Origin of the sequence: Alkaliflexus imshenetskii DSM 15055 (assembly GCF_000517065.1) — a bacterium.
Taxonomy (GTDB): Bacteria; Bacteroidota; Bacteroidia; order Bacteroidales; family Marinilabiliaceae; genus Alkaliflexus; species Alkaliflexus imshenetskii.
Window position 1 is genome coordinate 754,321 of the sequence record NZ_KI912105.1, and the last position, 115,343, is coordinate 869,663.

93 protein-coding genes, 3 tRNA genes and 1 riboswitch (1 of these 97 running past the window's edge) are annotated in these 115,343 nt (G+C 41.6%); of the genes, 49 read left to right on the forward strand and 47 right to left on the reverse strand.

Annotation, left to right across the window (positions count from 1 at the left end; all coding sequences use genetic code 11):
• Nucleotides 1–61: 61 nt before the first annotated feature.
• The 4 genes from ALKIM_RS0103135 to ALKIM_RS0103150 all read right to left on the reverse strand — a co-directional run bounded on the left by ALKIM_RS0103135 (nt 62) and on the right by ALKIM_RS0103150 (nt 3,991).
• Nucleotides 62–538, reverse strand: a complete 477-nt coding sequence (locus ALKIM_RS0103135; protein WP_026473383.1) for a low molecular weight protein-tyrosine-phosphatase — start codon at nt 536–538, stop codon at nt 62–64.
• A 159-nt stretch (nt 539–697) separates the two neighbouring features.
• Nucleotides 698–1,747 (reverse strand): aldose epimerase family protein, encoded by a 1,050-nt coding sequence (locus ALKIM_RS0103140; protein ID WP_157363743.1) that lies wholly within the window; start codon nt 1,745–1,747, stop codon nt 698–700.
• A 75-nt stretch (nt 1,748–1,822) separates the two neighbouring features.
• Entirely contained in the window at nt 1,823–3,106 is a 1,284-nt protein-coding gene (locus ALKIM_RS0103145) for a galactokinase (RefSeq protein WP_026473385.1), read from the reverse strand.
• Nucleotides 3,107–3,289: 183 nt separating this feature from the next.
• Nucleotides 3,290–3,991 carry an NUDIX hydrolase gene (locus ALKIM_RS0103150; protein WP_026473386.1) on the reverse strand — a complete coding sequence of 234 codons (702 nt, stop codon included), beginning with the start codon at nt 3,989–3,991 and terminating at the stop codon, nt 3,290–3,292.
• 371 nt (nt 3,992–4,362) lie between these two features.
• Nucleotides 4,363–4,562: riboswitch (cobalamin riboswitch) on the forward strand.
• 105 nt (nt 4,563–4,667) lie between these two features.
• Here ALKIM_RS0103150 and ALKIM_RS0103155 point away from each other — a divergent pair.
• The gene (locus ALKIM_RS0103155) at nt 4,668–6,578 is read left to right on the forward strand and encodes a TonB-dependent receptor plug domain-containing protein (protein WP_026473387.1); all 1,911 of its coding nucleotides are present in this window, start codon (nt 4,668–4,670) and stop codon (nt 6,576–6,578) included.
• Between the two features lie 42 nt (nt 6,579–6,620).
• Complete coding sequence (locus tag ALKIM_RS0103160) at nt 6,621–7,712, forward strand: DUF5074 domain-containing protein (RefSeq protein ID WP_157363744.1); 1,092 nt, start codon at nt 6,621–6,623, stop codon at nt 7,710–7,712.
• A 215-nt stretch (nt 7,713–7,927) separates the two neighbouring features.
• Here the strand turns inward: ALKIM_RS0103160 and ALKIM_RS0103165 are convergent, their stop codons facing one another.
• Entirely contained in the window at nt 7,928–8,920 is a 993-nt protein-coding gene (locus ALKIM_RS0103165) for a sugar ABC transporter substrate-binding protein (protein ID WP_026473389.1), read from the reverse strand.
• A gap of 88 nt (nt 8,921–9,008) precedes the next feature.
• The gene (locus tag ALKIM_RS17440; protein ID WP_084555787.1) at nt 9,009–10,010 is read right to left on the reverse strand and encodes a substrate-binding domain-containing protein; all 1,002 of its coding nucleotides are present in this window, start codon (nt 10,008–10,010) and stop codon (nt 9,009–9,011) included.
• Between the two features lie 256 nt (nt 10,011–10,266).
• Here ALKIM_RS17440 and ALKIM_RS19090 point away from each other — a divergent pair, with 256 nt between their 5' ends.
• Nucleotides 10,267–12,069, forward strand: a complete 1,803-nt coding sequence (locus ALKIM_RS19090; protein ID WP_052345298.1) for a methyl-accepting chemotaxis protein — start codon at nt 10,267–10,269, stop codon at nt 12,067–12,069.
• A gap of 69 nt (nt 12,070–12,138) precedes the next feature.
• Here the strand turns inward: ALKIM_RS19090 and ALKIM_RS0103180 are convergent, their stop codons facing one another.
• From ALKIM_RS0103180 to ALKIM_RS0103190, 3 genes are read right to left on the reverse strand one after another with little or no spacing between them, the layout of a single operon-like run.
• The gene (locus ALKIM_RS0103180) at nt 12,139–12,492 is read right to left on the reverse strand and encodes an MmcQ/YjbR family DNA-binding protein (protein WP_026473390.1); all 354 of its coding nucleotides are present in this window, start codon (nt 12,490–12,492) and stop codon (nt 12,139–12,141) included.
• A 25-nt stretch (nt 12,493–12,517) separates the two neighbouring features.
• Entirely contained in the window at nt 12,518–12,886 is a 369-nt protein-coding gene (locus ALKIM_RS0103185) for a YraN family protein (protein ID WP_026473391.1), read from the reverse strand.
• Nucleotides 12,886–13,800 carry a S66 peptidase family protein gene (locus ALKIM_RS0103190; RefSeq protein ID WP_026473392.1) on the reverse strand — a complete coding sequence of 305 codons (915 nt, stop codon included), beginning with the start codon at nt 13,798–13,800 and terminating at the stop codon, nt 12,886–12,888. Before ALKIM_RS0103190 ends, ALKIM_RS0103185 begins: the two co-directional genes overlap by 1 nt.
• A 185-nt stretch (nt 13,801–13,985) precedes the next feature.
• Between ALKIM_RS0103190 and metG the strand changes: the two genes are divergently transcribed.
• Nucleotides 13,986–16,019 (forward strand): methionine--tRNA ligase, encoded by a 2,034-nt coding sequence (gene metG, locus ALKIM_RS0103195; protein WP_026473393.1) that lies wholly within the window; start codon nt 13,986–13,988, stop codon nt 16,017–16,019.
• 89 nt (nt 16,020–16,108) lie between these two features.
• Here the strand turns inward: metG and ALKIM_RS0103200 are convergent, their stop codons facing one another.
• Nucleotides 16,109–17,518: a glycoside hydrolase family 28 protein gene (locus tag ALKIM_RS0103200; RefSeq protein WP_026473394.1), complete on the reverse strand. Its 1,410-nt coding sequence runs from the start codon at nt 17,516–17,518 to the stop codon at nt 16,109–16,111.
• A 387-nt stretch (nt 17,519–17,905) separates the two neighbouring features.
• Between ALKIM_RS0103200 and ALKIM_RS0103215 the strand changes: the two genes are divergently transcribed.
• The 5 genes from ALKIM_RS0103215 (at nt 17,906) to glmS (ending at nt 23,966) form a co-directional block, all read left to right on the forward strand.
• Entirely contained in the window at nt 17,906–19,315 is a 1,410-nt protein-coding gene (locus ALKIM_RS0103215) for an aminopeptidase P family protein (RefSeq protein ID WP_026473395.1), read from the forward strand.
• A gap of 10 nt (nt 19,316–19,325) precedes the next feature.
• The gene (locus tag ALKIM_RS20135; RefSeq protein ID WP_157363746.1) at nt 19,326–19,469 is read left to right on the forward strand and encodes a hypothetical protein; all 144 of its coding nucleotides are present in this window, start codon (nt 19,326–19,328) and stop codon (nt 19,467–19,469) included.
• Nucleotides 19,470–19,613: 144 nt separating this feature from the next.
• Nucleotides 19,614–19,901, forward strand: coding sequence for a GNAT family N-acetyltransferase (locus ALKIM_RS0103220; RefSeq protein ID WP_026473396.1), 288 nt, complete (start codon nt 19,614–19,616; stop codon nt 19,899–19,901).
• Between the two features lie 175 nt (nt 19,902–20,076).
• Nucleotides 20,077–22,083: a DUF4954 family protein gene (locus ALKIM_RS0103225; protein ID WP_157363748.1), complete on the forward strand. Its 2,007-nt coding sequence runs from the start codon at nt 20,077–20,079 to the stop codon at nt 22,081–22,083.
• A gap of 47 nt (nt 22,084–22,130) precedes the next feature.
• Nucleotides 22,131–23,966: a glutamine--fructose-6-phosphate transaminase (isomerizing) gene (glmS, locus tag ALKIM_RS0103230; protein ID WP_026473398.1), complete on the forward strand. Its 1,836-nt coding sequence runs from the start codon at nt 22,131–22,133 to the stop codon at nt 23,964–23,966.
• 85 nt (nt 23,967–24,051) lie between these two features.
• On the opposite strand, the gene ALKIM_RS0103235 is transcribed toward glmS, so the two are convergent.
• The 3 genes from ALKIM_RS0103235 to galE all read right to left on the reverse strand — a co-directional run bounded on the left by ALKIM_RS0103235 (nt 24,052) and on the right by galE (nt 26,654).
• Nucleotides 24,052–24,303: a hypothetical protein gene (locus ALKIM_RS0103235; protein ID WP_026473399.1), complete on the reverse strand. Its 252-nt coding sequence runs from the start codon at nt 24,301–24,303 to the stop codon at nt 24,052–24,054.
• 254 nt (nt 24,304–24,557) lie between these two features.
• Nucleotides 24,558–25,610: a dTDP-glucose 4,6-dehydratase gene (rfbB, locus tag ALKIM_RS0103240; protein WP_026473400.1), complete on the reverse strand. Its 1,053-nt coding sequence runs from the start codon at nt 25,608–25,610 to the stop codon at nt 24,558–24,560.
• Between the two features lie 15 nt (nt 25,611–25,625).
• Entirely contained in the window at nt 25,626–26,654 is a 1,029-nt protein-coding gene (galE, locus tag ALKIM_RS0103245) for a UDP-glucose 4-epimerase GalE (protein WP_026473401.1), read from the reverse strand.
• Between the two features lie 264 nt (nt 26,655–26,918).
• Between galE and ALKIM_RS0103250 the strand changes: the two genes are divergently transcribed.
• Nucleotides 26,919–27,908, forward strand: coding sequence for an HU domain-containing protein (locus ALKIM_RS0103250; RefSeq protein WP_026473402.1), 990 nt, complete (start codon nt 26,919–26,921; stop codon nt 27,906–27,908).
• A gap of 160 nt (nt 27,909–28,068) precedes the next feature.
• The gene (gene corA, locus ALKIM_RS0103255; protein ID WP_084555789.1) at nt 28,069–29,208 is read left to right on the forward strand and encodes a magnesium/cobalt transporter CorA; all 1,140 of its coding nucleotides are present in this window, start codon (nt 28,069–28,071) and stop codon (nt 29,206–29,208) included.
• Here corA and ALKIM_RS0103260 read toward each other — a convergent pair whose 3' ends face one another.
• Complete coding sequence (locus tag ALKIM_RS0103260) at nt 29,209–29,697, reverse strand: pyridoxamine 5'-phosphate oxidase family protein (protein WP_026473404.1); 489 nt, start codon at nt 29,695–29,697, stop codon at nt 29,209–29,211. It lies immediately after the preceding gene.
• Between the two features lie 238 nt (nt 29,698–29,935).
• Nucleotides 29,936–30,009, reverse strand: a tRNA-Met gene (locus tag ALKIM_RS0103265).
• Nucleotides 30,010–30,263: 254 nt separating this feature from the next.
• On the opposite strand from ALKIM_RS0103265, the gene ALKIM_RS0103275 reads away from it, so the two are divergent.
• The 9 genes from ALKIM_RS0103275 (at nt 30,264) to xseB (ending at nt 40,825) form a co-directional block, all read left to right on the forward strand.
• Entirely contained in the window at nt 30,264–30,653 is a 390-nt protein-coding gene (locus ALKIM_RS0103275) for an START-like domain-containing protein (protein ID WP_026473405.1), read from the forward strand.
• Between the two features lie 107 nt (nt 30,654–30,760).
• A complete protein-coding gene (locus ALKIM_RS0103280; protein WP_026473406.1) occupies nt 30,761–32,239 on the forward strand; it encodes an LptF/LptG family permease in 1,479 nt (492 codons plus the stop codon).
• Nucleotides 32,240–32,309: 70 nt separating this feature from the next.
• On the forward strand, nt 32,310–33,545 hold the full coding sequence (locus tag ALKIM_RS0103285) for a bifunctional 3,4-dihydroxy-2-butanone-4-phosphate synthase/GTP cyclohydrolase II (RefSeq protein ID WP_026473407.1): 1,236 nt from the start codon (nt 32,310–32,312) through the stop codon (nt 33,543–33,545).
• A 283-nt stretch (nt 33,546–33,828) separates the two neighbouring features.
• A complete protein-coding gene (locus tag ALKIM_RS0103290; protein ID WP_026473408.1) occupies nt 33,829–34,815 on the forward strand; it encodes a dihydroorotate dehydrogenase-like protein in 987 nt (328 codons plus the stop codon).
• A gap of 190 nt (nt 34,816–35,005) precedes the next feature.
• Nucleotides 35,006–36,910 carry a molecular chaperone DnaK gene (gene dnaK, locus ALKIM_RS0103295; RefSeq protein ID WP_026473409.1) on the forward strand — a complete coding sequence of 635 codons (1,905 nt, stop codon included), beginning with the start codon at nt 35,006–35,008 and terminating at the stop codon, nt 36,908–36,910.
• A 200-nt stretch (nt 36,911–37,110) separates the two neighbouring features.
• Complete coding sequence (locus ALKIM_RS17455; RefSeq protein WP_052345303.1) at nt 37,111–37,944, forward strand: toxin-antitoxin system YwqK family antitoxin; 834 nt, start codon at nt 37,111–37,113, stop codon at nt 37,942–37,944.
• A gap of 15 nt (nt 37,945–37,959) precedes the next feature.
• Entirely contained in the window at nt 37,960–39,339 is a 1,380-nt protein-coding gene (gene xseA, locus ALKIM_RS0103305; protein WP_026473410.1) for an exodeoxyribonuclease VII large subunit, read from the forward strand.
• Between the two features lie 291 nt (nt 39,340–39,630).
• On the forward strand, nt 39,631–40,578 hold the full coding sequence (locus ALKIM_RS17460; RefSeq protein WP_052345305.1) for a sensor histidine kinase: 948 nt from the start codon (nt 39,631–39,633) through the stop codon (nt 40,576–40,578).
• 37 nt (nt 40,579–40,615) lie between these two features.
• Nucleotides 40,616–40,825: an exodeoxyribonuclease VII small subunit gene (gene xseB, locus ALKIM_RS0103315; RefSeq protein ID WP_026473411.1), complete on the forward strand. Its 210-nt coding sequence runs from the start codon at nt 40,616–40,618 to the stop codon at nt 40,823–40,825.
• A gap of 195 nt (nt 40,826–41,020) precedes the next feature.
• Here the strand turns inward: xseB and ALKIM_RS0103320 are convergent, their stop codons facing one another.
• The 7 genes from ALKIM_RS0103320 to ALKIM_RS0103355 all read right to left on the reverse strand — a co-directional run bounded on the left by ALKIM_RS0103320 (nt 41,021) and on the right by ALKIM_RS0103355 (nt 47,006).
• Nucleotides 41,021–41,500: a cytidine deaminase gene (locus tag ALKIM_RS0103320; protein WP_026473412.1), complete on the reverse strand. Its 480-nt coding sequence runs from the start codon at nt 41,498–41,500 to the stop codon at nt 41,021–41,023.
• A gap of 128 nt (nt 41,501–41,628) precedes the next feature.
• The gene (locus ALKIM_RS0103325; protein ID WP_044117722.1) at nt 41,629–42,582 is read right to left on the reverse strand and encodes a glucosaminidase domain-containing protein; all 954 of its coding nucleotides are present in this window, start codon (nt 42,580–42,582) and stop codon (nt 41,629–41,631) included.
• Between the two features lie 110 nt (nt 42,583–42,692).
• Nucleotides 42,693–43,658: a methionyl-tRNA formyltransferase gene (fmt, locus tag ALKIM_RS0103330; RefSeq protein ID WP_026473414.1), complete on the reverse strand. Its 966-nt coding sequence runs from the start codon at nt 43,656–43,658 to the stop codon at nt 42,693–42,695.
• Nucleotides 43,659–43,789: 131 nt separating this feature from the next.
• Nucleotides 43,790–44,368 carry a rubrerythrin gene (gene rbr, locus ALKIM_RS0103335; RefSeq protein ID WP_026473415.1) on the reverse strand — a complete coding sequence of 193 codons (579 nt, stop codon included), beginning with the start codon at nt 44,366–44,368 and terminating at the stop codon, nt 43,790–43,792.
• Between the two features lie 104 nt (nt 44,369–44,472).
• Entirely contained in the window at nt 44,473–45,306 is an 834-nt protein-coding gene (locus ALKIM_RS0103345; protein ID WP_026473416.1) for a CvfB family protein, read from the reverse strand.
• Nucleotides 45,307–45,476: 170 nt separating this feature from the next.
• A complete protein-coding gene (locus ALKIM_RS20355) occupies nt 45,477–45,671 on the reverse strand; it encodes a hypothetical protein (RefSeq protein WP_394332394.1) in 195 nt (64 codons plus the stop codon).
• 141 nt (nt 45,672–45,812) lie between these two features.
• Nucleotides 45,813–47,006 carry a T9SS type A sorting domain-containing protein gene (locus ALKIM_RS0103355; protein WP_026473417.1) on the reverse strand — a complete coding sequence of 398 codons (1,194 nt, stop codon included), beginning with the start codon at nt 47,004–47,006 and terminating at the stop codon, nt 45,813–45,815.
• Between the two features lie 116 nt (nt 47,007–47,122).
• On the opposite strand from ALKIM_RS0103355, the gene istA (ALKIM_RS0103360) reads away from it, so the two are divergent.
• Both istA (ALKIM_RS0103360) and istB (ALKIM_RS0103365) read left to right on the forward strand, forming a co-directional pair.
• Nucleotides 47,123–48,670 carry an IS21 family transposase gene (gene istA / locus ALKIM_RS0103360; protein ID WP_026473111.1) on the forward strand — a complete coding sequence of 516 codons (1,548 nt, stop codon included), beginning with the start codon at nt 47,123–47,125 and terminating at the stop codon, nt 48,668–48,670.
• A 10-nt stretch (nt 48,671–48,680) separates the two neighbouring features.
• Nucleotides 48,681–49,418: an IS21-like element helper ATPase IstB gene (gene istB / locus ALKIM_RS0103365; protein WP_026473110.1), complete on the forward strand. Its 738-nt coding sequence runs from the start codon at nt 48,681–48,683 to the stop codon at nt 49,416–49,418.
• Nucleotides 49,419–49,446: 28 nt separating this feature from the next.
• Here the strand turns inward: istB (ALKIM_RS0103365) and ALKIM_RS17465 are convergent, their stop codons facing one another.
• The 3 genes from ALKIM_RS17465 to ALKIM_RS0103380 form a co-directional block, all read right to left on the reverse strand.
• Nucleotides 49,447–52,503 carry a glycoside hydrolase family 31 protein gene (locus ALKIM_RS17465; RefSeq protein ID WP_157363750.1) on the reverse strand — a complete coding sequence of 1,019 codons (3,057 nt, stop codon included), beginning with the start codon at nt 52,501–52,503 and terminating at the stop codon, nt 49,447–49,449.
• 156 nt (nt 52,504–52,659) lie between these two features.
• Nucleotides 52,660–53,748, reverse strand: coding sequence for a glycoside hydrolase family 43 protein (locus tag ALKIM_RS0103375; RefSeq protein ID WP_026473418.1), 1,089 nt, complete (start codon nt 53,746–53,748; stop codon nt 52,660–52,662).
• A gap of 315 nt (nt 53,749–54,063) precedes the next feature.
• The gene (locus tag ALKIM_RS0103380; protein WP_026473419.1) at nt 54,064–58,074 is read right to left on the reverse strand and encodes a hybrid sensor histidine kinase/response regulator transcription factor; all 4,011 of its coding nucleotides are present in this window, start codon (nt 58,072–58,074) and stop codon (nt 54,064–54,066) included.
• Between the two features lie 321 nt (nt 58,075–58,395).
• On the opposite strand from ALKIM_RS0103380, the gene ALKIM_RS0103385 reads away from it, so the two are divergent.
• From ALKIM_RS0103385 to ALKIM_RS0103400, 4 genes are all read left to right on the forward strand, one after another.
• Nucleotides 58,396–59,412 (forward strand): family 43 glycosylhydrolase, encoded by a 1,017-nt coding sequence (locus ALKIM_RS0103385; protein ID WP_026473420.1) that lies wholly within the window; start codon nt 58,396–58,398, stop codon nt 59,410–59,412.
• Between the two features lie 48 nt (nt 59,413–59,460).
• Nucleotides 59,461–62,556: a SusC/RagA family TonB-linked outer membrane protein gene (locus ALKIM_RS0103390; RefSeq protein ID WP_026473421.1), complete on the forward strand. Its 3,096-nt coding sequence runs from the start codon at nt 59,461–59,463 to the stop codon at nt 62,554–62,556.
• A gap of 10 nt (nt 62,557–62,566) precedes the next feature.
• The gene (locus ALKIM_RS0103395; protein ID WP_026473422.1) at nt 62,567–64,468 is read left to right on the forward strand and encodes a RagB/SusD family nutrient uptake outer membrane protein; all 1,902 of its coding nucleotides are present in this window, start codon (nt 62,567–62,569) and stop codon (nt 64,466–64,468) included.
• Between the two features lie 98 nt (nt 64,469–64,566).
• The gene (locus ALKIM_RS0103400) at nt 64,567–65,997 is read left to right on the forward strand and encodes a SusE domain-containing protein (protein ID WP_026473423.1); all 1,431 of its coding nucleotides are present in this window, start codon (nt 64,567–64,569) and stop codon (nt 65,995–65,997) included.
• A gap of 206 nt (nt 65,998–66,203) precedes the next feature.
• Here the strand turns inward: ALKIM_RS0103400 and recA are convergent, their stop codons facing one another.
• Together recA and bcp are read right to left on the reverse strand one after the other, a co-directional pair.
• Complete coding sequence (gene recA / locus ALKIM_RS0103405) at nt 66,204–67,223, reverse strand: recombinase RecA (RefSeq protein ID WP_026473424.1); 1,020 nt, start codon at nt 67,221–67,223, stop codon at nt 66,204–66,206.
• A gap of 565 nt (nt 67,224–67,788) precedes the next feature.
• A complete protein-coding gene (bcp, locus tag ALKIM_RS0103410; RefSeq protein WP_026473425.1) occupies nt 67,789–68,244 on the reverse strand; it encodes a thioredoxin-dependent thiol peroxidase in 456 nt (151 codons plus the stop codon).
• Nucleotides 68,245–68,600: 356 nt separating this feature from the next.
• Here bcp and ALKIM_RS0103420 point away from each other — a divergent pair, with 356 nt between their 5' ends.
• The 11 genes from ALKIM_RS0103420 to ALKIM_RS0103490 all read left to right on the forward strand — a co-directional run bounded on the left by ALKIM_RS0103420 (nt 68,601) and on the right by ALKIM_RS0103490 (nt 79,432).
• A complete protein-coding gene (locus ALKIM_RS0103420; protein ID WP_026473427.1) occupies nt 68,601–70,082 on the forward strand; it encodes a B12-binding domain-containing radical SAM protein in 1,482 nt (493 codons plus the stop codon).
• A 252-nt stretch (nt 70,083–70,334) separates the two neighbouring features.
• Complete coding sequence (locus tag ALKIM_RS0103425) at nt 70,335–72,902, forward strand: tetratricopeptide repeat protein (protein ID WP_044117723.1); 2,568 nt, start codon at nt 70,335–70,337, stop codon at nt 72,900–72,902.
• Nucleotides 72,903–73,052: 150 nt separating this feature from the next.
• The gene (locus ALKIM_RS0103435; protein WP_026473429.1) at nt 73,053–73,328 is read left to right on the forward strand and encodes an ATP-dependent Clp protease adaptor ClpS; all 276 of its coding nucleotides are present in this window, start codon (nt 73,053–73,055) and stop codon (nt 73,326–73,328) included.
• Nucleotides 73,329–73,335: 7 nt separating this feature from the next.
• Nucleotides 73,336–73,797, forward strand: coding sequence for an NfeD family protein (locus tag ALKIM_RS0103440; protein WP_026473430.1), 462 nt, complete (start codon nt 73,336–73,338; stop codon nt 73,795–73,797).
• 6 nt (nt 73,798–73,803) lie between these two features.
• Nucleotides 73,804–74,796 carry a flotillin-like protein FloA gene (gene floA / locus ALKIM_RS0103445; protein WP_026473431.1) on the forward strand — a complete coding sequence of 331 codons (993 nt, stop codon included), beginning with the start codon at nt 73,804–73,806 and terminating at the stop codon, nt 74,794–74,796.
• Between the two features lie 280 nt (nt 74,797–75,076).
• The gene (locus tag ALKIM_RS0103455) at nt 75,077–75,931 is read left to right on the forward strand and encodes a helix-turn-helix domain-containing protein (protein WP_026473433.1); all 855 of its coding nucleotides are present in this window, start codon (nt 75,077–75,079) and stop codon (nt 75,929–75,931) included.
• 197 nt (nt 75,932–76,128) lie between these two features.
• Nucleotides 76,129–77,325 carry a PQQ-binding-like beta-propeller repeat protein gene (locus tag ALKIM_RS0103465; protein ID WP_026473435.1) on the forward strand — a complete coding sequence of 399 codons (1,197 nt, stop codon included), beginning with the start codon at nt 76,129–76,131 and terminating at the stop codon, nt 77,323–77,325.
• Nucleotides 77,326–77,361: 36 nt separating this feature from the next.
• A complete protein-coding gene (locus tag ALKIM_RS0103470) occupies nt 77,362–78,135 on the forward strand; it encodes a hypothetical protein (protein ID WP_026473436.1) in 774 nt (257 codons plus the stop codon).
• Between the two features lie 482 nt (nt 78,136–78,617).
• Nucleotides 78,618–78,704 (forward strand) — tRNA-Ser (locus ALKIM_RS0103480).
• A gap of 15 nt (nt 78,705–78,719) precedes the next feature.
• Nucleotides 78,720–78,793 (forward strand) — tRNA-Pro (locus tag ALKIM_RS0103485).
• A 141-nt stretch (nt 78,794–78,934) separates the two neighbouring features.
• Nucleotides 78,935–79,432 (forward strand): hypothetical protein, encoded by a 498-nt coding sequence (locus tag ALKIM_RS0103490; RefSeq protein WP_157363752.1) that lies wholly within the window; start codon nt 78,935–78,937, stop codon nt 79,430–79,432.
• 202 nt (nt 79,433–79,634) lie between these two features.
• Here ALKIM_RS0103490 and istB (ALKIM_RS0103495) read toward each other — a convergent pair whose 3' ends face one another.
• The 11 genes from istB (ALKIM_RS0103495) to ALKIM_RS0103555 form a co-directional block, all read right to left on the reverse strand.
• Nucleotides 79,635–80,360 carry an IS21-like element helper ATPase IstB gene (gene istB / locus ALKIM_RS0103495; protein WP_026473439.1) on the reverse strand — a complete coding sequence of 242 codons (726 nt, stop codon included), beginning with the start codon at nt 80,358–80,360 and terminating at the stop codon, nt 79,635–79,637.
• Nucleotides 80,361–80,390: 30 nt separating this feature from the next.
• On the reverse strand, nt 80,391–81,959 hold the full coding sequence (istA, locus tag ALKIM_RS0103500) for an IS21 family transposase (protein WP_026473440.1): 1,569 nt from the start codon (nt 81,957–81,959) through the stop codon (nt 80,391–80,393).
• A gap of 295 nt (nt 81,960–82,254) precedes the next feature.
• A complete protein-coding gene (locus ALKIM_RS17470) occupies nt 82,255–82,647 on the reverse strand; it encodes a YdeI/OmpD-associated family protein (RefSeq protein ID WP_218916658.1) in 393 nt (130 codons plus the stop codon).
• A 2-nt stretch (nt 82,648–82,649) separates the two neighbouring features.
• Nucleotides 82,650–83,042, reverse strand: a complete 393-nt coding sequence (locus ALKIM_RS0103515) for a RidA family protein (RefSeq protein ID WP_026473441.1) — start codon at nt 83,040–83,042, stop codon at nt 82,650–82,652.
• Nucleotides 83,043–83,118: 76 nt separating this feature from the next.
• Nucleotides 83,119–83,811 (reverse strand): helix-turn-helix transcriptional regulator, encoded by a 693-nt coding sequence (locus ALKIM_RS0103520; RefSeq protein ID WP_026473442.1) that lies wholly within the window; start codon nt 83,809–83,811, stop codon nt 83,119–83,121.
• Between the two features lie 203 nt (nt 83,812–84,014).
• Nucleotides 84,015–84,380, reverse strand: a complete 366-nt coding sequence (locus ALKIM_RS0103525; RefSeq protein WP_026473443.1) for a DUF2200 domain-containing protein — start codon at nt 84,378–84,380, stop codon at nt 84,015–84,017.
• Nucleotides 84,377–85,024, reverse strand: coding sequence for a DUF1801 domain-containing protein (locus tag ALKIM_RS19510; RefSeq protein WP_084555790.1), 648 nt, complete (start codon nt 85,022–85,024; stop codon nt 84,377–84,379). The genes ALKIM_RS0103525 and ALKIM_RS19510 overlap by 4 nt, the downstream gene beginning before the upstream one ends.
• 141 nt (nt 85,025–85,165) lie before the next feature.
• Nucleotides 85,166–86,398: a PAS domain-containing sensor histidine kinase gene (locus ALKIM_RS19095; RefSeq protein WP_157363754.1), complete on the reverse strand. Its 1,233-nt coding sequence runs from the start codon at nt 86,396–86,398 to the stop codon at nt 85,166–85,168.
• A 652-nt stretch (nt 86,399–87,050) separates the two neighbouring features.
• Entirely contained in the window at nt 87,051–88,496 is a 1,446-nt protein-coding gene (locus tag ALKIM_RS0103540) for an SDR family oxidoreductase (RefSeq protein ID WP_026473444.1), read from the reverse strand.
• Nucleotides 88,497–88,676: 180 nt separating this feature from the next.
• Nucleotides 88,677–88,910, reverse strand: a complete 234-nt coding sequence (locus ALKIM_RS20140; protein WP_026473445.1) for a hypothetical protein — start codon at nt 88,908–88,910, stop codon at nt 88,677–88,679.
• Between the two features lie 243 nt (nt 88,911–89,153).
• Nucleotides 89,154–91,478, reverse strand: coding sequence for a glycoside hydrolase family 20 protein (locus tag ALKIM_RS0103555; protein WP_026473447.1), 2,325 nt, complete (start codon nt 91,476–91,478; stop codon nt 89,154–89,156).
• Nucleotides 91,479–91,935: 457 nt separating this feature from the next.
• Here ALKIM_RS0103555 and cobO point away from each other — a divergent pair, with 457 nt between their 5' ends.
• Entirely contained in the window at nt 91,936–92,451 is a 516-nt protein-coding gene (cobO, locus tag ALKIM_RS0103560) for a cob(I)yrinic acid a,c-diamide adenosyltransferase (RefSeq protein WP_026473448.1), read from the forward strand.
• A gap of 30 nt (nt 92,452–92,481) precedes the next feature.
• On the opposite strand, the gene ALKIM_RS0103565 is transcribed toward cobO, so the two are convergent.
• Nucleotides 92,482–94,128: an ABC-F family ATP-binding cassette domain-containing protein gene (locus tag ALKIM_RS0103565; protein WP_026473449.1), complete on the reverse strand. Its 1,647-nt coding sequence runs from the start codon at nt 94,126–94,128 to the stop codon at nt 92,482–92,484.
• 204 nt (nt 94,129–94,332) lie between these two features.
• Here ALKIM_RS0103565 and ALKIM_RS0103570 point away from each other — a divergent pair, with 204 nt between their 5' ends.
• Nucleotides 94,333–95,316 (forward strand): CobW family GTP-binding protein, encoded by a 984-nt coding sequence (locus ALKIM_RS0103570; RefSeq protein WP_026473450.1) that lies wholly within the window; start codon nt 94,333–94,335, stop codon nt 95,314–95,316.
• 159 nt (nt 95,317–95,475) lie between these two features.
• On the forward strand, nt 95,476–96,999 hold the full coding sequence (locus ALKIM_RS19100; RefSeq protein ID WP_162148790.1) for a sensor histidine kinase: 1,524 nt from the start codon (nt 95,476–95,478) through the stop codon (nt 96,997–96,999).
• On the opposite strand, the gene ALKIM_RS0103580 is transcribed toward ALKIM_RS19100, so the two are convergent.
• The 5 genes from ALKIM_RS0103580 to ALKIM_RS0103600 all read right to left on the reverse strand — a co-directional run bounded on the left by ALKIM_RS0103580 (nt 96,993) and on the right by ALKIM_RS0103600 (nt 101,913).
• Nucleotides 96,993–99,134 carry a hypothetical protein gene (locus ALKIM_RS0103580; protein WP_026473451.1) on the reverse strand — a complete coding sequence of 714 codons (2,142 nt, stop codon included), beginning with the start codon at nt 99,132–99,134 and terminating at the stop codon, nt 96,993–96,995. The genes ALKIM_RS19100 and ALKIM_RS0103580 overlap by 7 nt on opposite strands.
• A 118-nt stretch (nt 99,135–99,252) precedes the next feature.
• Nucleotides 99,253–100,053, reverse strand: coding sequence for a DUF4328 domain-containing protein (locus ALKIM_RS17490; RefSeq protein WP_052345321.1), 801 nt, complete (start codon nt 100,051–100,053; stop codon nt 99,253–99,255).
• 159 nt (nt 100,054–100,212) lie between these two features.
• Complete coding sequence (locus ALKIM_RS0103590) at nt 100,213–100,677, reverse strand: DinB family protein (RefSeq protein ID WP_026473452.1); 465 nt, start codon at nt 100,675–100,677, stop codon at nt 100,213–100,215.
• A gap of 54 nt (nt 100,678–100,731) precedes the next feature.
• Nucleotides 100,732–101,550, reverse strand: a complete 819-nt coding sequence (locus ALKIM_RS17495; RefSeq protein WP_052345324.1) for a hypothetical protein — start codon at nt 101,548–101,550, stop codon at nt 100,732–100,734.
• A 78-nt stretch (nt 101,551–101,628) separates the two neighbouring features.
• Nucleotides 101,629–101,913, reverse strand: a complete 285-nt coding sequence (locus ALKIM_RS0103600; protein ID WP_026473453.1) for a hypothetical protein — start codon at nt 101,911–101,913, stop codon at nt 101,629–101,631.
• Between the two features lie 296 nt (nt 101,914–102,209).
• On the opposite strand from ALKIM_RS0103600, the gene ALKIM_RS17500 reads away from it, so the two are divergent.
• Nucleotides 102,210–103,094 (forward strand): LytTR family DNA-binding domain-containing protein, encoded by an 885-nt coding sequence (locus tag ALKIM_RS17500; RefSeq protein ID WP_044117725.1) that lies wholly within the window; start codon nt 102,210–102,212, stop codon nt 103,092–103,094.
• Between the two features lie 94 nt (nt 103,095–103,188).
• Entirely contained in the window at nt 103,189–104,322 is a 1,134-nt protein-coding gene (locus ALKIM_RS0103615; protein WP_026473454.1) for an acyltransferase family protein, read from the forward strand.
• Nucleotides 104,323–104,632: 310 nt separating this feature from the next.
• On the opposite strand, the gene ALKIM_RS17505 is transcribed toward ALKIM_RS0103615, so the two are convergent.
• Together ALKIM_RS17505 and ALKIM_RS17510 are read right to left on the reverse strand one after the other, a co-directional pair.
• The gene (locus ALKIM_RS17505; protein ID WP_052345327.1) at nt 104,633–106,558 is read right to left on the reverse strand and encodes a RagB/SusD family nutrient uptake outer membrane protein; all 1,926 of its coding nucleotides are present in this window, start codon (nt 106,556–106,558) and stop codon (nt 104,633–104,635) included.
• Between the two features lie 11 nt (nt 106,559–106,569).
• Nucleotides 106,570–107,124 carry a T9SS type A sorting domain-containing protein gene (locus ALKIM_RS17510; RefSeq protein WP_044117726.1) on the reverse strand — a complete coding sequence of 185 codons (555 nt, stop codon included), beginning with the start codon at nt 107,122–107,124 and terminating at the stop codon, nt 106,570–106,572.
• Between the two features lie 360 nt (nt 107,125–107,484).
• Here ALKIM_RS17510 and ALKIM_RS0103630 point away from each other — a divergent pair, with 360 nt between their 5' ends.
• The 3 genes from ALKIM_RS0103630 to ALKIM_RS0103640 all read left to right on the forward strand — a co-directional run bounded on the left by ALKIM_RS0103630 (nt 107,485) and on the right by ALKIM_RS0103640 (nt 112,253).
• Complete coding sequence (locus ALKIM_RS0103630) at nt 107,485–109,713, forward strand: heavy metal translocating P-type ATPase (protein ID WP_026473456.1); 2,229 nt, start codon at nt 107,485–107,487, stop codon at nt 109,711–109,713.
• A 150-nt stretch (nt 109,714–109,863) separates the two neighbouring features.
• Entirely contained in the window at nt 109,864–110,073 is a 210-nt protein-coding gene (locus ALKIM_RS0103635; protein ID WP_026473457.1) for a heavy-metal-associated domain-containing protein, read from the forward strand.
• 113 nt (nt 110,074–110,186) lie between these two features.
• Nucleotides 110,187–112,253 (forward strand): T9SS type A sorting domain-containing protein, encoded by a 2,067-nt coding sequence (locus ALKIM_RS0103640; protein ID WP_026473458.1) that lies wholly within the window; start codon nt 110,187–110,189, stop codon nt 112,251–112,253.
• A gap of 35 nt (nt 112,254–112,288) precedes the next feature.
• On the opposite strand, the gene ALKIM_RS0103645 is transcribed toward ALKIM_RS0103640, so the two are convergent.
• Entirely contained in the window at nt 112,289–112,486 is a 198-nt protein-coding gene (locus ALKIM_RS0103645; protein ID WP_084555943.1) for a hypothetical protein, read from the reverse strand.
• A 222-nt stretch (nt 112,487–112,708) separates the two neighbouring features.
• Here ALKIM_RS0103645 and ALKIM_RS0103650 point away from each other — a divergent pair, with 222 nt between their 5' ends.
• The 4 genes from ALKIM_RS0103650 to ALKIM_RS19105 form a co-directional block, all read left to right on the forward strand.
• Entirely contained in the window at nt 112,709–113,365 is a 657-nt protein-coding gene (locus tag ALKIM_RS0103650) for a metal-dependent transcriptional regulator (protein ID WP_026473460.1), read from the forward strand.
• Nucleotides 113,366–113,375: 10 nt separating this feature from the next.
• Nucleotides 113,376–114,194: a zinc transporter ZupT gene (gene zupT, locus ALKIM_RS0103655; protein ID WP_026473461.1), complete on the forward strand. Its 819-nt coding sequence runs from the start codon at nt 113,376–113,378 to the stop codon at nt 114,192–114,194.
• A 41-nt stretch (nt 114,195–114,235) separates the two neighbouring features.
• Nucleotides 114,236–114,892: an endonuclease III gene (gene nth, locus ALKIM_RS0103660; protein WP_026473462.1), complete on the forward strand. Its 657-nt coding sequence runs from the start codon at nt 114,236–114,238 to the stop codon at nt 114,890–114,892.
• A gap of 185 nt (nt 114,893–115,077) precedes the next feature.
• Nucleotides 115,078–115,343: the 5' end (the start) of a pectate lyase family protein gene (locus tag ALKIM_RS19105; protein WP_026473463.1), read on the forward strand. Its footprint extends 2,143 nt past the window's final position; only the first 266 of its 2,409 coding nucleotides appear in the window; its start codon is at nt 115,078–115,080; its stop codon lies beyond the right edge, outside the window.

The window sequence follows — 115,343 nt, forward strand, 5'->3', positions numbered from 1 at the left end:
CAGAAATAGATGCTAGCAGATGTTGCGTAATTCTATTTTTGTTAGGTTATAAATACAATGTCTAATCTTTCATCAAAAACCCATACAACCCCTCACAAGACACTTCCAATATATCAAGTACCAGTTCGAAACCTGCATCACCACCATAATATGGGTCGGGCACTTCGCTCCATTGACTGTCTCCGGCAAAACTGGTCATTTTATATATCTTGTTGCGCGCATCGTCGTCAGGTGCCATATATAGCAAATCACGTATATTCTGATCATCCATTCCAATGATGATGTCGAAGTTGTTAAAATCGACAGCAGGTTTAACAGGCCTACTGATGCTGGTGAGATTATACCCTCTCTTTTTGGCATGACGCTGCATGCGGGCATCGGCAGGATTGCCTTCATGATAACCAATAACACCGGCTGAGTCTATATCAAAACGGCTTGCTACACCTTTCTTTTCTACAAGTGCTTTCATTACCGCCTCTGCGCTTGGTGAACGACAAATATTACCAAGACACACAAATAATATCCGGATTTTATCCATAGCTGAGTACAATTAACGAATTGACGCAAGATACAAAAGCCTCAGGAAATTTAAAACTTCCAAAGGCTCTAGTAAAAACAGCAGATGTGTGTACGCTAAGTAAAACCATTTGATTTACATCTAGCTCACGTGCCTGAAATAAATCGAGTCAGTATATCTCTATTTCACAAAGAACTTATGAATAGTGGTCTGGCGATATGTCTCACCCGGCTGCAAAACCGAGTTTGGGAAATTGCTCTGATTTGGTGCATCCGGAAAATTTTGGGTCTCAAGACAGAAAGCATTTCGCTTGTGATAGACATTTCCTTTCCCTGCATCGTTGCCATCAAGCCAGTTTCCGGTATAGAGTTGAAGCCCGGGTGTATCGGTATAAATCTCCATGCAACGGCCCGATACAACATCAAAAGCACGAGCTGCAAAGGCAACTTCTCCGGGTTTGTTGTCGAGCACAAAATTATGGTCATAACCGGCACCAAAACGAAGCTGTTCATCATCAACATCAATGCGAGCACCAATAGCAGTTGCAACGGTAAAATCAAACGGAGTGCCAGCCACAGGGCGTAACTCGCCGGTAGGTATCTGCACGTCGCTGCATGGCGTAAAGCGAGACGCGTTGATTTCCAACAGCTGACTTAATACATCGCCAGAACCATCACCACCCAAATTAAAAAATGAATGGCTGGTAAGATTTATAACTGTAGCACGGTCGGTTTCAGCAAAATAGTCGATGGTAAACTCATCGCTATCATTTAAGGTATAGACCACTTTAACAGTTAGATTACCGGGAAAACCCTCTTCCCCATCAGCTGAAACATATTGCAACTCAAGTTTGGAGCTATCGGACTTAACCACATCCCAAACTTTATCATGAAAACCGCTGACACCGCCATGCAAACAGTTTGAACCATTGTTTTGTGGCAATGTGTACTCAACACCATCGAGTGTAAAGCGCCCATTTGCAATCCGGTTGGCATAACGTCCGCAAATAGCACCAAAATAGGGGTTCCCTTTGATGTACTCACCAACTGAGGCAAAACCCAGCACAATATCAGCTAAATTCCCATCCTTATCGGGAGTGAAAAGTGATGCCACTTTGGCTCCAAAATTGGAGATTTGCACCACAATGCCATTTTTGTTTTCGAGTGTAAACAAACCTGTTATCTTGCCTTGATGCGTGGTAATAAAGTCTTCTTGTCTCAACAATTTCATAGGATTAATTTTTGTCATTATCTGCCGTTAAGTTCTGGAATATTTCAGCAAATATTGATGGTTTGTGTTGATATATTAAATTTCGATGCGGCAGGTTCCCTTGCTGCGTATAAAAAGCTTATGACAGGTACCGCTTCCAAATACATGCTCAAGTGTCGTAACGTACTTATTGAGCAAATCAGCGGGAACAAACGCCTGAATAGTGCCGGCAAAACCGCCTCCGTGTACACGCCAGGCTCCTCTCCCTTTCAAAACCATCTCACTTAAAGCCAATCCAAGTGAGAGTCCCTGTTCAGCCACATTAGACACAGGATATATGTTCTGATTATACATAAATGAGCTATAGCCTGACTCAATTACCATCTGAAGAAACAAGTCAAAGTTGTCACTTTCAAGCGCTTTTACCTGTTCTGATACCCTTTGATTATCTTGTTGAAAGTGATAGGAACGAAGAAGGGCCCTATCCCCTACTTTCTCACGAATTTGAGGTATCGCCGTTACGATGTCATCCAGGGAAACTTCACGCAAGAAATTACTGCCTAACTGCGACGCCACGGACTTCATTTCAATTGGTAAGGAAGCATACTCATCGTTTAAGTCGGCATGACTACCACCGGTGTCGGTTATCACCAGAGCGTATCCGGTATCGATAAAATTAAAATCAACCTTTTGAACAACCGGATTGGCCGGCTCCTTGAAATCAATAGAGATAAGTCCGCCAACAGAGCAGGCTGTCTGATCCATCAATCCACAAGGCTTTCCAAAATAGTGATTTTCTGCATATTGCCCTACAATGGCATTTTCAACCGCATCGAGCTTTCCATCATTAAACAACTCGCTTACAATAGCACCGATGAGCACCTCAAACGAGGCAGAGCTGCTAAGCCCGGAACCTTTTGGCACACGCCCTGTAATACATGCGTCAAAGCCACCAATCTGGTATCCAAGTTGCTTTAAACGCGCACAGATACCACGAACCAATGCAGCCGATGTGAATTGCTCATCAGGGTTGACCTCCAAAGATGTTAAATCCACAGAAAACTGAGGATAACCGGCAGATTTAATTTGAATCAGATTCGAGTGGTTTACAGCCGCAATCGCAATATTATCAAGATTGACAGCTCCGGCAAGCACGCGACCGTGATTGTGATCTGTGTGGTTGCCTCCTATTTCGGTACGACCGGGCGAGCTAAATAACCCGGCAGTTTCATGAGGATATAACTCCTGAAACTCGCCAATAAGATTCAAATAATCAACATATTGCTGCTTAAGCACTTCAGAATCTTCTCCATACAACTCCCTTAAAAATGGCACATTGCCACTGCGGAGCTTGTCAACCATTAAACGAATACTTGTCATATCAGGTTTTTTTTACAGATGCTAACCCAATGCGGTTTAAGGCATTACAGAACTAAATCAGGTAATCTGTGCCACAAAAAAGCAATTGCATTGGGTCAAATATTATTATACATTAAAATTTTATCGTTTTGGGAATTCATCTTTCGAGGCAATACAAGCCAGGCGAAAAACCCACCAACCGACCTAGAAACCGGCAGCTCCTGCTTTAAAAATTCGGTCTCCATTTGGGTCGCTTTTCTTTTTAAATCGATAATAGTAAGCTCCCCGTTTAGATTCGGTTTTATTCTTGACATTGGTGCGCTCGATGGCATTGAGCGAAAGTACTTTTTTGCGGAAGTTACCCGGATCGAATGCCCTTTGAAAAATTGCTTCGTACAAATTACGTAGTTGAATAAAGGTGAAGCGCTCAGGCAATAACTCACGCCCGGCCAGCTCGTGCGCGGCTCTGTTCTGCAAAAAAGCCAGAGCGCGATCAACCATTTCATGGTGGTCAAAAATCAGTTCTGGCAGTTTGGTGACTGAAAGCCATTGTGCTCCCAACTTCTCGAGCGACTCCTGGTTTTGCTGGTCTATTCGAATCAATGCCACAAATGCAGCACTCAATACCCGAACATTTGGTTCCCGATCGGGTTGAGAGAATGTGAATACTTGCTGCAAGAAAATATTTGTAAGCCCGGTAATCTGTTTCAATACACGGCCGGCAGCATCTTCAAGCGATTCGTCCTCGTTGAGAAAACCACCTATTAATGACCAATTACCTTTTTGTGGATCAAAAGTTCTCCGGTAAAGAAGTAGCTTAAGCTCTCCCTGTTCGTATCCAAAAATTACACAATCTACAGCCAAAAGATGCTTTGCATGACTATAAAAACTGACCTGTTCACTCATTATGGACGATATCGATTTTAGCGTTATTTTTTCTTAAGAGACCATAAAAGTCTGCATTTTTTATTTGTTGGCAAAAATTAATAATAACAATTCTACTCATAATGTGAATGGTGCTTGCAATATGCGTCAATTCTTTCACTGTATGTTCAAAATAAGAGCTTCAAATGAGATGCATCTTTCAATGCACACCCCAAAAAATATCAGACATCATGAAAATCAAGAGGAGGCTATTACGTAAAAATAAAAAGAAACAAGCATGAGTAACTATAACGCGCAAAGCAGCATGATTAATACCGTGAGTTCCATCTGACCATTAACGAACAAATTATAGACAGATGAAAGATTGTTTGTTTTATATGATTATAAATTCATACTTTTGCAATCGATTTGGTTCAGAAATCCAATTTGGAAATCTGATTAAAAGGGAATCCGGTTCAATTCCGGAGCTGTCCCCGCAGCTGTAAGTCCATCACAGGCATTTTGAATACTCCAGCCACTGTTCGCCACGGCGAATGGGAAGGCATCAAAAAGCCGGACAAGCCAGAAGACCTGCCAATAGTTATAGTTCGTAGCTTTCGGGTGAAAAAGCGAAGTTTAGAACACCTTCAATCTGTTCTATTTTTCACAAAATCCGTCTGTTACGAATGGTTAAATAAGCATTTAATCATTTGTAACCATGCACTTAAGGTATTTTTTGGCGAATTTATTGGTTGTTGTAACCATACACAGTTTTACCGGACAGAATACATCCGGCAATGAGGATATATGGTTAAATGAGGTTACCGTTCGTTCGCAGCGTTTGGAGGAGTTTGCCATAGGTGCAATGGTTGAAAAAACCGATACCACTTTGGCATTGATGCTCGCAAACGGTTCACTGTCGGATCTGCTCTCATTGGGTTCAAATCTTCAGGTAAAAACCTATGGGCCAGGCGGACTCTCCACTTTCAGTTTGCGCGGCGGAGGCAACGCCCACACAGCTGTCATGTGGAATGGCATTAACATACAAAGTCCGATGAACAGCGGCGTGAATCTATCTGCAATGCCCGCACTTTTTTTCAAAGATGTAAAAATTCAACATGGAGGCGCGGGTACACTCTATGGCAGCGGCGCCATGTCGGGCGTGGTTCATCTGAATGGAGAAAACCTGTTCCTCAGGCCAAACCAACTGAGTGCTGCAGTGGGTTATGGCAGCTTTTTTACTCCGAGTGCCAATATTGCACTCAAAAATGGCAATGAGCGTAAGGCTTTCGCATTTGCGGCTTTCGCAAAAAAAAGCGATAACGATTTTGAATTTATAAATACAGCGCGCATGGACAGGGCTGTTCAAAGACAACAAAATGCCGGATACAGCCAGGCAGGCATTCTGACAGATGCACACATTCGTACCTCAGATAATACAATGCTTACTGCGGCGCTCTGGCTTCAGCACTTCGACAAAGAGATACAAACACAAATGTTTAAGACCAGACCTGACACCGCAGTTCAGATAGACAATACCCTCATGGGTGCGGTTAACTTCAAATGGTTTGGCAATGGCAAACAATTAAATATCAAACAAGGTATTATTGTTAATGAAGTAGATTACACAGATTATATTATACCCACTAACAGTGGTAATAACCAATCACTTTCGCTCGTGAGTGAAGTTGAAAGCCGCATAAACATCAACAGACACATCTGGAGCGTGGGTTTAAATTACACGCGTGAACAGGGAAAATCTGACGGATACCGCACAACCGAAAGCCGTGACCGTCTGGCACTGTTCTCGTTTCTGCATCTCAAAAGCAGGGATAACAAACTTACAACAGTTCTGAGTGTGCGCGATGAAATGACCAATGGTGAACTGCATCCAATGGTATTTGCATTGGGCTCAGATTACAAACTATATGCCCCACTGACACTTAAAGGCAACATCTCGAAAAACTATCGCATACCCACATTTAACGATTTAAACTGGGCAGAAAGCAGCTATGCACGTGGCAATCCGAATCTGAAAGCAGAATCGGGATGGTCGGGCGATTTGGGAGTGGCAATCGATAAAAATTATGCGCATACGGCAGTTTCAGTCTCGGCTACGGCATTTATTACCCATGTAGAAAACTGGATTGTTTGGCTCCAGGGCAGTGACAATGTTTGGATGCCCACCAACAAAAAGACAGGCATGTCGAGGGGTATTGAGTTTAGGATGCAAAACTCACATAAGTCGGGCAGCAACTTGTTTGGACTGAACCTATCCTATAATTATATCCATTCCAGACTGCGTACCGACGATATTTACGATGGCAGTCAAATGACCTACATTCCCCGGCACAGTACCAATGCAATGTTCTCATGGAATCTGCACAACATTACCACAGCATTTACGCTTAATGCAGCTGGCGAACGGTATTATGACGCTACAAACAAATTGGAACCATACATTACAGGTGACCTTATGACAGCATATAAAGTTCCGCTTTCAGCATCCACTCTAACAGTCACATTTCGAATTGCGAACATCTGGAATACAACATACCAAACCACAGCATGGTACGCCATGCCTAACAGACACTACGAAGCCGGTTTAAGGTATAACATCAAAATCTAACTTTTATATCACCAATCAATAACTTATATAAAAATGAGAATTATGAGATTAACAAAAGTGCTACAATCAGCTTATTTAAAACTGTTTATGGCAGTTATACTGGCATCAACCGTTGCCTCTTGTAGCGATAGCGACAAAGAAACCGTTCGCATGCGCTTTGTAAATGGCACTCTGGTGCTGAACGAGGGTTCATTCATGAAAGCAAATGCAAGTATCTCATTCATCAGCAATGAGACCAATGAGGTTACATCAGAAATATTTAAATTGGTAAACGGCAGCAATGCTGTGCTGGGTGATGTGCTTCAAGACTTGGTAATCAAAGGTTCTGATGCCTACATTGTAATGAATAATTCGCACCAGATTCACATTGTAGATGCTGAAACCTTTGAATGGAAACGGACTATAGATGGATTAAGTTCACCAAGGTTTGGAGTCATTCACGGCAAAAATCTTTTTGTAACACAATGGGGAGAAAACGGAAGTGTGGTTGTAATTGACACTGAAAGCATGGCCATCGTAAAAACCATCCCTGTTGGTTCTGGTCCTGAAGGAATTATAGCGCACAATAACAAAATATGGGTGGCAAACAGCGGCGGTTTTGGCTTTGACAACACCATTTCGGTTATCGACCCAGCTACATTGGAAGTAGAAATTGTTATTGAAACACCTGATAAACCAAATCATTTGACAGTTGATAAGAACAACAATATTTGGGCTACATGTCATGGACTAGTAGAATATGATGAAAGTTGGAATATAACCAACCAAACGCCATCACGCCTTGTCAAAATTTCTTCTTCGTCAATGCAAATAGAGAAAGACCTGCTTGTGAGCGACTCAGATCATGCCACAAAAATTGATACCTCACCAGATAAATCAACAATTTATGTGCTTAACAGTTCCGGAATCTACAGCGTTGACATTGATGGCACATTATTCCCATCCACGCCTTTGGTTGATGGATATTTCTATAGCTTCAACGTGAATCCGACTACCGGAAAAATTTTCACTTGCGATGCCGGCAACTGGTCTTCAGCAGGAAGCATTAAGATTTTTAATCCTGAAACTCAGGAAATAGAGGCAACCATAACAGAAGGCATCGGCATAGGCCCGAACAAATTGGTTTTCAGATAACATAACCCCTAACCCTTTTCATTAAATCAAGTGTCGGTTAAAATCTAATATGGAATTTTTGATTTGATTTTCTGCCCTTCGTGATGGATTGTGGCAACTAGCCATCACGTTACATCGGTTCCAAATTGAGACAGCGATACAATTTAATGAAAAGAAAAATGCCGGAATTTAGTCCCCACTAAACTCCGGCATTTGTTTTTTATCTGTAGCCTAAATCAGTTCCTAATTTCATTCCATGAATACTCGCCAATATCAACCAACTCCTGAAGATTATCGCGGGTAATGGCAATGGACTTCATTTGGTAAGTGGGAATTCGGAAAACGCCATTAAATGTTTGCGCATTTGACAACTGGCTGGCATCGCTACCACCAAGTAGTTGGGATGTTAACTCTGCCACTTTATGGCCTAACGCCCTATGCGGATGGTATATGCTCATGGTTTGCTCTCCCCGGTAAACACTTCGAACCGATTCAATTGTTGCATCCTGCCCAGTAACCACCACACTACCTTTTAAACCATATCGGTCAAGAATCTCCAAAGCGCCCAAACCCATCGGATCGCTACAGGCGATCACAGCATCAATGTCAGTGCCATGTGCATCTATTACCTGCTGCATTTCGAAGCGAGACCTGACACCTGACCAACCTTCAATGTATGATTCATAAACCAGGTTAATCCTGCCGGCCTCAATATGTGGTCTCAAAAGCGAATCGATGTGAAATTTTACCTCAAACCCATTGCGGTCGAACCGGTCTCCGGCTAATACTACATAGTTACCCCGTGGACGACGACTCAAAGTTGCTTCTACAAACAATTTGGCAATGTCGGCATTGTCACCTGTTACAAACAGATCATATTCGGTATTATTAATCAATCTGTTATATGCTATCACCTTAACACCACGGCGGTTTGCTTCCCGCACCAGAGGTGCAATTGTATTTCCATTTACACAGGCAATAATCAATGCATCAACACCCTGATTCAGTAATTCGTACCCCTGTTGCAACTGCAATGCGTCGTCATCATCAGCATGTTTAGTTATCATTTTAATGCCAAGCTCTTTAAGCCGCTCTTCCATATAATTACCCTCATTCACAAAACGAGCCCTGTTAATGGAAGGACATAAATAACCAACAGTTTTTGCATTTTCCTGACTACAACCTACTAAAATCAGGAACAGAAACAGAAAATTAAAAAGTACCCTCATATAATTCTATAATATTAATTTACGCAAAATATCGTTCCCAATATAATACAAAAGCCAGATAAAACAACAATAAGAGTAATGTAAGCTTTTATTCTTGTATTTGATTCCATGTAAATACACCGGCATCAACCAGATACTGCAAATTATCCCTGTTAACCACGATTGATTTCATCTGAAAAGTAGGTATAACTGCCAGTCCATTAAAAGAATGAGCGTTTGCAATCTGACTGGCACTTCGTCCGTTGAGCATCTCATAAACCAGTTCGGCAGCCTTGCTTCCCAGCTCTTTGGGTGGATGATAGATTGTTACAGTTTGAAAACCACGATGCACATTACGTATGGATTCGAGTTCGGCGCCTTGACCTGTCACAACTACTTTTCCCTGAAGGTTATTCGCCTGTAACACATCAAGAGCCCCAAGCCCCATGGCATCATTACAAGCAATAATGGCATCAATATCAGAACCATGTGCATCAATAACCTGCTGCACTTCAAATGCGGCGCGGCTGCGCGACCAACCTTCCAAAAAAGTGCTATACAAAAGGTTGATTCGTCCGGATTCGATGTGCGGCAGCATTAATGAATCGATGTGATACATGAGTTCAACCCCATTTCGATCGAACCGATCGCCACCCAGAATAACATAATTACCCCTGGGCGCGCGAGACACAGCCGCGTCAACAAAAGCCTTTGCCATGTGGCCATTGTCACCTGCATAGAAAAGATCATACTCCGAATTGTTAATCAATCGGTTATAAGCCACCACCATTACACCTTTCTCTTTGGCTTCACGAATCAATGGCGCGATGGTATTTCCATTAACCGCAGTGATTACAAGTGCATCTACACCCCGCTCAATCAAATCGAGCCCCTGCTGAATTTGCAGTGCATCGTCATCTCCTGCATATACAATGGAAAAATTCACTCCCAACTCGCGAAATCGCTGTCCCATCGCCTGCCCTTCTTCAACAAAGCGAACCCTGTTTTCCGATGGCGTTAAATATGCAACAGTAAATTGACTGTCAGTTTTGCATCCGGCAAAAAGGAACATCAGAGCTAAAAGGCACAGAAGTAGTAGGTGTTTCATCATAATTTTTTTTATACACTAAATGAGATATAACCATGCAAACAAAGATATTAACAAACAAATAGCTTGGTCAAGCACTTGGTACAAACCAATAAAATCAGAAATATTTAATTATTCTGACAATAAATATTGACATTGAGATCAAAATAGATGCATATTTACCTATTTTTTTCAACAAAAAATTACATTTTTACGAAGATATTAAACATTAAGCAAAAAAATTATTAGTTTCGACCTAAACAATCTGGACGATAAAAGTATGGCAGGAAAAATCAATTGGCGCGATTTAAGCATCCGCCACAAAATAAGCTCTAGTTTTGCCATCATCATTGGCATATCATTGCTAACAGGTGGAGTATTATTGATGAATCTCTACAAAATATCGGGTGAAGCAAGAGAGTTATCTGCGGTTCACATACCATCGGTTTACGAATCGAATCAATTGATGCGGTTCTGGCTCGAGTCGAGTGAATTTGGCAGATCCTATGATTTTACAGGAAACCCTTATTTTATTCAACAACACAACACATCTTTTGGTAGGATGGAGAATGCCTTGGCGAGCCTAAGCAACCTGACTGCTGACCGGGAAGCTGCTCTTGCAGACAAAGGTGTGTTTCTGCCATTGTTAAGGCAATTGACATCGGAATACAAGGCCAGTCGTGAGGAGTACGAATCCATAGCGAAGCGTTTTCAAAGCGCGCACAAACAATTGAGTAGTGACCTGGCAGCTTTAAACAGCAACCAGTCGTACACCGCCAATTTCACCACTTTACGCATTTTATCTCAGCTCAATGATTTAAGCAACCAAATAAATGGCGCAATTGTGGCGCGTGATGGTGTTAAGATGTCATCCATTAAACCGCAACTGGAACGTTTGCGCAGCAGCATTCAATCTTCAGGAGCACCCGGTGCGTTCGTGAATCAGAGCCGCAATTTGGTTAACACAGCCATTAATATTACCGATACCTACAAATCCATGCGACTGGCAGAATTGCACAGTTATGAATTGGGCAAAAGCCTGATGTGGGAAGTACGTGCCTCGTCGGATATAGGGCTTGACCAGATTATGATTACCGGGGAGAACAGCAACCGCATAACAAATCAGCAAAGGTATATCCAGATCATCACAATTGTTCTTTCACTGCTTCTTGGAATACTATTCATCACCTTATTGTCGGCTGCCATCGGAAAGCCAATTATAGCAGGTATTGAGATGGCTGAAAAAGTTGCAGCAGGTGATTTAACGGTGAAGATGGAGGAAAATCGTAAAGACGAAACCGGCAGGTTGGCTTCTGCACTAAATAATATGACTGCCAATCTCAACAAGCTAATCACAGAAATCATCCAGACCTCAGGAGATATTGTACAAGCCAGTGAAAGGCTCAATGCCCGTGCAATGGATTTGGCAGAAGGAGCTAATGAACAAGCTTCTTCAGCAGAGGAGGTTTCATCGTCGATGGAAGAGATGCATGCAGTGATTCAGCAAAACACCGAGAATGCACTGGAAACCAATAACATTTCATCGCGGGCTGCTGACAAAATGCAATCGAGCAACGAACGCTCAAAAGAGGCAGCTACCTATATGGAGGATATTACCAGCAAGATTTCGGTGATTAAAGATATTGCCTTTCAGACCAATATTCTTGCGCTGAATGCCGCAGTTGAAGCCGCCAGAGCGGGAGCCGAAGGCAGAGGCTTTTCGGTGGTTGCTGCCGAAGTTAGAAAGCTGGCCGAAAGAAGCCAGGCAGCAGCTGAAGAGATTACCAAAGCTTCAACAGTAACAATAGAATCGGGACATTTGGCCACATCCATGATGGATGAGCTTACACCACAAATCAGCAAAACAGCGGAGTTGGTTAAAGAGATTGCAGCAGCCTCGCGTGAGCAATTAACCGGTGTTGAACAAATTAACCACGCCATTCAGGAGTTAAATCAGGTTACACAGCGTAATGCCTCCAATGCCGACGACATCAGCGAAGCATCCTCTGAGTTACAAAGTCTGTCGAAAAGACTATTTGAAGCAACATCGGCCTTTAAAGCTCTTGATGCTAAGGTAGGCTAAAGAGCATCGTTAAAAAAACAGATTGCAAAAGCGAAGGAGAGTGTTGTAACAGACATCCCTTCGCTTTTGTTATGAAACATGGATTGAATCCCGGATGCGTTTTGGCAAAGCACCGAAAACCAACTCGTAGGAATGGTTTATCCAATCAACTATTAAGCTATCAGCCACAGACCCATCAATATCGACCGTGTTCCAATGTTTTTTACTCATGTGGTAACCTGGTCGGACGGCGGCATACTGCTCCCTTAACTGAATGGCTCGCTCAGGATCACACTTCACATTAATGGAGAAATCGCCATCCAGTCCGGTAAGCAGAAACATTTTGCCACCAACTTTAAACACCAGTGTAACCTCATCAAATGGAAAATCTTCTGTTACTCCTGGCAGAGAAAGGCAATAGTTGCGTAACTCCTCGATATTCATAATCTGACAATTAAATTAATTCAACCTATTCAGCCTGTGCTGTAAAGGCGTGCTGTATGTGATCAATATCCCATTCGGTTTCGTTGATTGGCATGCAGGTAACCACATCAAAACGTATTCGGTTGTCGATGCGATTCTGTTGCACAAAAGCATCAGTTGCCAATACCAGAAACCGAATCTTGGCAGGTGTAATGGACTCGCGTGGGTGTTCCCATTTAGTGCTGGTTCGGGTGCGCACTTCTACAACCACCAATACATCCCCATCATAGGCTATTACATCAACCTCTTTCTGTCTGAAACGCCAATTTCGTGCAATAATCCGAAAGCCTTTCGAAACAAGGAAGTCGCAGGCCTTTTCTTCACCAGCCTTGCCCAGTTCGATGTGATCAGCCATTATAATTGCATACTATACGCCATTGTGACAGCGTGAGATGAGACATCAATTTTAACTTTAGCTCCTAACATAAGCGGCCTGTTAATTGTTGAATGGCCTGAAGGAAAATTAAAAATCACCGGATAGCTGTACTCTTTAACGGCCTCGGCAATAATCTCATAGGCCGACGCTCCAAATGGCGTATTGTTGTCCTGCATATCGGTCATTTGTCCTACTACCAAACCGGCCAAAGAGGAGAGTTTTCCGCTAATCTTGAGTCCGTTTATCATACGGTCAAGACTATAAAGATACTCCCCCACATCCTCAATGAACAGAATTTTACCGTGCGGGTCAAAATCAGCAGCAGAGCCTTTCAGTATACTTATTAGAGTGAGGTTTCCCCCGATGATGGTTCCTTTGCCGCGCCCATCCCGGTTAAGCAGATGTGGTTCAATTTCATAGTTTATGCTTTTTCCGGACAGCATCATCCAGAGTTCATTCATGCCTGTATCGTCCCAATTGCCATCATCGAGGTTTTTAGGCATAGGGCCGTGTATAGAAGCCATTTCATACTGTTGTTGTAACACGGCATGAAACACAGTTATATCGCTAAATCCCACGAGCCATTTGGGATTCTGTCTCAACACGGAAAAATCAATTTTATCCAGTAACCTGATGGCGCCATACCCGCCACGCATACACCATATAACATCAACTTCAGGATTCTGTATCATCTCATTAACATCCTCGGCCCTATGAGCATCGGATCCACCATACTGATGCCATGCATCTGCCACGTACTTACCTCTGATATGTCGAAACCCGTGCGAATCAAGAAACTTTTCGGTCTGCTTCACCAACTGCGGTGGGATTTTTCCGGCAGGTGTAACCAAACCAACAACTGCTCCGGGTTTTATAAAGGGCGGGATTATCATGTTGAGTGCAACATTTAGATTTAACAACGCCAAATGAAACCATCGGCTCATCCCTTAAGGGAAAACCAGACATAAGTTCATTTGATAATACAGACAAATCTTACTAAATCTTTAATTATCTTTGTCGAAATTATCAAAAAAATTCAGGAAGCCATTCTTTCAGTACAGAAATTGTATTTTCCGATATGACGAAATTTAAACGCACGTTAGTCACCACGGCTCTGCCATACGCCAATGGGCCGGTTCACATTGGCCATTTGGCCGGGGTGTATGTTCCCGCAGATATATATGTTCGCTATCTCCGCCTTAAAGGCGAAGATGTATTACTTATAGGCGGTTCAGATGAGCATGGCGTACCCATCACGCTAAAGGCACGCAAAGAGGGAATTACCCCTCAGGATGTGGTTGACAAGTACCATGCAATTATTAAAGACTCGTTCGAGAAGTTTGGAATATCGTTCGACATCTATTCACGTACAAGCAACAAAGTACACTACGATACAGCTTCACAGTTTTTCAGAACGTTATACGAGAAAGGTGAGTTCATAGAAAAAGAGAGCGAACAATATTATGACGAGGAAGCCAAACAATTTCTGGCCGACAGATATATCACAGGCACATGTCCGCATTGTCACAAAGAGGGTGCTTATGGTGACCAGTGTGAAAGCTGCGGCACTTCGCTCAATGCCACCGACCTGATAAACCCAAAATCGACCATATCGGGAAGTGTTCCGCGTATGCGAAAGACAAAACACTGGTATCTTCCACTGGACAAACACGAACCTTATCTGCGCCAATGGATTTTAGAAGGTCATAAAGAGTGGAAGAGTAATGTGTACGGTCAGTGCAAATCATGGATTGACCAAGGCTTGCAGCCGCGTGCCGTTAGCCGCGACCTTGACTGGGGCGTGCCGGTGCCTGTTGATGGTGCCGATGGGAAAGTGCTTTATGTGTGGTTTGATGCTCCTATTGGGTATATATCTGCCACCCGCGAATTAACCGATGATTGGGAAAAGTATTGGAAAGATCCGGAAACCAGACTCCTTCACTTTATTGGGAAAGACAATATTGTTTTCCATTGCATTGTGTTTCCATCCATGCTTAAGGCCGAAGGGTCATATAATCTTCCGGATAATGTACCGGCCAATGAATTCCTCAATCTGGAAGGCGATAAAATCTCCACCTCAAGAAACTGGGCTGTGTGGCTTCATGAATATCTGGAGGAGTTTTCCGGACAGCAGGATGTTTTGCGCTATGTGCTAACGGCCAACGCACCTGAAACCAAAGATAACGACTTTACCTGGAAAGATTTTCAGGCGCGCAACAACAATGAACTGGTAGCTATCTTCGGAAATTTTGTGAATCGTAGCATGGTGCTTACCGACAAGTACTACGGCGGGAAAGTGCCTTCACCGGCCGAGTTTAACGATTTTGACCGTGAAACACTGGGCAGCATCGAAGGCATTGTAAAGCGCACCGAGGAGGCTCTGGAAAACTTTAAATTCAGGGAAGCTGTTAAAGAAGCCATGAATCTGGCAAGGCTGGGAAACAAGTATTTAGCGGATACGGAACCCTGGAAACTCATCAAAACAGATGAGGCACGTGTGGCTACAATCATGTACGTATCGCTGCAAATAACTGCCAACCTGGCCATTTTAACTGAACCTTTTCTGCCTTTTACAGCTGACAAGCTCAGAAACATGCTCAATATGGGCGGGGCAGACTGGTCGCTTTGTGGAAAAACGGAAATATTAAAACCCGGACATATCATTGCTGAAGCCTCGCTACTATTCCAAAAAATTGAGGATACAACCATACAACTGCAACTCGATAAACTGGCTGCTTCAAAAAAGGCCAATGAGGCAGAAGCAAAAACAGCCGCTCCGGCCAGAGAGAATGTAAGCTACGATGAGTTTACAAAGATGGATATACGCACCGGAACCATTCTGGAAGCTGAAAAAGTTGCCAAAACAAAGAAACTGCTCAAGCTAAAAATAGATACCGGAATTGACCAACGCACAGTTGTATCAGGTATTGCAGAATATTTTCAGCCCGAAGAGATTATTGGCAGACAGGTATCCATACTCGTGAATCTTGCGCCACGTAACATCAAAGGCATTGACTCACAAGGCATGATATTAATGGCCGAAGACGCTGATGGTCGTCTGGTATTTGTGAGCCCATCCGAAAAGGTAAAAAATGGCTCCGAAGTTAAATGATGCCACCGTTTCATTACTGCTAAAATAACACAGCCCCCGGCTCCGTAAAAGGAAACCGGGGGCTGTTCACTTATAAACACCTATTTCGATTATCTGTCTCTCTTAACTTCTTCGATGGTGGTATTGAAATTCTCGAATACCACATCTTTAGCGCCGGTAATGCGCACTGGTGCCTGAACGTTGTTAAAGTGACAATCGATAAAACGTACATTCGACACCTGAATGCTTTCATCTCGTCCTTCGATATACACACCGTAACGGCTACGCTGGCTGGTAACATTGCGCAGCTCAACATTCTTTATCACGGGCATAAATGGACCATCGCCATCACGCTGCTCATACTTCAACTCTACACGAAAAATAGCCTCGTCACACTGGCCTACGTTTACATTTCGAACGTAAAGATTTTCGACAAACCCTCCACGGACGGTATTAGACTTAATGCGGATAACGCGACGCAAACGTGGGCTGTCCATTTCGCAGTTTTCAACAAAAACGTTACGAACCCCGGCAGAAATCTCACTTCCCATTACTACTCCACCGTGACCGGCTTTCATGCGACAATTGCGAACGATGATGTTTTCACTCGGAATTGGCGTATTGCGACCGTCGTTGTTACGTCCCGATTTAATGGCAATACAGTCATCCCCGGTATCGAAAAGACACTCTTCTATGAGTACATTTTTGCACGACTCAGGGTTACAACCGTCGTTATTTGGCCCATGGCTAATAATAGAGACGCCTCTAATAGTTACATTATTGCAAAATACAGGATGAATGACCCAAAAAGGTGCTCGAACAATGGTAACTCCCTCTATAAGCACATTGGTGCAATTAATGGGGCTAATGAACTGCGGACGGAGCAAATCCTCTTCAGTCATTACACGCTGTGCAACAGGCACATTGTTTTCTGCCATCTCCATCAGCTTAGGACGACCAGTTTGATACTGACTACTCATTCCTTCTATCCAGCCAAAATTCTCACGACCTTTCATCCACCACCACGAATCGTTATCGGCTTGTCCATCCAGTTTGCCTTTGCCAGTAACAGCAATGTTGGTTTCACCATCAGCATAAATCAGGGGACGATAGTTAATTACATCCAAGCCTTCCCAACGCGTTCTTACAAAAGGCTTGTAATCCGATGGGTTGTTCGAAAACTTGAGTACTGCGCCCTCTTCAAGATGCAGGTTCACATTGCTCTTCAGAGTAATAGGGCCGGTATAAAACTCCCCTGCAGGAATAATTACACGTCCACCACCTGCGCGACTGGCACGATCAATTAAGCGGTTAATGGCTCTGGTATTGTCGTGACGAGGGCCTACTTTACCGCCATGGCGTGTCAGCAAAAAATCTCTGTCGGGAAAAACAGGATCACTGATTTGTTCCAAAATCTCATCAGCCGTTTTCCAGGGATTGTTTACATCAAATCCTACTGCAGATAGCGAAAAAGCCATCATTAGTGAAAACATAAACAATGCACTTCTTTTCTTCATCATGATTCTATTTTAAGTTTATCAATTATCTGAACACCTGACTTAAACACCCAACGCACAGAGAAATCTGCAAATCGTTGCATCACAAAGATATGGCGCAGCAATGAATCCCGGAAGTGGCACAAATTATCCGGATCATACATTTACACGTGTTCACATTTTTTACCATACTGATATTAAGCCCCTTTCGCAAACTAAGTATAAAATCCGGTAAGCATTTTATCCGATAAGATTGAACAATTTGTCACCCATCACACGCAAAAAAAGACTCAAAAAGACCAAATGCCAATAAAAATTTGTCACCCCAAAATGATATAAACAGTTTATAAAATCTCATAATTATTCTATCTTGACACTCCTTATTGTATGGTGCCATCAAAGATTTAAAAAATGTTTAAGAAAGAGATTTATACAGAAAGACGACGCCGGCTGCAACGCCAAGTAAAAACAGGGCTGATTCTGATTATGGGAAATACAGATTCTCCAATGAACTACCCGGCAAACACTTTTCATTTCAGGCAAGACAGCACATTTCTATATTTCTTTGGCATTGACCAACCCAATCTTGCTGCCGTGATTGATGCTGATAATGACCGCCAGATACTGTTTGGAGACGATTTCACTCTGAATGACATCATCTGGATGGGGCCGCAGGAACCCCTGGCAGATAAGGCTGCAAAGGCAGGTATCACAGACACTGCTCCAACCCGCGAGCTGTTTACCGTGATTGCAAATGCAATTAAAAAAGGGCAGCGAATTCACTTCACCCCACCCTATCGTGCCGAAAACAAACTGCTCATAGGTGAACTGCTTGGTATAAACCCGCAAAGATTAAACGAATACGCTTCCACCGAATTGATACATGCATGCATTGCTTTACGCAGCATAAAGGAGGATGTAGAGATTGCCGAAATGGAGAAACAGATGCATACTGCGTATAAAATGCATACCATGGCAATGCAAATGGCGCATCCGGGCATTTCGGAACAGCAGATAACCGGTGCCATTGAAGGCATTTCGATGGCAGGCGGAGGCATGGTCTCCTTTCCGGTAATATGCTCGGTAAGAGGCGAAACACTTCACAACCACTATCATGGCAACATCCTCAAAAAAGGGGACTTGTTGCTTGTTGATGCCGGCTCAGAATCGCCAATGCATTACGCCACTGACCATACAAGAACCACTCCTGTGGGTGGCCTATTTACGCAGCAGCAGCGAGAAATATACAACATCGTATTAAATGCAAACAACACTGCCAGGGAAGCCATGAAACCGGAAATCCCATTCAGGGATGTGCATTTAACAGCGGCCACTACCATTGCTGCGGGTCTTATTGACATTGGTCTGATGAAAGGCAACGCCGCTGAAGCTGTGACTGCTGGTGCGCACGCACTCTTTTTTCCACATGGACTGGGGCACATGCTCGGGTTGGATGTACACGACATGGAGGATTACAATGACACATTGGTGGGCTACGATCAGGAAATTACGCGTTCAACGCAGTTTGGTCTTGCGGCTTTGCGACTAGGACGCAGATTAAAAGCTGGCTTTGTAGTGACCAACGAGCCGGGCATCTATTTCATACCAGCCCTCATCCACAACTGGAGAAACGAACGCAAACACGACGCTTTCATCAATTATGAAAAACTTGATAAATATCTAAACTTTGGCGGAATCCGTCTTGAAGACGATATTTTAATCACAGACAGTGGGTCAAGAATTTTGGGTGACCGAATACCCATCTTGCCAGAAGAAGTGGAGGCTGAAGTTCAAAAAGGGCCGGTATCCTTTAGTGTATAAACCAATAGCCATGAGAGATAAAAATGCGCATCATTATTTAGCAAAGAACTATAACTCAGTGACAACTTTAGCATTAATGATTCTGAGCTTGCACACCTCCATGGCCAGTGCCTGTGGTTTAAATAGCAAAGGCTTCAGAAAACAAACAACATGAATAACCTAAAACGGGCAGGAGATTTTTTTCCTGCCCGTTCGCTTTAATCATAAACGAAGCCTTAACAGTCAACAGATGAACCTGATTCATCAAAAAACAAATCATATAGTGCAATAATTATCAATAACTTTAAGCTCTAAAACGATGAAAGAGGTGGAAATAGTTCACGACATTGATAAACGAAAATTTGAATACATCGAAAACGGCGAATCAGCTCACCTGCTCTATGCTGAAGATACGCCCGGGGTATGGCGGTTAACACATACTCTTGTACCAAAATCGATGGGCGGAAAAGGGATTGCATCCGGTCTGGCAAAAAAAGCACTGATGCATTGCCGCAATCATGGTATATCCATCATTGCTGAATGCACCTTTATCACAACATATATCAAACGAAATCCTGAATGGGAAGATATCGTATTAAAATATTAACTAATTTTACACCATGATAAAAATACCTCCCGATTTCGCTTTTGATTAAGACTTCTGATACCGGTTTGTTTTTGAACCGGCAACCAAACACACAAATCTACACAAACACACAAATCACAATCAGCTGAAATAATGAGTAAACACTTATTGTTCCGGCACTTTTAACCCGATCAGAATGATTGATAAAACAATTTATGAGAAACACAGAAACCTCTCTCAGGAAGAGATAAAATCCTTGGAAGCCAATGGCTGCCTTTGCCGCGACTGGAGCAAAGTACATGTAAAAGATGGCTTCAAAACCGAATGCGTGCGTAATGTAAACTTCTCAGGTGATATTTTTATCGGCAAGCTCGACAAGGAGTTCACATCACCAGGAGGAGTGCCTAAATATGCCGGTATTTATAATGCTACCGTCCACAATTGCATCATCGATGACAATGTGTACATCAGTCAGATAAAAAACCATCTTGCAAACTATCACATTTGCAATGATGTGATTATTGAAAACGTTGATTCACTAACTGTTACCGGGGCATCATCATTTGGGAATGGAACCAGAGTCGCAGTTCTGAATGAAACAGGAGGTCGCGAAATAGCCATCTATGACGAGCTGTCGGCACATACAGCCTACCTGTTGGCTTTTTACCGACACAAACCAAATCTCATATCCAGTCTGCTCAGCATGATTGATGCCTACTCAGCAGCTGTAACCAGCGATATGGGCACAATAGCTGAATCAGCACACTTGGTGAACTGCCGCACAATTATAAACGTGAACATTGGCCCGAATGCTTTTATCGAGGGCATCTACAGACTCACAAACGGAACAATCAATAGTTGTCCGGAAGACCCCGCTTACGTGGGGCCTGGCGTTATTGCCGAAGATTTCATCACCACAAGCGGAAGTATTGTAAGTGAATCATCCGTTATTTCCAAAGCGTTTGTGGGACAAGGCACCATTTTAGGCAAACAATACTCTGCTGAGAACTCCGTGTTTTTTGCCAATTGCCAGGGTTTTCATGGCGAGGCCTGCTCCATTTTTGCAGGTCCATATACCGTTTCGCACCATAAATCAACCCTTTTAATTGCCGGTTACTATTCATTCCTGAATGCCGGTAGCGGATCCAACCAAAGCAACCACATGTATAAGTTGGGGCCAATCCATCAGGGAATTGTAGAACGCGGAAGTAAAACCACAAGCGACTCCTACCTTCTTTGGCCAGCTAAAATAGGCCCATTTTCCCTTGTAATGGGAAGACATTACAGAAATCCCGACACATCAAATCTGCCGTTTTCATACCTGATTGAAAATACAGATGAGAGTTTTTTGGCACCGGGAGTTAATCTTCGAAGCATAGGAACCATCAGGGATGCCAGAAAATGGCCAAAACGTGATCGCCGGAAAGCACCACTTCAGCTAGACAGCATTGTTTTCAACCTATTGAGTCCATTCTCTATTCAGAAAATCATCCACGGTATCGAGATTCTTGAATCCCTCAAGAAAACATCGGGACAAACGTCTGAATACTACATGTATAACAGCGTAAAAATCACCGCTTCGGCCCTTGAGCGTGGCATTGAGATGTACCGATTGGGACTCGTGAAATTCCTGGGTAACGGCTTGGTTAAAAAACTGGAAACAGCTGAATATACAACAACTGAAGAGATGCGCAAAGCCCTTCAACCAGAGGGTAACGAAGGTGTAGGCGACTGGGTGGACATTGCCGGACTGCTGGTTCCCAAAGAAAAGGTAGATTGGTTGGTAGAAGAGATAGAATCAGGTAGTCTGAATAATCTGAACGATATCAACTCTGAATTTGCCACTTGGAAAGACGCTTATTTTCACTGGGCATGGAACTGGATTGTGCCGCGTTTGAAACAATATGCCAATCTGGATATTAACACTGCTACACCGAAAGAGATTGATGCCTTCGTTGACAAATGGTGTAATGCAGTGGTTTCACTGGATCAGATGATGTATGACGATGCCAGAAAAGAGTTTACCATAAAAGCACAAACAGGATTTGGTATTGATGGAGAAGAAGATACCAAAATGTGTGATTTTGGCAATGTGCGTGGTGAATTCACTAAACATCCGGCCGTGACAGACATATTGGAGCACATCGAAAAGAAGAGTAACCTGGCCACATTCGTGAGAAACAAACTTTCACGGATAAGCTAACACGAACCGAAACCAAATAAAAATAAACCGATTAATATTGATTTACTATGTGTGGAATAGTGGCTTATGTGGGAGATAGAACTGCTTATCCCATATTGATTAAGGGACTGCAAAGATTGGAATACCGAGGATATGACTCTGCAGGTATCGCTTTGTTGAATGGAGAAACACACGTTTACAAATGCAAAGGAAAGGTTAAAGACCTTCAAGCGCTTGCAAAAGACAAAGACATATCAGGAACTGTTGGGATGGGGCATACCCGATGGGCAACACACGGTGAACCAAGTGATCGCAACGCCCACCCTCACCAATCTATGAACGGAAAGTTCTTCGTGGTGCACAACGGCATCATCGAAAACTATTCCCACCTGAAAAAAGAGTTGCAAAACCGGGGATACAAATTTGCCAGTGACACCGACACCGAAGTTTTGGCAAACTTAATAGAAAACATCTATCTGGAACAAAAAGTATCGGCCGAACTGGCAGTTCGTCTGGCTCTGACAAGAGTGGTTGGTGCGTACGGACTGGTTATTTCCTGTGAAGATGAGCCCGGAACACTTATTGCCGCCAGAAAAGGTAGTCCGCTAGTTATTGGAATTGGTGAACACGAGTATTTTCTTGCCTCAGACGCAACGCCCATCGTTGAATACACCGATAAAGTGCTTTACCTCAACGACGAAGAAGTAGCGGTAATTACACGCGACAGTCTCGACCTGAAAAACTTGCTAAATGACAGCAAAACACCTGAAATTCAGAAAATAACCCTTTCGATTGACCATATCGACAAAGGTGGCTACGAGCACTTCATGTTAAAAGAAATTCATGAACAACCGCTGACCATTCAGGACACTTTCAGGGGACGTATTGCCATGGACGAAAGCAAGATTTTTCTTGGCGGAATACTGGATGTAATGCCCAAACTAATAAATGCCAAACGCATTATTATTGTGGCATGTGGCACCTCATGGCATGCCGGTTTGGTGGGTGAATACCTGTTTGAGCAATATGCACGCATCCCCGTTGAAGTAGAATACGCTTCTGAATTCAGATACCGTGACCCCATTATCTATCCGGATGATTTGGTTATTGCCATTTCGCAGAGTGGTGAAACGGCCGATACGCTGGCGGCAATCCGAAAAGTAAAAGAGACACAAGCTACCATTCTGGGTATTTGCAACGTGGCAGGCTCGTCCATATCACGCGAAACAGATGCCGGGGTTTATACTCATGCCGGAATAGAAATAGGCGTTGCCTCAACCAAAGCTTTTACAAGCCAGATAACCGTTCTTACGATGATGGCTCTGGTGTTGGGAAGTAAGCGACAGACGCTGGCACCGGAACTATACCATCACCTCATCCATGAGTTGATTCAGGTACCGAAAAAAATTGAAGAGATTTTAAAAGAAGAAGAGAAGATTAAAGCAATTGCGGCCGTTTACAAGGATGTCTCAAATGCACTTTACATGGGACGCGGTCTGTTATTTCCCGTTGCCCTGGAAGGTGCCCTCAAACTCAAAGAGATTTCATACATCCATGCCGAAGGTTATCCGGCAGCTGAGATGAAACACGGCCCCATTGCCCTGATTGACGAAAACATGCCTGTGTTAGCCCTTGCCGGCAATGACACATCGTATGAAAAGATGATTAGCAATATTCAGGAAGTAAAAGCACGCAAAGGAAAAGTTATTGCAATTGTGAGTAGAGGAGACAAAACCATTCGCAAAATGGCTGACCATGTAATTGAAATTCCGGAGTGTCATGAAGCCGTGTCGCCTCTGTTAGCTGTTATTCCACTACAAATACTCTCCTATCACATAGCCGTGATGCGCGAGTGCAACGTGGATCAACCTCGAAATCTGGCCAAGTCTGTAACAGTAGAATAATCAGAAACACTGTTTATACAAACAAAAGCCCCCGAATGACATTCATCATTCGGGGGCTTTTCTGTTTTTATAGAGTAATTAAAAACTACGGCTTCATTATAAACTTAACTGTAGAGTGTGAAATCTCAATATCAGCACCATCAGCAAATATGGAATCTCGTTTACCATATACATACATCTCTCTTACATGAAGTATTGAGTCACGATTTTCAATGTTAATGATATCTCTGGAAGGGTTTATCGGTTCCCAGGATGAAGGCTCATCGTTAAACGATGACAATGCCAAAATGATGATTGCAATAAATGTTGCTGCGAAATGTACGAGTTTCCTCTCCATAGTTTGGGTTAAAGTTAATTCATTAATCTTTGATGCAATAAAAACAGTCAAAAGTACTCAAAACAGATTGTCTTATTTGCCATTCTTACAAATAATTTACAAACAACTGCTTTTTTAATGTAAATAACCGTTTAATTATGACCAACCATAATTTTTGCAATCTCACACATCCATCTGAAATGAGCATCACCGAAAAAAATCCCTTGCCAACCGCTCTACGGAAAGCAAGGGATATATCGCATCATGGTCATTATCTACCTGCCACCGTACTGATCCTGATAATAAGACTCATACTCACCTGAAAGGATTCTTTTCATCCAGTTTTGGTTCTCGAGATACCAACTCACAGTTTTCTCCAAACCCTCTTCAAACTGCAACGAAGGCTTCCATCCCAGTTCATTCATTAATTTTGAGGAATCAATGGCATAGCGTTGATCATGACCCGCCCTGTCTTTCACAAAAGTTATTAACTGTTCTGATGCACCTGGAGCGCGACCGAGGGCTTTATCCATCACCTTGCAAAGCAGGTGTATAAGGTCAATATTCTTCCACTCATTAATACCACCAATGTTGTAAGTTTCACCAAGTTTGCCATTGTGAAAAATGGTGTCGATGGCCACAGCATGATCTTCAACATAGAGCCAGTCGCGGATGTTTTCTCCTTTACCGTAAACAGGGATAGGCTTGTTGTTGAGAATATTGTTAATGGCCAGAGGCAATAGTTTTTCAGGAAACTGGTTTGGGCCATAGTTGTTGGAACAATTACTAATTACAACCGGCAAACCATAAGTGTGATAATATGCCCTCACCAAATGGTCTGAACTGGCCTTAGAGGCAGAATATGGGCTGCGGGGGTCGTATGATGTGGTCTCGGTGAACAAGCCAGTCTCGCCTAAGGAGCCATACACTTCATCAGTAGAAATATGGTAAAACCGCTTCCCATCCATCACATCTTTCCACTCCATACGGGCAGCATTCAAAAGATTTACTGTGCCCAGAATGTTGGTGTTGATAAACTCCAACGGATTACTTATTGAGCGGTCAACGTGCGACTCAGCAGCAAGATGGATAACGCCATCGAAACGGTGCGTGGCAAACAAACGACTTACCAATTTGGCGTCTGTAATGTCACCTTTCACAAACTCGTAATTGGTTTTATACTCAACATCTTTTAGGTTTTCGAGATTCCCGGCATAGGTTAGGGCATCCAGATTTACAACGCTATATTGCGGATACTTATTTACCATCAGCCTCACCACATGTGATCCTATGAAACCCGCACCTCCAGTAATTAGAATATTCTTCATCTTGTATGATTATTTTCAATTAATACCGCGTACACTCTTCTCCCAATTCCATGCCGACAACAAAGTTTCCTCTGTGGCTCGTGAAGCTTTCCAGCCCAACTCCTCATTGGCAAAAGAGGTGTCGGCCCAAATTTTTTCAATATCACCCGCACGGCGTGGTGCTATTTTGTAGGGTAACTGCACACCCGTTACAGCAATAAAACTTTTAACCAATTGCATAACCGACAAACCGGTTCCGGTTCCTACGTTAAAAAATTCATAATTGGCTTTTTGCTTGTCCTGAATAAGCCTGTTAATTGCAACCACATGTGCTCCGGACAAATCAACCACATTGATGTAATCGCGAATGGCCGTGCCATCCGGAGTAGCGTAATCATCACCAAAAATACTCAGTTCGTTGCGTATGCCCGCTGCTGTTTGCGTGATAAAAGGCACCAAATTATTTGGAACTCCCAGTGGCAACTCGCCAATTAATGCAGAAGGGTGTGCGCCAATGGGATTGAAATATCTCAAAGCAATGCAGTTAAAGCCTGCATTGGCATGACAAAAATCCCTCAGAATGTCTTCACAAATAGCTTTTGTATTGCCGTATGGAGACTCGGCCGGTTTACGCGGTGTCTGCTCGGTTACCGGGAGCTTATCAGGTTGACCATAAACTGTACAACTCGAACTAAAAACCATATTGCGAATATTGTATCGCAACATATTGCCAAGCAAATTCAACAAAGAATTGAGGTTGTTGTGATAGTATTCGAGTGGTTTCTGTACCGATTCACCAACAGCCTTGAAGGCCGCAAAATGAATAATGGCATCTATATCAGGATACTTATCAAAAAAAGAATCCGTAGCAAGTTTATCCGCCAAATCGACATTCTCAAAATCGGGACGCACACCTGAAATTTTCTGTATGGCATCCAAAACCTCAATGTTTGAGTTGGATAAATTATCGGCAATAACCACTCTGAACCCGGCAGCCTGAAGTTCAACAACGGTGTGTGAACCAATGTATCCGGTTCCTCCGGTTACTAATACTTGTTTGCTCATGCTGTTTTAAAAAATAACATATTCTGTTTTGTTGCGTAAAATTAGTGATAATAGATGAGTATAAACAGTCACAAAATTCCTTTTAGATGATAAAATATTCAAATAAACTGTCAACAACATCAAGAGACAAGCATTAAAAACCCAATTTAGCTCAGCAGATTAGAAAACATGCAGGGTTTGGCTGGTTAAGTTTTGAACATTTTATCAACATCTGTTAAAATTTTAGTGATGCACATCGCGCGAAAAATGCTTACATTTGCAAATATGGCAACAGTAGTTAAATATATTTCAGAGCTTCTGCACCATCACGACTGCGTGATTGTTCCCGGTCTGGGAGGTTTTGTGGCCAACCACAAGCCAGCCACGGTTCAGGAAGAGAAAAACATGTTTCTTCCTCCAGTTAAGGAGATTGGTTTCAACAGAAGTTTATCGCACCATGATGGTTTGCTGGGTAATTACATTGCCCGATGCGAAGGCACATCCTATCAATCGGCCATGCTTATTGTTGAAGCATTTGTTGAGAATGTCAGGCTGGAGATTGCAAATGGACGCATGTTTGATTTGGACACAATTGGCACACTGCGTGGTGATGCCATTGGCAATTTACAATTTTCGCCATCCACAGTTAGTTCCTTTCTGCCTGATGCCCTTGGCCTTACAGCCTTCCGCTTTGAGCCACTGGATTACAAACACACTGTTAAAATCGAACATGAGATTCATGTGCCACGTCTTCTGAAAAGCCGTTCTCCAAAATATTGGGGTGCCGTTGCCGCTCTGATGGCCGGTCTATTCTTTCTTTCTACCTTTGAATTAAAAATGCCTGCCACCTCACAAGCTGGATTGCCTGGCATCATGAATCATCAGGTTCCGGTATATGAAATGGTTAACATTTCAGACAGCAAATCAGAAGTGGATGAAAATACCGCTGATTTAGCAACGCAAGAAATTGTTGCCATCGCGGAGACCTCAGTAGAAAACAATGATGTGAATGAATTCGCCTCTGAAATTCAGACCGAACAAACAAAACGATTCCATCTCATTGCTGCCAGTTTCAACAAAGCAGAACCTGCATTAAAAGCAGTTGATGACTTTAAAGCAGAAGGCTTTAGCGACGCCTCGTTAATCGACGATGGCAAAGGTCGGTTCCGAATAGCATTACACTCATTTAATGACAGAGCCGAAGCGCTCGACAGTCTGGAAAAATTCAGGCAACAACCCCGGTTTAGCACTGTATGGGTTTTTACCTTAAGATAAAATGTTTCTGTTAGTAAGTAAAGCCATCCGTTAAACAGCGCGATGGCTTTACTTTTTTACATATTAGCCGTACAGAAATGCCAGAGTTATAACCATCGGCTCATCAAAAAAATAATTGTCATCTTAAAGAAAAAACCGAAATTAGCCAAAAAGCAGCAAGATGAATATAAAAGTGCGGAAGTCAGTGGTTCGTTTTAAAGGGTTATTTGGCGCCAGTACGGCTCGAAGAGTTAGCCGCAAGCCTCCCGGTGAAGCCCCCGGAACCATTGTGCATACCGGAATACAAAAACTTGATCAGGTACTGATTACACTTCACACATTTAACGAATCCACTTATACTACCAGCACCATCTCATCAATAAAAGAGACGAATCTCATCATAGACGATGACTCAAAAGTATGGATACAGGTTCGCGGACTGCACGACATAGCCACACTAAAAGATGTGTGGAGTCATTTTGACCTTCACCCATTGATTCAGGAAGACATCGTAAGCATAAACCAGCGCCCCAAGGTTGAACCTTATGACAATGTTATCTTTATGGTATTACGGATGATTTCGGGTAACAACAATGGCAAAACGGACGAATTCACAACAGAACAAATCAGTCTGGTTGTTGGCAGTAATTATGTGCTATCATTTCAGGAAAGCGACACATCTGTTTTTGAGCCCGTAATTCGCCGACTGGCTATGCCAAACACCCGGTTGAGAAAATTGGGTGCTGATTATATGGCATACGCCCTTATCGACAATATTGTTGACCATTACTTTTCGGCGCTGGATTTGATGGAAGCCACCATTGAAGATACGGAGGAGCGCATTGTGAACAATCCCAAATCGGTTCACCTTCAGAATATACACACCTTACGGCGTGATTTGATTTTTTTCAGAAAATCTGTTTGGTCACTGCGCGATGGCATCAACAGCCTCATTCGTGACGACTCATCACTGTTTACCAAAGAGGTGAGACTATTTCTGAGAGATGTATATGATCACGTGAACCAGGTAGTAGACACCATTGAAAACCAACGGGAAATGGTTTACAGCCTTTATGACATGTACATGTCGTCGCTGAGCAACCGCATGAATGAGGTGATGAAGGTACTGACCATCATTTCAACCATTTTTATACCCCTGACTTTTGTAGCCGGCATTTATGGCATGAATTTCAACCCTGAGAGCAGTGCGTGGAACATGCCTGAACTGGACTGGCGATGGGGCTACCCGGCTTCGCTAGGGTTAATGGCCATTATAGTTGCGGTTATGCTAATCTATTTCAAACGAAAAGAGTGGATATAATCAATCGGCCAAAAACTTTGTTTTACCAGACCATTCATACACCTGGAGTCTGATGATGGTAGTTTGTGAAATAAATTTGGAGATATAGCTGTGTCCATTAGACTTAAAATCGGGCGAATATTTTTCAACCAGCAACTCCAATGCACGCACGCGCTCCACATCGTCATGCACCGGCTCTGCAATACATTTTAATATGATGCTCTCATAGTTGGTAGTAAACTTCGCAGAAATCACTTCTGTTTTACCAACGACACAAAAGGATGCCTTGTTGTTTGCCGCAATACAGCGCAATTTTTCACCTTCGGTGGCACAGTGAAGATAAATACGACTTTCCCCATCCCACACATAGTTCATGGGTATTCCATAGCCTCCTCCTGCTTCAGCCTGAAGCGATAAAACACCATACTCACCGCCCGAAAGGAGCTCAATTGCTGCTGGTTCAGTTAACAAACGATCCTGCCGACGAACAGATTCATTATTGTAATTCATTGATGAAAGATGTTTAGATAAGAGACAATGAGACGCGAAACAGTGTGACTATGCAACCCATAGAACCGGGTAAATATAAAAAAATGCTATTTAACGAAGTTGCGACCATCAACGCAAGATAATTTGGATTATGACTGCTAACGACATTGAATAATGGAAGTGCAACCCATCACATCGCCATAGCGCAAAAAAAAAGAGTTGAATCTCTGTTAAGATTACAACTCTTTTTGATGTATTGTACCGAGAGGCGGGCTTGAACCGCCGACCTCATGATTATGAATCATGCGCTCTAACCAGCTGAGCTACCTCGGCATTTTTTTAGTTTCAACCAGACGCGACTGGCTGTTTTTGCGGTTGCAAATGTAATGCATTATTCATTTCCTTCCAACCCCAAAACATCTTTTTTTTATCAAAAACTCAAAGATAACACTCAACTATCACGTTTCCAACTTAAAAAAAACTTGCACTTCTTGAAAAAAAAGTTTAAGATAATGCATCATACATTTTATTTTATTGATAAAACCACTATATTGTAAACCTAATAATCCTTAACAACTCATTAAAAAATGACAGAACATAGAGAGAAAATCGAGTTGGAATATCTGCTCAACACTTCCCCGGGAATTCTGTTTAACAGGCTCAGTTCGCCAAGTGGATTGAGCGAATGGTTTGCCGACGATGTAGCGGTTGATGGTAAAATTTTTACTTTCATTTGGAAAGGAAGCGAACAAGTGGCAGAGCAAACACTTCGAAAAGAGAACAAAATGGTCAGATATACCTGGCTCGATGAGGATATGGAAGGGGTTTGGTTTGAGTTTCACATTAATGTGGACGAACTTACAGGCGATGTGGCGCTTGTCATCATCGATCATGTAGAAGCAGATGAAACGAATGATACCATTGAGCTTTGGAATCGGCAGGTTGAAGTGTTAAAACATGGACTAGGTTCTGCTTAAAATTTAACCTATTATTTGGTTTCTTATCACTAAATTTGCATCCGGAATTGTTATGCTTCCGGATGCTTTTATTTTTAATACCACGCAATAACACTTAACCGTGTTCGATGAAAAAGTTGCACCTATTTATATTGAAGAGTTACCTGGGACCTCTGGTAATGACGTTTTTTATTGCCATGTTCATTTTGGTAATGCAGTTTCTTTGGCGATATGTAGACGATTTGGTAGGTAAAGGTCTGGAATGGACCGTTCTGTCCGAACTGCTTTTTTATGCCTCGCTACAGGTTGTGCCAATGGCGCTTCCTCTGGCAATTTTGCTGGCATCACTCATGACCTTTGGCAACCTGGGCGAAAACTATGAGCTTACCGCATTAAAATCGGCAGGCATTTCGCTCCTGCGCATCATGATGCCCATCACCATACTAACCATTGCCATTTCGGCATTTGCGTACACTTTCTCGAACAACGTACTGCCTGTTGCCAATCTCAAGCTGGTCTCGATATTGCACGGTATTCGCGAAACCCGTCTGGAGTTCGACATTAAAGAGCGGGTCTTTTATCAGGGCGTAGATGATTTCAGCATAAAAGTTGAAGCGAAAGACAGAGATGGCAACATGCTTCGCGATGTGATGATATATGACCATCGCGATCGTCAGGCACGTAACAGCAATGTGACACTGGCCGATTCGGGTAAATTGCAAGTGTCGGCCGATAAAAAGCATCTGCTTCTGACCCTGTTTGATGGTGTAAGATATGACGAAAGAGTGATGGCCGAAGGAACAGGCCGCCGTCAGCAACGACGCGACTCCAGGATGTTCAGAACCGACGAGTTCCGTGAACAGATTGCAATCATCCAACTGCAGGGATTCGATTTTTCCAAAACCGACGAAAACCTCTTCAGACAAAGCGACAGGATGAAGAACATTGCCCAGCTTTCACACGATTTGGACTCTATCCGAAACGAGAGAAAAGTCTTTGTTAATTCATTAGAAGAACGCTCAGGACATATCTACTTTAACCGCATGAGCGAAAGGCGGGAAAACCGTCTTACAACCATCGATACCGCCAGAATTGTGAATGCCGACTCGCTTTACAACTCCCTTGAGGCATCCCAAAAACAGATAATTGTTCAAAATGCGGTACGTTCGGCACGTGACCACAAGCAAACCATCGACGATCAAATGCGCTTCATCGAACGTGAAGACTTAAAAATAAGGCGACACCTGATGGAACTGCACCGAAAATTCACGCTCTCATTTGCATGCCTCATATTCTTCTTCATTGGAGCTCCACTCGGAGCTATCATTCGAAAAGGCGGTCTGGGCATGCCGGTAGTTATATCCATTTTCTTTTTTATTGTGTACTACATCATCGACACAATGGGTGCCAAATTTGCACGCGATGGCGTTTGGCTTGTCTATCAAGGCATGTGGTTGTCTTCAGGCGTACTTTTACCAATAGGAATCTTTTTAACTTATAAATCAGCCACCGACAGCACCTTGCTAAATGCAGACGTCTATTATTCCTCGCTGCGAAAAATAAGGGAGCGCTGGATTAAGCCTCTAACCCACCGAAAATTGAGATAAACCCCCGAACAAAGGGACAATTCTCTATATAATATTTAACTTTGCACCGCTAATTACAATATAATCCATCATGTCTGAACAGGATATTGAACTTAATTCCATAGAAGAAGCCGTAGAAGCCATTAAAAATGGCGAATTGATAATTGTTGTGGATGATGAAGATCGCGAAAACGAGGGCGATTTTATTTGTGCAACAGAACTTATCACCCCCGAAAAAGTGAATTTTATGGCCAAATATGGCCGTGGACTTATTTGTGCACCGATTACTGAGAAACGTTGCGATGAGTTGGAGCTCGATTTAATGGTGGGATATAACACCTCGATGCATGCCACACCTTTTACAGTTTCGGTTGATTTAATCGGCCAGGGTTGCTCTACAGGAATATCAGCTTCGGACAGAGCCAAAACACTGCTTTCTTTGTGTGATCCAAATACCAAACCTGAAGATTTGGGTCGCCCGGGACATATTTTCCCGCTCAGAGCAAAAGAAAAAGGTGTATTACGCCGTGCCGGACATACTGAAGCCGCTGTAGATTTGGCCCGTATGGCAGGTCTTTTCCCGGCAGGTGTGCTGGTTGAAATAATGAATGACGATGGTTCGATGGCACGACTGCCCGAACTAATGGAAATTGCAAAACGATTCAACCTTAAAATAATTTCGATAAAAGACCTCATAGCATACCGTCTTCAACAGGATAGCCTTATCGAAAAAGGAGTGGAAGTGCACCTTCCTACCATCCATGGCGATTTTAAATTTATTCCGTTTAAGCAAAAATCCAATGGATTGGAACACATGGCACTTATTAAAGGCCAATGGCAACCCGATGAACCCATCTTGGTAAGAGTCCATTCCAGCTGTGCCACAGGCGACATATTCGGCTCACTCAGATGCGAGTGCGGAGAGCAACTGCACAAAGCGATGGAAGCCATCGAGAAAGAAGGACGCGGCGTTATTGTGTACATGAATCAGGAAGGCAGAGGCATTGGACTAATGAGCAAAATCCAAGCATACAAGCTTCAAGAACAAGGTCTTGATACAGTAGATGCCAACACAGAGCTTGGCTTTGAAGCCGATGAACGTGACTATGGTGTGGGCGCTCAGATTTTGCGTGCGTTGGGAGTTTCAAAAATGCGCCTGATGACCAACAACCCCATCAAACGTATTGGACTCGAAGGATATGGACTCGAGATTGTAGAAAATGTGACCATTGAAATTGAGCCAAACAAATACAACGAATTTTACATGCATACAAAGAAGACCCGGATGGGACATAATCTTCAATACTTTAAGTACCCAAAAGAGTAGGAACAGCCTTTTTTCTGGTATCTGAAAAGTAAATTGCAACCACGAATTGTACCATCCGCATAAACATTGTCTTATGCAAGCCATTGGTATAATTCGTGGTTGTGTTCATTTTGCAGCTTGATGTAAATCATTGATAAAGAAAACTTCACCGGCAAAATCTGGTCACAATCAACCGTCAATGGCAACCCGAACAAAATTAATTCATGCAATCTATTACCTTTTTCATCTGATTTGCATAAATTGTCCCATATAAAAGGTTAAACCATCCGAAAACCAACAAACCATGACCGATCTTACAACCACTTATATGGGACTGCACCTCTCCAGTCCCTTTATAGCCGCAAGCAGCGGCCTTACTAACAATCTGGATCATTTAAAAGAACTGGAATCCTGTGGTGCAGGCGCAGTTATTCTAAAATCGCTTTTTGAGGAAGAGATAATCGTAGAGCTGGATCGACGCATGAACGAAATGCACTCTGAAAACTACCTCTATCCTGAAACAATGGAGTTTTATGAAAAGGCCGACGTAGAAGACACACTCACCTCCTATCTCAGACTCATATATGAAGCAAAGAAGAGTCTGGATATTCCGGTAATAGCAAGCATCAACTGCGTTACACCCCACAACTGGCCCTATTTCACCAAATATCTTCAGGAAGCCGGAGCCGATGCCATCGAACTTAATATCTTTACATTGCCGGCAGACATCTCTGCCCCCGGAAAGCAATACGAGGACAACCTGATTAGCATTTGCAATGCGGTAAGACAACAAGCGTCCATACCGGTATCGATAAAAATCAGCCAGTACTACTCCAGTCTGGCCTATACCATGCATGAGGCCGCAAAAACAGGTATAAAAGGCATTACACTATTCAACAGGTTTTACAGTCCCGACTTTGATACCGATAGCATGGAGATAATTCCGGCTGCCATATACAGCAATCCGGAGGACTATGCCCACACCCTCAGATGGATTGCCATCATGTCAGAAAAAGCGGGTTGTGATTTATCTGCATCTACAGGTGTGCACAGCGGACTGTCAGCAGCCAAAATGATTCTGGCAGGCGCCTCAGCCGTACAAGTGGCTTCAGCACTTTACAAGAATGGCATATCGCACCTGAAACAGATGAAAAAAGAACTGTCAGAGTGGATGGAAGACAAAGGTTATGAAACCATTGAGCAATACAAGGGTAAATTAAGCTATGCCAATGCGAACGATCCTGCAGGCTTACTCAGAGCACAGTTTATGCGCCATTTTGCGGGTAAATAACCAAATTATCCTTTTTTATTGCGGCCAACATCTGCCGAATTGTCACACTTTCTGCCAATCTACAGAATTAAATATCCTTCCGGAGTGCCAATATAGCACACCAGGGAGGATATTTTCGTATGGCACAGCCTTTGCGTATAGAGTCTCAGATTATTGATAAAAGTAAAAACATTATAAATCATCAATTAAAATGGGAAAAATAATTGGAATCGATTTGGGAACCACCAACTCCTGCGTTTCAGTAATGGAAGGCAACGAGGCTGTAGTAATCCCCAACAGCGAAGGAAAAAGAACAACACCTTCAATTGTAGCATTTATAGAGAATGGCGAGCGTAAAGTTGGTGACCCGGCCAAAAGGCAGGCAATCACCAATCCGCAAAAAACCATATATTCAATCAAACGCTTCATGGGAACCAATTTTGATGAAGTTCCGAATGAAGTAAAACGGATTCCATACACTGTGGTGAAGGGCGACAACAATACTCCCAGAGTAAAAATTGACGATAGGTTGTACTCACCACAGGAGATTTCGGCTATGGTGCTTCAAAAAATGAAGAAAACTGCCGAAGACTATCTTGGTCAGGAGGTTACTGAAGCCGTTATCACAGTTCCTGCCTATTTCAATGATGCACAGCGTCAGGCGACCAAAGAGGCCGGTGAAATTGCCGGACTAAAAGTTCGCCGTATCATCAACGAACCTACTGCTGCCTCACTGGCGTATGGCCTCGACAAGCAACACAAGGATATGAAAGTGGCCGTGTTTGACCTTGGTGGTGGTACCTTTGATATCAGTATTCTGGAGCTGGGCGATGGCGTATTCGAAGTGAAATCGACAAACGGTGACACCCACCTTGGTGGTGATGATTTTGACGATGTAATCATCAACTGGCTGGCCGAAGAATTTAAGAAAGAAGAAGGCATTGACCTTCGCAAAGATCCGATGGCACTACAGCGCCTGAAGGATGCTGCCGAAAAGGCGAAGATTGAGCTTTCAAGCGCCACTACAACCGAAATAAACCTGCCATACATTATGCCGGTTGACGGTATTCCAAAACACCTCGTTAAAACATTGTCACGTGCCCAGTTTGAACAACTTGCCGACACACTGATTCAACGTGCGCTGACTCCTTGTCGTCAGGCTCTGAAAGATGCCGGAATGACTGCCAGCGATGTGGACGAAGTGATTTTGGTAGGTGGATCGACAAGGATTCCTGCCATCCAGAAACTGGTGGAGGACTTCTTTGGAAAAAAACCATCGAAAGGTGTTAACCCCGACGAGGTGGTTGCAGTAGGCGCAGCCATTCAAGGCGGTGTGCTTACAGGTGAGGTTAAGGATGTATTGCTGCTCGATGTAACGCCCCTTTCTCTTGGTATTGAAACCATGGGTGGCGTGATGACCAAACTGATCGAATCCAACACTACCATCCCGACAAAAAAATCGGAGACATTTACCACAGCTGCCGACAATCAGCCTTCGGTTGAAATTCATGTGCTTCAGGGTGAAAGACCAATGGCCCGTGACAATAAAACCATTGGACGCTTCCACCTCGACAGCTTGCCACCGGCACCTCGCGGCGTACCACAGATTGAAGTTACTTTTGACATCGATGCCAACGGTATTCTTCACGTGAAAGCAAAAGATAAAGGTACCGGTAAAGAACAGAGCATCCGTATTGAAGCATCTTCAGGCCTTTCTGATGCTGAAATCAAAAAAATGAAAGAGGAAGCTGCAGCAAATGCCGAAAGCGACAAGCAAGCCAAAGAACGCATCGACAAGCTCAACATGGCAGACAGCTTAATTTTCCAAACTGAAAAACAACTGAAAGAGTTTGGTGACAAAATTCCTGCTGATAAAAAAGCGCCCATTGAGCAAGCACTCGAAAAGCTTAAAGAAGCCCATAAAGCGCAGGACATTGACGCCATTGACAAAGCGACCACAGAGCTCAACACAGTGTTTCAGGCCGCCTCACAAGATATGTACAATGCCAGCCAGGCACAAGGTGCTCAAGCAGAACCAGGTGCCGGTCAGCAGCAACAATCCTCAGGTGGTAAGGACGATGAAGTAACCGATGTGGACTTTGAAGAAGTAAAATAGTTTCTTTGCCAAAATATAGAGACTCATTAAACTGTTGAAAATATAAAACCCTCCCAATTCCGGAGGGTTTTATATTTTACGGATGCCTTAAGTAACTTTAAAAAGATTCGATTTGCGGTTCCCATTTTTTGGTGGGATTTTTGTAATCTCTTGGTGAATATTTATCTTCGGCAGTTATCAATAAAAGAGATTTTAAACGTATGAAAAAAGAGCTGACCATATTTCTGCTTTTTCTGACAGTAACAACAACTGACATTCTGTCTCAGAATGCCGGCATCCATAATCGTGGTAATTCCCAAACCATCAACCACACAGATGCCAATGGCATGCGACAAGGCTATTGGGAACGCTCATACATGACCGGACAAACGATGTATAAAGCATTTTTTGTGGATAACAAGCCTGTAGGAGAAATGCTTCGATACCATCCTAACGGCAATATGATGGCCCGAATCACCTATGACCAGGAAGGCATGAACGGCCAAGGTGAGTTATTTGATGAGAACGGCCGCAAAATTGCCGAAGGAAATTACATAGGCACAGATAAGGACGGTGAATGGAAATTTTACAACGAGCGTGGCAGATTGATTGGGCTTGAAAACTACAAAGACAACCTCAGAGATGGTGAATCAATCGCGTACTACCCCAATGGCAACGTGGCATCAAAAACCAACTGGAAAAACGGAAAACAAGATGGCCCTGAAGTGATGTACTACCCTCGGGGCAGAGAGCGCCTCACGGCTAACTACAGAGATGGAAATCTGCATGGTGCCTACACCGTTTTCTTTGAGAATGGCCGGCGGGAGATATTTGGCATGTACAAAAACGGGCGCATGCATGGCCCTTGGTTCTTCTTCAACGCACTTGGCTCCGAAGATTACCGCATAAATTACGAAGATGGAGTAGCCAAGGAAACTGAAATGCTTGACAAACAACAAGAAGAGCGATTCAGAGAGTTTGAGCGCAACAAAGGAAGGCTTCGCGACCCTGAAAACTATATGGATGACCCAGATGGTTACATGATGGGACGATAGATTATACCAACAGGCATGACAAAGAACGCCATATCCCTTTTAGAGCTTAACAGCCAAATAAAGGATGTACTTCAGAACTCATTTCCGGGAGCAGTATGGGTGCGAGCCGAAATTGCAGAACTCAGGGAAAACCGTAACGGACATTGCTATCTCGATTTGATTGAAAAAGATGAAAAATCGGATCAGATAGTGGCCCGCGTAAAAGCTATGATATGGAGCTATACCTATCGGATGCTTAAACCCTACTTTGAAACATCCACCGGCAGAGCACTCTCAGGTGGGATTAAGGTAATGGTGCAAGGAAACCTGGAGTATCAGGAAGTTTACGGGCTGAGTTTCGTCATACGTGACATTGACCCAACCTACACGTTGGGAGATTTGGAACAGCGGCGGCGTGAAGTACTTAACCGACTGGAGCAGGAAGGCGTAATTAAAATGAATAAAGAGCTTCCTCTGCCCCTTATTGCGCAACGTATTGCCGTCATTTCATCGCCCAGTGCTGCCGGATACGAAGATTTCATCGACCAGCTGAAATCGAACCAATATGGCATTCGTTTCTACCACAAACTATTCCCCGCCATTATGCAGGGCGATCAGGCACCACAATCCATTACTGCAGCATTTGACAAGGTTTTTGAACACAGTCACCTTTTTGATGTGGTAGTCTTAATTCGCGGTGGTGGGGCATCTGTGGATCTACTCTGTTTTGACGACTACTGGATAGCCTACCACATAACCCAATTCCCTTTGCCTATCATAACTGGTATTGGGCACGAAAGGGACATATCGGTTGCCGATTTGGTGGCCCACACCAGCATGAAAACCCCAACTGCCGTTGCAGAGTTTTTGGTTTCCGGCGCAAACCAACTTCTGGAACAAGTTGATGAATATGCATGGCATCTGCAACAGATGGCTCGTAGCCGACTATCCATCCAAAAACAGAAATTGGACAGACTCACATACACTTTCACACCAGGCGTCACAGCCATGCTGGTTGAAAAAAAACATCAACTAAAACGGTACACTGAAATATTACCCCAAAAGGCTAAAAAGTACATTTCGGAGCAAAATGAGCGGATTGGCACATCCTTATCGAAACTATCGATTTGGCCTGAACGGCTTATATCACAAAACATGCGTGAATTAGATGGTTTTCAGGACGTTTTCAGTAAAAAAAGCCGCTTGTTAATAAAAAGAGAGAAGGAACATCTCTCTTTTGTTGAGACAAGAAACCGGCTGAACGACCCGGCAGAGGTATTAAAAAGAGGCTACACTCTAACCTTTATCAACGGAGAGGTGGTGAAAGATAGTGCCAAACTCAAACCCGATGATGTGATCACAACCCGTTTTAGAGACGGTATGGCTACAAGCCGCATTATACCTAAAAAAACATGATTGATGAGCCATATTCGTGCCCATCAATTATCACAAGAAGATAGTTTATAAACCTAACTACCAAACTTATAGCACAAAAGAATTCATCAAAACATCCCAATCTGAAAATTATTTCTTAAATTTCACCAACCAATAAAACAGAATAAAAAGTACAATATAAAGGTTCATAATCCTTGTTTTCCGGTGTTAAAATAATGGTATTTACCAAAGAGAAAATAGATTAGTCCAGTGTAGTAACGCGGATTGGTTAATATTTCGGATATTTGAACATCAAACTCAAACCCTTATCAAATGACTGTCATATTACTAGGCACCATCTTCAAAGCTATCACAAGTTTCGGTAATAATCTGATGGAAGGGATTCTATGGTTCAGACCGCTCATGCTATCCCAAAACTTGTCGGGTACCAGTGTTATTTTTCTGCTATCCGGATTAACCATCATTACAACAGGGCTGCTGATATTGATTATCATCTATCTAAGAAGTAAAGAGAAAATGCGAAAGCTACAGAAGCGAAATCTGGAATTAGAAGTGATGATTGAACAAAAAAACCGATTTTTCTCGATACTTGCCCATGACCTCAAAAGCCCCTTTAACTCACTTTTGGGGATGTCAGAAATGCTTTCACTGCATGTGGATACACTCAACAACCCCGAGATGCACAGCTACAGTAAAATGATGCACCAAACAACCGTTAAACTCTACACACTGGTTGACAACCTTTTGCAATGGTCACAAACACAAATGGGAACCATTAAATACGCACCAGAACAATTAGACCTCAATATCTTAACAGGAAACATAATTAATTTGCTCAGGCTGGCTGCACAGGAAAAAGATATTGTGATTGCATTGAATATGGAAAATCAATTGATGGCGTATGCCGATTCAAACATCTATTCTTCGATACTGCGAAACCTGGTAAACAATGCCATCAAATTCTCACCTGTTGGTTCAACCATCTATGTGAAAGGCAAAAAGCTCAGAGATGGAATGATAGAGCTAAACATAAAAGACAACGGAGTAGGAATGAATGAAGATCAGCTTGAAAAAGCATTCAATTTAATGGAGATAAACACCACATCAGGAACATTTAATGAGAAGGGAACCGGATTGGGACTTATTTTATGTAAAGAATTTGTTGAGATAAACAGAGGCAGCATTTGCCTGATAAGTGAAGCAGGGAAAGGCACCTCCGTAAGTTTCACCGTTCCATCATTTAACATGCACGCCAATTAGATTTTAAATATCAAAACACTTATCAAACCATAGAGAGATGACAAAGAAGAAACCCGGTTATCAGGAGGCAATTTCCGAGATAGAAGAGATACTCTTAAAGATGGAAAATGAGGAGATGGATGTTGATGACCTTTCGGAAAAAGTAAAAAGGGTTTCACTGCTGATACGCACATGTCGTGAGAAACTTCTTCAAACAGAAGCAGAAGTGGAAAAAGTGCTAAAAGAGATAAACGAGCAGGATAGTTAAAAGCCCGATATTATCTGGATTTAATAAATTATCGTGAGGTGCTGTATTTGAATCAATAAGAAATTTCGAGCACTTTATTAGCGACAGAACTATTGAAACTTGAATGCAACATATCTGAATATTTCGAAAACCGGCACAACAACCCCAAGCACTCAAACTCCTCTGGCATAAACCAATAGAAACATAAAGAAAAACTTAGAGTTCATCTGCATTAAAAGCCAACGGGAGAAGATTGGTAGCTCTATCGAGGCAAAAAATCTGGTTACGGCCGGCAAGAACAAGCGAAAAGGGCTTTTTTGCACGATGCTCTGTCTCAACAAAGACTTGTCGGCAAGCACCACAAGGCGCCACCGGGTGTGCGATGAGCTCGCCTTTTTTTAATGCCACGATGGCCAATTCAACAACGGCAACCCCCGGAAACCTTGCTCCGGCCTGATATAATGCTACGCGTTCGGCGCACATGCCGGATGGGAAGGCCGCGTTCTCCTGGTTGCTGCCAATTACGGTTTCACCATTTTCGAGCACCAGGGCAGCACCAACCTGAAAGCCGGAATATGGCGCCCAGGCACTTTTTGCTGCATCAATGGCAGCATTTACCAGCTCCTGTTGTTGAGGGTTCAAATCATCGACAGCCTCATAGGCGTGTATGTTGATATTGATTTCGACCTGCTTCATCCGTAAAAATGTTTTCTATTGATATTAAATCAAATACAGAAATTTCAATTCAGAGTATTTCAGACTTTCGATTATGGTCTGCCAAAATGAGATTTCATAACGCGCGCATATTATCGAAAAGCGCCCCGTTATTTTTTCACTCTTCTCCTCAAATTCAGCCTGTCGCCTACCGAAGGTTCGCTTCCGGGTTCCATTCTATTTAAATAATACAACCTCTTCAGGCGAATGCCATACATCTGTGATATTTCATGCATGCTATCGCCTGTTTTCACAGTGTGCACTGAATGATCCGGATGTGCATTTCTTCGCTTCGATTCAATGTAAAGAAATGAATAGGCAGAAATGTCAGCATTTGACGGCAAATCATTGTAATGAGGTAACTCCCAGGCTTTCAATCCAAACATGGATGTTAAACTCTCGAAGGTATCACCCTCGCGAACCTGAACATACTTCACGCCATTGTTGTATTCGGTGGGTCGTTTTTCAAAAATATTGATAACCAAATCAGATGATGCTTGTCTGCGTTGCGACTCCCGGTTTGATCGACGCGCAGTTTCGCTGATATTTTGATCCAAAAGATATAATTCGCTCTCTTCGATGATACGAATTAACAATTGCGCATATTGCGGATTGGTAGCGTATCCTGCTTCACGCAGACCGTGGGCCCATCCCTTATAATCGGTGGTGGCCAGTTCAAAAAGTTTTGAGTAGCGCGGACGAGATGTTAAAAAGGTGGAGTGATCCTCAAATGACTGCAATGGATTGGCGTATTTTCGGAAGCACTCATTGCGTGCGTCGTCGTGATGAAAAACCCGTTCGCCTTCCCATTCGTGGCATTTGATACCAAAATGGTTGTTTGCCTCAATAGCAAGTTTGCTATTCCCATTTCCCGACTCCAATATGCCCTGAGCCAACTTGATAGATGCCGGAATGCCTGTTTTCTGCATATCCTTGATGGCCCAATCTTTATATGTCTCAATATATTGTTCGCGCGAAATACGATTGCTCTGCGAAAATGCTGTTGCGTTAATAAACAGAAAAAGTAGGGATAAAGCTATAGAAAAAAGAGTCTTATAGGCCATTGGTTTATAATCCTTAATGTTAGCTACTGGTATTTATCGAGCAAAAACTGTTCCCGATATCTTATGTTCGACAAATATAAATAAATAAGGATAATCTGCAAGAAGAACCACTATTTTACGCATGTTCCGGACTGCCAACGATAACCTTTGAGGAAGTCGGCAACTGACATACGTTTTTTACCTGCCAATTGCATCTCAATTATCTGAAGTCCGACATCAGCAGTCCCAATAATAAGTTCCGATTTTCCATCACACATAATCTCTCCGGGCTTAAGACTCTTTATGTGCTCCACTGGTTGACTTTTAAAAATTTTAAGAAGCACGCCCGGCCCATCGGGTTCAAAGAGTTCAGTCCAGGAGGCCGGGTAAGGACTAAGTCCTCTGATTAAATTGTGAATCCTCTGTGCGTTCATGTTCCAGCAAATCTTACAATCCTCTTTGAATATTTTTGGGGCAGGTTTCAGACCTACTTCATCGCCAGAATTAGACTGAGGGTACACACATACATTCTCTGATGCGATGGCTTTGACGGTATCCACCACAAGGGTAGCGCCCAGCGTCATAAGTTTATCGTGAACCGTACCCGCATCATCGTCATCGCCAATGGCAATACGTTTCTGAAATATCACATTTCCAGTGTCAATTTCATGGGTCAGAAAGAAGGTGGTAACACCCGTTTCCGATTCGCCATTTATCACAGCCCAATTGATAGGCGCAGCACCTCGGTATTGGGGTAACAATGACGCATGGAGGTTAAAAGAGCCCTTGGGTGGCATATTCCACAAAACCTCGGGTAGCATACGAAACGCGACTACTACCTGCAAATCGGCGTTGAAACTCTTTAGCTCACTTAAGAAACCGGGATCTTTGAGTTTTTCGGGTTGTAAAACAGGAATTCCCAGTTCTGTAGCAGCAACTTTCACTGCTGAAGGTGTTAGCTTTTGTCCGCGCCCGGCAGGTTTATCAGGTGCAGTAACAACCGCCACAATGGTGGCCACTTTACTATCAAAAAGGCATTTCAGGTTGTGGGCAGCAAACTCAGGTGTGCCCATGAATATGATACGTAAATCTCTCATCACACTTTCTTTTTAACAAAACTACAGGTTTTACCTGAAACTTTCATTAAATATTGATTTCACACAAGCCTGATATAACAAAAACAGCCCGACATGCAAACACATCGGGCTGTTATACAAAAACTTACACACTAGTAATTCTTGACCTTTATTTCGAAGTGCTCCTGCGAATGATCGCAAGCGGGGCACATTTTTGGTGCTTTGGTGCTTTCATGAACAAAGCCACAGTTGCGGCACACCCACTCCACTTTTTCTTCGCGTTCAAACACTTTGCCATCAACCACATTGGCCATAAGTGCCAGATATCGGGCTTCATGCTCCTTCTCTACTTTGGCAATATTCTTAAATACGTTGGCGATTTTTTGAAAGCCTTCGGCAGATGCCACTTCGGCAAAATGTGGATACAAATCGACCCACTCTTCATTTTCGCCTTCGGCCGCGGCTTTAAGGTTTTCGGCAGTTGTACCTACCTTTCCGGCAGGAAAAGATGCAGTTATTTCAACCATTCCGCCTTCGAGAAAGCTAAAGAAACGCTTGGCATGCTCTTTCTCCTGCTCAGCAGTTTCCATAAAAATGGCTTCAATTTGGCGATATCCCTCTTTGCGTGCCTGTTTGGCAAACATGGTATAACGATTCCTCGCCTGAGACTCACCGGCAAAAGCCTTTAGCAGGTTCTTTTCGGTTTCGGTTCCTTTCAATGATTTTTCCATCTCTATTTGATTAATGAATTTTTGATTAATGCTGACGAAAATAACACAACAAATATTGAGAATGAAAATAAATTAGCCTGCCACACGCAGGTTAAACGAACCATTTAAACCAATCTTACACCTTTATCTTCTATGATAACAAGACGCTGTTTATAGAGAGCTCCCAAGGCCTTCTTGAAGTTTTTCTTACTCATTCCAAAAAGTGTGCTGATTTCATCAGGATCAGATTTATCAGTCACAGCCAAATAGCCTCCCTTTGCTTTTAAAACATCCAACACATGATTGGCATGAGAATCGGTCTTTTCATAACCGGGCTGTTCTAACAACAAATCAATTTTGTCATCGTCCCTTACTTTTGCGATGTAACCGCGAACGCTATGCCCTATCTCAAGAGGTTTAAACAATTGGTTGTCATAAAGCATGCCGGTATGCACGTTGTTTATAACAGCCCTGAAACCTAGTGGCGTTTTTTCTGCAATGAGTAAATCAACCTCATCACCGGGCTTATAATCGGGGGAAACATTATCGAGAAAACGACCAAACTTGGAGGATGCGGCAATACGGCCAGTATCGTGGTCAAGATAGACATATACCACATAAGCGCAATCTTTTTCCATCCTTACAGCCTGCTCCCGGAATGGAACAAACAGATCCTTAATGAGCCCCCAATCCAAAAAAGCGCCGACCCGACTCACCGACACAACTTTAAGAAAAGCGCACTCCCCAACATGTGCGTAAGGCACTTCCGTTGTGGCAATTAGGCGATCCTCCGAGTCGAGGTATATGAATACATCAATCTCATCGCCTTCCGAAATATTCTGAGGAATATAACGATTTGGCAAGAGCACATCTCCGATGGTATCCCCATCGAGATAAACACCCACAGAGACTTTGCGCAATACTTTTAAGCGATTGGTTTTTCCGATTTGAACTGGCATTTCATTTGCTTTTTTAAAATGATTTTGGATTCGCGCAACAATGCGAACCTTAATTGGGTTGCAAGTTACTTATTAAAACCGGATTGCGGAAAGAGAACCAATGTATATAAAAAACCGGGATGATTGTTTGGGTAAACAATCATCCCGGTTAATATCAATAAGTGAGTCTGTTACTTTTTGTTTGCAGCAATTGCATCCACAATCTTTTTCTCCAACTCATCGGCCAGTTCCGGATTGTCACGAATCAGATCCTTAACGGCTTCGCGCCCCTGTCCCAACTTTGTATCGCCATAACTGAACCAGCTACCACTTTTCTTAATGATGTTGAGGTGAAATATAGCATCCCTTAAGAAAAAAAGTGCAATGAACTATTTATCAGACAACACAATAGCACTACTGGAGCATAACTAAGTAAACATCAACACAGTATTTTTTAAGGGCAAACTAGCAAATGCATAAGCATTAACTAAGAGCAAGCCCTAACAACAATTTTATACATTAATGTTTTACTGTCTTACCAGCAACTTTGCAGTACGAATCCTAGATTCTGATATTAATTGAACCAAATAAACACCTGGATTGTGAATAGCAAAACTTGTTACATTCCCTTCTATGTTTTTTTTATAAACAATACTTCCATTCAAATTTATTACATTCAGTTTAGATTTTTCAATGATTTGGTTCGACTCCAATTTAACGTTAACAATTTCTCCAACTTGCACATAACTTGGGTATAATAAAAAATGGTTTGACTTACTAAGGTCTAATTTAGTAGGACAAGTTTGATATTTATTACCATTTGCATCAGTAAGCTTAACCAAATAAGTGGCATCTTTGTTAAGTAGGTTTTTTGAAGATTTTCCGGCTGTGTATTGCGGTTTATTTTCGCCAACTAAAACCCCATCTTCATACCATTCAAAGGCAACAAACTTATATCCTCCATTTTTATCGGGGTCAACATTTATTGTTAACGCGCTATTTGAGACCTGGGTTATCAGACTATAGAATTCGAATGGCTTACTGAATTTTAGTTTATATGACTTTTTATTAATTCCATCTTCCGAAATAATTGTAAAATCTAAAATATTTAAACCCTGTTTGGATGCAGTAAATTCAATAATATTCCCTTTGTCAACAGTTTTACCGGCAACCGGCACAATTTCAATTTTGATAGGAGAATCAGCATTGTTGCAATTTAATGGATAAGCTTCATTTAAATTCTGCCATTCAACACCGTTAATGTATACAGCGTACAAATAGGAATCTGTGTATCTGGCCCTGATGGTTTCCTTAAGCAAATCGACCTTAATCACATAAGTGCCAGGTTTTCTTGGGTCGATCGACCATTTATGGTCTCCGGGCAGATTTTCATGAACATACTTTGATTCCAATAAAGATTCTTGTTGTGTTTTAGAATGGAATGAGACCGGTCCCCAATCGTTTTGACCTAAAAGCTTAAACATGTTTCGATCGCTGCCGCTGCTAGCCTCTTTGAGCACCCCGGTGAAAGTAAACAGGTTCGGGTTATTATGATCTTTTTTTAAACGGATAGCACGTCCCGAATCCCAACCTACCTCTGTTGGATAAAACGGTTCAAAATGTGCCACTAATTTCGGCCAAAATGTGCCACGAGCCAAGGCCAGGTTTTGAAAAAGTCGCAACAGGATTGCCCCTTTCTGTTTCGGTTCGAACTGTGCCAATTATTTCGGTTCGAACTGTGCCATTTTGGAGAGCCGCTTAAGGCTCAAGATTTCGGTTTGATTTGTGCCAGTTTGAGAGATCAAGTTTAATTTTCTATATCGCCATAAAAAGCGATATGGCACACATTCTTGATCTTATGGAACTAAAGCAAATTTTACGGTTGCACATTGATGGCATAAGTAATCGTCGGATATCTGATACTCTAGGCATTCATCGCAACACTATAAACAGTTATGTAAGGCAGTTTAAGGCGTGCAAGCATGGCATAGAAGAACTCCTAAAGCTTTCCAATTATGAGCTTGCCCAGCTATTCCCGGGCCACACCACCATAAAGAATCCTCGCTTTGATGAACTGATGCAGTTCTTCACTAATATGCATGCAGAACCAAATCATCCTGGGTTTACGCTACTGCATCATTACTCTGAATATAAGTCATCAGCTAAAGAGCCATACAGTTACACTCAATTTGTCGAGCACTACCAAAGGAAGTACTCTAAAGAGAAGGGCTCGATGAAACTTCCCCACAAGCCCGGTTATGAACTCTACATTGACTTCGCCGGCAAGAAGCTTACAATAGTTGATAAGTATACCGGGGAAATCCAGGCCGTAGAGGTGTTTGTGGCTATTTTGCCCTGCAGTCAGTACACTTACGTTGAGGCTTGTCCTGACCAAACTATGGAATCCTTAATAAAGTGCACTGCCAATGCCTTGTCATACTTTGGGGGCGTTCCCCAGGCCATTGTATCAGATAATCTAAAGTCAGCAGTTACTAAAGCCAGTAAATACGAGCCTCGTATCAATCGATCATTTTTAGATTTTGCGAGTCATTACAACAGCGTAGTAAATCCGGCTCGTGGATACGCCCCGCAGGATAAAGCATTAGTGGAAAATGCCGTAAACTTATCCTATCAACGAATTTATTACCCCATACGCAACATGACCTTCTTTTCTCTGGATGACCTTAATAAAGAGATCCAAAAACACCTTGTAGGCTATAATAACATGTTGTTACAACGGCGCTCATGCAGTAGGCGAGAGCTTTTCCAAACATTAGAGAGGCAGCACCTTAAGCCGCTTCCTTCAACACGATATGAGATAAAAGGATATCGCAGGGCTAAGGTCCAAAAAACCGGATATGTTTATTTCTCTCCGGACAACAATTACTACAGCGTTCCCTATCGTTATATCGGTAAAAGAACTCAAATCCATTATGCCGGATCGAGTGTTGAGGTTTTTTACAATCAACAGCGTATTGCTTACCACCAAAGAAACCCTTCTCCAGGCGAGTACAATACCGATAAAAGCCACTTGTGTAGCACACACAAAGCCTATCTTGAGTGGAGCCCTGAATTTTTTAAGAACAAGGCACTAAAGCATGGAGTTAACGTCCATGATTTTGTAGCCAGTTTGTTTGATAATCAATCTTATCCGGAAGTCATTTACAAGAGAGCCATGGGCGTAATCCAATTGCATCGGATCTATGGTGTCGAAAGGCTCAACAATGCTTGTAAATTGGCTCTTGATGTCGGCATACACTCCTATGGACGACTTAAAAACATTCTTAAGAATAAACGGGACGTTTTTGTTGAGGAGCCGGATAATCAAAGAGCATCTCATATACCCACTCATAGCAATTTAAGAGGGGCAACTAACTATAAATAAACCAATAAACATGAACAACAATCAAACAGTAGAAAAACTTCGCCATATGCGAATCAACGCTATGGCAAACTTGCATTTACAGCACGTCAAAAATAATCAGTTAGACACTTTGACTGCGGATGAATACCTGGCCTTACTTACCGATCATGAATGGGAGGAGCGTCAGAATAAGAAAATCAACAGACTTATTAAACATGCCGGGTTCAGACAAAATGCCACACTTGCAGACATCGATTACAGTGCCACCAGAACGCTTGATAAAAACATGTTCCAACGGCTGGCCTCGCTTGATTTTATCAAGAGAAACGAAAACGTTATAATAACCGGGCTAACAGGGGTTGGAAAGAGCTTCCTTGCTCAGGCTCTTGGCCATCAGGCTTGTATGATGGAATACAAGGTGGTTTATGCAATTACATCCAGATTATTTAAGCGACTTAAGATATCAAGAATGGATGGGACGTATATGAATGACATCAATAAATTAGCCAAAACGGATGTTCTCATATTAGATGATTTTGGGCTGCAAGCTTTTGATAAGCAGGACCGAGAGTCGCTAATGGATATAATAGAAGACAGACACGGTAAGAAAACAACGATTGTGGCTTCACAAATACCTGTCTCGGTTTGGTACGACATTATCGGGGAAGGAACGATTGCGGATGCAATACTCGACCGACTGGTAAACTCCTCTCATCGAATTGACCTAAATGGACCCTCATTAAGGAAGGGCATTTTAGCAAGCGAATAGCATTTTTTTTGTACTATTGCACCATCTCTCAGACTGGCACATTTTGACCGAAATGCCTGGCACAAATATGACCGAAATACCCATCTGTAGCTCCACCAACAATAAACAAGTCTTCCCGAGGTAAAAACAGCTCCCCATGCAAAGTCCGACCAGTTGCATTTACCTTTACTTTATAGTTATTGTCAGGTATTGCAACATTCCACCCTTTAAGACTAGAATCAAATGTTAACTTCATGGCGCTTAAACCAACCACATCAACAGCCTCATTAGATGGAATATAAAACACCGTATTATGCTGAACTGTTGGCGTATTTATTACTTTAAACTCCCCCGATTTGAGCTCACCATAATAACGGAAATAACCGGGAGTAGTGCTTGGGTCTTCTTTCAATGTAGAAATATTACCTGGAATAGCTGAACCTGTTATCCAAAGCTTGGTACCATCGGTATTATACCCATCAACGTCTTCGGTATCTGAACCGCCATAATCGGCTTGATCGGAAATATTTTTGCCCTGAAAAATAAAGTCTCTCCACTCATTAATCTCTTTAATTGGTGCATTATTTACTTTCAGCAATAAGTTGAACGACTGCTCCAGGTTATCTTCAAAGAATTTTAGTTCAGTATAAGCGGTTTGAGGTTGCTTTGTAATTCTACCTGATGTGCCTACCAATTGAGAAAAAAGTGTCGGAATATTATTCCCTAACTTGGATTTCATAGCATTGTTGCATTGAGTCACTCTGGCCATCTGTCCTAACTTCCCATCAATTAGTTCATCTGATTCGGATTGTTTCTCGTTATAGTCAACCTGAACCAGCACTTTAGCATCGCAATTTGTTGATGGGATGTTTATAATTACAGCCAACAGTTCGCCATCATAGTGCCAATGCTCTTCCTTTGTTTGGTATGTGTAGGGGTATATCTTTCCATTCACTACAACTTTCTTAGGCGGAAGCTTAGACAACAATTTTAACTCATAGTGTCTTGCAGATGGCATATTTTCAAAATAACCTTGTCGCGGATAAATTACGTATTCCCCATTCTGTGTATTTGTTGATTGCTCAATTTTAGTTATTGTATATTTTCCTTCCTGATAACTATCGTTATCGCCTTCGTCCTCATAAAATGAGAAAGCCCCGTTTAATCCCGGCACAAAGTTGATGATTAAAGTATCGGGGCGGTTTTTTAAGTGTTTAATGTCCGGATACATCGGAATTACGGCTCCCTCCTTATAGAAATAAGGAATCTCACTTTGCGCAAAGCTTCTTAAGTGTTTTCTATTTCCATCAAGCACAACTCCTGTTTCAGCCTCAATCCATTTGCCTTCGGGCAACCAAATTTGTTTGGCAGCTGTTCCTATTTTGTTATCAGAAGCGGCCACTATGGGAGAAACCAAAATATCCTCGCCAAACATATATGAAGTTTCTTGTTTATAGGCTTCATTGGTTTGGGGGTAATCATAATAAAGAGGGCGACAAAGTGAAATACCAGTATCGTATGCCTCTCTTGAATAGGTGTATATATAAGGAATCAATGCATAACGTAGCTTAAGTGCATTTCTCATCTGTTCAAAGTTTGGATATTTCCATATCCTCCGTTCAATATGTGAAGCATTGGTTGCGTGTGTTCTTGTAATAGGCGAAAATACTCCAAACTGAATCCAGCGCAGATACAGCTCAGGGTCGTTTGAGCCAGCCTGATTGTGACCTCCCAAATCGTGACTCCAATAGCCATACACAACATTTGAAGCGGTAGAGTTATAATAAATCTGAAATGCCAATGTTGGAAATGTTGCCCAGCTATCGCCAGAAAATCCGATTTGATAGCGGTGATTACCTAGGCCACCCCAACGGTGAAAAATCATAGGTCTACGGTCAGGCCTATTGGTTTTCATGTCGTTATAAAAAACATAATTAAGCCAAAAAGTATTCCCCAACCCTTCAACGCCCGGAGTTAGCAGCCACTGTTGCCAATCAAGCCACCAGAAATCGACCCCTATATTCTCATGAGGTCGCATTATATTTTTAAAGAAAGCCTTATAGAAAGTTTCATTCTCTATATTCCATTTAATGGTTTGATCGGCAGGGAGCCCCAAATCGTTCGCCAGGGCAGTAAAGTTATCTTCATGCGGGGCAATTCCATCGGCAGGGTGCAGATTCAGAGTAGTTCGCAAATTATTTTGATGTAACCATTCAAGAAATCCCTGTGGATTGGGAAAAAGTTCAGGATTCCAGCTCCAACCAGTCCAACCTTCTTTATGCCAGTCCATATCAATAACCATTATATCAATGGGAATATCATTATTCTTAATATCGTTAACGATATCTTTAAGATCCTGTTCAGAATAGCGCTCATATTTTGAATACCAATAGCCTAAAGCATAAAGGGGCGGCATAGGTTGCTTTCCGGCAATTTTGGTAAAATCAAGTAAAGCGCTTTTATAATCATGCCCATAGGCCATAAAGTACCAATCGATTTTATTTTCAGGCCGCCGCTGCGCAACCCAATCGAAATCTCCTCCCTGATTTTCAAGCAATAAACTCTTGCTTGTATCTCCATTGGGTTTGGATTCATCAATTAAAACCCAACCTGAACGAGACAACAGACCATCTTCCATTTCTCCCCGAAGATTATCACCACTTGAATGATCAAGCGTTCGTGATGTGCCTTTTAAGTTAAGCGGGTCTACTTTGCCCGGATACCATATAGTTGGGGCTCCGTTTAATATAAAAGTAATCTTGAGATTTGCAGAGCTTGAAGGATTAGTTATTGGGTTTGAATTGACTTTATACTTTACCTCCAATTTTTCAGTTTTTATATATAAAAAATCGTCTTTTATTTCGGAAGTAAATCCCGGGACAGGTAAATTCCGATTTACCACAATAAAAGAAGCTCGATCTTCGAATTGCCTGGTATCGCTCCACTCTATTCGTATAATCTCTGGTGTAAGCACTGTAAAACGCATATTCCCTGATATAACAACTGCATCGGGGTTGGCTACCGGATTGTTATGTCCCCATCCACGTAGAGGAAACAATATGAGAATGACCAATAAAAGTGTGCTTCTTCTAATAATTATATTCATAATTGTCGATTTATCGGGATTATTTTAGTTCTACGTGGTAAGTCCGAACCATTGTAAAAGCTCAGTTGAACATCAACAGCTATCGCGTGCTTCGCGAAATAAAAATTCAATACTATTTTCACTCAACTTTGCTTTTCTAAACGAGATAATAGAGGGTTAATCAATTACAGGAGCTTCAACAGTTAATATCCCTTCCTTGCTAACGTTTAAATTGCTGATAAAAACTATTCGTTGGTGGCCGCTACTTTTAGTTCGTGCATGAAAAACACACAATCTTTGATTATTGGGTAAATTAAGAACCATATTATGTCCGGTTCCAGTAATTTCAGCGTCTTCACCTATACCTTTTTGCAATACCGGATTATTTCCGGCTTTTTCAAAAGGGCCTAATGGATGTTTGGAAGTTGCATAACCGACGGCATAATTTTCTCCACCGAAAAAATTTGCAGAGTACATCATATAATATTTGTCTCCTTCTTTAAAAAGATAGGAACCTTCAGTCCATCTTCTGTTTACTTCGCGGTTTGTAACTGAACGACTTTCCCACTCAGATTGGGGATCGTTCATTTCGAGTGGAGGGCGGAGCAACAGTTGTGGCTCTCCTATTACTCCTGAAAAATCAGGCTCTATTTCAATTCCATAAATCCAGCTTTCCTCAATCTCATCAAACCAACCATTTGTTTTGGCCCATTCAGAGATTTCACTTTCCACAGGATTTTTATAGCAACATCTGGAATAATATAGATACACTTTGCCTGCCTCATCATCGAAGTAAAGATTGGCATCAATGATTGGATAACCAGGATCAAAAATAGGCTCTTCATATAAATCAGTAAAAGGCCCGATTGGACTATCGGCTACAGCCACTCCAATCCGAAAGTTTTCTTCTTCATTGTTTGGATTATGTTTCCAATTGGCGCTATACCATAAGTAGAATTTCCCATTGCGCTCATATACTTCAGGTGCCCAGAAACAATCAACACCCCATGCGTTTGTCTGACTATTAACATAAATAACGCCTCTATCTTCCCATGTACACAGATTACTGGATGAATAGACTTTAAAGCCGTTAAGGTTGTCAGAAGTTCCATACATATAAAACTTGCCGTCAACACTGCTCTGTAGAATAAACGGATCTCCAAAAGCTATAGGCAGAGGATTACATAAATGAACGTTTGTTTGCTTCGTTTCTTTGCAGCCAATAATTATCAATACTTGAATGCAGAAAATAAATAGTTTCTTCATTGGTTATATTATTTGATTTACATAATCCACGCTCCATACCCAATTTAATTCTCATCCTAAACATCATTAATTGGGGAGAATTAATTGTTGTCATAACAGGGATAAACAGGAAAGCAAACTTAATTTCTTAGAGGTAAAACAGCGATAACATTTCTGCCAAATCCATGTTATATTCTGTCAAAACTTTGTTTCGGCAGCGTCGTTTGAACAACATTCAAAAAAAGCACTCTTTTGATTTGTTTGTAAACAAAATCAAAAGAGTGTTTATATACCCCCTAATATTTCAGCGAATTATGAAATTAAATTTCCGAAATCTCACTGGAGCCATTCGGTTGGCGATACTCCAAATTGTTTTTTAAATGCTTTAGAGAAATACGAGGGAGAATTAAACCCTACCAGGAAACAAACCTCGTTCACTCTGGCTCCTTCTTGAATAAATAAAGCCGCTTTTTTTAGTTTCACCAACAATATAAAATCATTGGGCGTTAATTCGGAAATCCCTTTAATTTTCCTATGCAAACTTGACCTACTCATGTTTAATGCGTGAGCTAGCATATCGACATTAAACTGGGTATCGGCAATATTTTTATGAATTACTTCTGTTGCGTCTCTTAGAAAGTCTTCATCTGCCTTTGTTGAAGCTATGCTTCTAATTTTCACCAACGGCGAATTAATAAAGGCTTCCTTTAAATTGTTCCTATTGGAGAGCAGATTTGACAATTGAGCCACCAGATGCTCCATTGAAAATGGCTTCTCAACATAGGCATCAGCCCCTACATCAAGCCCCTCTATTTTTGATTGGAGATTTGTTCTTGCTGTTAAGAGAACAATTGGTATGTGACTGTATTCTAAATTCGATTTAACCTCTTTACAAAGTTGAAACCCGTCCATCAAAGGCATCGTTATATCACTGATAACAACATCAACCTGCTTATCTTTTAACACCTTTAGCGCTTCTGCTCCATTGTTTGCCTTGTAGATTTTATAGTAACGCTTTAACTGGTTGTATAAAAACGCTCTGAAATCTTCATCGTCCTCAACAATTAACAAGGTATGTTTTGTCAATTTATCAGTCTCGCTCTTAATATCTAATAATTCATTGTTAGAGTTTTCTAAAACATCATTTCGCTTCAACTGAACTGAAATTGCCTGATTTATTGGCATTGTAAGCCTAAAACAATTAAACCCATCGAGTTGTTGAATACATGAAAGAGTTCCATTATGCAGCTCAGCCAATGACCGGGCTAATGGAAGCCCTAGTCCTGTGCCAGAAATTACATGCTCATCGCTATTATTTTCGATTTGATAGAAAGGCTCAAAGATTCTTTCATAAAGCGATTCGTCAATTTTATTTCCATTATTACTAATTGAAATTTGAAAGTATTCCTCGTCCTTTACGAGTGAAAGCTTAATTTCTGACTTTGCATATTTTATTGCGTTGCTAAAAAGGTTGCTTAATATTTTGGTTAGTGCTTCCTTATCGACATCTGCATAGAAACTCTCAGAAGACAAATCCATTTTAAAATTTATACTGCGGTTTAAAACGGTGGTGTCAAAACGCATGTATGTATCTTTAATCAACAGAGGAATATCGGTAGATGTAAAGTTGAGACAAAAATTTTCCTGCTCAGTCTTCCTAAAATCCAAAAGCTGATTACTTAAATCTAACAACCGGTTTGTGTTACGCTCAATCACCTTTAAATATTCATCTCTTTCGGTTGAGCTTATTTTTTCTTTTATAATGTATTCTAGGGGACCTTTTATTAAGCTTAATGGCGTTCTGATTTCATGAGTAATATTTGTAAAAAATGCAATCTTCGCATTGTAGATTTCTCTGGATTTCTCGTTTTCAAGAATCTCTTGTCTTCGTTTATTCTTCTTAATAACTCTATTTCGATATCCGATAAATAACAATGCTAAACTCAGTATGGAAACAATAAAATAGATTGTATACGCCCATTTTGTAAGATAAAACGGTGGCCGAATGTGTATTTCTATTGATGTAAATTTATCGCTCCAGACATCATTGTTGTTTGATGCTTTTACCTTGAAAATATATTTGCCCGGTGAAATATTTGAATAACCAGCCTTCTGCAATTTTCCCGGATAAATCCAATCGTCATCAAAACCTTCAAGCATATAGGCATATTGGTTCTTTTCGGGTGCAACATAACTTAGAGCAGCGAAACTAAAGCTGAAGGTTGATTGGTTATGTTTTAATTCTATTTTTTTAGTAAATTCAATGGCGGTTCTTAAGGGGGAGCCACTTTCGGCCGGTTTCACAATAGTATTGAACAATTCAAACTGAACAATGTAAACCGGAGGAGGTAATCTATTTGATATAAAGGACGTAGGATCAAATGACACAAATCCATCTAAACCTCCAAAATACAAATATCCGTTTTTGTCCTTGATGCCCGATTTATAATTGAATTGGTTACTAAGTAATCCATCGCTTTTGGTGAATAATTTAATAGTGTAATCGTTAATATTCATACAAACAACACCTTGATTCGTGGTAAACCATAAGTTTGAATGATTATCTTCAACTATTTTATAAACAACATTATTAGGAAGGCCTTCACTGGTTGTAAACGAGGAAAAACTTTCGTTAACAGGATTATATTTGCACAGGCCTCCACCTTCCGTAGTAACCCATAAGTTCGTCTGGCTATCTTCAAAAAGGGATATTATTTTATTATGTGAAAGGCTGACAGGGTTTTCCGGATCGTTTTTAAATTCCGTCCATTCATTATTACCATGATTATACCTATACAATCCTTTTCCTAATGAAGCCACCCAAATCATACCATCCTTGGTTTGCAGAATATCGTTTATAAAGATGCTTCCCAGCGACAAAACCCTGATAAAATCGTCATTTTCGGGATTGTAATAACACAAACCATAGATTGTTCCAATCCATATCCGGCCCGAATGGTCTTTATAAATCGAAAAGATACTGTTATCTGGCAAAGAATTTACTTGATCTGTTTTTTTATAGTGTTTTATAACTTTTCTTGTTTTTAAATCCATTATATCCAACCCATGATTGTATGTCCCAATCCATAATTTATCGTTATCAACAAGTAAACCATGTATATTATTAAAAGAGATGCTACCTGGCTTACCATCGGGTAAGAAATTCTCAAAGGTATTGGTACGGGGATCGAATAAACTCAGGCCTCCGTCTTCGGTACCAATCCAAATTCCACCATCCCTATCTAACTGAAACTCTCTTATTCTTCTTCCCGTCAAAGAAGGACTGGAGTCTCTGGTTTCAATTGGATAATATTTATTAAATGGCGTATATTGATGCGGATAATAATTTACCCCGCCGAAGTATGTTCCAACCCAAATACCTCCCTCTCGATCTTTATATATTGAATAAACAGCATTGTCGGAGAGTGAATAGGGATCAAACATGCTGTGCTGTAAAAATGAGAGTTCATTTTTAGCCTCATCCAGGACACAAAGCCCTCCACCGGTAGCGAACCAAATTTCGTTATCTGACTTGCGTATCACATCCCTTATAAATAAAGATGTGTAGTCTGGCCCAGGGAAAAATTGCTTTATTGTATTAGTAACCAGATTTAAACTTTTCACACCACTATTAGCAGTTGTAATTAGAAGGTCATTATAATTATCCTGAAAAATGCGATAAATATCATCATCATTATTATTAATCTGATTATCAGAGGAATAAACTGCTTTCTCAAACCTTTGAAGTTCATTATTAAAGCAATTCAATCCTCCACCATGAGTGCCTATCCAGATCCTGTTATCCTTATCGATATGAATACACCAGGCATTTACTACATTATTTAGTTCATAGAACCGAAGTTCATTTTTTTGCGGATTATATGCAAAAATCCCTTGCCAATCAACAGCAAACCAGAACACACCATTGCGATCCTGTTTTATATCATTTACCTCTTTTTCTATTTTAATACCTTCTATCGTTCTAACACTAAAACTCTCAAAAACATCTGTCTCAGGATGATATACATAAGCCCCCAGATCAGTTCCAATCCATATTTTGCCATCATCATCCTGAAAAAGTGACCGAATGCAATTATTACCAATACTTTTGGGGTCGATTTTATCATTTCTGTAATTTCTGAACTGGTATCCGTCATATCTGGAAAGCCCATCCTTTGTTCCAAACCACATAAATCCTCTATTATCCTGCAGTATGCAATAAACAGTATTTTGCGCTAATCCATCCTTTACTCCAAGGTGGATAAAATACGGATTCCGATTAGACATCGCAGGCATTATGCATGTGAAGAATATCAGTAGAAAAACTGTAATAAATAGGTTTCTCATGATTTGCCCGAATAATGGTTTAATAGAAATACGTTATCCAACTTTTCACACTGGTAAAATATCATTGCTGATGCTATGAGTTGCGCCACCAAAGTAATAAAAGCCTTTTGTTTTAATCAAACCGGGAACTGAAGAATATAGCCCGCGATACCTTATTGGAAGAATTTTACATGAAATTGAAAGAATCGTTGCTTTTGAATATTTCGTTGCAAAGTACATTTGTCAATCAATGATTCTGAATAAGACCGAAGCAATTTCATTTATGAAGAAATTGCTTGAAGCTCTATCGAAACCTTTTTTTACCAAATAAAATTAAATATTATGAAAAAAATGTGCTTACTCCTATGTTTCGCTATCTCAATAGCATACTTGTATGGCTGTGGGAGCAATGACGATTCTGAAAAATTCATTGAATGGCCAAAAGAAACCACTTACTCAAATCCGGTATATTCTGGTAGTATGCCCGACCCTACTATAATAAAGGGCAGAGATGGCAACTTTTATTTATATGCTACTGAGGATATAAGGCATACACCAATATGTAGATCAAGTGACCTTGTGTCGTGGAAATTAATCGGCACTGCATTCAGTGAAGATACTCGCCCAACTTTTGAGCCAAATGGTGGATTATGGGCTCCTGATATTAACTATATCAACGACCAATATGTGTTGTACTACTCTATGTCTGTATGGGGCGGAGGAAGTACCTGTGGACTAGGTGTAGCTACAGCCGCCAGACCAGAAGGGCCTTTTAAGGATAAGGGGAAATTATTCCGAAGCAATGAGATAGGCGTACATAACTCTATTGACCCTTTTTATATAGAAGAAGGTGGAAAGAAATATTTGTTCTGGGGAAGTTTTTTTGGCATTTATACCATAGAGTTGGCAGATGATGGCCTGGGATTAAAATACGGTGCAGAAAAACGCCAAGTTGCCGGAACAGCTTTCGAAGCTGTTTACATCCATAAAAGAGATGGTTTTTATTATATGTTCGCTTCAATTGGCTCTTGTTGCGAAGGTATTAACAGCACTTACAAATTAGTTGTGGGCCGTTCTAACTCATTATTTGGTCCTTATACAAATAAAGAAGGAAGAGATATGCTGGAAAATGGTTACGAAATAGTACTTACCTCAAATGACCGATTTGTTGGAAATGGTCATTGTTCTGAAATTATTCAGGATGATGCAGGAGATGACTGGATTCTCTATCACGGTATTGATGTAGACAAGCCAGATGGAAGAGTATTACTGTTGGATAAAGTAATTTGGATCGACGAGTGGCCCGTAATTAACAATGGAACCCCTTCTTTGATATCCGAAAGACCATATTTCGAATAATCTCTGACACGAAACAGTTTTAATTGACACAAACCTGATAATTAAACTATGATGATTAAAAAATCACTCCTCTATTTTTTGATATTATGCAGCTGCATAACCGTATACGGCAAACAGCAATACACTGCTAATCAATCAATAACATCCGAGCAGGAACAGGGGATTCGTATTAGCGGAACCATCGTTGACACAGAAAAATCTCCTCTTGTAGGTGTTACCATTAGGGTAAAAGGAAGCCCCTCAATTGGCGCTATCACAAATATTGATGGGCATTTTTACCTTGAAGTACCAAACAGAGAATCTATTCTTGAAATATCTTATATTGCATTTAAAAAGCAGGAAATTCAGGTTGGATCCAAAATCAACTTTGATATAATTTTAGAAGAAGAAATCAGTAGCCTGCAAGAGGTTGTGGTAACTGGCTATGGAAATCAGAAAAGGATGTCGGTTATTGGTTCAATTGCGACCATTCACCCTAAAGAAATTCAGGTTGGGTCTACGCGTTCCTTATCAAACAATCTGGCTGGTCAAATTGCCGGAGTAATAGCGGTAAAACGTTCTGGCGAACCTGGTTACGACAACTCCAACTTCTGGATAAGAGGCATTTCAAGTTTTTCCGGCAATCAGAACCCTTTGGTTTTAATAGATGGTATTGAGCGCGATCTCAATAACATTGACCCTGCTGAAATTGAATCATTTTCAGTATTAAAAGATGCTTCTGCAAGTGCAATGTATGGGGTTCGTGGAGCTAATGGTGTAATTGTCATTAATACTAAAAGAGGTCAGGTAGGAGAACCAAAAGTTAATGTAAGAGTTGAGCGGTCAATTTCTGAACCGACAAAACTACCTAGATTTATTGGTGCTGTTGACCACATGGAACTTCTAAACGAACTTAAAGAGAACAAGACTCAGTTACCTTACTCTCAGGAACAGATTTACAGAACGCGTATCGGCTTCGATAAAGATTTATATCCTGATATAAACTGGCTCGACGAAATAACAAGAGACTATGCTTACTCGTCCCGTGCTAATATGACTGTTAGTGGCGGATCTGACTTCTTAAGATATTCTCTGGTTGGATCATACTTTGGAGAAAATGGTATTTTGGAAACTGACAAAACCCTGCCCTATGATACAGGTATTAATCTTAACAGGTATAACATGCGTGCCAACGTTGATATCGACATCACCAAAACAACTACACTACGCATGAATATTGGCGGCTTTTTGCAACAACGTAGAGGTCAAAACTCCAGCACTGACGACACTTTTTCAGCTGCCTTCATAACCAGTCCCTTTATGCATCCGGCGCGATATTCCGACGGAACCATACCTGTTATACCTAACCGCCTTAACCCATGGGCTATGGCAACGCAAACAGGCTATTATAATGGATCAACCTCACAAATACAATCATTATTCTCTATCGAACAAAACCTCAGAGCAATTACTCAAGGACTAAAGGCCAAAGTAACCTTTTCATTTGACTCCTACAGCTATGCAAAAATGACAAGAGGAATGAGCCCTACCTATTATCAGGTTGCTAGAGAAAGAAATATTGATGGTAGCCTGAAACACGACATCCTCCATTATGGTGACGATGCTTTGGGGCACAACAAAGAAGGGGATTACGGAAATAAGAATGTTTATTTTGAGTCTACCATAACCTATAATCGTCTTTTTAATCAATTACATGATATCGACGCACTTTTCTTATATAACCAACAAAGCTTTGATGACGGTAGTTTTCAGCCATATCGAAAACAAGGTATCGCAGGACGCATCTCATATATGTATGATAGTCGGTATATAACCGAATTTAACTTCGGTTATAATGGATCAGAGAATTTCGATAAAGGTAACCGCTTCGGCTTCTTTCCATCAGTAGCAGTAGGGTGGTTAGTCTCAGAAGAACCGTTCTTAAAATACAGCAGTGCAAACTTAACTAAACTAAAACTTAGAGCATCAGTGGGTAAAGCTGGCAACGACAATATTGGAGGCAGGCGCTTTGCATATATGACAACCATTTTTACTGGAACAAACGGATACGATTGGGGCGATACCAGCCAAATTGGTCGTGGTGGAATAACCGAGGGTGAGATTGGAGTTGCCGGACTTACCTGGGAAACAGCATTAAAATATAATGTGGGGTTTGAGTTAGGTCTTTGGAATGAATTAGATTTTCATGTTGATTTTTTTAAAGAAAAACGCAACAACATTTTTATGCAACGCAGCATAATTCCAAGCCAAACTGGGTTTATAACTAATCCTTGGGCAAATTATGGGCAAGTAACCAATAGAGGTGTTGAATTTTCATTAAACCACAACAAAAGGATAAATGACAATTGGGGTATTGGATTCCGCTCAACCTTTACATACGCCAAAAATAAAATTGACGAATATGATGAACCTGATGGCGTAAAGGGAACCCACCGAAGCATTACAGGTCTCTCGATGCATACGCTTTGGGGATTGGAGGCTTTACGCCTCTTTACGGCGGACGATTTTGATGCCGAAGGTAAATTGAAAAGTGACATCCCTGAGCACATGCTTGGTTCAACGAGAATTCGCCCTGGTGATATTATGTATAAGGACCGAAATGGTGACGGAATTGTCACCGATGAGGACGAAGGGTTCATCGGTGGAACTATTGATCCGAGAGTTGTTTATGGCTTTGGAGGCAACATTAACTATAAAAAGTGGGATTTTAATTTCTTCTTCCAGGGTGTTGGCGACACTTATCAGATAATAGGCGGCTCAACCTATTTTATGCCAGGAAGCGGACAGGGATTATTAGGTAATGTTTATGAAAACTATAATGATCGCTGGACTGAAGATCATCCTTCTCAAGATGTTTTTTGGCCACGTCTTTCAGAAAATCCAAACCGACACAATTACAGGGGTTCAACATGGTGGAAAAAAGACATGAGCTTCTTGCGCTGTAAACTAATAGAACTAGGATACACATTGCCAAAAAGAATAACAACAAAATCCGGCATTAATAGTGCCCGTATATATGTAAGTGGGAACGATCTTTTCTACTTTTCAAAGTTTAAACTATGGGATCCTGAACTAAACACACGTGATGGTTTAAGATATCCTGGGATGAGATCTGTAATGATTGGTATTGATGTTAATTTTTAACTAAACAACGATGAATACAAAACTAATTAAATACATAATTTCAGGATTATTTAGCTTATTAACAATAACTTCCTGCTCAGATTTCTTAGACAAGGAACCCGATACCGAATTAAACATTGATATGGTATTTGGCAACAAAACTAAAGTTGAATCATGGCTGGCAGGTGTTTACTCAGGCATTCCAAATCCCGGAAATGAATGGTTGAATAGTGCCGGATGGGAGATCTTTGCTGATGACCTTACACCTTCCAGAAGATGGCAACAATGGGATTGGCCAAATATTCCTAAAATATTTGGTGAATGGACACCAAATACACATTGGGATGGCGGTTACTGGCACAGAATGCCTCAACTTATACGGCAGGGGTATATTTTTATTGATAGAGTGCAAGCATTACCTAGCTCAGACTTATCGCAAAAAGAAGTTGATTATATGAAGGCCGAATGTCGCTTTCTTATTGCTTATTATTATTGGATTCTAGTTAACACCTATGGTCCGGTTCCCTTTCAACCCAACTATGTTACCCCATCCAATTTTGTTCTGTCTGACTTGATGATTGGTCAAACTCCGTTTGATGAAATAATTGATTACCTGGATAAAGAAATGCTAGAGGCATCGAAACAACTACCCCCCTCCTACCAAAATGTAGAGAAATATGGCCGGATAACATCTATTATGTGTTTAACTATTCGTTCCAAAATGCTATTATTTGCTGCCAGTCCTCTGGTAAATGGCAATGATTGGTATTCCGGTCATATTAACGATAAGAACCAGGAGTTATTTAACACAACTTACGATCACAGCAAATGGATTAGAGCCGCTGAAGCTTGCAAGTTGCTGCTAGATGAAACCGAGAAAGCAGGTCATGAATTATTTAAAGTTTACAATGCAGATGGAACGATTGACCCATTCTCATCATTGGAACAATTGTGGTGGACTGGCAACAACGAAGGGAATAAAGAAATTCTTTTCCCCTACACCAAAAGAAATGATTACAATAATTTCAGGTATTATACTTCGAAAGCAGTAACTCCAGAATTTGGTGGGGGTGGAGGTTTAGGTGTTTATCAAGGCTTGGTCGATGCCTTCTTTACTAAAAACGGATTGCCGATTAACAACCCAGACAGCAAATACGTTGAAACTGGATACTCTGACACCAAAGACGAACGTAACACTGCCTGGATAGGAGGAACAGGACGTCGGGGCGAGGTAACTGAAAGCGGCACTTATAATATGTATTGTAACAGAGAACCACGCTTCTATACTACTGTAAGCTATAATGGGTCATGGTATTCGCTGGCAGGACGTAAATACGATTTCTTTAGAAATGGAAAGGATAATAATTACACACATGATGCTCCTCAAAATGGATATTTAGTGCGTAAAAAGATTTATCCTACTGATAATCCGAGAAATAATAGCTGGAAATGGCGTCAAACTTTCTTATACCGTTTGTCAGCATCCTATTTAGATTACAGCGAAGCAGTTAACGAGGCTTATAATACAAACGCTGCTCGTCGTGATGCTCTAACATACATTAATCTGGTTCGTGAGCGTGCAGGGGTACGCCAGTATACATTTGATGCAGTGTCGCCTACAGATTTAAACTTTATACGGATTGAAGATAGTCAGGAAGAGGTACGCAAACTGGTAAGAATGGAACGAAGAGTTGAATTGTGCGCTGAAGGTTCTCGTTGGGATGATATTCGACGCTGGAGAATAGCTGAAGAATTGCCAGAGATGACAGGATCCGGTTATGGGATGGATTTTAGCGGAACAAATGCCACTGAGTTTTATAAAAGAACCGTATTTCAAACTCGAGTCTGGAATAAAGCATACTATTGGTTTCCAATTTTCGTAACTGAATTGGATAAAAACAAATACCTGATGCAAGCTCCATTTTGGAAATAAAACAATACTCTGGAAACGAGCATGATTCGTCACACATAAACACGGATGAAAATTCATCATGCGAGTTCCATCCGGTCATATTTTAAAATTTTTGATGGATGAAAAACATTATAACAAAAATATTCTTCCCATTATACCTTATAATAATAATGGGCGCTTGTAATAAAGACACAGAGTATTACAAGCTAGAAAACCCCGCCGACCAAATGAAAATTAAAGCTTCTGAAGAGCATATAATTTTGCAAAAGGCAGATGAAACAAAAGTAGCTATTACATTCAGTTGGAGCAAAGCTACAGATCGTGGAGCCAATGTCAATATCGTATACTATATAAGACTTGTCCATACCGAGATGAAGGATCTGCAAAGCGAACTAATAAAAGTGGGCAATGACACCTATTCATTTTCATGGACAGTTCGTGAATTAAACAATCTATTGTACGCCTGGAATATTGCACCGGGAAATGAAGTTGCCATAGATGCTGAACTTTTTGCTGTACCTGAAAATCCACAAGAATACATGAAGCCCGAGATGTCTAAAACCAGAATCAATATTGTTGGTTACGACCCCTCTAATAAGCTTTATCTAACGATTCAGGAAGGTAACCAAAAACGAAATCTGGAAATGAATATCCTTGATAAGGATATTTATAACTGGCAGGGAGAACTAAGCGATTGTGAATTCTGGTTTGTAAGAAATATGGAGAAGGGCATTCCAGCTTATATGAAAGGGGACTCTGAAAATACTATTGACTATTCTACTACAGGTGAAGGAAAACGATTTAAAGTCCAAAACCTTGGATATTATAACATTACAATCAATACGAATAAATTGGAAATTACAATCGTATCAAATCCTATTAATCGACTCTTCCTTGTTACTTCAAAAGACGGTATAGAAACAATCAAAGCGTTAAACGAAATAGAGAGTGGAACTGATATTTACTATTTGAAAGAGGTTTTTGAGGCAGATACAGAATTCCGATTTGTTCGAAACATACATCAAGTATGGCCAGCGTTTACAAAAGGTGCTGCTGACACAACTTTGGAACTAAATAATGAAGGTGGCGAAATGTTTAAATCTACCAAGACAGCTACCTATGTTATGACTGTAAATATGAAAAATTTATCACTCATCTTTCTCGACATATATGTGTCACCCACTGGAGATATTGCAGTTGTTGGCGATGCGGTTGTTGATGCCGGATGGGATGCCGGGGGAGCAATCCAAAGATGTAAACTAACACAAAAAGATTTGATTAACAGACCAGAGGTAATCAGTTATACCGGAAACTTTACTTATAAATCTTCCGGCTCTGAAAATGCGTTTAAGTTCATTGGAGATTCCAACTGGGGTAATGGAATATTTGCGCTGTTCGCAAATTCTAATCCTTTTGATCCCAATCAACAATATGCTACAACTGATAGTTCCGGAGATAGAAAATGGCAACTGCCTTCAACTACAGCTACTGGTGTATATACATTAGAACTTAATTTACATACTATGAAGATTAATTTCATCAAGCTTTAATATAGCCAAAGGAGAGTATCCCATTTATTTGAGATGCTCTCTTTTCTTTTCTGAATCCTTTACAAACATTTAAATGTCTTGAGCTTAAAAACACTTTTAAGTTACTTATTAAAACCGGATTGCGGAAAGAGAACCAATGTATATAAAAAACCGGGATGATTGCTTGGGTAAACAATCATCCCGGTTAATATCAATAAGTGAGTCTGTTACTTTTTGTTTGCAGCAATTGCATCCACAATCTTTTTCTCCAACTCATCGGCCAGTTCCGGATTGTCACGAATCAAATCCTTAACAGCTTCGCGCCCCTGTCCCAACTTTGTATCGCCATAACTGAACCAACTACCACTTTTCTTAATGATGTTGAGATCCACACCAAGGTCGATGATTTCGCCAACTTTAGAGATGCCTTCACCATACATGATGTCAAATTCGGCTTTACGGAATGGAGGAGCCACTTTGTTTTTAACCACTTTCACGCGGGTTTGACTACCAATTACATCCTCTCCATTTTTTATTTGGGTGACCCTTCGGATATCCAGACGAATGGAAGAGTAGAACTTAAGTGCATTACCACCAGTTGTGGTCTCGGGATTACCAAACATAACCCCAATCTTCTCGCGTAACTGGTTGATAAAAACGCAACATGTATTTGTTTTACTGATATTTGAAGTCAACTTACGCAAAGCCTGAGACATCAATCGGGCCTGAAGACCAACTTTGTTATCGCCCATTTCCCCTTCAATTTCAGCTTTTGGTGTAAGCGCAGCCACCGAGTCGATAACCACCAGGTCGACAGCAGAAGAGCGAATAAGCTGATCCGCAATTTCCAGAGCTTGCTCACCGTTATCAGGCTGCGAAATCAGTAATTCCTCAATGTTTACACCAAGCTTTTCGGCATAAAAGCGGTCAAAAGCATGCTCAGCATCAATAATGGCGGCAATTCCACCTTGCTTCTGTACTTCAGCGATGGCGTGTATGGCCAGCGTGGTTTTTCCGGAAGATTCAGGTCCGTAAATCTCAACAACCCGGCCACGTGGATAACCACCAACACCGAGCGCAATATTCAGGGATATCGAACCCGAAGGTATAACAGGCACCTGCTCCACCACCGAGTCGCCCATGCGCATAATGGTTCCTTTGCCGTATGATTTCTCTATTTTTTCCATGGTAAGCTGAAGGGCTTTCAGCTTTTCCTGATTCACTTTACTCTCTTTTTGTTCAGACATATTCCTAAATATAATTAACTACCTCAATTTCAAAAAAAAAACATATAACAAGTCATATAATTCACTGCTTGAAATGTACAAATCCCTAAAAACTTGGCGCGCCAAACCACTTGTCACGTAAATGCTTAATGAGATTGCACACGAAAGAGTCAATAGTTTGACCACTTTTAACCGCATCAAAAATGAGAAAATCTATAAAAATTGAATCGCTCTGCTGATGCACCTAAACACAAAAATCCATTCCAAATATAACTCTATTTGTGAATATACTTTCAGAATTCTTATCAACAAGGCATAATAAAATAAAAGGCCGTGAACAGCAAGACTTCTGTAAGCCAGACCGTTTCACAACCTTCATCAATTAAACGAGATACAACATTTCAGTAAACATCCCGTGTATAGATAAGAGTATATTGATTTCGAGATGCAAGAATAAAAAATTGACAACACCATGTAGGTGCCAGTCAAAGCATCAATCCATCTGAAAAAAATAGCATAGCCGTTTAAACCAATACTGCTAATCAAATCAAACCATCACCCTCAATGTGCTTAGTGTTAAAAACTGCTAAGCTTCAAGAATTTGAAAAGCATGCTTTTTGGTATCAACTTTGTCGATCACTTTTTCGATCACCCCTTTTTCGTTTATGATAAAAGTTGTGCGTATAACGCCCATGTAGCTTTTACCATACATTTTTTTCTCACCCCAAACACCGTAGGCCTTCATAATTTCCTGGGTGGTGTCGGCAATGAGATTAAATTGCAACCCATACTTATCGATGAATTTCTGATGTGATGCTTCACCATCGGGACTAACACCCACCACATCGTAACCGCGTGTTTGAAACTCACCATAACTATCGTTCAGACTGCAGGCTTCGGCCGTACATCCAGGCGTATTGTCCTTTGGATAAAAATAGAGAACCAATTTTTTACCTTTAAAATCATTCAGCGATATAATATTTCCGGATTGATTTGTGCCCTGAAAATCCGGTGCTGCCATTCCTTCTTTTAAATGTGTCATGGATAAATATTTTATGTGGTTTTTAATCAGTAAACAGATGTCAGGTCAGTTTTGTTTGAGTTTGCCAAAATCCGGAACTTTAGTGCAAATTTATTTTTGTCTGTTACACGTCAAACAAAAACACAACATCCTGCATACATTCAATGTAAAATTCACCCTCAATACTGGTATTGTTAAACCTCAATCTATTGCAGATGATAGAGTATCTGGTTATTCGATGCTAAGACTATTCAGGAAATAATTATCTTGTACATTTTAAATGAATCGTTGTTTAGTTTAACTTTAAGCTCAGATTAAAATAACGAAAAGGCCAATAAACACAGCTATCTCAAAAAAACTAAAATTCAATCTTTTTAATGAACATACTTTTTGTTTACACCATACAGAAATCAATCGTTATAAATAAGCCTCTGGCCGGCCAGGAAGGTTTACAGTTTGGCATATCCTACATCTCTTCATTTTTAAAGCAGCACAACCACCTCACTGACTTAATCGTTCTCGACAGACATCGTAAAAAGGCTAACTTGAAAGTGTTGGCAACCACAATACAGACCTTCTCTCCAGACTTAATCTGCTTCACTTCGGTGCATTCCGAATATGATTATGTAACACAACTTGCCAAATTCGTGAAAAGCAGATTTCCTGAGATTCCACTGATGGGCGGAGGAGTTCATATCACACTAAACCCATCAGAAGAAATGCTGGATGTTTTTGATTGCATCTGTATTGGAGAAGGCGAACACCCTGTGCTGGAATATCTTGGCTATCTCGACAATAAAACTGAGGCACCTGACATTAAGAACCTCTGGCTAAAACACAACGGTACGATAATAAAGAACAACAACAGACCATTTTTAAAGAATTTGGATGATTTACCGTTTCCGGACAGGGCAATCTGGCAAAGATGGATTTTAGAACCCCAAACAAGAATTACAATACTGTTGGGCCGTGGATGTCCCTATAATTGCACCTATTGCTGCAACCACAAACTAAGGAAAGTAGCTGAAGGTAAATATGTTCGGCTTCGCAGCCCCAAAAACATAGTGGATGAACTGAGAACTTTAAGTATTTTACACCCGCAGGTAAACGAGTATTTTCTTGAAATAGAAACCATTGGCAGTGACATGATTTGGCTTGGTGAATTGTGTGAACGGCTGAATAGATTCAACTCATCCATCTCAAATAGGATTAAACTAAGCACCAATCTGCGGATTTTTCCAAATATGGATTTCGACAGCGTATTTCAACTACTCAAATCAGCCAATTTTGAATCGGTAACCATTGGTCTTGAATCTGGCAGCGAAAGGATAAGAACCCAAATCCTAAATCGCGTGTACAGCAATGACCATATTTTGAAAGCCACATCAACCGCAAGAAAATATGGCATCAAAATTGGAATATTCAACATGGTAGGTATTCCGACCGAGACATTGGATGATTTTTCGGAGACTTTGACTATGAATCAAACTATCAAACCCGATTGGCACGCTACCTCCATCTTCTTCCCCTATCAAGGAACGAAATTGTTTGAGGTTACAAACACTCTGGGACTGATGCCCTTAACCCTGAATACGCGCTCCGAACGCCAAAAATCGGTTCTCAACCTGCCTGGATTTAGCAAAAGACAGATACAAAAAAGCTTTGATTCATTCCATTACGAAGTGTATAAAGCATCAGAAAACAGAAAGATACACAAACTGTTAATCTACTTCGTGATGAAACATCTTGGACACAACTTTTTTGCCGAACTTAAAATTAAAACAATTGCATTGTTGTACCAGTTAAGGCTTTATGATATTGCGAAAAAGTATAGACTTTTTGATGTCTTTCAAAAATAAAATGGATGATTATGAACCGATTAGATAAGCCCCCAATTGACTGCATAACAGCAATAACATAAGTACAGTTACCAGATAATCAACCATCAACCCGTTGAGCAATTATAGAATCTGCTTAGCATGTCAAATATAACTTCAGTGAGTATGTTTATAAGGATAAACTTGGTAGAATATCCGTTTCAATCGTTAAATTTGAGGCGTTAAAACCCACCAAAAAGCACAGTATACCAATTGATTTTTAAAGAGAAAGCTATGTGGAAGAGTTTACTGATATGTCTATTAATTTTAACACCTGCTGCATCGCTGCCACTGATGTCGCAACAAAGCATGCCTACCCCCCAGGAAGCCCTGTCGGCCTTTAGGGCAGAAAAATACCAGGAAGCGCTTGATATGTATGGGAGGCTTTTGGAGCGAAACAACCGCGACCAAACATACAACTACTATTATGGTGTATCGCTCTTCAAACTAAACAGAAATCCGGATGAAGCTATCCAGCGATTGCGCCTTGCAGTTGCCCGACCACCTTCGCAAGAGGTGCATTTTTATCTCGGCCAGTTGTATCAGCGAGCCTTTGAACTGGATTTGGCCATCACACACTACGAAAGGTTTCTTGCACAGCAACGTACCGATAATGAGATGACCAAAACGGCAAAACGCGCCATAGAAGAGTGTAAGGCATCCCGCAACATCATAAACAAGTATTTCGACATTAAAATCATTCGCAAAGACACCATACCAAAGGATCAACTTCTTAATTACTACAACTTGTCAAAAGATGCAGGCCAGCTGATGAAAGCCGGCGACTTTTTTCGTGTAGGCGTTAATCCCGAGCAGGTAATTTTTAGAACGGAGCGTGCCAATGAAGTCTATTTCCCAATTATGGGCAGCGACAAAACTTTTGACCTATACAAAGTGGTGCGCCTGTTGGATTCTTGGACCGATGCAGAGCTACTTCCAGAGCCCGTAAATAGTGCCTATAATGACCTCTATCCTTTTCTGTTGATTGATGGCACCACACTCTACTTCAGCTCCGATCGTCCCGGCGGTATGGGCGGGTTAGACATCTATCAATCCACCTTCGACCCTGTTTCAGGAACATTCTCTGAACCCTCAAACCTTGGCCCTCCGTTTAACACGGCCGATGACGACTTTCTTCTGGTACCGGACATTTATGCAGGGAAAGCATGGTTTGCCACAAACCGAGGCATAGATAAAAGCAAAGTAATTGTGACAGAATTGGTATGGGACAAGAATGTGGTACGCTACTTTACCGACAACGTAAGCCAAATTAAGGCCCTTTCGCAATTACCCTTGTCACCCGACGCGGTGGTGCGCAGCAGCTCTACACTCAATGCCACCAACGACTCCCCCACTGTGGGCAAAAAGGACGCGTTTAGATTTTCTATCAACGATACATTGGTTTACACCAAATACGAGCACTTTATGAGTGCTGACGCCTTGAAAACTTTTAAGCAAACTGAGAAGACAGCCCACAAGCGTGACAGCCTCAATTTTGAAATGAATCAAAGACGAAAGGCCTATTCACAAAGCTACAACCAACAGGAATTAATGCGTCTTATTGATGAAATAGTGGCATTGGAAAGGCAGGTTTATAGTCTGGATGAAGCGGTTGACCGCAATCACACCACCGTGCGCCGATTGGAGCTGGAACGCATCCGTCAGCTCATGCGCGAAGGACGATATGTACCGCAAACCAATGCGCGCCCGGCAAGACGTGGCCCTAAAAGTGCCAATCAACTGGCTTTGGAGGACTTGAAAAAAAGTGAGTTTGCATTTTACTCCGACAGTGAATTCACGCGTAACAGAGAACGACTGAATGGCATTTACAAACACTTCTTTAACCAAACGCAAGTGGAAGAACTTGAGCGGTCCGATTCCCTTTATGTATGGGCCAACATATTGTCGCTCGAAGCTGCACGCACGCTTGAAAATGCGCGAAATGTACCCGCGCCACAACCAACACTTCGCGACAGAATAAACAACAGAAACGGAGAAGAGGAAGAGAACTTTGAGATGAAGGCGCTGATAAACAAATCCAGACTTCTGAAACAGCGTTCGCTCAGTTTGTACGAACAGGCACTGGATGAGAAATTTGCCATCTACTACCCTGTTGCCATGGAGTTTGGAGCCAGTTCAAATAAAATTGGCAGCGAAGATATGATTCACAAAGCCACAAGTAGGTTTATGGAGGCCGAAGAGGGTATTAAGGCCATGTCGATATACAACCCGGAAAGATACGAGCGCCTTCTATCACTGAAACGGCAGGGTGTAGACATGATGGAAGAGTCACTTCTGATTCAGATTGCCGGAGCGCCACGGGCGGAACCTGCTCAGACCGAAATTCGCTCAACACGTTTCATGGACATACAAGGTGCCATTCAGCCATCTTATCCGGTCATCCACAAAGGGGATGACATTATAACCCCGGCTGCACCTCCAACGCCGACACCTGTCCAAAAGCCAGCAGCACCGCCACAACCACAAGCCAATGCGGCATCGGTTGTAGCCAGCGCTTTTACACCTGCACCACAGAGCCAAAACGTGGAATACAAAATACAGATAGGTGTCTTTCGCAATGAACCAAATGCCAGCGCATTATCAAAAATACCGCCGGTAACCAAAGAGTTGTTACCCGAAAGTGGCCTGCACAAATACTTTAGCGGCTCATGGCAAAAATATACCGATGCCCAATCAAAAGTACAATCAATCAGGGATGCAGGATTTCCGGGTGCTTTTGTTGTCGCATTTTCCAATGGAGTGACCATTTCGCTTGACGAGGCTAAAAAACTGGAAAAATAGGATTGTCAGTTTTTTTTTGATGGAACAATGATTTTAAGATAAATAACATGGCGCACAGCAGCCTGTGTCAGGAACCAATTGAAAATATGCATATAGGACTGTGCAATTATCCGGATATTTTCTTTACTTTGATATAAATTTTTCAAGAGTATGGTACCTTTGGATAAAAAAAGTGAAAAGGAGAACGCCAGCAATCGTGATTTGGAAGAGCGTGCACTGATACTTCACAACGACGAAATCAACACATTTGACCATGTGATTGATACCCTTCAGGATGTATGCAGGCACGACAAAGTGCAGGCCGAGCAGTGTGCCATCATCACACACATGAAAGGTTATTGTGAAATAAAGCGCGGCACACGAAATGAGTTGGAGCAATATCAGCAAGCATTAATTGAAAAATCACTCAGTGCAACCATAGATTGACATTAATATGACCATAATAATCCTGCTCATTTTAACGGGTCTTCTGCTGCTCGTTCTCGAATTTTTTGTATTCCCGGGAATTACCATCTCCGGCATTGGCGGCGTTTTAATGATTACTGCGGGCATATACATGTCCTACAGTCTATATGGATCAGCAACAGGTCACATTATGCTGGCCATCACACTGGTTGCAGCCTTGCTGACGCTATTAATGGCGCTACGCAGCAAAACATGGAACAAGCTAATGCTAAAAACAGAACTCACCGGTAACATAGAAACAGTTGATGAATCAACCATGCAACCCGGCGACAAAGGTATCACCGTAACACGTTTAAACCCCATTGGCAAGGCTAGAATAAACAATCAGGACGTTGAAGCACGCTGCCCAGGCCAATTTGTTGACCCACAACAAAATGTGGAGGTGGTGAAAGTATTTAAAACTTATGTAATTGTTAAACCAATAAACTAATTTTTTATGGAAAACTTCGGAACACTCGGACTCATTGGGGTCATCGTAGTACTTTTTTTCCTGTTCCTTTATTATGTGCCCATTCTGCTGTGGTTCTCCGCACTTGTAACGGGCGTAAAAACCTCTTTGCTGCAGTTGATACTGATGCGCATACGTAAAGTGCCGCCAACAGTAATTGTGCGTGCCATGATTGAGGCTCATAAAGCAGGCCTTCACAACATAAAACGCGATGAACTGGAAGCTCACTACCTGGCGGGTGGCCACATCGAAAAAGTAGTGCATGCGCTTGTGTCGGCATCAAAAGCAAATATTGACCTATCGTTTCAGATGGCAACAGCCATTGACCTGGCAGGACGTGATGTATTCGAAGCCGTTCAGATGTCGGTTAACCCAAAAGTAATTGACACACCACCTGTAGCAGCCGTTGCAAAGGATGGTATCCAGCTTATTACAAAAGCACGCGTAACAGTGCGCGCCAACATCAAGCAGCTGGTGGGTGGAGCCGGTGAAGAGACTGTTCTTGCCCGTGTAGGTGAAGGTATTGTCTCCTCAATTGGTTCGTCGAGTTCACACAAAGCAGTGCTCGAGAATCCCGATTCAATCTCAAAAGTTGTTCTGGGCAAAGGACTTGATGCAGGTACAGCATTTGAAATCCTTTCCATTGATATCGCTGACATTGATATAGGTAAAAACATTGGTGCTGAGCTTCAAATTGACCAGGCCGATGCAGACAAAAACATTGCCCAGGCTAAAGCAGAGGAACGTCGTGCCATGGCAGTGGCAGAAGAGCAGGAGATGAAAGCAAAAGCGCAGGAAGCCCGTGCTAAAGTGATTCTTGCCGAAGCAGAAATACCCCTTGCTATTGCCGACGCATTCAGAAATGGTAATTTAGGAGTAATGGACTATGTGAAGTATAAAAACATAGAGGCAGACACAGCCATGCGCGATACACTATCAAAATCATCGCAAGGCTCCAAAAAAGAGAATGACAATAAGTAGTCATGTTTATAAGTTTTTAAAAGCCGCCTTTAAAGTTGATAGGCGGCTTTTTTGTTTTTGCCCCTCTCCCTATAAAATTAATGAGTTTGCGCACTGTAAACTCAGTCTGAAATATAAAAAGGTTTTGCGTTGGTGGATTATTGACCTTATTGGAGCCTTATCAGTCATGTTGTTGCCTAAAAACATCAATGCGGTGGGCTCAAAAAAATGCGAAAAGGAAACAAATTCAGAAAGTGGTTTGTTATCAAAACAATGTAACCTCATTCACTTGACCTGAAAAATGTTTATCACCATTGAACCCATAAAAGAGCTGGAACCTTTTATTTCCTATTATTATATAATGGAAAAGAGAGTTGACGACCTCACGCTCCAGGAACCCGAATTGCTTATGCCATCAGGTACTTCTATCATGGGTTTTCATTACAGTGGCAACTGGGTATGTAAGATTAAAAACAATACTTCAGACAAAATTACATTGCCGGACTTTTATACCGTTGGACAGCAAACAGTAAGCTATACTTTAACCATCTCACAGACTACAACAGGCATTATTGGTGCAACTTTAAAACCTTCTGCACTTTGGCATTGGCTGAAAAAACCGGTTGCCTTTTTAGTAAACAAAGCTGTTCCTGGCCAGTTCCTTTTTGGTGAACGATTTAGCAGCATTGCCAATACCTTTAAAAACAGCAGGAATCACGAACAACGAATAGAACTCCTGAACACATTTTACATGAACCTAGTTGCACAATCAGATTATAAATCAGGACTAGTTGAAGTTGCACTTGATGAAATTTTTAAGAACAATGGTTGTGTCAACATCCAGCAACTGCTTTCTAGAACCGGGTTCAAGGAGCGTTCTCTTCAAAAAGCCTTTAAAAACCAGGTGGGCATAAGCCCAATGCAATATGCACGCATCATCCGGTTCAACAACATCTTTGTTGAGATATCTAAAAAGAATGATGAGCATGACCTGTCGTTCCTTTCACTTTTTTACAATTATTACGACGCTTCCCATTTAAATAAAGATTTCAAGAACTATTGTGGAGAAGCCCCTTCAACATTCCTGATTGAAAAATTCAGGCTGCTGCATGAACTTGTAAAGGATAAGCCCTATTTAATCCCGGTACAGCATTAGTCGTCTGAATTATTTTATTCGGTTTTTTACAACTGCTTTTTTATTTGGCTCCATAAATTTGGTAATATTCCAGATAGGAATCAGATAAATGATCCAACATTGAAAATTCTCAAATAGATAAAAGCGTTTGGTTTTAGGATTGCTTTGTCCTGATTGAGTTTTACCAAATGAAACTAAAACTTTAAACGAGAATAAAAATGAGAACAAAAATCAAAATCCTCCTATTTTTATCTTTGACGTTATGGTCGTGCAGTAAGGAAGACCATGTCACTAAAGAAGCCGACTTATCCGAACCTGTTGGAGAGCTCTATATTAATTTCCTCAATCAACAACTATTGGTTAATCTGGAAACCAAAGTAATTCAGCCAGATGCATCAAAATCGTATAACCATGTGACCGAATCCAATGAAACTATTTTCATTGCCGACCGGGTTAATAACATTGTCAGGGCTTATGGTAAATCAAATAACGACCATAAATGGACCTTTACACCGGATGAGGGGGAAAATGAGCAAGTCCGGCTCGTCAATTCAAAAGTGCATTACGACAGCCAAACAAACAGTGTGTTTTTGCATTATCAGATTCTCAATACGACCAACTATACTACGACTTATAAAACAGTCAGGCTTTCTGCGGAAACAGGTCATCCTCAATTAACTCTTTCGCCAGATCGCGAAACCCACTACCACACCACTTTAGGTAATAACTATGTCTATCTTGATCGTCAAGGTACCAACAACGCAACGTGGATGCTAAATAAACTTAACAGCGCGCTATTTACAGACCACACTTCTGTTTCAATAAGTAGTTTTCCCCTGTACCTAACAACTCATAATAATAGTATTGTTGTTGTATATGCCAATGGCGATATAATTGCATACAATGATGCACTGGCACAAGTTTGGGTTTTACAAATTGACGACATTATTAATATCCATATAGTCAGAGACAAAGAACGGTTGTATGTATCTTCCAGAAATAACAATGTAACCGAAGTAGACTTAACAACCGGGGAAAGCATTTTCAGTGCCGACACAGATTATGACCGGGCAATTCCTCTAGGTGCCGATACCAATGGTATCTTCTGGATTGATGCAAATGACAATGGCATCTCGGTAAAAAAAGCCAACCGTGATGGCTCTTCTGCCTGGAGCACAACTATTGACAGTAACCTTACTCCTGAAAACACTTTCACCATGAAAGGTATAGATTTAACAAATCACCTCTTAGTTGTTGTGGCACACGAAAACAGCGATGAAAATTATACCACAGACATATATTTAATTCAGAAAAACAATGGCAAAGAAATCTGGAAGAAGCGCAGTGAATCAATGAACTATATCATTCAAAACGTTCTAGTAAAAACTGCAAACAACTTCTATTACTCAAATTAATTGCGATGGAACATTTACCATAAAAATAATACTAAGATGAAAACCAAGCATTACATATTCATCCTTATAATGGGACTTCTTATAAGTTGTTCAAAGGATGATGACCCACAACCTGAAATGGGCTGGTTTCCCGCAAAAATCACTAAAACTGACTACCTGACAGCAAGTGACAGCAGAACTATAAATCTTGAATACAACACCCTAAACCAGATAGGAAAAATTGAAATAACCCGAACTGAAACAGGGGTTAAAGATGTTTTTAATGTGTCATACAATTCGGTCAACCAGGTTGAAACCGTGCAATACTCGAGCACAGATCCATCTTCTGAAGGAATACGCACATACACTTTCAATTATGAAAGTGGGATACTTGTTTCGTGGGATACCGAAACAGTAGCACACAATGGTAGCATCATTGGAAGTGGTTTCAGACCTGTTGATTATGCTCATCCAACATATACAATTGAAGGCCGGGAGATTGACATCGATTTATACAACAATATCTCGAGAATGAAAGGATACATTAACACCGCATCAGGTTATTTGTTTGTAGAGAAATTTATTCACAGACGAGCAGAAGCAGGCGTTTTTGCCGATGTTGAGCCAAAGGTGCCACTTCAAATACTATTTACAGTGCAATTATGGATGGGCATTGACTTATATGCATTTAGCCAATATGAAATAAGCCATTTGCAACTCCCATTGGAAACTATCAGGAACCAGGATGGGCAAATTGCATCTGTTTTAACTACTAGTGGCAATATTATGTATGCCAAATATGAGTATGAATATGAAAGGAGGGAAAAATAAAACAAGTAATTTAATAGGTATCTATGACAATGAATCTTCTCTATTCGTGTGATACTATTATACCTTTAATCTGATTCACAAAAATATTCAAAACCAAAATGTGAATATAGCAAGACAATTAACTTATTCAGGATAGCCTTGAACTGTGATTATGGGATGGCATGTTGATTGAAACATCAGGCTGTGCAGCGTTGCCCGATTGATTGTTCTCAACCAACCTTATAAACAGTTGCAATGCCATAATTTCCACAACCGGACATTGCAAATGCCGGAACACAAAAAAATATTTCAACAAATTATAGAAATTTTTAAAGGGGGCTCTAGGTCCCCTTTTTAATTGACCATCAAACACAAGAAAGAGACACAACACCTCAGCAGAAAAAACAATTGCAGATTTTAGAAAAAATTGTTTTGGAGTTCTCATTCTATTTTATACATTTGCACTCGCAATCGCACAGCGACTGCAAAGTTCTTAAGGTGATGGAGAGATGGGTGAGTGGCTGAAACCAGCAGTTTGCTAAACTGCCGTACGGGTAACCGTACCGGGGGTTCGAATCCCCCTCTCTCCGCTCTGAAGACAACTTCGGGGTGTAGCGCAGTCCGGTAGCGCACCTGGTTTGGGACCAGGGGGTCCCAGGTTCGAATCCTGGTACCCCGACAAAAGGGGAAGCAACCCCAATCAAAACCCTGCAAATCGTATGATTTGCAGGGTTTTTTGTTTTTTGTGATTTAATTCAAATTGATTATTTAGAATTTCATCCCAAACTCTATAAATAACCTCGCCACAATGTCAAATCACATGAAAAAACTTACAATTTGGTTGTTACTTCTAGCATCAATGGCAAGTTGCACCACAGCTCCAGTTGAAATATTCGATTTAGAGGCGTTTTGCATCTATACAATCGAAACCTATAAACGGGATAACAAAAAAGCAGCGCTGGAACTTAGACTGACAAAAAAAGAATCAATCTCATTGTTAAAATCGATGCAGTTGAATAGCGAACTAAGGAAGCAGCGATTAGCTGCGGTTGAAGAGCAAGATAAAGCTGGTTACTTTAGCAAAGATAGATTAGAACAACTATACATTGGTTTTCGATCTATTGAAGACAGGGATTTCTGGAGGCACTGCACAATTGATGGGTATGAATACTTGGAAACAGAAACATGGTTTGGCTATGAAATGGCTGAGCCCATCGTAATACTAAGACATGGAGACTATACCACTCGGTTCAAAATTGGAGAGATAATAAAGACACATAAAGGCTGGCGAATAATTGAAGGGCCAACATGGAAATAATGGTATTATTAGCATTTTTCGCAGATGAGCTACTATTGCGCTGACTCAATAGACATTAAACAAAGACTTAAAGCAATAGACTACCCTGCAATAAATAAGAATACGATTCCATTAAGTGCAAAAAACGGTTCATACCCACCCAGGGAAAACGGCCATATCCGTTCACTTTTTTATAAGTTAGCCATGAAAATACAAAATTAAATTAGTTTTTAGGTTTTCTCATTGTATCCCCTTTTAATTCAAACCGATAAGCCGTATGCACCATTCTATCGAGTATGGCATCAGCAGCGGTTGTGTTTGAGAGCATCACATCATACCAATCAGCAACAGCTAACTGACTCATAATTATAGTGGCTTTTCTTCCATGCCGGTCCTCTAAAAGCTCCATAAAATCTAATAACTGTTGGCCATCCATCACTTTTACACCAAAGTCGTCAATAATAAGTAAATCCATATTGGCCATTTTATCAAAGAACTTTGATAATGTGGCCTCTACCCGGTGTAAGGTTATTGTTTCAAAGAGTTTTTGGATATTGAAGTAGGCCACTTTATAACCCATTAAGCAGGCATGATAACCCAGTGCGGTACCCAGCCAACTCTTACCCGTTCCGGTGGCTCCGGTAATAAGGATAGGAGCTCCCTGCTTAAGATACTCGCCCGAGGCCATTTGCATTATTTTGCCGCGTTCAAGTCCGCGTGCTGCGTCAAAGTTTAATTCTTCAATGGTAACCTGGTAACGAAAACGGGCAGCTGAGATTAAGCGCGTATTGCGATTCTCTTTGCGTTGGTTTTTCTCTGCCTGTAAAAGCATTTGCAAGCCTTCATAGAAGGACAGTCCATCGATTTTGCGTGTTTCAAGAAGCGACGTCCAACACTGGGCCATCCCAGGCATTCTTAGACTCTTAAATTCATTTGCAATTTCATTCATTACACTTGTTTTTAAATGATTATTACTTGTTTATTTAAAATGGCTTTTACCCCTGACATTCTCATGGAAAGGAAACGCTTGTTGTGATTGGCTCATAGTAATCTCATAAATACCCCTGCATTTAGACTTTATCAAGCGATCAATGAAGGCGTAACGGTATCTTTGGTATAAAAGCGCAGTTTCACATGCCTTTTTAAACAAGTTTGGGTCTGTGGTGCGCTGTAGTTTAAGCAATCCGTCACAACCTCTGTAAAATGTTTCAACCGGAACATTGGCTGTTGCGAACATACATTCGAAGACCTGGCCAAGCTCAGTAAGGACTCTGTGCCCCCGGTTAATGTAATACTGAGGCGATCGTTCTCGGAAGGCCAGCGTGTTCGATGCCAGATGGCTCTTCTCAAGGGTGTATCCTCCCTGTTTGTAATCTCGGGGATGCACCGCAATACATTCGCCTTTGATATAAATTTTAACCAGATTCCGGGTGTAGATGACATGTGATTTTTCTCCGATATGGATATGCGGTACCGAGTAGTGGTGCTTGTCGCGCCCCAGATAGATGCAGCCGTTAAGTCCCACCTGCAAATCAGCATAATGACGCACTTCAAACTTATCTTGGGGAAGTGGCTGCAACTGGCTTTTTTCGGTGGCTAAAAAATGCTCTTCGCGCGTGTATGGATGTTGTTGCATACGCTTGCGATTATGGGCCAGCATTTTCTCTGCAATGGCGCAATTGAGCTCCTCCAGAGAAAAGAACGTCCTGTTGCGCAGTTGAGCATATACCCGGTTATAAACAATTTTTACATGATTCTCTACTAATCCTTTATCCTTTGGGCGCCTGGGACGGGCAGGGACTACAACACAACCATAGTGATTAGCCATGTCCTCCATGATGCGATTGATTTGTGGCTCATAGGGATCGGTTTTAGATACAGCTGCTTTTAGGTTATCGCTTACGATAATTTTGGGAACGCCGCCCAGCGCATGAAAGCAAGAGGTAAGTGCATGGATAAAATCCTCACTCTTTTGCGAAGGGACAGCCATGGCAAAACCATAGTCTGTAGCAGGCATACAAGCTACAAACACCTGTACTTTTATCACCTCTGCGGTCTTCCGGTCAATGTATTCCATAGTGTCTCCGGCAAAGTCAATAAAAAGTTTTTCGCCGGGCACATATAAATCCTTTAAGATCGAAGAAGGGTTCTTCCGCTTGGCTTTGGTATGTTGCCGAAAATAGTACCGAAACTGTGTCAGACTATATCCATTGGGATTTTCAACAAGATACTCTTCCCATAGGGTTTTAAGTGTTACGTGCTTCCTTTCTAACTCCCTTTCGTAGTAGGAAAGTTTTTCTTTTAACTCTTCGAAGCGATTATCAACATAGGCTGGATTGCCTCCTGTCATCCGATGCTGTAATACCGGGTCTTCGAGATTTAACAATTCACTAATGGGCAAATGGTCTCCTTTAGCACGTTTAATGTAACGATTGACCGTTTCCTTGTTTATTGAAAGTTCTGTGGCTATTTGGCGGTTAGAAACGCCATTTTGATGTAGCCGGAGCATTTGTTTTACTTTACTCATGTCTTTTATCTTTCCTGCCATGGCTTTAATATTTCTCTATACAATTTGTGCATAGAAAAATAGTGGCAAAAAAGTGAACGGGTATGCTCCGTTTCGGATTTTAAACCAAGTCGTTACAAACTTAAAATGGGTGGCAATGCTCCGTTTTTCTTCCAATTTTCTTTAGCCAGAGAAAGGCTGGGTGGCAATGCTCCGTTTTTTAAACCATTTTTGGCCGTTTTCAGCGTTTTTGAACGGCAATGCTCCGTTTTTTGACGCCTTTTAGACCATTTTTCAGACTTCGACTAAGCCGTTTTTTGGGTGGCTATGCTCCGTTTTATCCAGGAATTATAAGTTCTTCAGCTTCATCTAATATTGTCCACGTACCATTTTGCTTGGCAGTTGTAATGCATTCGTACCCGGCCCGTGTCATAAGTCCGGCATCAATGAGTTTTTGGATTTTCTGTTTGTTGATTTTGGACCAGGTGCTTTTAGGTTTTCGTCTACTAAAAAACTGGTGCGAAGTTTCCTCATCAATTTTTATTTTCTTGCTGTCTATCCAACCAAAACAAAGCGCAACATCAACTGCGTCACTCCAGGAAATAGATTGTTTTGACGAAGATTTTTTATAAAAGACAAGCCAAACAGCTTGCTTTGAAAGATGATTATTTTCTAACCATTTTCGCCACGCCGTAAGGCTTGTAGGATAAAAAATTTCTGTTTCGTTCATTCTTACTTTACAACTGTAGCTTCCAATTCTATTGTACAAGTCGCGAAAAGGCCTTTTACCTCGAACCCTGTAGTAGCCTGTTGTATGCCGTATTTATTAAGAAATGGAACATACACATCCATACATGTGGCAAAAAACTCGTTCATGTTTGTGGTGTAAATATTCAGTCTAACAATGTTTTTGAGTTCGTAGCCCGCTCCGGTAATAAGTTGCTCTAGATTTGCGATGATTTGAATGAGCTGGCTTCTCATATCAGCAGAACTTGGAACGCCGTCAGCGTCAATGGCCACTTGACCTGAACAGTATAGCGTTCCTTCTGGTTGCTTCACTTCTACAGCCTGTGCTGAATTTGTGTTTTTGCCCCAAGCCCATGGGTCGAATGTTGTAATTTTCATTTTACTATTGATTTAAATGTGAGATTCAAAGGTAAAATGCGGTTGTGACAACCCTATGTCAGGGGTCGAAAAGGGATTAGTAAAATTTGTCGAAATACTCTTGCAAGGTCATTCTATGTGGCTCAAATTTCTCAGTAAGGACATGCATTTTCGTGATTCTATCTAATCGAAAATACCTAAACTCCTTTCGTAACCGACACCAGGCAATGAGCAGCCAATTTTCGGTGGTGCTAATAATGGCAAATGGTTCAATGGTTCTTATGGAGGCTTCGTTGCCTTCGTTGGTATAGGCAATTTCTACCAGAAAAAAGTTGGTCAAAGCATTTTGAAGCTCAGAAATCACATTGCTGTTTCTCTCCCTGTTAATATTCAGCTCGAAACGGGTTCTGTCTGCCAATAAATTGGCTTTATCTTTTTCGAGTGGTCGTAAAACAGCCTTAACTTTGTCAATGGCCTCTGTGTAGTCCTTGATGAAAGAAGCGTCATTGTTCTTTAATACCAATTGTTCGGCCAGTATTAAAGCATTAGCTTGTTGTTCTGTGAACATTACCGGTGGAATTTTGTAACCTTCCATTAAAGCATATCCTTTTCCTTCTTCTGTAAGGATTGGAACACCGGCTTGTTCAAGCGCTTTTATGTCTCGATAAATTGTTCTGATACTTACATTGAACTTTTCGGCAAGAGCGGTTGCTGTCAAAAGACGTTTTGTTTGCAATTGCGTTAAAATTGCAGTCAGTCGTGAAAGTCGTTTTGTATCGTTATGGTTCATTTTCTTGTCTGACGGATGATTCAACCAATGCCACTTAAGGATTATGTAAACGAACGAGCGTTTTTGAGGTAAGCACGTGCGAGCTGCTATCTATTTATAGCCCCCCATCCGAAACCCTGAGCGGGCTTAGCGCTGATTACGCTCTAAAGCGCTTATGGCAAATATACGCTTTGCCACAGGCAGTTAATTTTTATCACTCTGTCTTATGTTGATCGTAAAATTTTTTCCATTTTCCTTCCCTTTGCTAACTCATCCACCAACTTATCCAAATACCTTATTTGCTTAGTAATGTGATTGTCAATCTCTTCTATCCGATAGCCACAAATTACACCTGTTATAAGGTGTGCATTCTGATTTAGTTTGGCATTCTTAAAGAAGGTTTCAAAAGTTACATTCTCATCAACCAATTCATGTAGTTTCTTTTCATCAAACCCAGTTAGCCACTCTATTACATGATGTAACTCTTCAACCGACCTGCCTTTGCGTTCAACTTTTGCAATATAGTGGGGATAAACAGATGCAAACGTCATTTTGGACATTCGTTCATTATGTTCAGGTGTGGTTTTCATATCTCAACTTTTTTAAACCATTTTTGTGCAGAAGGTCGTCTGTGTGGGCAACCAGGCCAGCAACAGGGTTTTCGTTTACCCTCTTTTAATTCCGCAATCATGCGATGAATATGTTCGGCTCTCGTTTCTGATTTTTTGACTATGGTAATCCAGCAAATCCATTCATTGCGTTGAATAGGCGTTAGGTTATTCCACCTTTCAAGTATATCCGCATCAGCTATCAGTACTTTTTCAATATAGTTGGGTACTTCATGCAACGCGCCGGGCAAAACACTCTTCTCCATACTTTTTGCATCTTCATCGATTCGAAACTTAACTATTTTAATTATCAGAGGTAAAGGCAAAGGTTTGTCAACAGGAAATTGAATTGCACCTTTTGAAGTTTTGTAGCTTTCCAACTCCTTTTTGAAGTGAATAATAGGCCCAGGAGTTGGATAAAAACCGATATGCTCTTTATTTAAAGCATAATACACCAAAATCTTGTTTTGACGAAATGCAGGCATTCCGTAACTAATTGTTTCATTGGCCATGGGAGCAGCTTGCTTTATGGCCAGCCGAAGATGTTCAAGTATTATCTGAGCCTCTGCTGGTTGGGCAGCGTGGTACGCATCTATGCTTTTGTATTTTATGTTGCTCTTGTTCATATACCATCGTTATATAAAACTGCCTTTCACCTATCTCCTTTTACCTGATTGCCAGTATGGTATTTCAATTATTACAAGATAAAAAGCAGATTTCAATTTTCAAATAATCTACCCCTCATGCCATCTACACACGGTTCCCTTTTACTCCGGGCACAATAATGGAGGACTGACAGGCAACGTGAATTTAACCTCACATCCTTTACCCAACTCGCTCTCCACCCATATTTTGCCACCATGCATCTCCACAAACTTTTTGCATAGCAATATGCCAAAGCCTGTTCCTTTTTCGTTGGAAGTTCCCCGAGTTGAATAGAGCTTTGTCATGTCAAAGAGCTTTGGGATAACTTCAGGAGCTATTCCAACGCCATTGTCTGAAACTGAAATGGTAACATTTGATAGATTTTTCTCGGCAGACACATGGATTTGACCACCACTATTTGTGAATTTTACAGCATTTGAAACTAAATTTCGCAAGATGGTATTCAACATATCAACGTCGGCAAAAACGATTGTTTTTTCTGAGTCGCCAATATTAATTGATATATTCTTGCTATCAGCACTTGGTTTCAACAAATCAAAAACTCTGGCAAAACTTAACTTTAAATTGAATTCTCTGGGTTCAAAAGGTATTGCACCCGATTGTGAACGTGCCCATAACAGAATATCTTCTAATAGATGGAATGCACTTATTGCCGAGTGATTTACCACAGTAATCTGTTCTTCAATTTTATCTAAATCATAATGTCGTAAGTTGGCTGTTAAAAGCTCCAAGTAGCCAAGTATTGAGTTAAAGGGACAGATTAAATCGTGCGCCAGAATCGACATAAGAATATCTTTATCGGCGTTTAATCGTTGTAGTTCGGCATTCTTGAGTTTTATCTCCTCCTCGGTCTGTTTACGCAGGGTAATATCGTCTAAAGTGCCGGTCCATATAATATCCTGATTATCCAGTACGCGAGGTATTGATTTAAAATGTATCCAAATTATGGTGTCATTAATTAAAAAGCGACCTTCCCACACAAATGGAATAATTTTCAAATTAGCCTCCACATTGGCTTTAGCAAAATCTGATTTGTCGGCTTCAAAAATTAAATCGCTGATAATACCGGGATTTACTTTAAAGACAGACCTGTCCAAATGGAGTATTTCAAAAAAACGATCATTTGCAAATTCCACAACATAAGGCACTTCTTTCGAACCATACCATTTATCTTCAATTAAAGATACATCATGGAAAACTCTCAAGCGGTACACCCCAGAAGGCAGGGCTTTTGCCAAATCATCGTATAACCCAATCTCCAAGCTATTATTTGATTGTTCTTTGGCGCTATCTTGTTTACACATCTTTAAGCAATTAAATACTATAAAAAGCAATTTACGTTTGCATATTTAGTAGCACACTACAATATAAAAAATCCTTTTTACTAATGGAATAAATTTTCCAACTAAGAGCTGTTTTACAAGTTTGTGGCTAACATAATGTAATTGTGCGGCCGGTATCAAACTCCATTTTGGATGCCCGCTATTTGTGTTGAGCTGAAAGGGCTTTTCTTCATCTGTTTTACGTTTGTTAAAAGTTATACATTTCTGTCTGCTTTTAAAACGTGCTGTTTTTTTGTGAGCTTATAGTAACTGTTTAGATTTAATTTAAAAACATGATTTAGATGCAAAGAGTGTTAGATTTTAGACAGATAGAGTAGTTTAGAAAGATGCTTAGTTTATCTTATTTTCTGTTTTATCTTGTCAATCAGTCTAAATATCTAATCATTATTGTCCGGTAAAAAACAAACCTTCTTTTAAGTGCTCTAGCCGCATGGGCTTTTACTTTTTTTCTATCACAGATATCCAACACACAAATCTAACGGTAAACAAAAAATGCCGCCGCTGCAAGTAATTTCCTAAAAATCAATTTTATTGTCTGAAATTCCTTGAGACGGAAAGAAATCCCCATTTAAGCTTAAAACTCTCTGAAGCTTCATGATACAACTTTTAAACAAGCTCTAAAATACATCTGTTAAAAAGACTACTAACCTGCCATTTTTTTATAGCGTGTATCGTGTTTGGATAATTCATTTACCAATCCATTAAAAATTAATCCGTGAAGTGGCAAAACTAAATACCAGTATAGCCTTCCTTTTAATCCTAATGGTCGGAATGATGCAGTTTGAATTAGAATATTATCCTGAATCTTAAATTCTAACCAAGCCTCACCGGGTAATTTCATTTCAGCAAATAAAACCAATCGCTTTTCATCTTTATTGGCATAGAGAACACGCCAAAAATCGAGCGTATCTCCGGCATGAATCTGTTTCAGATTTGTTCTGCCGCGGTTTAGACCTACTCCCCCAAAAACCTTATCAATAAATCCTCTGAGTTCCCATAACCAATTGGCGTAATACCAACCTGTATCACCTCCAATTTTCCAGATTCGCTCGATACACTCGTCTGGATTTGTCACTTCTTTTCTCCGAACATCCTTAAAACAGCCAAATTCGGGCACTTTAATGTAATCCGATATTTTGTAATCTAACCTCCCGCTTACGGTTGAATCTTTCCAACTCGAGACAATCTCGTTTTGTTCAATTTTATTAAAAGCTCTTTGGATGCTCTCTTTATAGGATATTGGCTTAATTTGAAGCAGCTTATTGATCTCATCATCATTTGCAATTACTTCCACCTTCATGCTATCAACCAATGAGATAGCAAGCTTATATGATGTAGATGTAATAAAATACAACCAGTAAGATGATATTTTGGGTGACATAACAGGAACAGTCCATATCCTCCTTTTAAGCCCGCGTGCCTGGGCAAATTTTAACAACATCTCCTTGTAAGTTAGTATCTCATCACCTGCGATGTCATAACTCTTATTGTATGCGTTAACATTTCCCAATATCCCAGTTAATATATCAATCACATCAGAAATCGCAATTGGCTGACATTTGGTATTTAACCATTTGGGCGCAATCATAATGGGTAATTTTTCTACCAAATCGCGAATGATTTCAAAAGAGGCGCTTCCTGACCCAATTATGATTCCGGCCCGCAAAGTTGTAAGCGCAAACTTCCCTTTGCTTAGCTCTATTTCAACGGTTTTCCTTGAATTCAGGTGTTTTGATAAAGTCTCCGAGTTTACTATTCCGCTCAAATAAATTACTTGCTTAACATTGGTTTTATTAAGGGCTTCCCTAAAATTAATCGCAGACTGCTTTTCCAATTCACTATAGTTTTTTGAACTAGACATTGAATGCACTAAATAATAGGCAAAATCAATATCTGGTGGAATCGCATTAAGGGTTTCCTTCTTGGTTAAGTCGATTTCGATGACTTGAATCTTGTCTTTAATGGAATCATCAACGTAGAACTTGTTTTTATCTCTGACACAACAGATTATATGGCAACCTCTTTCTACTAATATAGGTAATAATCTCTTTCCAATGTATCCTGTCGCACCTGTAAGTAAAACTTTCATAACACAATAGTAGTTTGTAATTCAACACATTAACAATACGCAAAATCGTCGTATATGGGCAATTCCCTTGTCCACTATTATAAAATCGGATGCGGAGCAGCATGCATCAAAACAGCAATTCCTGCCATTGAGTGGGCCGCAGTTTTTAAAAGTTCAATGATAGTCCAATTCCGTTTCTGGTCATTGATAGATACAATTCATTCTGGTCGATAAACCAGTTTGTGCGTAAATCACTGTTATACGTATCGACTGCTTGTTTTGTTTTTCTATTAAAATTTTAGGTAATTGGCATGGAACCAACAAATAAACCTGCACCAATAGCAGCAAAATCCAGTAGGGTTTTCCACCACCTAACGCTGTCCCAGTAAGCCATCCAATCATAAAACCACCAACTCCGTCGATTATGGTTGCCATGGTATATGTTGAGTGTGCAGATTTCCTGTTACTACCCCATGTGTGCATACACTCTTTAGAAAGAGGCAACTCTCTGGGGCAAGTGCTTCACATGTTAGCCAAAAAGCAACCAGACATATCCACCTTCGATACACTCATTATAAAACTAATCAAAAAAAACAATTGTGCTTCTGAAAAACAAAAACGGGCACAGAGTAAGTAACTGTGCCCGTTTTAAAATTATCGGAGTCTACCTGATTATCGTCATCGGATTACAATTTCATCAACAAACAAAAAAGAAGGTAAGCCTTTGCCTCCATGCCATTCGGGCATTGCGTGCTCAGGCTTCACCAATACTTTCACGTAGCGGGCATTAACCGGATTAAAAGTCAACACATGCTCCTTTACGCCATCCTTGTCAGACTGTGCCATGGCAGGCAGCTTCATGTTGGCCACAGATGTAAAATCCCGACCATTATCTGACACCATCACCATGAACTCGCGCAAATCAAAAATCCAATCCCCTTTCACAACACAAGTCGAAACAGAAGTCTCACTTATTGCAGTTGTTTCTTTCAAGTCGATAACCACCTCCATGTCATTTCCTCTGAAAGCAATCCATCGGCCAGTGCGGTAATTTGAGTTCCCTCTGAGACCATCCACCAAGGTGGAAATTCCCTCATATCTATACTGCTCATTTACCGGTTGTAGAGCTGTTATGGGTTTTGTGGTGGCCTTGTTAAAAATCACGTTTTCAGAAAACACGCGACTCTCCTCTCCCCTATAGTATGTGATTGCCTTGAGAACTGCATCACTGCTAATTTTAATAACCCCATCAAATCTGGACGAATTTCTATTCGGGGTTGAGCCATCCAATGTGTAATAAATGTGGTCGTTGGCCAGAGTCTCCAGAACCACTTCAATGGTTCCCTCTTCAGCATTGGGAGTGAATTCAGCCCTTACATCAAAGAGGTGTTTGGCATAATTATATCCCAAAGCCTGATAAACCTTAATAAGCGCAGGCAGACGGGTCAGAAAATCATCATAATTCTTTTTATCGGATTGCATCCACTGCACTTCGCTCAGAGCGGCCATTCGCGGTAACACCATAAACTGAACGTGCGAAAACAGCGGCACATACTCCGTCCACAAGTTGGCCTGCACGCCAATAATGTGCTTTTGTTGCGCTTCATTAAGCACTGCAGGCACCGGCTCCAATTCATACACTCGCGATACCGGGTTGTAACCGCCAATGGCCAGCGGATCGCGCTCCACATCGGTAGATTGATAATAATCAAAATAGAGATGCGAGTTTGGTGTCATAACCACATCGTGCCCCAGCTGTGCTGCTTCAATACCGCCAGCCATCCCGCGCCATGACATCACAGTGGCATTGGGAGCCAATCCCCCTTCCAGAATCTCATCCCAGCCAATCATGCGTCGTCCGCGGTCGTTGATTACCTTCTCGGCAAAACTGATAAAATAGCTTTGCAAGCGCTCCTCGGCTGTATGCGCTTCATCGGCAACCAGTCCCAACTCATTAATACGCGCCTGGCATTTAGGACATTGCTCCCATCTTACCTTCGGACATTCATCACCGCCGATGTGAATAAACTCCGATGGAAAAAGATCCATCACCTCAGTGAGCACATCTTTTACAAACTCATACGTTTTATCGTTGCCAGCGCACAACACATCATCGGAAATGCCCCATTGTGTCCAAACTTCGTATGGACCACCGGTGCAACCCAATTCCGGATAAGCAGCAAGTGCCGCCAACATATGTCCCGGCATATCAATTTCAGGAATCACATTGATATAGCGTTTCGTAGCATAATCAATCACTTCCTTTATCTCCTTCTGCGTATAGAAGCCACCATAGGGTTTACCGTCGTACTGCCCACTGTTACGGCCAATAACCGTCTCTTTGCGTTGTGAGCCAATCTCAGTAAGACGGGGATATTTCTTAATTTCTATGCGCCATCCCTGGTCTTCGGTCAAATGCCAGTGAAACGTATTAATGTTGTGTAGCACCAGCATATCAATAAAGGTTTTAACCTCATCAACAGAAAACATGTGCCGCGCCACATCCAGCATCATTCCGCGATACGAGAAGCGTGGCGCATCATTAATCACCACAGCAGGAAATGTGACAAACCCGGCACCGCTCATTGGCATTGATTTGCGCAGCGTTTGAATACCATAAAACACGCCCGCCTCGCTGGCACCGGTAATGGTAATGGTACCGCGCGACACCTCAATACGGTATGCCTCCGGATTATCAGAAACCAACCCCACTTGCAACACAATGGCATTGCCCGAAGGCTTGCCCGTGCGCATGCGCAGTTTAAAGCCGGTATACTGTTCAATATACTCCGACAGAAATTCAGCATTCTGCCGCATTCTGGCATTGTCAGCAGCATAAAAAATACTGCTTTTAGCGTTCAACACAAAAGGACTTCCCCCTTGCGCCTTAATTTCGTATGGTAGCGGAACCACATGATAATCGGCATTGCCCTGAGCCTCCAAGCGAGAAGCCAAACAGACAAAAACAACTAACAACGCCGACAAAGCAAATAACTTCTTCATATACTGTAAATTTGGTTATTACGTATGAATTGCGCAGATGTAATGTAAAAAAATCATCCATCACAAAGCTAACAAAACAAATAAGTAATACATAATAATCGCATAAACTTTTGCAAAAATATCACAAAAGATGTTGCCGTAAAAACTTCTATCCATTTTTGGGGCGTGCCCCGCTGAGGCGGGTCGGGCTTTCCGCTAAAACTCCGCTCCCTTCCATCCCACCGTCCTAACACAGGATGCGGGGTTTCCGCTTCAATCCCTCACGCAGGGCAAAAGCTGGTCGACACTCTCTAAAATTATCTGCTTAAGAAGAACTGTTGCATAAAGGATAATAACTTTCAAAAGCTGACAATTGAAGGTTAAAAATTTAAAGTTACCTTCGCAAACTGCGTTCCCACACTGGTATTAAACGCACACCTAAACACTAACCCGCTCACTTCAAGAAAATTAACACATCATGCAAGGATACATACAACTATATACCGGCAACGGTAAAGGAAAAAGCACTGCCGCTTTCGGACTATCATTGCGCGCCGTTGGCGCCGGAAAAAAAGTATATTTCGCCCAATTTGTAAAAGGAAAGACCTATGCCGAAATAGAAGCCGTAAATAAGTTTCTGCCGGCCATCACCATCAAACAATACGGAAGAGGCTGTTTCATAAAAAATGCACCGGTGCCCGAAGATATTGAAGCTGCACAAAACGGACTAAAAGAGGTGGCCGAAATCATTCGCTCAGGTGCGTATGACATTGTAGTGCTCGACGAGGCCAACATTGCCCTATACTACAAACTCTTCACCAGTGCCGAACTCATTGAAGTGATAAAGCATAAACGTCCCGAAACAGAAATCATCATCACAGGTCGCTATGCTCCGCAGGAAATTATCGACCTAGCCGACCTCGTGACTGAGATGAAAGAGGTTAAGCACTACTACCACAATGGCGTTGAAGCCCGAAAAGGAATTGAGTTTTAACCGCAACCAAAGGGTCTCCGCGTGAGACCCTTAATTTCTTGCCGTTAGCCGCTCAATCTCGCGGAGGTTGTCCATCTTTTTCTTGGCCAGAAAACTGTGTATATCACCCAAATGCTCCTTCACGCGCTGGTTACCAAACTCATACACCTTCTCGGCCAGTCCATCGAGGAAATCGCGGTCGTGCGAAACCAGGATAAGTGTACCATCATAATCCTTCAGCGCACTCTTCAGGATGTCTTTGGTTTTGATGTCCAAATGGTTGGTTGGTTCATCCAGAATAAGCAAATTAACAGGCTCGAGCAGCAGTTTAATCATGGCCAGTCGGGTTCTCTCTCCACCCGAGAGCACCTTCACCTTTTTCGAAATATTGTCGCCACTAAACATAAAGGCGCCCAATATATCCTTGATTTTTGTGCGGATATCTCCTTTTGCGACATCGTCGATGGTCTGAAAAACGGTGAGTTCTTCATCAAGCATAGAGGCCTGATTCTGGGCAAAGTATCCGATTTGCACATTGTGGCCCACGGTGAGTGAACCACCAAAATCAGTCTCGCCCATAATACATTTAACCAGTGTTGACTTACCCTCTCCGTTACGACCTACAAAGGCCACTCGTTCACCTCGTTTAATGGTAAGTGAAGCCTCCGTAAAGACCAGATGCTCGTCATACTGTTTTGAAACTCCCTCCAGAATCACCGGATAGGAGCCTGCACGCGGCGATGGTGGAAATTTCAGCCGAAGCGCCGAGGTGTCTTCCTCATCAACCTCAACAATTTCGAGTTTCTCGAGCATGCGCACGCGACTCTGAACCTGGTTGGTCTTGGAGTAAGTACCTTTAAAACGTTCGATAAACTCCTTATTATCGGCAATCATCTTTTGTTGCTCTTCAAACTGCTTTTGCTGCTGGTCGCGCCTCTCCTGACGAAGTTCAAGATACTTGGTATAGTTAACTTTATAATCGTAGATACGTCCCATGGTCACCTCAATGGTTCGTGTGGTGATGTTATCCACAAAAGCCCGGTCGTGCGATATGACCATCACAGCCTTGGCACTGGTAATTAGAAAATCTTCGAGCCATTGGATAGACTCAATATCCAAATGGTTGGTAGGCTCATCAAGCAGAATCAAATCGGGACTTTGGAGTAGAATTTTTGCCAGCTCAATGCGCATACGCCACCCACCGCTAAACTCAGAGGTAGATCGCTGAAAATCGTGACGCTTAAAGCCCAGCCCCAACAATATTTTCTCCACCTCAGCCTCATAATTCACCTGCTCAATGCTGTAAAATTTCTCACTTAAAGTAGACACGCGCTCAATAAGCTCATAGTATTCCTCCGACTCATAATCGGTACGTGTAGCGAGTTGCGCGTTGATATCTTCAATTTCGGACTGCATTTGATGGATATGGGCAAAAGCCTGGGCCGTTTCTTCAAACACTGTGCGATTGTCTTCAGTCATCAGGTGCTGCGGCAGGTAGGCAATAACCGTGTCTTTGGGGGCTGACACCCGTCCGGCAGAAGGCTCACGTTCGCCGGCTAAAATCTTCAGCAATGTGGATTTGCCTGCACCATTCTTACCCATAAGGGCAATGCGATCCTTCTCGTTAATTGCAAATGATATGTTCTTAAAAAGCGTAGTACCGCCAAACTCAACCGTCAATCCGTCAACTGAAATCATCTATATCTTTGTAAAAAAATGAGCGGCAAAGATATACAAGAATCAACGATGTATGAAATTTAGATCAAACATTTAATACATATTCACAAGAGATGGGTTGCAGATACGCTCTTCATTCCATTAAGCGGTTGCAACAGTTGAATCAATTTCTTTTATTTTACTTTTACAGCTAAACTGAAAGACTGTTTAAATTAAAAGCATACTATGAGCAACCACGTCACCATTCCAGTTACCATCCTTACCGGGTTTCTGGGCTCTGGGAAAACCACACTGTTAAACCGACTCCTGGCTGCAAACCCCAATAAGCGTTTTGCCATCATCGAGAATGAAGTAGGTGAAATAAATATTGACAATAACCTCATACGCGAGAATAAAAATGCAGGTGTTTATGAACTCACCAATGGTTGTATTTGCTGTAGCATCAATGCCGATTTGGGCATTGCACTAAACAGCATCATTGTGTCAGGTGAAAGGTATGATCATCTGATTGTGGAAGCCACCGGCATTGCCTCACCCGTGGAGGTGATTCGCACCTTTTCCGAAGGCAGCAGGGTGAAAAAATATTTCAAACTGAACAGTGTCATTTGTCTGGTAGATGCCCGGAACTACCTGCAGCAGCTAACGCTTCATGAGGAGACCCGTCTGCAAACGGCCTGGTCTGATGTCATTCTCATCAACAAAACCGACCTGGCCACTGCAAATCAAACAGAAGAAATTGAATCAATTGTGACACAGATAAATCCTTTTGCGACCATTCTGAAAACGCAATATACGGATGCTCCAGAGATTGACCTGTTGGCCACAATGGATCTAAACCCACGAAAAACAGAACAAAGCATCCTTAGCTTCCAGGCACTAAAGCCAGTGCAAAAGAACAATGTTCACAACATCCAAACAATAGGCATCCATCTATCGGGCAGTTTTGAGCAGAACAAAATTGCATGGTGGCTCGACGGATTTCTATTTACCAACGCACGTAATGTACTACGCATTAAGGGCATACTAAGCATCACAGACATTCCGCACAGGCTGATAATTCAATCCACCGGCGGAACAGAATATCAGGTTGAAAAAGGTTCAGAATGGGAAAATGAAGAGCTCAGATTTAGCAAAATTGTAATCATTGGAACCAATCTCGATGCCGACCAAATAAAAGAAAATATTCAGGCACTTGTAAAAAAAACTTAAAATTATCGAATCCGTTTCGGACAATTCACTAAATTGGAGCATGGTAAACCTGCAGGTTAGCAACTGCATAAGATTACAGCCCAAAATATGCCCCAAACCGAAAGCGAACACCTCAAAAACCTGAATGACAAATCCAAATGGATTAAAATCCTGGTTGATATGCGAAAAACAACAATCGCAATAGCTGCAGGCTTGACAACATTCGTCCTCTCCCATCTTGGAATATCGGTTGATGTGGGACTTGTTACCATCACACTACCCTGGGCACTGCTTTTTGCCATAGTGACTGCATTTGCTTTGGGTCCAAAATATGCATTGATAATTGCGTTTTCGGGTGGTGCCCTCTATCCTTTTCTCATTTGGCCATCCAACGGATACGCCAACATCCTGAATGTATTACTGCTGACAGCATTCATAGTAATGGTTGGTGCATCCGGATTTTACAAAACCTTTCGGCAAAGCAAGGATGTATTCAGGCGCGTGGTGGTCATATATGCCATTTATGTTGTATTAATCACAGTCTCATATCTTTTTGTTTTCAACCATCTGCTGAATCTAAACCCACCATTCTGGAGCGACAAAACCATAAACCGGCTCCCGCAGAGTATTCTGGCCTCCTTCGCAATCAAAGATGCCATCAATGCACTTTTTCTTCTGGTAACATCTTCCATTTGTATTGCATTGCCATCCATCAGAAAATTATTGGGACTACCTTATCAGCACACCAAAAGACACAATCACAAAGTTGTGATATATACATCGTTAACAGCATTGCTTATCTGGACAATATTTGTGGGACTGGATTATGCCATGTTAAAAGTTAATGGCTGGTATTTTAAACCCTATTTCTCACTGGCCTTTTGGGTTTTACTTTTTAGCGGCATTATTGTGGCCCGCGTGCTCATCTGGTTTGTCGAACGAAAAAACGAGGTGGAAGAGGAGTTGGTGATTGCCAAAAATAAGGCCGAAGAGAGTGATCGTTTGAAATCTGCTTTTTTGGCCAACCTGTCGCACGAGATACGAACGCCTATGAACTCCATCATTGGGTTTACCGACTTAATCAATTCGCAGGATTTGGATAAAGAACAACAAGCCTACTATATCAGTATCATAGAGAAAAGTGGTTTGCACTTGTTATCACTTATCAACGACATAATAGAAGTATCGCGCATCGAAAGCGGGCAGATAAAAATCAACGCCAACATCGTTAACCTTAAAGTCTTGCTGGAGGAGATTCACAACAGCATGCGCATTAATATACCATCCGGCAAAAAGATTGAACTCATCAGGGCATGCGAAGTGCCGGCTAATCCGCCCGTTTTAGTTACAGATGAAGTAAAGCTGCGACAAATCATTATTAACCTCATTGGAAATGCCATCAAGTTCACCGATACAGGTTATGTGAAATTTGGATGCAGCATGAAACATGATGAGTTCCGCTTTTTTGTTGAAGATACCGGTGTTGGCATTGATAAAAAGCATCAAAAACTTATTTTTGAACGTTTCCGCCAGGTTGAAGGTGACAACACGATAAAAGCGGGAGGATCAGGACTGGGACTGGCCATTTCCAAAGCTTACGCCGAATTGCTGGGCGGTTTCATAACCCTCAGATCGGAACCGGGAAAAGGTTCCCGGTTTGAGGTGAGATTGCCACGCAAGGTGCATGAAGCGACGAATCAATAGAGTGGCGTCAGGTTTTCATACCTCACCTTCCAGCTGCCATCCGTCGGAAATCCATTGCGTCCTTGTGCATCCCTGAAAGTACACATCATGGCTACTGCCGTTAACAAACCGCCGTTGCCAGGGAGATATAGCGATAGATCCTCATCCTGATAATTATGCCCATTAAGCAGATAGCTGTTTTTCACCGTAACTTTCAATAGTAAATCCACAGCAAGTTCAGGTCTACCAAGCGCTGCTGCATTCATGGCAGCCATCGGAAAGTCCCAACCCCAGCATGTTTCCCAATGCCACTTTTGGAGTACAGCATCCAAAGAGTTGTTCAACACCCCGATATCCACCATCGGCGTTAATGGTAAAATTCCGTAAAGACCCAACACCATTGGGTGATCAGTGAGATAGCGTTGGTTGGTATATGAATCTGAAGCTGTTTCGGTAAAAAGATACAAACCGTTTTTTTGTGGCAATGGTGAGAGTTTGTCAATCACTTCCTGCCATTGTAGATTTGATGGTAAGCCCAGGTATTTGCGCCACTTTTGAGCAGTCACCAACCCCCAATGCCAGTAAGCCAACTCAAACGCCGGGTTGATGGTAACGGCCGGGTCGAACCGCTCCTGCGCAGGTATAAGTGCAGGACCTAACACATACCGATCGGCATCAGCATCAAAGCGGGCATAGGAAGCCATAAATTCGGCCGTTTCAAATACTAGAGGAGCATATTTCTCTAAGATATCGGCATCTCCGGATCGGGTTCTTTGAAGCAAATCGGCAAAATAGATGATGTGTGGTTGTTGCCAAATAAGGAAAACGCCAATGGAGCTTGGACTCTCTCTTCCGGAAGGGTCTATCATTTTTTGCCATCGCACCCCCTCATATCCCTGAAATTCGGCCGTCTCACGCGCCTCGTCAATAATCGAAAAATAGAAATCGAGCTGCGGCTCAATTAGAGCAGCCCTTTGCCAAAGCACGAAATGAATGCCGTGCCACCAGTGCATTTCGAGGTGAAATTTGCCATGCCAGCTATTGTAAGTCAATCCTGTTTCTTGAGGTGGATATGGCCCGGTGCACTGTATTTTGGTAAGGTATTGCGACAATACCACGCGCCGTTCCAACTCCAGAGCGCGTAAATCGGTGCTCTCCGAAAAATCAACGGCGCCACCACTCCGCCAAAACTCACTAAATGCAAGGGCATTATCAACTCGCACCTGCTCAAATTCAAATGATGATTTGACAGGCAAATCCGCCGAAAAAGCAATGCCGATAGAGAAGATATCGTTACTGGGCTGCGGCTTAACAACAAATTCGTGTTCAGAGGTTTGCTCTACAAAAGCAGCACCGCTCCATTGAGCATTGGCATAATATTGCGTTTCGTTTAGTGTTCGGTGTATCAAACAACTCGACTCATACCTTTCAGCGAGTTGGGAAAGATGCGCCTGCGGGCGGTCAAAATCGTAACCCGAATTAAACTTTTCATGTCGGGGGTATGGAAAATCCATCTTCACCGCAAGGCGACCAAGCAGTATCAATTCTGATTGAATCTGTACAGCCACACGATCCGAAAACTGATCACAAAGGGTTATGACATGCACCGGAATACCTTCTATCTCGAAATAACTGACAATCTCTCCCTTCCAGAGATTCAACTGTTGAACAGGATTTTCAATGTCGCTAAGCGTAATCAAGCTACCGTCCTTTTTACGTATTTCGAAACCGACAATGCCCAGATGTAAACGGTGCGGACTCTCACGCAACCAGGCTGTGGCGCCACTTCTGCGTGTTGCTTCCCCCTCCGGCCATTGGTAATAATAAGGCACAGAGTCATTTCCAGATGCATAATGCTTCACCACATCGGCAAGTACATATCCTTCGGGGTTGGGAAACGAGTGCCAGCCCCAATCAGACATGGTTCCGAGCGGAATGCCATGCGCATAATCAAGGGGAAACGTTTGAACACCTGTGATATCTACAGAAAAGGCAAACCCTCCATTCCCAACTGTCAGACTATTGAACGGATTAACTTCGGAATGAGAAATATTGTGCCGCGTGACCAGTGCAAAGCGATCGATAGGCTCCGAAGACGTACAAGCCATTAAAAATTTTAGAGATACAACTAAAAAGAACACGCATACTATTTTCATAATCTGAAGTTTAATGCACATTACATTTCAGAAACCCTGATGTCACCATCTGAAGGTATGGCTCAAATCATCTGAAAGAGCAATTGCTACTTTTAACCGGAACCAGGTTGAAACAAAATCAGGCTTTTGAAAACAGCATGCCTTCAACTCTGGCGTAATCTCTTACAATCCTAACAGTTATAAATGACAGAACAATGCCTATCACACCGCTTACAACATCTACTTTTGAGGAAACTATTAAATCGTCGAGCGTGGAGGCATGGCGCGCAACCCTGAAAGCAATTTGTCCTGCGATGCCGTTTATGAGCCACAGTGTCCACCAAAGCCCCAAATATTTGGTAGATAAGTCAATTGAATGCGAACCCTCACCATTTTGGATAAATTTCCTGGTTTCGTTATACAACTCCTGCATTATTTGGAATGGACGATAAAAGTTCACCACTGGTACGAACCAACCTCCGGCCGCCCACTCTTCGCCGTACGAAAGGGTATTTACTTTTTGGTGTAGATTGAAATATGCCCGCCGAAACCACATGATAAAAGCAATGCCGGATATTACGTATGCCACAATATAGAGTATCGCAAGCAGTTGAACTCGTAAATCGTTAAAATTTGCAGCTTCATCTGAGACGTATCCTCCTGAGGCAATGGTTGTAAGCAAACTATGCTGCATGCCGGATGAAATGATGATTAACACCTCAAGTACCAACACAATCCAAATCAGAAAAATCAACGCAGTTGAGCGTTCACCGTTGGGACGAAGTTTAAGCCCATGAAACTCCTTCACTGAAGCATCCTTAATAAATTCGGGGCAGTGGCCACTAAATGTTGGTTTTGCATTGGTCAAACTGCAAACAATACCCTGTTTAAAGTCAAATCCTCTTTTCTCACAGGTTTTACACAAACTAATAATACTCATAATTCAATTGGTTTAGGTTAGAATTTTAGGTTACACATTTCCTTTTTATCAAAGGAGAGCCACAAAATCAGGCATCCTTCAAATATAGTTAATTTGTGTTAACCAACTACAGGGAGCGATAAATTCAACCTAAAACTTAGGTGTGACCTTAGGATTAATCTACAAATTGATTAATTCCTGAATTTCATTAAAATGCAACTCAATATGTCCAAGATATCCTTCAATCATTTGCCCCAGGGTCACATCAAATCCTTCAAAATTCTGCCATGAGTTGTTGAGTTTTGTCTGGTCAACCGATTTGATTACCTGAATCATGTGCAGATTGTAATATTTCCAAAGCTGAACGATGGTATGCCAATCTGCATTTTGGTAATCCTGTAAGGCAATCCACACGTCATTGTCCTGCTGATAATCGGGAAAATCGAGCCTGCTATTGTATTGCAAGCGCACCATTCGCTGATGATTGTTTGCGGCAGAATCAATCAAATGACCCAAAATCTGTTTTATCGTTCTATTTTGCTTGTTTCGCCTGTTGGAAATCACGTCAAGCGGTAATTCTGTTAATTTTTGCTCCCAGTTGTTGATGTAGCTGAGAATCCCGTTTGTTATTTCAGAATAGTCCATATCGCCATTTTGTAGTTTAGTTATTTAAAGTAAGTGATTGTGCATCATATATATTTAATCTGATGTTTTCAATGAATTAGTATAATTAATGACTCCCGAAGGATAGCTTAATTTCTCATTTGATGAAAACGCAGTTAACCACAAATTCACTTTCAATCCTGTACTCATTTGATACTCAAGCCGCACAAAACCATACACTTCCGAAAAGAAACTTTTCAACGCAGACTGGCCAACGGCTGACAGCGCAACGCTTTCTACTACAAAACACCCGATGTCGCCAAAGCTGGTGGTTACAATTTCACGTCCTGTGATAGTGTAGTTATAATTTAATACGAGTTTATTACTCCATACTCCCCACAATTCATTACTCCAATGTGCTCCTATTGTCATTTTATCGCTCCATTGTGCACCAACTTCAATTGGGAGTTTTATGTAAGGGAATGGACATGTTTCAAGTGCTCTGAAAAAGCCCTCCCGAGGTGGATGTATCCATACATTGTCACTGTTTTCAACAATCCCGGTTCTTGAAAAACGATTTAGATCTGATGAAAAAAGATAACACACTTCAGTCTGATTCTTGTTGGTTCTATCAGATTTCAAGAACTCCGGAACGAGCAGATGAATTTCAAGATTCAATGTATCATCAATCTCTTTTACAAGACCAAAACTATCATCCCAAATACTTCCATTGCTATTCAGCTTATACTTCAATCCATCAATAATTATCTCATAATCATACACAAACACACACCCAGCATTAAAGATGACATTATTAACATCTACATCTTTGCGCTCAATTTTGAGCGTTTTATATCCTTGTGAATATAGCCCACAACTGCATAAGAAAATTAACACGTGAAGGAATGTCTTCATTTCAAGAAAATCCTAGGTTCAGGGTCAACTACGCTAAAAATATATTATCATCAAAAACCTCAATAAAACACCATTATGCTAACTACCTGAAAATGGTGCACCAAACACGCCAACGGCGAGTTCTGCCCAAATCAATATCAGCATGATGACAATTACAGCACAAATCACAATTCGATATTTAAGACTTTTAACCCTATTCAAAGCAAACCCACACAATAAGCCTGTGCCCATCAGAAGCAGTCCCATCAATACAAAATCCCATAATTTCCAATCAACTTCGTCGGTAAATTGCATGGCTGCAAAAAGGATAAGCAGCAATGCCAAAACCGACATGATAATTATAATGATGGTTTTTCTTCTCATAACACAATGTTACTTGTTAGGATGCATATTTAACACTTCGTAAGTACATAAAAACAAAGCAATGTCGTAAAATTTAACAAAAACAAAAAGAGACTCATCATAATTTGTTAAGGCAACAGTGGATGCCCGATGAACAATAAGTAGATTATCCATTTGTTTGATTAAACCGCAAAATTTACAATATTTGAAAAATATGTGAGTCATTATAAAAATACTGTTTTGAAATCTACACCGATGTTCGTTTTAAACGTTTTACGTTAAATACATCATCTGAATAAGTTGAGCACAGCTGCATTATGAACAAAAACAACCTGCTGCATTTCAACAGATTATCCAAACTATTAACGCAACCCTATCCTTTCTATTATAAGGGAAATGTAGTTTGGAAACTTGCAGTCATCCTTTTTCTGATGACTTTGCTCTTTTGCTATTTCTTTGAACCCTTTGAGGTTTATGTGCCGGAGCATAAAATTGAGTACTTCTGGATTTCAATTGTTCATGCTTTCACACCCGCAGTTGTTATTGCTATCTTTTCGTTTTTAAAACCCAGTGCGCAAACAGAAGATGATTGGAATGTAAAAAAAGAAATTCTACTGGTTGCTTTCTTCTTATTAATGGTTGGCATTAGTCAGTTTTTAATTCGAGATTTAATTTACAACAATCCCCACAACTGGTCGTGGAGATATCTGTATGAAGAGATAAGAAACACTTTTTTAATTGGTTCCTTGTTTGCTGTGATTTTAATATCACTCAATACCAACAAGCTAAATAAAAAAAACAGCAAGCGTGCAAAATCTATTATATGGCCCCATAAAGTTGAAGAACCCTTTCCCAACAACATCATTCACATCGAAACACAGGTAAAAAGCGATGATTTTATGCTTGATGTGAACAACTTCCTTTTTGCCAAGGCCAGTGGCAACTACACGGAGCTTTATTTAAACCAAGAGAGAGAAAACAGACTACTAAAGCGCATTGCGATAAAAGAGCTGGAATCTGCTCTGAAGTCCTTTTCAGGTATCGCAAAAACACACAGGTCGTATCTCGTAAATCTACAACATATTAGTGGTGCTGAGGGAAATGCCCAAGGCTATAAACTTAAACTTACCAACTACAACGGTTACGTTCCTGTTTCGAGAAACATGATTGATGCATTCAATGACAAGCTAAAAGAGTTGTAAGTCATTTTGCTATTCGTCACAAATCCTTGTCTGCGGCACCATTTTTCATCAATGAATTGACATTGAAGTTACATTTGTCACAAAAAAAGAAATTATGCGCCGACAAGATTTAGATTGGTTAAGGGTAATAGTATTTGCCATACTCATTTTTTACCATGTAGGGATGTTCTTTGTTCCATGGGATTTCCACATAAAAAACAATGTGCTGTATCACTGGCTGGTATATCCAATGTGGTTTGTTAACCAATGGCGACTACCCATATTATTTGTCATTTCAGGCATGGGAACCTATTACGCTTTGCAGAAAAGGTCAGGAAAGGCTTTTGTTTGGGAACGCATAAAGCGCCTTTATATACCACTGGCCTTTGGAATGGCATTCATAATTCCACCCCAGGTGTATATCGAGAGAATTGCTAAAAAACAGTTTGCCGGCAACTATTTTGACTTTTGGTTGTCAGATGCCTTTTCAGGCGTTTACCCAAACGGCAATTTTAGCTGGCATCACTTATGGTTTCTAGTCTATTTGTTACTGTTTTCTCTAGTGCTTACTCCTATTTTCCTCTATCTTAAAAACCATCAAATCACACAAATCTCATTGAGAATAGAAGCCTTGGCAACCAAGCCATTGGGGTTGTATGCGTTTATAATTCCTTTGTTCTTTATAGAGTCCTTTATCGAACCATTTTTCCCGGTTACGCACGCCCTCGTTGGCGACTGGTTTACGATTATCAATTACTTAACACTCTTCCTATTTGGATTTTTGCTGGTCAATTTAAAAGAGGTTTTCTGGTCTACAGTTGAAAAAAACAGGAAATACTATTTGATTTTAGGAGTTATAAACTTCTCCCTGTTATTGTTTATTACACATTTTTTTGAGGACTCGGTTTACAGACACTTTCCGGAGGCATTAATAAAGGTGGTTAATCTATGGTCATGGATATTGGCTCTATTTGGTTTCGCATCAAAACACCTAAACAGAAACAGCAATGCGTTAAAATACTCAAATGAAGCAGTCTATCCTTTTTACATCCTACACCAAACAGTTATGATAATTGTTGCCTATTATTTGATTGATTTAAACTGGTCACTGGGGCTGAAATCGGGCATTATGATAATCTCAACATTTGGCTTCACATGGCTGATATATGAATTACTCATACGCAGATGGCGGTTCATACGACCTCTGTTCGGATTAAAAAACCAAAACCGATTAAATACAGCAACTTGAGAAGGCAGGAAGAGAATCCTGACTTATGGCAAAGACTATAGTTTTGATGTATTGGGGCTGGCAGATTGCAGGGCAAAAAAGGCAGTTCCCTTTCTTTGAAGAATGCCTTATTTGAGTGTTACGACAAATAGATTTGACAGTAGGTTAACATCTACAACACTCCGCTTTGCTTACAAAAAACAGTATTAAATAGTGAAGGAAAGAGACCGGCTCAAAAGTTGATACAAGAAAATAGAAGCTTATCAACTCCATATCCTTTTAAACCGGTCTCTTATCTTAATTTGGTATTACATCTATAAGGAATAAGAGACTAGTATTCATTAAAATTGTAATATGTGTCTGAAGAATCCCATCCCGGAACCTGTTTTAACAATCCTTCCGATTTTTCAATTGCATCCAAAGGAATAGCAAAAAATCCATTTGTAGCCTCATACCTGCCGCTAAAACCATTAGGATGTACAGACCTATAAATACGTTCATAACCAAAATTAAAAACCGGAATTCCTTCCTGCGTCTCTAAAGCTTCCTTAGCGTATTGCATGCCCCAGCGCCTCATGTCATTCCATCTTACCCCTTCAAAAGCAAGCTCATACCTGCGTTCTAATTGCAGATTCTCTAGAGAATAATCTACCGGCTCCAAATTAGCACGCGCCCTCACCTGATTCATGTAGGTGGCATCTTCCTTAAGTTCAGATAGCATTAGAAGAACGTCGGCATAACGAATTAGAACAAGATCAGTCATAGTTGAATTTTGACTATTGTCCATATTACCATACATCAAAACACTGTAGTTGTTAGCATATCGAATGTGCCCCGCAGGATAATAGCCATTAAGCGCTACAATTCCAATACATTTTTTCTGAGAGTAGATTGTTTCAAAAACTAAGTCCCACTGACCTCTTATGTAGTTTGGGATTTCTTTCTGAATATCCAGTACTGATGCCCATAGTCTGGGATCCTCCTGATTGTGCGAAATCCAATCTTCAACCATTTTTGGGGAGACTGACTGGCCTTGTCCCCATCCCCTGGCAAATGGAAATGTTATTCCTGGACCTTGTTGCCCACGTAATCCAAAAAAGTGAGCAAGCCGGTTAGAACGCGCCCATCGGTCATCCCAATAAGCGTCTTTATAAAATCTCATGGCGAAAACTGATTCAGGATTTCTGTTATAAAAATCAGAAACATAACTAAGCTGTTTACCTGTTTCATTCATATAATCCTGAATGTATTGATAATCATTTATGGTAAATGAGTTAGTGTAAGCCCAAAGCTCATGATAATCGGAAGCCAACTGATGACCACTATGCGCAACACAATCTTCAAGCCATGCAATAACCTGGCTTTTACTGATGGAACCATCAGAGGCAGATGGTAATTCTGTAGCTTCATATAAGCCGGTATAAAACAAAAATATCCTTGCCATTAAAGCCTGAGCCGCCCACCTGGTAGCGTGACCATTTTCTACAGCAGCATAATTTTGATGAGGCATTATCTCAATTGCATTTTTTAAATCAGATGCAATCCTACCATAAATATCATTAATGGATGCGGCAGGTAATGGCTCAAACCGATCCGTTGTTGGAAGAGGGATTTCACCGTGAAGTGCTGTTAACTGAGATAAAATGAAAGCACGCATAAATAGAGCTTCTCCTTTTATCTGATTTTTATGTTCTTCGCTCTCAAAATCAGGAATTTCATCTATAATAGATAACAATGCATTGGTACGATAAACTCCTTTGTATAAGGCATTCCAATTTGAGATCAACATATTTTCATCAGATCTCATTAATTGACCAATTGCAAGAGCTCCTCTATCATTCATTCCCCCACAGCCAATTCTATCATCTGAGGCTAATTCATAAACAAAGAAAAAATTATTGTCTGCTATAAACTGAGCTACATTAAGCATCCAATAAATGCCATTCAGCATATTTTTAGCTCGTGCTGCTGTTGGTAATGGTGCATTAAACACAATACTATCAACTTCTGCTTCGAATAGATATGATGAAAGAAGTTGCCCGTCTTTCATTAAATATAACCCATTATTAAAATTGCTTTCATCGGGATGAATAAAAACCAGACTATCTATATCAGAAGAAACATTGATTACTTGCTCAACAAAACCAGAATTCATGATGTACATGACGTCATTCTGAGTAAAAGCATTTGATGAATAGAATAGCAAAATTGCTACAAATAATGCCTTTGGGGTAGTACTTTTTATTAAGGTTAACATATCAGTCTCTTTTATTTTTTATAGAATTTAATGGTTTCAATGGTAGTACCTGCATGAACTCTTGCAAAATATAGACCTGGAGATAAAGACGAGAGATTAATTTGTAATCTGTCTCCGGTTTTACCATGCACATTCTTGTAGACAACAACACCTGCCGAAGAGAAAATTTCGACGTGGCTTTCAACCAACGGCCCTTCGGATATGTGAATGTTCAGAAAGTCCACCACCGGGTTAGGATAGAAATTCACTAACCGATGATTTACCATATCGTTCTTCGGAATACTTGTTGCACTTGTAAATGTAATGCGCTTAAGATTTTGCGCATGAATAAGTTGTGTAGACTGATTGGTCTGTTTAATCTCAACATCTAAAGACCTGTGAAATACAATTGCTTCTATTTGGTTAATAGGCACTGTTTTTTCGGACTCGTCGACAATCAAATAGTTCATTGATTGACCATTCGCATTTACAGTGCCCAAAAAAGCAATTAGAAGCACTCCTATAAGCCTAACAGATTTTGGTGAAAAATGACGGCTTGACTTAAAAAGAAATAGTCTAATTCTCATAATTCTAGGGTTAAAATAAAATGATTGATAGTAATAATAATATTAAATAAATCTCTATTAGTATGTAAAATATTAACAAAAAACATTTTCAAATATAATCGTTTAGCAGATAACTATATCGGATCAAACAAAATAAAATGTGTACTAGTTTTGCAGAGGCTATCTGACATAAGATACTGCCATTAATTATCCATAAACCAATTTGATGTAAGCTGTCTGAACAAATAAGATTTATATGGCACCTTCTATAAAAATCACAAACCCGAGATAAGTTAACACTATATCTTTGACCAACCATAACAACAAAACATTGAACTTTCACATCTTTGAATGGTTGATATTACGAGAAAGTATGTGATTATGGAGACAGATAAAAACAGAAACATCATAGTGCGCAAACTACCTGTAACGGGCTTGTCGTGCGCCTCGTGTGCCATCAGTGCTGAGACCACGCTGAAAAATCACGCGGGTGTGGTTAACGCTTCGGTGAGCTTTGCCGATTCCTCGGCTGTGGTTGAATACAACCCGGAGACTACTTCACCCGAAGCATTGCAAGAAGCCATTCGCGCAGCAGGATATGATCTCATTATTGAGCAAAAGGCCATGAGTGCCGATGCGCAGGATGAGCGGCGTGCCAGCCATCTGAAACAGTTGAAACGCAACCTCGCCCTGGCCTTCGTGTTTTCTGCTCCGGTGATGCTCATTGGCATGTTCTTTATGGATATGCCTTATGGCAACTTCATTATGTGGGCTCTTACCACACCGGTTTTGCTCGTGTTTGGGCGGCAGTTTTTTGTAAACGCCTGGAAACAGGCCCGGCACCTTAAAGCCAACATGGATACGTTAGTTGCCCTGAGCACAGGCGTGGCCTATCTATTCAGCATTTTCAACACGCTGAATCCGGAGTTTTGGCACGCTCGTGGACTGCACGCCCACGTCTATTTTGAAGCGGCGGCCGTCATCATAGCCTTCATCCTTACCGGAAAATATATGGAAGAGCGAGCCAAATCAGGCACCTCAGCTGCCATACGCAAACTGATGGGACTCCAACCCAAAATGGTCACACGCATTGGTGCCGACGGCTCATCACAATCCATTGCCATTGAAATGGTACAAACAGGCGATTTGCTTCTGATAAAACCGGGCGATAAAATCCCGGTAGATGCAGAGGTGACAGATGGACAGTCGTTTGTAGACGAAAGCATGATAACCGGTGAGCCGCTGCCTGTAGAGAAAACCGTCGGCCACAAAGTGGTGGCCGGCACCGTGAACCAAAAGGGGAGCCTGCGCATCCGTGCCGAGAAGGTAGGTAAAGAGACCCTGCTGGCACAAATCATCGAAATGGTGCAAAAGGCACAGGCCAGCAAAGCCCCGGTGCAAAAACTGGTGGATCGTATCTCAGCCATCTTTGTGCCATCGGTGATGGGCGTGGCTTTATTGAGTTTCGTCGCCTGGCAATTTTCAGGCGTAGAAAATGCCTTCACATTTGGATTGTTGTCGATGATTACCGTGCTGGTAATAGCTTGTCCCTGTGCGCTGGGACTGGCCACACCAACAGCCATTTCTGTTGGCATGGGAAGGGGCGCTTCCGAAGGCATCCTCATTAAAGATGCCGAAAGTCTTGAACTGGCTCACAAAATTGATGTGGTGGTACTCGACAAAACAGGCACCCTCACCCATGGTAAGCCAGTGGTGACAGACCAGCTTTGGGCAGACGCCGGAACAATGCCCCTAAAATCCATTCTCTATGCCATTGAATCCCACTCGGAACATCCATTGGGCGATGCAATCTGCCAGGCACTCGCTGCTGATTTCTCAGAAACAGTAACCATTAGTCAATTCAACAGCATCACCGGGCGCGGCGCCACGGCTCAGTCCGAAGGCGAAACATGGTTTGTGGGCAACCGGCAACTGATGGACGAGAACCAAATCGAGATTCCAGCGAACTGGCAACCGGCCATCGAAAAAATGTATCAAGAAGCCAAAACGGTCATCTATTTTGCCAACAGCACGGATATGATGGGTGTAATGGCAGTGTCAGATGAGATAAAACCAGGCTCAGCCAAAGCAGTGAAACAGTTGCACGATGCGGGCATTGAAGTGTTTATGCTCACGGGCGACAACGAGCGCACCGCGTCTATAGTAGCCCAACAGGCAGGAATCAAACAATTCCGCGCCAACCTGCTCCCGGCCGATAAGGCTGCATTTATTCAATCTCTTCAAGCTCAGGGTAAAACAGTAGCTATGGCCGGCGACGGCATCAACGACAGCCATGCACTGGCACAGGCCGATGTGAGCATTGCCATGGGTAAAGGCACCGACATCGCCATGGATGTAGCCAAAATAACCCTCATCTCGTCCGACCTCACGCACATCCCCAAAGCCATCCGATTATCGCGAAAAACAACGATCACCATCCGTCAGAACCTCTTTTGGGCTTTTGTGTACAATGTAATTGCCATCCCCATTGCCGCCGGCGCCCTCTACCCCATCTGGGGCTTCCTTCTAGACCCAATGATAGCCGGTGCAGCCATGGCACTTAGCTCGGTATCGGTGGTCAGCAACAGCCTTCGGTTGAGAAAGGGATAGGGGTTTAAATGAGATGATGAGATTGGAAGATCGGGAGATTTTAGAGGATGAGATGCTAGATGAGTAGATGGAAGTTGATGAGATTTGGGATGGACAGATAAGAATCTCATAGAATGCCTAAAAACAATTAAGATAATTAACACAAACATCATGAAATACCAATTCAAAACCAACATCAATTGCGGCGGCTGCATCAATGCTGTGACGCCGCATTTAAATGGAGCCGATGGCATCCAAAAATGGCAAGTGAACACCACAAGCCCGGACAAAATCCTATCCGTTGAAACCAACAGCCTCACAGCCGAAGAGGTGGCTGCAATTGTAAAAAAAGCCGGGTTCGATGCAGAAGCTATAAATTAATCAACACTAATAGATTAACCTATTGTTTTATTGATACCAAACATATAATTTTACCCAAAGACTGATTTATGTCAGTCTTTTTTTTGTGTTCAACCTTAATTCTAACTCAACCAATGAAAAACCTTTTACTACGGATGGTTATGCCTTTGTGCGTAATATCTATCTTCAACGTCCTCCTTTCTCCGGCTCATGGCCAAACCACAGTAAACTTCGATGACGCCTCCAAATGGAAACCTGGCTCAGCCGCCATCAATAGCTATGCTGTGGATCATGTATATGAAGATGGTGACTTTATCGCCACGGGCGGTGCGGCCATGCGCAATACGGCAACTACACAGGATGGTTTCCCGGGAGCTTTGGGAACCTACTCGTGGCGCTTGCGCGATGATAAAAATGTGGAGTGGATTGCCACCATAAAAGCTGGCGGCGTAAAAGATTTTTCAGTAGATATCCGCAGATGGGATGGCTCACCATCTCCGGCATTTAACCTGGAATGCTCGGTGAACAATGGCGATGACTGGCATCTTGTGTCGGCAATTAATAACGAAACGCTGGAAAGCAACAGCGGCTGGAAAACCTTCAGTGGTTCGGTGCGCCATCCCGGCAACAACATCCTTATCAGATTAAAGGCGACTGGCACAACCGAAAGAATCATGGTTGACAACTTTGTCTGGCAGTCCTACGCACCATCTATTTCTGATTTTGAGCCATCCATATTGCAGTGGCATCCTGGTGACGCTGTCACATTTACCTGGAACTGCTCAGATGTGGATAAAATCAATATTCAATTCATGAGTGAGGATGGATGGATGAATTTCGATGGTCTGGCAGATGTGGATGCCGCTGATGGGAGCGTAGATTTTATAGTTCCATACCACTTAACCGAAAATCCGGTTTTTAAAGTACGAATCGTTGATGCGGAAAACCCAAATATATTCGCTGAATGCGATGCCATCACGTTTACCGATAACCATTTTGCCGGCATCCATGCAAACCTGCCACACTACCCTGCTCAAGAGGCCACCGATGTAGCCACCGACCTGCTAAGCAGCTACGTTGTTGGCGGACAAGCCCATCATACGCTTCGTACCATAAGAATTTGGTTTAACGAGGCGATTATTAAAGGAACCGGCACAATAGAAATCTACCGCATAACCGGCGAAACGCATGAGTTGTTCTGGTCGGCAGTTATCCACGATGAATCCGTTCAGATACAAAATAACCTGCTATCGATAAATGTGGGTTCGGAATTGATGCCGATGACAGAATACCGGCTGGTGATGCTTCCCGGTACATTTTTTGACACAGCCGAAAATCCCAACACATTCTCAGAAAACATCACCTGGGTTTTCGCAACAAGAAATGGCGATTCCACAATTGCCATTGCAGATGTTTTTGAAGCATCTGAAATACCTGCCAAACTCAATCAGGTTGTTAAGTTATCGGGTGTAGTGACCCACATCAACGGAGAAAATGGTGTATATATTCAGGACGACACGGAGGCATGGAGCGCCATCTATGTGCAGAATTCAGACATCGCGTTAAGCAGTGCAACAGGAGATTTAATCCGCGTGACAGGGGAAGTAAAACAAACTGGTCACGCCGTATATCTCAACCCAATAATGGAATTTTCAGTTGTATCGGGAAACAACCCGGTAGTCCCAATCGACATAACACTTCCCTTCGAATCAAAATGGCAAAACATGCTTGTAACCATTGAAAATGTGCGCAGTACGGGTGAAACCAATATGATGCAGCGATTTAAAATTTCAGATGGAAGCCACGAAGCGTGGGTTTGTAACGCCCATCTGGTAAATGACCCAACAACGGAGATTGAATTTGTCTCCATCACAGGCATTTTGGTAAGTGAGGAGGATGTGCTTATGCTTCTCCCCCGTTCGATGCACGACTTTGTATCCAAAACCAGTTTAACCGGAAACATAAACCATGTTGAGTTTAAAGCTTATCTGAACCCATCACACAACCAGTTGCACATTAAATTCACTGAACTTATTGATTGGATAGCGATATACGACATCACTGGAAAGAGAGTCTACCACCAGAAACACCCTGAAAATGAAGTATTGGTTTCGCTTGACAGATGGCCGGGTGGTACATACCTGATAAAGATAACCACCAGAGCCGGTCAAACAGCGATACAAAAGGTGGTGAAAAGATAAAATCTACAGATAAAAACGCCAAAATTGAGGCAGAGCTACATGGCTCTGCCTTTTTTTCGCGCTTCTCTGTCTTGTGATGTGGCGCAACTAATGCCACGCTTGGCCATCTCTTTGTTGCCACCTATGTGGCCACTCGGAAACTTGCCATTTTTCTTCAATAGTATACCCACCGACATCAGAATGGCCACCAGAGCCACCAAAACCAGTGAGAGCAACAATACTTTCCAAATCATTCTGCCTGTTGTTAATGTTATCCGAAAGGCAATGCAAATGAAATCTATCAAGACCAACAAAAGGCTTCGTAAAAATGCATTGCGTTTTCGACTTACAAAAATATAAAAAACAATCCGAAGTGTGGCTCTCATTCAATTTTAAAGCCATCATACAAAAAGATTAAAACTTATTTGTATAAAATATTAAGCTTACTTAATTTTGTATTGAAACAAAGTTAATCCATGTCAGCATCAGTCGATAACTTCCTAAAAACCATATACCTCATCAGCAATGAGGTGCAAGGCGTAGTAACCGGAACGCTGATAGCTTCACGGTTAAACATATCAGCAGCCGCTGTCACCGACATGACGCGGAAGTTGGCAACACGCGGATTGGTAAACTATACCCCCTATCGCGAGATAGGCTTAACCACCACTGGTGAACAGCAGGCGCTTAAAATTGTGAGACGACACAGGTTGTGGGAGCTTTTCCTGCATGAAACCCTTGGGATGGACTTAAAAGAAGTTCACGATGAAGCCGAACGTCTGGAACACCATGCATCGGATCGGCTAATAGATTGCATTGAACAGTTTTTGGCGCACCCGCGTTTTGATCCGCATGGTGAACCCATTCCCGATAAAAACGGCATGCTCACACAGATTAAAGATGCCATCGAACTTATAGATGCCACACCTGATGAAGATTACATCATTTGCAGCATCAGAATACAAAAAAGTGAAGTATTCGACATATTTACCCATTACGACATACGGCCCGGGAAACATATCAAAGTAGTGCGGCGATTTGACTTCGACAACAGTCTGGAGGTACAAATCAACAATCAAAACATACTGCTATCGAACACTCTGGCCTGCAAAATATTATGTACAAAAAACTAACAAAATAAAAATGGAGAACTACCCCATTCTATTTGCATTTGGCTTAACCCTTTTTGCCGGACTGGCAACCGGTATAGGAAGTGCCATGGCATTTTTTACGAAACACACCAACACCAAATTTCTTTCGCTGGCTTTGGGATTCTCGGCAGGCGTAATGATTTACGTCTCCTTTGTGGAGATTTTTGTGAAAGCCAACGAGGTTCTGACTGAATATTTGGGAGAGAAACCAGGTACATGGGTGACAGTAGCATCTTTTTTTGGTGGGATGTTGCTCATAGCCATCATTGATAAACTCATTCCCAAAGGCGAAAACCCGCACGAAGTAAATCTCATCGAAAACATGACCGAAGCCGAGCGTGAGCGACGAAAAAAGGAGAAGAAACTGATGCGCATGGGCATGATGACCGGACTGGCCATCGCTATTCACAACTTTCCCGAAGGGCTGGCCACCTTTGCTGCCGCCATGGCCGACCCCAATCTGGGTATTGCCATCGCCGTGGCCATCGCCATTCACAACATTCCCGAAGGCATCGCCATTTCAGTACCCATCTACCATGCCACAGGCAGCCGGCGCAAAGCATTTAAATACAGCTTCCTATCCGGTCTGGCCGAACCTGTTGGCGCGCTGGTAGGTTATATGGTGTTGATGCCGTTTATGGGGCCACTGCTGTTCGGGATAATTTTTGCTTCCGTGGCCGGCATTATGGTTTTTATCAGTCTGGATGAACTCTTACCCGCTGCCCGCGAATACGGTGAGCACCACTTGCCGGTTTACGGACTCTTTGCCGGAATGGTGGTGATGGCGATTAGTTTGTTATTGTTTATTTAAGGGTTGAGAGTTGAGGGTAATGTTGTAAAATCGAATGAGAGATGAGACGAACGGAACGTTATAAAAAAGTGATAGAATGGTTTAAACTTAATATGCCGTCGGCACAAACGGAGTTGCACTATACCAACCCTTATGAACTGCTGGTGGCGGTAATTCTTTCGGCGCAATGCACCGATAAGCGGGTGAATCAGATAACACCACCATTTTTTGAACGCTTCCCCACGGCTGAGGTGCTTGCCAATGCCGCCATCGAGGAGGTATTTGAATACATACGGTCATGCAGCTATCCAAACAGCAAAAGCAAAAATCTGGTGGGTATGGCCCAGGTGTTGGTGCGCGATTTCAACTCGGTGGTGCCCGATGATGTGGACGAACTACAAAAAATGCCCGGTGTAGGGCGAAAAACAGCCAACGTGATAGCATCGGTGGTATATGACAAGCCAGCACTGGCTGTGGATACACATGTGTTTCGTGTGGCGGCCCGTTTGGGGCTGACGCTGGATGCCAAAACTCCGCTGGAGACAGAGAAACAGCTTATAAAATACATACCGGAAGAGCTTTTGGCGGTGGCACACCATTGGTTGATACTACATGGGCGGTATGTCTGCATTGCCCGAAAACCAAAATGCAATGATTGTGGGCTTAAAAACCTATGCGCTTTTTATCAGAAAGAGGTACTACCCAAAGAACACCTCTAGAACCCATGCAACACACTACCAACTTCTAATCAGAACATTAAACAATAACACTCTTGTTTAAATTTTAACAAAAAGCATAAAACCTCTACCAATAAGCGGCTATCTGTCGCACATCAGCCAGAAACATAACGGCTAAATTGCGCTTACATTTTTTAATGATTGTTTACCGAATTTAAGCGCGAATTATGAGACAAATTTTACTGCTAATCTTGTTGATTACAGCACATTTCAATTTGGCTGCCCAACAAATAGATGAATCCTTTTCATCTGCCCCCAACGGATGGGAATTGAACGGTGTCAACACGCTGGTCACATCCAACTACCTGCAAATTAGCAAACTCAGCGAAAACGGCTTCGTCATCACCCCCGCAGTTTTGGCGCCATCAAACATCACCATTCACACCATTAACAGCGGCACATCAAATCGCAGCATCAAAATATTTTACGAGAC

Coding starts and splice junctions, on each gene's coding strand:
- ALKIM_RS0103135 (WP_026473383.1), bottom strand. CDS start 538: ATGGATAAAATCCGGATATTATTTGTGTGTCTTGGTAATATTTGTCGT.
- ALKIM_RS0103140 (WP_157363743.1), bottom strand. CDS start 1,747: ATGAAATTGTTGAGACAAGAAGACTTTATTACCACGCATCAAGGCAAG.
- ALKIM_RS0103145 (WP_026473385.1), bottom strand. CDS start 3,106: ATGACAAGTATTCGTTTAATGGTTGACAAGCTCCGCAGTGGCAATGTG.
- ALKIM_RS0103150 (WP_026473386.1), bottom strand. CDS start 3,991: ATGAGTGAACAGGTCAGTTTTTATAGTCATGCAAAGCATCTTTTGGCT.
- ALKIM_RS0103155 (WP_026473387.1), top strand. CDS start 4,668: ATGCACTTAAGGTATTTTTTGGCGAATTTATTGGTTGTTGTAACCATA.
- ALKIM_RS0103160 (WP_157363744.1), top strand. CDS start 6,621: ATGAGATTAACAAAAGTGCTACAATCAGCTTATTTAAAACTGTTTATG.
- ALKIM_RS0103165 (WP_026473389.1), bottom strand. CDS start 8,920: ATGAGGGTACTTTTTAATTTTCTGTTTCTGTTCCTGATTTTAGTAGGT.
- ALKIM_RS17440 (WP_084555787.1), bottom strand. CDS start 10,010: ATGATGAAACACCTACTACTTCTGTGCCTTTTAGCTCTGATGTTCCTT.
- ALKIM_RS19090 (WP_052345298.1), top strand. CDS start 10,267: ATGGCAGGAAAAATCAATTGGCGCGATTTAAGCATCCGCCACAAAATA.
- ALKIM_RS0103180 (WP_026473390.1), bottom strand. CDS start 12,492: ATGAATATCGAGGAGTTACGCAACTATTGCCTTTCTCTGCCAGGAGTA.
- ALKIM_RS0103185 (WP_026473391.1), bottom strand. CDS start 12,886: ATGGCTGATCACATCGAACTGGGCAAGGCTGGTGAAGAAAAGGCCTGC.
- ALKIM_RS0103190 (WP_026473392.1), bottom strand. CDS start 13,800: ATGATAATCCCGCCCTTTATAAAACCCGGAGCAGTTGTTGGTTTGGTT.
- metG (WP_026473393.1), top strand. CDS start 13,986: ATGACGAAATTTAAACGCACGTTAGTCACCACGGCTCTGCCATACGCC.
- ALKIM_RS0103200 (WP_026473394.1), bottom strand. CDS start 17,518: ATGATGAAGAAAAGAAGTGCATTGTTTATGTTTTCACTAATGATGGCT.
- ALKIM_RS0103215 (WP_026473395.1), top strand. CDS start 17,906: ATGTTTAAGAAAGAGATTTATACAGAAAGACGACGCCGGCTGCAACGC.
- ALKIM_RS20135 (WP_157363746.1), top strand. CDS start 19,326: ATGAGAGATAAAAATGCGCATCATTATTTAGCAAAGAACTATAACTCA.
- ALKIM_RS0103220 (WP_026473396.1), top strand. CDS start 19,614: ATGAAAGAGGTGGAAATAGTTCACGACATTGATAAACGAAAATTTGAA.
- ALKIM_RS0103225 (WP_157363748.1), top strand. CDS start 20,077: ATGATTGATAAAACAATTTATGAGAAACACAGAAACCTCTCTCAGGAA.
- glmS (WP_026473398.1), top strand. CDS start 22,131: ATGTGTGGAATAGTGGCTTATGTGGGAGATAGAACTGCTTATCCCATA.
- ALKIM_RS0103235 (WP_026473399.1), bottom strand. CDS start 24,303: ATGGAGAGGAAACTCGTACATTTCGCAGCAACATTTATTGCAATCATC.
- rfbB (WP_026473400.1), bottom strand. CDS start 25,610: ATGAAGAATATTCTAATTACTGGAGGTGCGGGTTTCATAGGATCACAT.
- galE (WP_026473401.1), bottom strand. CDS start 26,654: ATGAGCAAACAAGTATTAGTAACCGGAGGAACCGGATACATTGGTTCA.
- ALKIM_RS0103250 (WP_026473402.1), top strand. CDS start 26,919: ATGGCAACAGTAGTTAAATATATTTCAGAGCTTCTGCACCATCACGAC.
- corA (WP_084555789.1), top strand. CDS start 28,069: ATGAATATAAAAGTGCGGAAGTCAGTGGTTCGTTTTAAAGGGTTATTT.
- ALKIM_RS0103260 (WP_026473404.1), bottom strand. CDS start 29,697: ATGAATTACAATAATGAATCTGTTCGTCGGCAGGATCGTTTGTTAACT.
- ALKIM_RS0103275 (WP_026473405.1), top strand. CDS start 30,264: ATGACAGAACATAGAGAGAAAATCGAGTTGGAATATCTGCTCAACACT.
- ALKIM_RS0103280 (WP_026473406.1), top strand. CDS start 30,761: ATGAAAAAGTTGCACCTATTTATATTGAAGAGTTACCTGGGACCTCTG.
- ALKIM_RS0103285 (WP_026473407.1), top strand. CDS start 32,310: ATGTCTGAACAGGATATTGAACTTAATTCCATAGAAGAAGCCGTAGAA.
- ALKIM_RS0103290 (WP_026473408.1), top strand. CDS start 33,829: ATGACCGATCTTACAACCACTTATATGGGACTGCACCTCTCCAGTCCC.
- dnaK (WP_026473409.1), top strand. CDS start 35,006: ATGGGAAAAATAATTGGAATCGATTTGGGAACCACCAACTCCTGCGTT.
- ALKIM_RS17455 (WP_052345303.1), top strand. CDS start 37,111: ATGAAAAAAGAGCTGACCATATTTCTGCTTTTTCTGACAGTAACAACA.
- xseA (WP_026473410.1), top strand. CDS start 37,960: ATGACAAAGAACGCCATATCCCTTTTAGAGCTTAACAGCCAAATAAAG.
- ALKIM_RS17460 (WP_052345305.1), top strand. CDS start 39,631: ATGACTGTCATATTACTAGGCACCATCTTCAAAGCTATCACAAGTTTC.
- xseB (WP_026473411.1), top strand. CDS start 40,616: ATGACAAAGAAGAAACCCGGTTATCAGGAGGCAATTTCCGAGATAGAA.
- ALKIM_RS0103320 (WP_026473412.1), bottom strand. CDS start 41,500: ATGAAGCAGGTCGAAATCAATATCAACATACACGCCTATGAGGCTGTC.
- ALKIM_RS0103325 (WP_044117722.1), bottom strand. CDS start 42,582: ATGGCCTATAAGACTCTTTTTTCTATAGCTTTATCCCTACTTTTTCTG.
- fmt (WP_026473414.1), bottom strand. CDS start 43,658: ATGAGAGATTTACGTATCATATTCATGGGCACACCTGAGTTTGCTGCC.
- rbr (WP_026473415.1), bottom strand. CDS start 44,368: ATGGAAAAATCATTGAAAGGAACCGAAACCGAAAAGAACCTGCTAAAG.
- ALKIM_RS0103345 (WP_026473416.1), bottom strand. CDS start 45,306: ATGCCAGTTCAAATCGGAAAAACCAATCGCTTAAAAGTATTGCGCAAA.
- istA (WP_026473111.1), top strand. CDS start 47,123: ATGGCACACATTCTTGATCTTATGGAACTAAAGCAAATTTTACGGTTG.
- istB (WP_026473110.1), top strand. CDS start 48,681: ATGAACAACAATCAAACAGTAGAAAAACTTCGCCATATGCGAATCAAC.
- ALKIM_RS17465 (WP_157363750.1), bottom strand. CDS start 52,503: ATGAATATAATTATTAGAAGAAGCACACTTTTATTGGTCATTCTCATA.
- ALKIM_RS0103375 (WP_026473418.1), bottom strand. CDS start 53,748: ATGAAGAAACTATTTATTTTCTGCATTCAAGTATTGATAATTATTGGC.
- ALKIM_RS0103380 (WP_026473419.1), bottom strand. CDS start 58,074: ATGAGAAACCTATTTATTACAGTTTTTCTACTGATATTCTTCACATGC.
- ALKIM_RS0103385 (WP_026473420.1), top strand. CDS start 58,396: ATGAAAAAAATGTGCTTACTCCTATGTTTCGCTATCTCAATAGCATAC.
- ALKIM_RS0103390 (WP_026473421.1), top strand. CDS start 59,461: ATGATGATTAAAAAATCACTCCTCTATTTTTTGATATTATGCAGCTGC.
- ALKIM_RS0103395 (WP_026473422.1), top strand. CDS start 62,567: ATGAATACAAAACTAATTAAATACATAATTTCAGGATTATTTAGCTTA.
- ALKIM_RS0103400 (WP_026473423.1), top strand. CDS start 64,567: ATGAAAAACATTATAACAAAAATATTCTTCCCATTATACCTTATAATA.
- recA (WP_026473424.1), bottom strand. CDS start 67,223: ATGTCTGAACAAAAAGAGAGTAAAGTGAATCAGGAAAAGCTGAAAGCC.
- bcp (WP_026473425.1), bottom strand. CDS start 68,244: ATGACACATTTAAAAGAAGGAATGGCAGCACCGGATTTTCAGGGCACA.
- ALKIM_RS0103420 (WP_026473427.1), top strand. CDS start 68,601: ATGAACATACTTTTTGTTTACACCATACAGAAATCAATCGTTATAAAT.
- ALKIM_RS0103425 (WP_044117723.1), top strand. CDS start 70,335: ATGTGGAAGAGTTTACTGATATGTCTATTAATTTTAACACCTGCTGCA.
- ALKIM_RS0103435 (WP_026473429.1), top strand. CDS start 73,053: ATGGTACCTTTGGATAAAAAAAGTGAAAAGGAGAACGCCAGCAATCGT.
- ALKIM_RS0103440 (WP_026473430.1), top strand. CDS start 73,336: ATGACCATAATAATCCTGCTCATTTTAACGGGTCTTCTGCTGCTCGTT.
- floA (WP_026473431.1), top strand. CDS start 73,804: ATGGAAAACTTCGGAACACTCGGACTCATTGGGGTCATCGTAGTACTT.
- ALKIM_RS0103455 (WP_026473433.1), top strand. CDS start 75,077: ATGTTTATCACCATTGAACCCATAAAAGAGCTGGAACCTTTTATTTCC.
- ALKIM_RS0103465 (WP_026473435.1), top strand. CDS start 76,129: ATGAGAACAAAAATCAAAATCCTCCTATTTTTATCTTTGACGTTATGG.
- ALKIM_RS0103470 (WP_026473436.1), top strand. CDS start 77,362: ATGAAAACCAAGCATTACATATTCATCCTTATAATGGGACTTCTTATA.
- ALKIM_RS0103490 (WP_157363752.1), top strand. CDS start 78,935: ATGAAAAAACTTACAATTTGGTTGTTACTTCTAGCATCAATGGCAAGT.
- istB (WP_026473439.1), bottom strand. CDS start 80,360: ATGAATGAAATTGCAAATGAATTTAAGAGTCTAAGAATGCCTGGGATG.
- istA (WP_026473440.1), bottom strand. CDS start 81,959: ATGGCAGGAAAGATAAAAGACATGAGTAAAGTAAAACAAATGCTCCGG.
- ALKIM_RS17470 (WP_218916658.1), bottom strand. CDS start 82,647: ATGAACGAAACAGAAATTTTTTATCCTACAAGCCTTACGGCGTGGCGA.
- ALKIM_RS0103515 (WP_026473441.1), bottom strand. CDS start 83,042: ATGAAAATTACAACATTCGACCCATGGGCTTGGGGCAAAAACACAAAT.
- ALKIM_RS0103520 (WP_026473442.1), bottom strand. CDS start 83,811: ATGAACCATAACGATACAAAACGACTTTCACGACTGACTGCAATTTTA.
- ALKIM_RS0103525 (WP_026473443.1), bottom strand. CDS start 84,380: ATGAAAACCACACCTGAACATAATGAACGAATGTCCAAAATGACGTTT.
- ALKIM_RS19510 (WP_084555790.1), bottom strand. CDS start 85,024: ATGAACAAGAGCAACATAAAATACAAAAGCATAGATGCGTACCACGCT.
- ALKIM_RS0103540 (WP_026473444.1), bottom strand. CDS start 88,496: ATGAAAGTTTTACTTACAGGTGCGACAGGATACATTGGAAAGAGATTA.
- ALKIM_RS20140 (WP_026473445.1), bottom strand. CDS start 88,910: ATGGCAACCATAATCGACGGAGTTGGTGGTTTTATGATTGGATGGCTT.
- ALKIM_RS0103555 (WP_026473447.1), bottom strand. CDS start 91,478: ATGAAGAAGTTATTTGCTTTGTCGGCGTTGTTAGTTGTTTTTGTCTGT.
- cobO (WP_026473448.1), top strand. CDS start 91,936: ATGCAAGGATACATACAACTATATACCGGCAACGGTAAAGGAAAAAGC.
- ALKIM_RS0103565 (WP_026473449.1), bottom strand. CDS start 94,128: ATGATTTCAGTTGACGGATTGACGGTTGAGTTTGGCGGTACTACGCTT.
- ALKIM_RS0103570 (WP_026473450.1), top strand. CDS start 94,333: ATGAGCAACCACGTCACCATTCCAGTTACCATCCTTACCGGGTTTCTG.
- ALKIM_RS19100 (WP_162148790.1), top strand. CDS start 95,476: ATGCGAAAAACAACAATCGCAATAGCTGCAGGCTTGACAACATTCGTC.
- ALKIM_RS0103580 (WP_026473451.1), bottom strand. CDS start 99,134: ATGAAAATAGTATGCGTGTTCTTTTTAGTTGTATCTCTAAAATTTTTA.
- ALKIM_RS17490 (WP_052345321.1), bottom strand. CDS start 100,053: ATGAGTATTATTAGTTTGTGTAAAACCTGTGAGAAAAGAGGATTTGAC.
- ALKIM_RS0103590 (WP_026473452.1), bottom strand. CDS start 100,677: ATGGACTATTCTGAAATAACAAACGGGATTCTCAGCTACATCAACAAC.
- ALKIM_RS17495 (WP_052345324.1), bottom strand. CDS start 101,550: ATGAAGACATTCCTTCACGTGTTAATTTTCTTATGCAGTTGTGGGCTA.
- ALKIM_RS0103600 (WP_026473453.1), bottom strand. CDS start 101,913: ATGAGAAGAAAAACCATCATTATAATTATCATGTCGGTTTTGGCATTG.
- ALKIM_RS17500 (WP_044117725.1), top strand. CDS start 102,210: ATGAACAAAAACAACCTGCTGCATTTCAACAGATTATCCAAACTATTA.
- ALKIM_RS0103615 (WP_026473454.1), top strand. CDS start 103,189: ATGCGCCGACAAGATTTAGATTGGTTAAGGGTAATAGTATTTGCCATA.
- ALKIM_RS17505 (WP_052345327.1), bottom strand. CDS start 106,558: ATGTTAACCTTAATAAAAAGTACTACCCCAAAGGCATTATTTGTAGCA.
- ALKIM_RS17510 (WP_044117726.1), bottom strand. CDS start 107,124: ATGAGAATTAGACTATTTCTTTTTAAGTCAAGCCGTCATTTTTCACCA.
- ALKIM_RS0103630 (WP_026473456.1), top strand. CDS start 107,485: ATGGAGACAGATAAAAACAGAAACATCATAGTGCGCAAACTACCTGTA.
- ALKIM_RS0103635 (WP_026473457.1), top strand. CDS start 109,864: ATGAAATACCAATTCAAAACCAACATCAATTGCGGCGGCTGCATCAAT.
- ALKIM_RS0103640 (WP_026473458.1), top strand. CDS start 110,187: ATGAAAAACCTTTTACTACGGATGGTTATGCCTTTGTGCGTAATATCT.
- ALKIM_RS0103645 (WP_084555943.1), bottom strand. CDS start 112,486: ATGATTTGGAAAGTATTGTTGCTCTCACTGGTTTTGGTGGCTCTGGTG.
- ALKIM_RS0103650 (WP_026473460.1), top strand. CDS start 112,709: ATGTCAGCATCAGTCGATAACTTCCTAAAAACCATATACCTCATCAGC.
- zupT (WP_026473461.1), top strand. CDS start 113,376: ATGGAGAACTACCCCATTCTATTTGCATTTGGCTTAACCCTTTTTGCC.
- nth (WP_026473462.1), top strand. CDS start 114,236: ATGAGACGAACGGAACGTTATAAAAAAGTGATAGAATGGTTTAAACTT.